The organism is Streptomyces sp. NPDC033229, from assembly GCF_055576875.1.
The window spans coordinates 24,260-138,413 of record NZ_JBVIQR010000013.1 but is presented as its reverse complement, the minus strand read 5'-3'; the positions used below and the strand labels follow the sequence as shown (position 1 = coordinate 138,413).

At 71.5% G+C, this 114,154-nt stretch carries 94 protein-coding genes, 1 tRNA gene and 5 pseudogenes (1 of these 100 only partly in view); 25 read left to right on the top strand and 75 right to left on the bottom strand.

The features are described 5' to 3' along the window. The 12 genes and pseudogenes from ACZ53N_RS14600 to ACZ53N_RS14545 all read right to left on the bottom strand — a co-directional run. On the bottom strand, positions 1-2,705 hold the 5' portion of the coding sequence (locus ACZ53N_RS14600; protein ID WP_469141193.1) for a DEAD/DEAH box helicase. 124 nt of this gene lie to the left of the window's left edge; only the first 2,705 of its 2,829 coding nucleotides appear in the window; it begins with the start codon at positions 2,703-2,705; its stop codon lies beyond the left edge, outside the window. Between the two features lie 223 nt (positions 2,706-2,928). Beyond that, entirely contained in the window at positions 2,929-3,825 is an 897-nt protein-coding gene (gene tatC / locus ACZ53N_RS14595) for a twin-arginine translocase subunit TatC (protein WP_469141229.1), read from the bottom strand. A 125-nt stretch (positions 3,826-3,950) separates the two neighbouring features. Further along, positions 3,951-4,232, bottom strand: a complete 282-nt coding sequence (gene tatA / locus ACZ53N_RS14590; protein WP_356458555.1) for a Sec-independent protein translocase subunit TatA — start codon at positions 4,230-4,232, stop codon at positions 3,951-3,953. A 227-nt stretch (positions 4,233-4,459) separates the two neighbouring features. Continuing rightward, positions 4,460-4,669, bottom strand: a complete 210-nt coding sequence (locus ACZ53N_RS14585; RefSeq protein ID WP_365215640.1) for a hypothetical protein — start codon at positions 4,667-4,669, stop codon at positions 4,460-4,462. 125 nt (positions 4,670-4,794) lie between these two features. Then, positions 4,795-5,034, bottom strand: coding sequence for a hypothetical protein (locus ACZ53N_RS14580; RefSeq protein ID WP_130876976.1), 240 nt, complete (start codon positions 5,032-5,034; stop codon positions 4,795-4,797). Between the two features lie 35 nt (positions 5,035-5,069). Next, the gene (locus tag ACZ53N_RS14575; RefSeq protein WP_469141192.1) at positions 5,070-6,032 is read right to left on the bottom strand and encodes a helix-turn-helix transcriptional regulator; all 963 of its coding nucleotides are present in this window, start codon (positions 6,030-6,032) and stop codon (positions 5,070-5,072) included. A gap of 71 nt (positions 6,033-6,103) precedes the next feature. Continuing rightward, a pseudogene (locus tag ACZ53N_RS14570) lies at positions 6,104-6,943 on the bottom strand (helix-turn-helix transcriptional regulator); the annotation flags it as partial. A gap of 120 nt (positions 6,944-7,063) precedes the next feature. Further along, a pseudogene (locus tag ACZ53N_RS14565) lies at positions 7,064-7,177 on the bottom strand (WYL domain-containing protein); the annotation flags it as partial. Between the two features lie 116 nt (positions 7,178-7,293). Further along, positions 7,294-7,668 (bottom strand): FKBP-type peptidyl-prolyl cis-trans isomerase, encoded by a 375-nt coding sequence (locus ACZ53N_RS14560; RefSeq protein WP_469141191.1) that lies wholly within the window; start codon positions 7,666-7,668, stop codon positions 7,294-7,296. A 68-nt stretch (positions 7,669-7,736) separates the two neighbouring features. Further along, positions 7,737-8,747, bottom strand: coding sequence for an FKBP-type peptidyl-prolyl cis-trans isomerase (locus ACZ53N_RS14555; protein ID WP_469141190.1), 1,011 nt, complete (start codon positions 8,745-8,747; stop codon positions 7,737-7,739). 162 nt (positions 8,748-8,909) lie between these two features. Beyond that, positions 8,910-10,271 (bottom strand): Pup--protein ligase, encoded by a 1,362-nt coding sequence (gene pafA / locus ACZ53N_RS14550; RefSeq protein WP_356458563.1) that lies wholly within the window; start codon positions 10,269-10,271, stop codon positions 8,910-8,912. Positions 10,272-10,280: 9 nt separating this feature from the next. After that, complete coding sequence (locus ACZ53N_RS14545; RefSeq protein WP_469141228.1) at positions 10,281-11,540, bottom strand: MFS transporter; 1,260 nt, start codon at positions 11,538-11,540, stop codon at positions 10,281-10,283. Between the two features lie 219 nt (positions 11,541-11,759). Here ACZ53N_RS14545 and ACZ53N_RS14540 point away from each other — a divergent pair, with 219 nt between their 5' ends. Next, complete coding sequence (locus ACZ53N_RS14540) at positions 11,760-12,791, top strand: LacI family DNA-binding transcriptional regulator (protein WP_469141227.1); 1,032 nt, start codon at positions 11,760-11,762, stop codon at positions 12,789-12,791. A gap of 145 nt (positions 12,792-12,936) precedes the next feature. Here ACZ53N_RS14540 and prcA read toward each other — a convergent pair whose 3' ends face one another. The 6 genes from prcA to arc all read right to left on the bottom strand — a co-directional run bounded on the left by prcA (position 12,937) and on the right by arc (position 19,134). Further along, positions 12,937-13,686: a proteasome subunit alpha gene (prcA, locus tag ACZ53N_RS14535; RefSeq protein ID WP_469141189.1), complete on the bottom strand. Its 750-nt coding sequence runs from the start codon at positions 13,684-13,686 to the stop codon at positions 12,937-12,939. 49 nt (positions 13,687-13,735) lie between these two features. Beyond that, complete coding sequence (gene prcB / locus ACZ53N_RS14530) at positions 13,736-14,581, bottom strand: proteasome subunit beta (RefSeq protein ID WP_469141188.1); 846 nt, start codon at positions 14,579-14,581, stop codon at positions 13,736-13,738. Next, positions 14,533-15,126, bottom strand: a complete 594-nt coding sequence (locus tag ACZ53N_RS14525; RefSeq protein WP_469141187.1) for an endonuclease VII domain-containing protein — start codon at positions 15,124-15,126, stop codon at positions 14,533-14,535. The genes prcB and ACZ53N_RS14525 overlap by 49 nt, the downstream gene beginning before the upstream one ends. Positions 15,127-15,132: 6 nt before the next feature. Further along, on the bottom strand, positions 15,133-15,351 hold the full coding sequence (locus ACZ53N_RS14520) for a ubiquitin-like protein Pup (RefSeq protein ID WP_469141186.1): 219 nt from the start codon (positions 15,349-15,351) through the stop codon (positions 15,133-15,135). Positions 15,352-15,496: 145 nt separating this feature from the next. Beyond that, positions 15,497-17,008 (bottom strand): depupylase/deamidase Dop, encoded by a 1,512-nt coding sequence (dop, locus tag ACZ53N_RS14515; protein ID WP_469141185.1) that lies wholly within the window; start codon positions 17,006-17,008, stop codon positions 15,497-15,499. Positions 17,009-17,367: 359 nt separating this feature from the next. Continuing rightward, positions 17,368-19,134, bottom strand: a complete 1,767-nt coding sequence (gene arc, locus ACZ53N_RS14510) for a proteasome ATPase (RefSeq protein ID WP_469141184.1) — start codon at positions 19,132-19,134, stop codon at positions 17,368-17,370. Positions 19,135-19,376: 242 nt separating this feature from the next. On the opposite strand from arc, the gene ACZ53N_RS14505 reads away from it, so the two are divergent. Then, the gene (locus ACZ53N_RS14505) at positions 19,377-19,673 is read left to right on the top strand and encodes a ferredoxin (protein ID WP_469141183.1); all 297 of its coding nucleotides are present in this window, start codon (positions 19,377-19,379) and stop codon (positions 19,671-19,673) included. A gap of 4 nt (positions 19,674-19,677) precedes the next feature. On the opposite strand, the gene ACZ53N_RS14500 is transcribed toward ACZ53N_RS14505, so the two are convergent. The 3 genes from ACZ53N_RS14500 to ACZ53N_RS14490 form a co-directional block, all read right to left on the bottom strand. Continuing rightward, positions 19,678-20,340: a hypothetical protein gene (locus ACZ53N_RS14500; RefSeq protein WP_469141182.1), complete on the bottom strand. Its 663-nt coding sequence runs from the start codon at positions 20,338-20,340 to the stop codon at positions 19,678-19,680. Between the two features lie 238 nt (positions 20,341-20,578). Further along, a complete protein-coding gene (locus ACZ53N_RS14495) occupies positions 20,579-21,484 on the bottom strand; it encodes a tRNA (adenine-N1)-methyltransferase (RefSeq protein WP_130876989.1) in 906 nt (301 codons plus the stop codon). A 101-nt stretch (positions 21,485-21,585) separates the two neighbouring features. Further along, positions 21,586-22,827 (bottom strand): site-2 protease family protein, encoded by a 1,242-nt coding sequence (locus tag ACZ53N_RS14490; RefSeq protein WP_469141181.1) that lies wholly within the window; start codon positions 22,825-22,827, stop codon positions 21,586-21,588. Between the two features lie 125 nt (positions 22,828-22,952). On the opposite strand from ACZ53N_RS14490, the gene ACZ53N_RS14485 reads away from it, so the two are divergent. Further along, a complete protein-coding gene (locus ACZ53N_RS14485; protein ID WP_469141180.1) occupies positions 22,953-23,969 on the top strand; it encodes a RecB family exonuclease in 1,017 nt (338 codons plus the stop codon). Between the two features lie 13 nt (positions 23,970-23,982). Beyond that, on the top strand, positions 23,983-24,654 hold the full coding sequence (locus ACZ53N_RS14480; protein WP_087928839.1) for a response regulator: 672 nt from the start codon (positions 23,983-23,985) through the stop codon (positions 24,652-24,654). 117 nt (positions 24,655-24,771) lie between these two features. Here ACZ53N_RS14480 and ACZ53N_RS14475 read toward each other — a convergent pair whose 3' ends face one another. The 4 genes from ACZ53N_RS14475 to metH form a co-directional block, all read right to left on the bottom strand. Beyond that, positions 24,772-26,370, bottom strand: a complete 1,599-nt coding sequence (locus tag ACZ53N_RS14475; protein WP_469141179.1) for an ABC transporter substrate-binding protein — start codon at positions 26,368-26,370, stop codon at positions 24,772-24,774. Positions 26,371-26,437: 67 nt separating this feature from the next. Further along, positions 26,438-28,036, bottom strand: a complete 1,599-nt coding sequence (locus tag ACZ53N_RS14470) for an ABC transporter substrate-binding protein (RefSeq protein ID WP_469141178.1) — start codon at positions 28,034-28,036, stop codon at positions 26,438-26,440. A gap of 424 nt (positions 28,037-28,460) precedes the next feature. Then, the gene (locus tag ACZ53N_RS14465) at positions 28,461-29,162 is read right to left on the bottom strand and encodes an HAD family hydrolase (protein WP_469141177.1); all 702 of its coding nucleotides are present in this window, start codon (positions 29,160-29,162) and stop codon (positions 28,461-28,463) included. A 284-nt stretch (positions 29,163-29,446) separates the two neighbouring features. Further along, positions 29,447-32,953, bottom strand: a complete 3,507-nt coding sequence (gene metH / locus ACZ53N_RS14460) for a methionine synthase (protein ID WP_469141176.1) — start codon at positions 32,951-32,953, stop codon at positions 29,447-29,449. Between the two features lie 293 nt (positions 32,954-33,246). Between metH and ACZ53N_RS14455 the strand changes: the two genes are divergently transcribed. The 5 genes from ACZ53N_RS14455 (at position 33,247) to ACZ53N_RS14435 (ending at position 39,789) form a co-directional block, all read left to right on the top strand. Continuing rightward, on the top strand, positions 33,247-34,011 hold the full coding sequence (locus tag ACZ53N_RS14455; RefSeq protein WP_469141175.1) for an IclR family transcriptional regulator: 765 nt from the start codon (positions 33,247-33,249) through the stop codon (positions 34,009-34,011). A gap of 450 nt (positions 34,012-34,461) precedes the next feature. Then, positions 34,462-35,244, top strand: coding sequence for an MIP/aquaporin family protein (locus ACZ53N_RS14450; protein WP_469141174.1), 783 nt, complete (start codon positions 34,462-34,464; stop codon positions 35,242-35,244). Positions 35,245-35,288: 44 nt separating this feature from the next. Next, entirely contained in the window at positions 35,289-36,833 is a 1,545-nt protein-coding gene (gene glpK, locus ACZ53N_RS14445; protein WP_469141173.1) for a glycerol kinase GlpK, read from the top strand. A gap of 2 nt (positions 36,834-36,835) precedes the next feature. Beyond that, on the top strand, positions 36,836-38,443 hold the full coding sequence (locus ACZ53N_RS14440) for a glycerol-3-phosphate dehydrogenase/oxidase (protein ID WP_130876999.1): 1,608 nt from the start codon (positions 36,836-36,838) through the stop codon (positions 38,441-38,443). 293 nt (positions 38,444-38,736) lie between these two features. After that, positions 38,737-39,789, top strand: a complete 1,053-nt coding sequence (locus ACZ53N_RS14435; protein ID WP_469141172.1) for a PAC2 family protein — start codon at positions 38,737-38,739, stop codon at positions 39,787-39,789. A 180-nt stretch (positions 39,790-39,969) separates the two neighbouring features. Here the strand turns inward: ACZ53N_RS14435 and mshC are convergent, their stop codons facing one another. From mshC to ACZ53N_RS14415, 4 genes are all read right to left on the bottom strand, one after another. Beyond that, complete coding sequence (gene mshC / locus ACZ53N_RS14430) at positions 39,970-41,199, bottom strand: cysteine--1-D-myo-inosityl 2-amino-2-deoxy-alpha-D-glucopyranoside ligase (RefSeq protein ID WP_469141171.1); 1,230 nt, start codon at positions 41,197-41,199, stop codon at positions 39,970-39,972. A 106-nt stretch (positions 41,200-41,305) separates the two neighbouring features. Then, positions 41,306-42,139: an SCO1664 family protein gene (locus tag ACZ53N_RS14425; RefSeq protein WP_469141170.1), complete on the bottom strand. Its 834-nt coding sequence runs from the start codon at positions 42,137-42,139 to the stop codon at positions 41,306-41,308. Continuing rightward, positions 42,103-42,693 (bottom strand): DUF3090 domain-containing protein, encoded by a 591-nt coding sequence (locus ACZ53N_RS14420; protein ID WP_130877003.1) that lies wholly within the window; start codon positions 42,691-42,693, stop codon positions 42,103-42,105. The genes ACZ53N_RS14425 and ACZ53N_RS14420 overlap by 37 nt, the downstream gene beginning before the upstream one ends. A gap of 155 nt (positions 42,694-42,848) precedes the next feature. After that, on the bottom strand, positions 42,849-43,544 hold the full coding sequence (locus tag ACZ53N_RS14415) for a histidine phosphatase family protein (RefSeq protein ID WP_469141169.1): 696 nt from the start codon (positions 43,542-43,544) through the stop codon (positions 42,849-42,851). A 73-nt stretch (positions 43,545-43,617) separates the two neighbouring features. Between ACZ53N_RS14415 and ACZ53N_RS14410 the strand changes: the two genes are divergently transcribed. Then, positions 43,618-44,610: a magnesium and cobalt transport protein CorA gene (locus tag ACZ53N_RS14410; protein ID WP_469141168.1), complete on the top strand. Its 993-nt coding sequence runs from the start codon at positions 43,618-43,620 to the stop codon at positions 44,608-44,610. A 36-nt stretch (positions 44,611-44,646) separates the two neighbouring features. On the opposite strand, the gene ACZ53N_RS14405 is transcribed toward ACZ53N_RS14410, so the two are convergent. Further along, a complete protein-coding gene (locus ACZ53N_RS14405) occupies positions 44,647-45,435 on the bottom strand; it encodes a ferritin-like domain-containing protein (protein ID WP_469141167.1) in 789 nt (262 codons plus the stop codon). A gap of 457 nt (positions 45,436-45,892) precedes the next feature. Beyond that, the gene (locus ACZ53N_RS14400) at positions 45,893-46,942 is read right to left on the bottom strand and encodes an LLM class F420-dependent oxidoreductase (protein WP_469141226.1); all 1,050 of its coding nucleotides are present in this window, start codon (positions 46,940-46,942) and stop codon (positions 45,893-45,895) included. A 165-nt stretch (positions 46,943-47,107) separates the two neighbouring features. On the opposite strand from ACZ53N_RS14400, the gene ACZ53N_RS14395 reads away from it, so the two are divergent. Both ACZ53N_RS14395 and ACZ53N_RS14390 read left to right on the top strand, forming a co-directional pair. Further along, positions 47,108-48,091, top strand: a complete 984-nt coding sequence (locus ACZ53N_RS14395) for an aldo/keto reductase (protein WP_469141166.1) — start codon at positions 47,108-47,110, stop codon at positions 48,089-48,091. Beyond that, entirely contained in the window at positions 48,088-50,421 is a 2,334-nt protein-coding gene (locus ACZ53N_RS14390; protein ID WP_469141165.1) for a helix-hairpin-helix domain-containing protein, read from the top strand. The genes ACZ53N_RS14395 and ACZ53N_RS14390 overlap by 4 nt, the downstream gene beginning before the upstream one ends. Positions 50,422-50,507: 86 nt before the next feature. Here ACZ53N_RS14390 and ACZ53N_RS14385 read toward each other — a convergent pair whose 3' ends face one another. Further along, positions 50,508-51,239, bottom strand: coding sequence for a hypothetical protein (locus ACZ53N_RS14385; protein ID WP_469141164.1), 732 nt, complete (start codon positions 51,237-51,239; stop codon positions 50,508-50,510). Positions 51,240-51,286: 47 nt separating this feature from the next. Here ACZ53N_RS14385 and ACZ53N_RS14380 point away from each other — a divergent pair, with 47 nt between their 5' ends. Continuing rightward, on the top strand, positions 51,287-51,475 hold the full coding sequence (locus ACZ53N_RS14380) for a DUF5703 family protein (RefSeq protein WP_106678739.1): 189 nt from the start codon (positions 51,287-51,289) through the stop codon (positions 51,473-51,475). A gap of 99 nt (positions 51,476-51,574) precedes the next feature. Here ACZ53N_RS14380 and ACZ53N_RS14375 read toward each other — a convergent pair whose 3' ends face one another. The 3 genes from ACZ53N_RS14375 to ACZ53N_RS14365 all read right to left on the bottom strand — a co-directional run bounded on the left by ACZ53N_RS14375 (position 51,575) and on the right by ACZ53N_RS14365 (position 54,266). Further along, on the bottom strand, positions 51,575-52,417 hold the full coding sequence (locus ACZ53N_RS14375) for a chaplin (protein WP_469141163.1): 843 nt from the start codon (positions 52,415-52,417) through the stop codon (positions 51,575-51,577). Between the two features lie 137 nt (positions 52,418-52,554). Continuing rightward, on the bottom strand, positions 52,555-52,788 hold the full coding sequence (locus ACZ53N_RS14370; protein WP_370418568.1) for a chaplin: 234 nt from the start codon (positions 52,786-52,788) through the stop codon (positions 52,555-52,557). Between the two features lie 143 nt (positions 52,789-52,931). Further along, positions 52,932-54,266 (bottom strand): M20/M25/M40 family metallo-hydrolase, encoded by a 1,335-nt coding sequence (locus tag ACZ53N_RS14365; RefSeq protein ID WP_209514409.1) that lies wholly within the window; start codon positions 54,264-54,266, stop codon positions 52,932-52,934. 223 nt (positions 54,267-54,489) lie between these two features. On the opposite strand from ACZ53N_RS14365, the gene ACZ53N_RS14360 reads away from it, so the two are divergent. Further along, positions 54,490-54,577 (top strand) — tRNA-Leu (locus ACZ53N_RS14360). A 75-nt stretch (positions 54,578-54,652) separates the two neighbouring features. Here ACZ53N_RS14360 and ACZ53N_RS14355 read toward each other — a convergent pair. The 11 genes and pseudogenes from ACZ53N_RS14355 to ACZ53N_RS14305 form a co-directional block, all read right to left on the bottom strand. Then, positions 54,653-55,303: a hypothetical protein gene (locus ACZ53N_RS14355; protein ID WP_469141162.1), complete on the bottom strand. Its 651-nt coding sequence runs from the start codon at positions 55,301-55,303 to the stop codon at positions 54,653-54,655. A 184-nt stretch (positions 55,304-55,487) separates the two neighbouring features. After that, positions 55,488-56,393 (bottom strand): aldo/keto reductase, encoded by a 906-nt coding sequence (locus ACZ53N_RS14350; protein ID WP_469141161.1) that lies wholly within the window; start codon positions 56,391-56,393, stop codon positions 55,488-55,490. Continuing rightward, complete coding sequence (locus ACZ53N_RS14345; protein WP_469141160.1) at positions 56,390-57,577, bottom strand: JmjC domain-containing protein; 1,188 nt, start codon at positions 57,575-57,577, stop codon at positions 56,390-56,392. The genes ACZ53N_RS14350 and ACZ53N_RS14345 overlap by 4 nt, the downstream gene beginning before the upstream one ends. Before the next feature lie 14 nt (positions 57,578-57,591). Further along, entirely contained in the window at positions 57,592-57,729 is a 138-nt protein-coding gene (locus ACZ53N_RS14340; RefSeq protein WP_169435287.1) for a hypothetical protein, read from the bottom strand. A 517-nt stretch (positions 57,730-58,246) separates the two neighbouring features. Continuing rightward, positions 58,247-59,079: pseudogene (locus ACZ53N_RS14335) on the bottom strand (helix-turn-helix domain-containing protein). After that, complete coding sequence (locus ACZ53N_RS14330) at positions 59,063-59,587, bottom strand: DUF6879 family protein (protein ID WP_469141159.1); 525 nt, start codon at positions 59,585-59,587, stop codon at positions 59,063-59,065. The pseudogene ACZ53N_RS14335 and the gene ACZ53N_RS14330 overlap by 17 nt, the downstream one beginning before the upstream one ends. Beyond that, complete coding sequence (locus ACZ53N_RS14325; RefSeq protein WP_469141158.1) at positions 59,571-59,780, bottom strand: hypothetical protein; 210 nt, start codon at positions 59,778-59,780, stop codon at positions 59,571-59,573. Before ACZ53N_RS14325 ends, ACZ53N_RS14330 begins: the two co-directional genes overlap by 17 nt. A gap of 458 nt (positions 59,781-60,238) precedes the next feature. Then, positions 60,239-60,568: pseudogene (locus tag ACZ53N_RS14320) on the bottom strand (lipase); the annotation flags it as partial. Between the two features lie 214 nt (positions 60,569-60,782). Continuing rightward, a pseudogene (locus ACZ53N_RS14315) lies at positions 60,783-61,289 on the bottom strand (Y-family DNA polymerase); the annotation flags it as partial. Beyond that, positions 61,286-64,750, bottom strand: coding sequence for a DNA polymerase III subunit alpha (locus tag ACZ53N_RS14310; protein ID WP_469141157.1), 3,465 nt, complete (start codon positions 64,748-64,750; stop codon positions 61,286-61,288). The pseudogene ACZ53N_RS14315 and the gene ACZ53N_RS14310, both read right to left, overlap by 4 nt. Positions 64,751-64,880: 130 nt before the next feature. Continuing rightward, positions 64,881-66,392, bottom strand: a complete 1,512-nt coding sequence (locus ACZ53N_RS14305) for a glycosyltransferase family 39 protein (RefSeq protein ID WP_469141156.1) — start codon at positions 66,390-66,392, stop codon at positions 64,881-64,883. A 350-nt stretch (positions 66,393-66,742) separates the two neighbouring features. Here ACZ53N_RS14305 and ACZ53N_RS14300 point away from each other — a divergent pair, with 350 nt between their 5' ends. Further along, complete coding sequence (locus tag ACZ53N_RS14300) at positions 66,743-67,786, top strand: DUF3533 domain-containing protein (protein ID WP_469141155.1); 1,044 nt, start codon at positions 66,743-66,745, stop codon at positions 67,784-67,786. A 147-nt stretch (positions 67,787-67,933) separates the two neighbouring features. Then, positions 67,934-69,397 (top strand): NAD(P)/FAD-dependent oxidoreductase, encoded by a 1,464-nt coding sequence (locus ACZ53N_RS14295; protein ID WP_469141154.1) that lies wholly within the window; start codon positions 67,934-67,936, stop codon positions 69,395-69,397. 85 nt (positions 69,398-69,482) lie between these two features. Here the strand turns inward: ACZ53N_RS14295 and ACZ53N_RS14290 are convergent, their stop codons facing one another. The 4 genes from ACZ53N_RS14290 to ACZ53N_RS14275 form a co-directional block, all read right to left on the bottom strand. Further along, positions 69,483-71,360, bottom strand: a complete 1,878-nt coding sequence (locus ACZ53N_RS14290; protein ID WP_469141153.1) for a dipeptide ABC transporter ATP-binding protein — start codon at positions 71,358-71,360, stop codon at positions 69,483-69,485. Further along, the gene (locus tag ACZ53N_RS14285) at positions 71,357-72,349 is read right to left on the bottom strand and encodes an ABC transporter permease (RefSeq protein ID WP_469141152.1); all 993 of its coding nucleotides are present in this window, start codon (positions 72,347-72,349) and stop codon (positions 71,357-71,359) included. Before ACZ53N_RS14285 ends, ACZ53N_RS14290 begins: the two co-directional genes overlap by 4 nt. A 17-nt stretch (positions 72,350-72,366) precedes the next feature. After that, positions 72,367-74,151, bottom strand: a complete 1,785-nt coding sequence (locus ACZ53N_RS14280) for an ABC transporter substrate-binding protein (RefSeq protein ID WP_469141151.1) — start codon at positions 74,149-74,151, stop codon at positions 72,367-72,369. A 122-nt stretch (positions 74,152-74,273) separates the two neighbouring features. Next, positions 74,274-75,245 (bottom strand): ABC transporter permease, encoded by a 972-nt coding sequence (locus tag ACZ53N_RS14275; RefSeq protein ID WP_469141150.1) that lies wholly within the window; start codon positions 75,243-75,245, stop codon positions 74,274-74,276. 411 nt (positions 75,246-75,656) lie between these two features. On the opposite strand from ACZ53N_RS14275, the gene ACZ53N_RS14270 reads away from it, so the two are divergent. After that, positions 75,657-76,094, top strand: a complete 438-nt coding sequence (locus tag ACZ53N_RS14270) for a subtilase-type protease inhibitor (RefSeq protein WP_469141149.1) — start codon at positions 75,657-75,659, stop codon at positions 76,092-76,094. Positions 76,095-76,300: 206 nt separating this feature from the next. On the opposite strand, the gene ACZ53N_RS14265 is transcribed toward ACZ53N_RS14270, so the two are convergent. From ACZ53N_RS14265 to ACZ53N_RS14230, 8 genes are all read right to left on the bottom strand, one after another. Then, positions 76,301-77,362, bottom strand: coding sequence for a S1 family peptidase (locus tag ACZ53N_RS14265; protein WP_469141225.1), 1,062 nt, complete (start codon positions 77,360-77,362; stop codon positions 76,301-76,303). A gap of 370 nt (positions 77,363-77,732) precedes the next feature. Then, entirely contained in the window at positions 77,733-78,716 is a 984-nt protein-coding gene (locus tag ACZ53N_RS14260; protein ID WP_469141224.1) for a slipin family protein, read from the bottom strand. Positions 78,717-78,921: 205 nt separating this feature from the next. Continuing rightward, the gene (locus ACZ53N_RS14255) at positions 78,922-79,845 is read right to left on the bottom strand and encodes a S1 family peptidase (protein ID WP_469141148.1); all 924 of its coding nucleotides are present in this window, start codon (positions 79,843-79,845) and stop codon (positions 78,922-78,924) included. 247 nt (positions 79,846-80,092) lie between these two features. Further along, positions 80,093-80,887, bottom strand: a complete 795-nt coding sequence (locus ACZ53N_RS14250; protein WP_469141147.1) for a DUF1684 domain-containing protein — start codon at positions 80,885-80,887, stop codon at positions 80,093-80,095. A 13-nt stretch (positions 80,888-80,900) separates the two neighbouring features. Beyond that, the gene (locus tag ACZ53N_RS14245; protein ID WP_469141146.1) at positions 80,901-82,013 is read right to left on the bottom strand and encodes an LLM class flavin-dependent oxidoreductase; all 1,113 of its coding nucleotides are present in this window, start codon (positions 82,011-82,013) and stop codon (positions 80,901-80,903) included. Continuing rightward, positions 82,010-83,038, bottom strand: coding sequence for an LLM class flavin-dependent oxidoreductase (locus tag ACZ53N_RS14240; protein ID WP_469141145.1), 1,029 nt, complete (start codon positions 83,036-83,038; stop codon positions 82,010-82,012). Before ACZ53N_RS14240 ends, ACZ53N_RS14245 begins: the two co-directional genes overlap by 4 nt. Positions 83,039-83,083: 45 nt before the next feature. Next, positions 83,084-83,563, bottom strand: coding sequence for a hypothetical protein (locus tag ACZ53N_RS14235; RefSeq protein WP_469141144.1), 480 nt, complete (start codon positions 83,561-83,563; stop codon positions 83,084-83,086). A 640-nt stretch (positions 83,564-84,203) separates the two neighbouring features. Then, complete coding sequence (locus ACZ53N_RS14230) at positions 84,204-85,412, bottom strand: DUF5685 family protein (protein ID WP_469141143.1); 1,209 nt, start codon at positions 85,410-85,412, stop codon at positions 84,204-84,206. A gap of 271 nt (positions 85,413-85,683) precedes the next feature. Here ACZ53N_RS14230 and ACZ53N_RS14225 point away from each other — a divergent pair, with 271 nt between their 5' ends. Then, positions 85,684-86,127, top strand: a complete 444-nt coding sequence (locus ACZ53N_RS14225; protein ID WP_469141142.1) for a cell division protein SepF — start codon at positions 85,684-85,686, stop codon at positions 86,125-86,127. Between the two features lie 119 nt (positions 86,128-86,246). On the opposite strand, the gene ACZ53N_RS14220 is transcribed toward ACZ53N_RS14225, so the two are convergent. Together ACZ53N_RS14220 and ACZ53N_RS14215 are read right to left on the bottom strand one after the other, a co-directional pair. Beyond that, positions 86,247-87,434: an acyl-CoA dehydrogenase family protein gene (locus ACZ53N_RS14220; protein ID WP_469141141.1), complete on the bottom strand. Its 1,188-nt coding sequence runs from the start codon at positions 87,432-87,434 to the stop codon at positions 86,247-86,249. Between the two features lie 123 nt (positions 87,435-87,557). Further along, positions 87,558-89,243 (bottom strand): MFS transporter, encoded by a 1,686-nt coding sequence (locus tag ACZ53N_RS14215; protein ID WP_469141140.1) that lies wholly within the window; start codon positions 89,241-89,243, stop codon positions 87,558-87,560. 183 nt (positions 89,244-89,426) lie between these two features. Here ACZ53N_RS14215 and ACZ53N_RS14210 point away from each other — a divergent pair, with 183 nt between their 5' ends. Continuing rightward, positions 89,427-90,617 (top strand): hypothetical protein, encoded by a 1,191-nt coding sequence (locus tag ACZ53N_RS14210; protein WP_469141139.1) that lies wholly within the window; start codon positions 89,427-89,429, stop codon positions 90,615-90,617. Positions 90,618-90,878: 261 nt separating this feature from the next. Then, complete coding sequence (locus ACZ53N_RS14205) at positions 90,879-91,886, top strand: phosphatase PAP2 family protein (protein WP_469141138.1); 1,008 nt, start codon at positions 90,879-90,881, stop codon at positions 91,884-91,886. A gap of 139 nt (positions 91,887-92,025) precedes the next feature. Here ACZ53N_RS14205 and ACZ53N_RS14200 read toward each other — a convergent pair whose 3' ends face one another. Further along, entirely contained in the window at positions 92,026-92,241 is a 216-nt protein-coding gene (locus tag ACZ53N_RS14200; protein WP_469141137.1) for an I78 family peptidase inhibitor, read from the bottom strand. Positions 92,242-92,797: 556 nt separating this feature from the next. On the opposite strand from ACZ53N_RS14200, the gene ctaD reads away from it, so the two are divergent. Then, positions 92,798-94,483 carry an aa3-type cytochrome oxidase subunit I gene (gene ctaD / locus ACZ53N_RS14195; RefSeq protein WP_469141136.1) on the top strand — a complete coding sequence of 562 codons (1,686 nt, stop codon included), beginning with the start codon at positions 92,798-92,800 and terminating at the stop codon, positions 94,481-94,483. On the opposite strand, the gene ACZ53N_RS14190 is transcribed toward ctaD, so the two are convergent. The 3 genes from ACZ53N_RS14190 to ACZ53N_RS14180 form a co-directional block, all read right to left on the bottom strand. After that, positions 94,431-95,411, bottom strand: coding sequence for a helix-turn-helix transcriptional regulator (locus tag ACZ53N_RS14190; RefSeq protein WP_469141135.1), 981 nt, complete (start codon positions 95,409-95,411; stop codon positions 94,431-94,433). The two genes, ctaD and ACZ53N_RS14190, sit on opposite strands and share 53 nt — an antisense overlap. Positions 95,412-95,495: 84 nt before the next feature. Continuing rightward, complete coding sequence (locus ACZ53N_RS14185; RefSeq protein WP_469141134.1) at positions 95,496-96,479, bottom strand: hypothetical protein; 984 nt, start codon at positions 96,477-96,479, stop codon at positions 95,496-95,498. Beyond that, positions 96,479-97,726, bottom strand: a complete 1,248-nt coding sequence (locus ACZ53N_RS14180; protein WP_469141133.1) for a glycosyltransferase family 4 protein — start codon at positions 97,724-97,726, stop codon at positions 96,479-96,481. Before ACZ53N_RS14180 ends, ACZ53N_RS14185 begins: the two co-directional genes overlap by 1 nt. Positions 97,727-98,002: 276 nt before the next feature. Between ACZ53N_RS14180 and ACZ53N_RS14175 the strand changes: the two genes are divergently transcribed. Next, positions 98,003-98,794, top strand: coding sequence for a hypothetical protein (locus ACZ53N_RS14175; protein WP_469141132.1), 792 nt, complete (start codon positions 98,003-98,005; stop codon positions 98,792-98,794). A gap of 140 nt (positions 98,795-98,934) precedes the next feature. Next, positions 98,935-99,261 (top strand): hypothetical protein, encoded by a 327-nt coding sequence (locus ACZ53N_RS14170; protein WP_469141131.1) that lies wholly within the window; start codon positions 98,935-98,937, stop codon positions 99,259-99,261. A gap of 168 nt (positions 99,262-99,429) precedes the next feature. Here ACZ53N_RS14170 and der read toward each other — a convergent pair whose 3' ends face one another. The 4 genes from der to ACZ53N_RS14150 form a co-directional block, all read right to left on the bottom strand. Next, positions 99,430-100,890 carry a ribosome biogenesis GTPase Der gene (gene der / locus ACZ53N_RS14165; RefSeq protein ID WP_469141130.1) on the bottom strand — a complete coding sequence of 487 codons (1,461 nt, stop codon included), beginning with the start codon at positions 100,888-100,890 and terminating at the stop codon, positions 99,430-99,432. A gap of 65 nt (positions 100,891-100,955) precedes the next feature. Further along, positions 100,956-101,663 (bottom strand): lysophospholipid acyltransferase family protein, encoded by a 708-nt coding sequence (locus tag ACZ53N_RS14160; protein WP_469141129.1) that lies wholly within the window; start codon positions 101,661-101,663, stop codon positions 100,956-100,958. Continuing rightward, the gene (gene cmk, locus ACZ53N_RS14155; protein ID WP_469141128.1) at positions 101,621-102,325 is read right to left on the bottom strand and encodes a (d)CMP kinase; all 705 of its coding nucleotides are present in this window, start codon (positions 102,323-102,325) and stop codon (positions 101,621-101,623) included. Before cmk ends, ACZ53N_RS14160 begins: the two co-directional genes overlap by 43 nt. A gap of 311 nt (positions 102,326-102,636) precedes the next feature. Beyond that, positions 102,637-103,722 carry a prephenate dehydrogenase gene (locus tag ACZ53N_RS14150; protein ID WP_469141127.1) on the bottom strand — a complete coding sequence of 362 codons (1,086 nt, stop codon included), beginning with the start codon at positions 103,720-103,722 and terminating at the stop codon, positions 102,637-102,639. 157 nt (positions 103,723-103,879) lie between these two features. On the opposite strand from ACZ53N_RS14150, the gene ACZ53N_RS14145 reads away from it, so the two are divergent. Both ACZ53N_RS14145 and ACZ53N_RS14140 read left to right on the top strand, forming a co-directional pair. Beyond that, positions 103,880-104,242 carry a DUF952 domain-containing protein gene (locus tag ACZ53N_RS14145; protein WP_469141126.1) on the top strand — a complete coding sequence of 121 codons (363 nt, stop codon included), beginning with the start codon at positions 103,880-103,882 and terminating at the stop codon, positions 104,240-104,242. A 52-nt stretch (positions 104,243-104,294) separates the two neighbouring features. Next, complete coding sequence (locus ACZ53N_RS14140; protein WP_469141125.1) at positions 104,295-105,038, top strand: nucleotidyltransferase domain-containing protein; 744 nt, start codon at positions 104,295-104,297, stop codon at positions 105,036-105,038. Positions 105,039-105,223: 185 nt separating this feature from the next. Here ACZ53N_RS14140 and ACZ53N_RS14135 read toward each other — a convergent pair whose 3' ends face one another. The 7 genes from ACZ53N_RS14135 to ACZ53N_RS14105 all read right to left on the bottom strand — a co-directional run bounded on the left by ACZ53N_RS14135 (position 105,224) and on the right by ACZ53N_RS14105 (position 113,910). Further along, a complete protein-coding gene (locus ACZ53N_RS14135; RefSeq protein WP_469141124.1) occupies positions 105,224-106,531 on the bottom strand; it encodes a pseudouridine synthase in 1,308 nt (435 codons plus the stop codon). Continuing rightward, a complete protein-coding gene (gene scpB / locus ACZ53N_RS14130) occupies positions 106,531-107,190 on the bottom strand; it encodes an SMC-Scp complex subunit ScpB (RefSeq protein WP_469141123.1) in 660 nt (219 codons plus the stop codon). Before scpB ends, ACZ53N_RS14135 begins: the two co-directional genes overlap by 1 nt. Further along, a complete protein-coding gene (locus ACZ53N_RS14125; RefSeq protein WP_469141122.1) occupies positions 107,187-108,125 on the bottom strand; it encodes a segregation and condensation protein A in 939 nt (312 codons plus the stop codon). Before ACZ53N_RS14125 ends, scpB begins: the two co-directional genes overlap by 4 nt. 143 nt (positions 108,126-108,268) lie before the next feature. Further along, positions 108,269-108,838: a hypothetical protein gene (locus tag ACZ53N_RS14120; protein ID WP_469141121.1), complete on the bottom strand. Its 570-nt coding sequence runs from the start codon at positions 108,836-108,838 to the stop codon at positions 108,269-108,271. Next, complete coding sequence (locus tag ACZ53N_RS14115; protein ID WP_130877043.1) at positions 108,823-109,953, bottom strand: ParA family protein; 1,131 nt, start codon at positions 109,951-109,953, stop codon at positions 108,823-108,825. The genes ACZ53N_RS14120 and ACZ53N_RS14115 overlap by 16 nt, the downstream gene beginning before the upstream one ends. A 342-nt stretch (positions 109,954-110,295) precedes the next feature. Then, entirely contained in the window at positions 110,296-111,411 is a 1,116-nt protein-coding gene (gene ald, locus ACZ53N_RS14110; RefSeq protein WP_356458895.1) for an alanine dehydrogenase, read from the bottom strand. Between the two features lie 150 nt (positions 111,412-111,561). Beyond that, on the bottom strand, positions 111,562-113,910 hold the full coding sequence (locus ACZ53N_RS14105; RefSeq protein ID WP_469141120.1) for a tetratricopeptide repeat protein: 2,349 nt from the start codon (positions 113,908-113,910) through the stop codon (positions 111,562-111,564). Positions 113,911-114,154: the final 244 nt, after the last annotated feature.

The following is a 114,154-nucleotide window of genomic DNA, read 5'->3' as shown; positions in this document are numbered from 1 at the left end:
TGCTTGGTCCAGCGCACGAAGTCGCCCGCGGGCATCTCGATCTCGCGGAGCACCTCGTCCAGCCCGTGGCCCGACGCCCAGCGGTACGCGGGCCACGCGAAGCCGAGATCGGGCTCGCGCTGGCCCACGCCCTCCGCCTGGTTGATCCGGTGCTCCTCCTCCAGGGCGTCCAGCCGGCCCCAGATCCGGACCATCTCGCCGAGGGCGTCCTTCGCCGCGCCCGTGGGCAGCTTCGGCGCCACCGCGTCGTCGGCCGCGCGGGCCTCGTAGACCAGGGCCGAGGCGCATGCCGCCAGCTCGGCCGGCCCCAGGCCGTCCCAGACACCGTCGCGCAGGCACTCGGAGGCCAGCAGGTCCAGCTCGCCGTAGAGCCGCGCCAGCCGACGGCCGTCGTCGGTCACCTCGTCGGCCCGCAGATAACCGAGGTCGGTCAGCAGCGCGCAGATGCGGTCGAAGGTGCGGGCGATGGTGTTCGTCCGGCCCTGGATACGGCGCTCCAGCTGGCGGGTGTCGCGCTGCAGTCGGTGGTAGCGCTCCGCCCAGCGGGCGTGGTCCTCCCGCTCGCTGCAACCGTGGCAGGGGTGGGCGCGCAGGGCCGTGCGCAGCCGGGTGATCTCGGTGTCGTCGGCGGCGGCGGAGCGCTGCTTGCGGTGCCGGTCGGGCTCGATGTGCCCGGCCTTCGTACGCAGCGCGGAGGCCAGGTCGCGGCGCGACTGCGGGCTGCGCGGGTTGAAGGACTTGGGCACCCGCATCCGCTCCAGCGCCTCGACCGGCACCGGGAAGTCGATCGCGGCGAGCCGCTTGACCTGCCGCTCGGCGGTGAGGACGAGCGGGCGCGGCCCGTCGTACGGGTCGTAGCCGCGGCGGGGGTCGGTGCGCCCGGCGGGCAGACCGGGATCCAGCACCAGGGCCAGCCCCGCGAACTTTCCAGTGGGGACGTGGATGATGTCGCCGGGCTTGAGCTTCTCCAGCGCGGCCGCGGCGGCGGCCCGGCGCTGGTTGGCGCCCTGCTTGGCCAGCTCGGTCTCCCGGTCCTTCAGCTCGCGGCGCAGCCGCGCGTACTCCTCGAAGTCGCCCAGGTGGCACTCGATGGCCTCGCGGTAGCCCGCCAGGCCCTCCTCGTTCTTCTGCACCTGCCGGGAGATCCCGACGACCGACTTGTCGGCCTGGAACTGGGCGAAGGAGGTCTCCAGCAGCTCCCGCGAGCGATGCCGACCGAACTGCGAGACCAGGTTGACCGCCATGTTGTACGACGGCTTGAAGCTGGAGCGCAGGGGGTACGTGCGCGTACCGGCGAGGCCCGCGAGCGCGTCGGGGTCCATGGCACGCTGCCAGAGCACCACCGCGTGGCCCTCGACATCGATGCCGCGCCGCCCGGCGCGGCCGGTCAGCTGGGTGTACTCGCCGGGGGTGATGTCGGCGTGCTGCTCGCCGTTCCACTTGACGAGCTTTTCCAGCACGACGGTGCGGGCGGGCATGTTGATGCCGAGGGCGAGGGTCTCGGTCGCGAAGACGGCCTTGACCAGGCCCTTGACGAAGAGCTCCTCGACGACCTCCTTGAAGGTCGGCAGCATGCCGGCGTGGTGCGCGGCGATGCCCCGCTCCAGGCCCTCCAGCCACTCGAAGTACCCGAGGACGTGCAGGTCCTCGTCGGGGATGGCGGCGGTGCGCTCCTCGACGATCTCCCGGACCCTGGCCCGTGCCGCGTCGTCGTTGAGCCGCAGGCCCGCGTACAGGCACTGCTGCACGGCCGCCTCGCAGCCCGCGCGGCTGAAGATGAAGGTGATGGCGGGCAGCAGGCCCTCGGAGTCGAGCCGCTCGATGACCTCGGGGCGGCCGGGTGTCCAGATCCGGCTGCGCTGACGGCGCTCCCGCTCGCGGTCGGCCTCGCGCACCATCTTGCCGCGGCGGCGCTCGCGCGGGTTGTAGGTGCGGCTGTTCTCCATGCGGGCCATGCGCAGCAGGTCGGGGTTGACCTCGCGCCGGGCGGCACCGCGGCCGCCGTGGTCGGTCTCCTCCTCGAAGAGGTCGTACATCCGCCGCCCGGCCAGCACGTGCTGCCAGAGGGGGACGGGCCGCTCCTCGGAGACGATCACCTCGGTGTCGCCGCGCACCGTGTCCAGCCAGTCGCCGAACTCCTCGGCGTTGGAGACGGTGGCCGACAGGGAGACCAGGGTCACCGAATCCGGGAGGTGGATGATGACCTCTTCCCAGACGGCGCCGCGGAAGCGGTCGGAGAGGTAGTGCACCTCGTCCATGACCACGTGGCCGAGGCCGGCGAGCGCCTGGGAGCCCGCGTAGAGCATGTTGCGCAGCACTTCGGTGGTCATGACGAGCACCGGGGCGTCGGCGTTGACGCTGTTGTCGCCGGTGAGCAGGCCGACCTTGTCGGCGCCGTAGCGCTTGACGAGGTCGCTGTACTTCTGGTTCGACAGCGCCTTGATGGGGGTGGTGTAGAAGCACTTGCGGCCCTGGGACAGGGCCAGGTGGACGGCGAATTCGCCCACGATGGTCTTGCCGGAGCCGGTCGGCGCCGCGACCAGCACTCCCTTCCCGGCTTCCAGGGCCCGGCAGGCCTCTATCTGGAAGGGGTCCAGCTCGAAGTCGTACATCTCGCGGAAGGGAGCGAGCGCGGTGGCCTGCTCCGCGGCGCGCACCCGGGACAGGGCGTAGCGCTCAGCAGGGGACATGGTGTCGTCGGTCATCTTGTGTACGAGCCTACCGGGGACCCCTGACAGCGCACCCGATCTTTATTGAGCTCCCGGCAGCCGCACGGCCCGCCGGGCACCGTCCCGGCGGTGCCCGGCAGCGGACCGAGCGGCTCGCCGCCGGCGTATCGCGGCCGCCGGGCGCGCGAACGCCGCGGGGCGGTCGCCGTCCTGGCGGCCGCCCCGCGGCGTCGGTGTCCGTCAGCCGTCCGCGCCCGGATCAGGTCGCGTCGTCGTAGCCGTTGCGACGGGCGGGCCGCTCGCCGCCCGCCTCACCGGCCTGGCCCGGCAGGGCCGGCATCGGCTCGGAGTCGCCGAGGGGCAGCGGGGTGAGGTCCAGCGGGGACGCCTCGTCGTCGTCGAGCAGGGCGTCGGGGTTGCTCCTGGCGCGCCGCTTGTCGTTGAGGAGGGAGAACCCGACGGCGATGAAGTACAGGACGATGATCGGGACGGCGAGGATGCACATGCCGAACGGGTCGGTGCTGGGGGTGGCGATCGCGCCGAAGACGAAGATGCCCATCACGACGCCGCGCCACCACGTGGCCATGGTCTTGCCGGAGACCATGCCCACCATGTTCATCATGACGAGTATCAGGGGCAGCTCGAAGGCCAGGCCGAAGACCAGGATCATCCGGACCGTGAAGTCGAGGATGTCGTTCAGGCTGAGGGTGTTGGCCGCGGTCTCCGGGGTGATGCTGAGCAGCACCCGCATGCTCATGGGCATGATCAGGTAGGCGAGGTAGGCGCCCGCGACGAAGAGGGGGGCGGCCGTCGCCACGAAGGCGACCGTGTACTTCTTCTCGTTCTTGTGCAGACCGGGGGCGAGGAACGCCCACAGCTGGTAGAGCCAGACCGGGGAGGAGATCGTGACGCCCGCGAGCAGGCACACCTTCACCACCGTCCCGAACGGCGCTCCCAAGGAGTTGAACGTCAGGACCGCGCAGTTGCCGCCGTGGCTCTGGGCCAGGTCGCGGTCGGGGCACTTGGGAACGGGGCTGGACAGGAAGTCCATGAGCTGCGTGTTGTAGAACGCGGCGAGGAGCGCCACCACGACAATGGCCAGCACCGCCTTCGCCAGGCGGTTCCGCAGTTCCCGCAGGTGCTCCGCGAGCGGCATCCGCCCCTCGGGGTCCTTCTCCTTCTTGCGGGCAGACTTGAGCAACCCACGTCCCTATCTCGTGCGGCAGGCGGACGCCAAGGACGGCCGGCCCGATCCCTCGGTCAATGCTGGGTCTGTACTGCTCAGTGCTGCGTGGTGCGGTCGCTCGGCTCGGTCACCGGGCGGGCACCGGCGACATCACCGGGAGCGGCCTTGATCGTACGAGGCGTGGTGGAGGCCGGCGGGTCGGCCGGGGCGGAGGCGTTGTCCTGGCCCTCGGACTTCATGGCCTTGGCCTCGCTCTTGAGGATCCGGGCGGACTTGCCGAGGGAGCGCGCCATGTCCGGAAGCTTCTTCGCACCGAACAGCAGGACGATGACGACGAGAATGAGAATGATCTCGGGGGCGCCGAGCCTTCCGAACATAAGCGATTACCTTCTCACCGAAGCGGCATGGGTGTGGGGCTGGCCGACTGATCGGACATATGTCCACCAGGCGTACGTCAGCGATCGTAACGCGCAGGGGTAAACGCTGGGCAATCCCTGTGCGTACTCCCGTACGTGACCCTGCGCCTCGCCTCAGGGCCATCCGGACCAGACTACCGCCCGGCCCGAACGCCCAGCAGGGGCCGTGCGAGCCGGGTGACCGTCGGTCATCCGTCCTGACGCAGGGTGTGCGCGGTCTGCGCGGCGAGCGGCGTCGCGGCCCGTTCGAGGTCCTCGGCGGCGCGGGTGATGCGCTGTGAGCTCGTCGCCACCTGCCGGGCCAGCCGGCGCACTTCGACGAACACCCGTGCGGCGAGGACACCCAGCACGGCGAGGCCGCAGAAGGCGAGGGCGATGGCGAGCATGGGCCAGAGCATGGGAGGAGCCTATCGGGCGGAAAAGGACCGGCGGGGAGGCGGGGGCCCGGCCGGAGAGGGGCGGGAAACGGGCGGGAAAGAGCCCGGACGTGGCCGGAAGGCGCGGTTCACACAGCCGGGGCGGGTCACACCGTCGAGTGCAACCGCAGGGTCCGCACGCCGCCGCCGGTCAGCAGCTCCACGATCCGCTCCCCGGCCGGCTTACGGACCGCCGAACCGCAGTCCGGGCAGGTGAAGGAGTAGAAGGTGGTCCGGTGGCTGGCCCCGATCGCCAGCCGCAGCGCCCCCGCGGCCAGCTCGAAACATCCCCGGCAGTCGGGGCAGGCCGCCTTGAAGACGGCGGCGGCCGTGGTCCTCACGTTCATCACGTCCCCTGTCGCTTTCACCTGGACCCGCCCTCCTACTCTCCGTACGCCGCGAGCGCCTCGCGGGCCGCGTCCCGCGCGCTGTCGGCCAGCGCGAGCGGGGAGACGATCCGCCCGTCCCGGCCGAGCCGCAGCGCCAGCCGGCGCAGCGAGGCCGGGTCGGGGGTGCGCAGCGTGATCCGCAGACCGCCGTCGGGCAGCTCCTCGGCACTGTCGTGGGGGTAGTACTCGGCGACCCAGCGCCCGCCGGGGCCGACCTCGACGACCACCTCGGGGTCCTCGGCCGCGGGCTGCACCAGGCTCTCGGACAGATCACGCAACTCGACCGGCGGCGGATCGGAGGACTCGTCGAGCAGTCTGATCTCGGCGACCCGGTCGAGCCGGAAGGTGCGGCGGGCCTCCGAGAGCCGGCACCACGCCTCCATGTAGGTGTGGCCCACGGCGAACAGCCGGATCGGGTCGACCTCGCGCTCGGTGAGCTCGTCCCGCGCGGGCGAGTAGTAGCGCAGCCACAGCCGGCGGCGCTCGGCGATGGCCCGGTCGACGTCCGCGAAGACGCCGCCCTCGGACTCGAAGGTGACCGACAGCCGGGAGCTGGCACCCGCGGCCTCCCCGGCCGCGGCCTCCAGCTTGGCGGTGGCGCGCAGCAGGGCCTGCCGGTCGCCCTCGCGCAGCCCGGGGAGGGTGGCGACGGCGCGCGCGGCCACCAGCAGCGCGGTGGCCTCGTCGGCCGCCAGCCGCAGCGGCTCGCCCGTGCTGGTGCCCGAGGCGTCGGGGTTGTGCCACCAGATGCGGTCGCCGTCGGTGTCGATGTCCAGCAGGTCGCCGCCGCGGAAGCTGGTCCCGCACATCGGCAGCACGTCGAGGTCACCGATCAGCTCGTCCTCGGTGATACCGAAGGCGCGGGCCACATCGGTGACACGGGCGCCGGGGCGCTCGCGCAGATAGGTCACCAGCGAAAGCATCCGCCGGGTCTGGTCAATGGCGTTGCCGGCCATAAGAAGTCGGTCCGTGCCCTTCCACTCTGGTCAACTCTGGTCCGAACTGGTCCCGCTCGGGTGCGCCGGTTTCAGCCCTTGGCCACGGCGCGCAGCCGGTCGAGCACGTCGGCCCGCAGCTCGGCCGGTTCGAGCACCTTCACATCGGGACCGAACTCCACCAGCCACGCGTCCAGCCCGTGCCCGTACGGAATCTCCAGCTCGTCCCACCCGTCGCCCAGATCCCGGGTGGCGGTGGCGCGGGCGCGCAGCGGATAGCCATGGCCGGCCCGCACGGTGATCCGGGCGGTACGGGTGGCCGTCTCGCCCGACCAGCTCTCGACCGTCTCGCGGACCGTGACGTGGTCCGGCACCGGAACCGTGAACGGCACGGCCCGCGAACGGACCTTGCCCGTGATCCGGGAGAGCCTGAAGACCCGCTCGGCACCCCGGTCGCGGTCCCAGCCGGCCAGATACCAATGGCCGCGCCAGCACTCCAGGGTCCACGGCTCGACGTGCCGCTGCTCGGGGCGGGCGGCATTGGCCTTGTGGTAGTCGAAGACGACGGTCCGGCGATCACGGGCGGCGAGCATCAGCGGCTCGAAGGCCGCCTCGTGCACGGGGATGCGCGGCTCCAGAGCGCTCTGGCTCCCGTACGCATCCTCCGCGAGCGGCATCCCGGCCGCGCGCAGCTTCTGCAGCGCGCCACTGGCGGCACCGGCGAGCCGGGCCTGCTGCCAGACCTTGGCGGCCAGGCCCAGGGCGGCGGCCTCCTCGACGTCGAGAGTGATCGGAGGCAGCCGGTTGCTGTCGCGTCGGGCGAGATAGCCGATCTCCCCGTCGATGCCCTCGACGGTCTCGATGATCAGACCCAGCTCGCGCAGATCGTCCTTGTCGCGCTCGAACATCCGGTTGAAGGCGTCCTCGGAGCTGCCCGCCCCGGACCGCTTGCCCGATGCGGAGCCGGCGACGGCGTCCGGCCCGGACTCCCCCGGCTGCCCGGCAGCCGCGGCACTCCCCGGCCCGAAAGCCGCAGCGTTCCCCGGCCCGAAGGCCTCGAGGTAAGCCTCGATCGAGCCCCGCAACTCCCGCTTGCTGAGCGGCCGACGGGTGCCCAACAGGCACAGCGCCAGGTTCATCAGCCGCTCGGCCTTGGCAATCGCCATCGACGCCCTCTCTACTTGTGCTCTCAACCGTTGACCGTACCGCTCGCGCGTCGTACGGCAAAAGCCGAGGGCCCATGCCAGGAGGCATGGGCCCTCGGCCTTCACTTACGACCGTCTCAGACCGCGATCAGGTCACAGACGAAGATCAGCGTCTCGCCCGGGGCGATCAGACCGGCGCCCGCGCCACGGTCGCCGTAGGCAAGGTGCGCGGGAATGGTCAGCCGACGGCGACCGCCGACCTTCATGCCCTGGACGCCCTGGTCCCAGCCCTCGATGACCTGGCCGGCACCCAGCTTGAACTCCAGCGGGTTGCCACGGTTCCAGCTCGCGTCGAACTCCTCACCGGTGGAGAACGCCACGCCCACGTAGTGGACCTTGACGAAGTCGCCGGCCTTGGCGACGGCGCCGTCACCCTCCCAGATGTCCTTGATCACAAGGTCGGCCGGCGGCTCACCCTCGGGGAAGTCGATCTCGGGCTTGTCGATGCTCACGAAGTGCTCCTACGAAAGAATCTTGCAGACAACCGTGCAATTCTGGCAGATCTCCGACCTGGGGACGGTCAGACCTTGCCCACGATGTCCACGACGAAGACCAGCGTGTTCTTGTCGAGACCGCTCTGCGGCTGGCCCTCGTAACCCAGCTTCGGCGGGATGACCAGCTCGACCCGGTCCCCCACGCGCTTGCCGACCAGTCCCTTGTCCCAGCCCTGGACGACCGAGCCGGTGCCGATCTGGAAGGCCGTGGCGCCGTTGTGGTCCCAGGAGGAGTCGAACTTCTCGCCGTTCTCCCACTTCACACCGGTGTACTGCGCGATCAGGCCGTCGCCCGCCTTGACCTCCGGGCCGCTGCCCTTGATCAGCACCTGCTCCTTGAGGTCGGTCGGCGCCTCCTCACCCTTGGGAATGGTGATGCTCGCGGCCTTCCGGGAGGTGTACTTCACCTCGGGCATGCCCGAGGCCGGGGCGGCCTGGTCGCCCTTGACCTCACTCTTGGGGTCGATCTTCTTCGTCGCCACGACGTCGATCACCCACACCAGGCCGTCCTCCGGCTTGACGCCCGCCTGCGGGTTGAGCTGATCACCGATCAGCGCCTTCGCCGTGCCCTCGACCTCGAAGCGGGTGCCCGCCTTCTTGCCGATCACCTCGTCCAGCACCTTCGCGGGCATCTCCTGGCTGGGCTGGCCGACCTGCGCCACCATCTGGCGCCGGGGGCCCTTGGCGCCCGGCTGGGTCGTCCAGGTGCCGCCGAGGGACTTGTTGTCCTTCATGGTCTGCCCGGCGAAGTCGAGCCGCACGAAGCCGCCCTTCTCCACCTTCTCGCCCGAACCCTCGGTGATCGTCTTGACGACGAGCTTGTCGGAGGGCTTCGCGTCCTTGGGGGTGGAGATCTCGGGCTTCTCGCCGAACTTCCCCTCCACCTTCACCTGCGCGCCGGAGGAGCCACCGTCCTCCGACCCGCACGCCGTGGCGGCGAAGAGCAGGGCGGGCACGGCCAACGCGACGGCGAAGCGACGCGGGTTCTTCGAGTACGGGCGGGAGAGCGGGGGTCGGCCCCCGAGGAATTGCAGCATCAGTCCAACTCGGGCTAGGGGGGTGGCTTGGCAGTGCCCGCCACTTTACGGCTTGTACTCCGTCGATCAACCCTGCCCGACACGGTCGAATGCCGGACCCCGGGGCCCGGCACCGACCGCGCTCGTACCACTCTCATACAACCTTCATGCGGCGCCCGGGGCTCACATCCCGGCGATGAGCTTCTCCACCCGGTCGTCCACCGACCGGAAGGGGTCCTTGCACAACACCGTGCGCTGCGCCTGGTCGTTGAGCTTGAGGTGCACCCAGTCGACGGTGAAGTCCCGGCGCTGCTCCTGCGCGCGGCGGATGAAGTCGCCGCGCAGCCGGGCCCGGGTGGTCTGCGGGGGCACGGACTTGCCCTCGAAGATCTTGAGGTCGTTGCAGACCCGGGCGGCCTGGCCGCGCCGCTCCAGGAGGTAGTACAACCCCCGGCGGCGGTGGATGTCGTGGTAGGCCAGATCTATCTGGGCGACCCGCGGATGCGACATGGTGATGTTGTTCTTCGCGCGGTACTTCTCGATCAGCTGGTACTTCATCACCCAGTCGATCTCGGTGGAGATCCGGTCCAGGTCCTCGTCCCGGATGGCCTCCAGCGTGCGGCCCCACAGCTCCAGGACGCGCTCGACCGTGCCGGTGCGGATGCCCCGGCGCTCGCAGAAGTCCACGGCCTTCTCGTAGTACTCCTGTTGGACCTCCAGGGCGGAGGCCTCCCGGCCGCTGGCCAGGCGCACCTTGCGGGTGCCGGTGGTGTCGTGGCTGACCTCGCGGATGGCCCTGATGGGATTCTCCAGGGTCAGGTCCCGCATCACGGTGCCCGCCTCGATCATGCGCAGGACGAGATCGGTGGCACCGACCTTCAGCAGCATGGTCGTCTCGGACATGTTCGAATCGCCGACGATGACGTGCAGCCGGCGGTAGCGCTCGGCGTCCGCGTGCGGCTCGTCCCGGGTGTTGATGATCGGGCGTGAGCGGGTGGTGGCGGAGCTGACGCCTTCCCAGATGTGCTCGGCACGCTGGCTGACGCAGTACACCGCGCCGCGCGGGGTCTGGAGCACCTTCCCCGCCCCGCACAGCAACTGCCGGGTGACGAGGAAGGGGATGAGGATGTCCGCCAGCCGGGAGAACTCCCCGTGCCGGGCCACGAGGTAGTTCTCATGGCATCCGTAGGAGTTTCCGGCGGAATCGGTGTTGTTCTTGAACAGATAGACGTCGCCCGCGATCCCCTCCTCGTGCAGGCGGCGCTCGGCGTCGACGAGCAGACCTTCGAGAATGCGCTCGCCCGCTTTGTCGTGCGTGACCAGCTCGATCACGTTGTCGCACTCGGGTGTTGCGTATTCCGGGTGCGATCCCACGTCCAGATAGAGGCGGGCGCCGTTCCGCAGGAAGACATTGCTGCTGCGGCCCCAGGAAACGACACGGCGGAAGAGGTAGCGCGCCACTTCGTCAGGTGACAGTCGGCGCTGTCCCCTGAACGTGCACGTGACGCCGTACTCGTTCTCCAGCCCGAAAATGCGGCGATCCATGTCTGAACATTACGCCTGATGCCCTGCGCTGAAACCGGGTTCGACAGCACCGATTCGATCATTTTCCGGCAACACGCCGGCTTCGGCCACGGCGGCCGGGGGTCCGAAGGAGCGCCGGGCCGCCAGGAGCACCAGCAGCGCGACCGCGCCGCCGCCGACGGCGACCGCGAAACCGGCCTTCGAGCCGCCGTGCTCCACGGCCGGGCCGACGACGGCGATGCCGATCGAGGCGCCCACGCCGAAGGCGGTCACCAGCCAGGAGAAGGCCTCGGTGACGGTGCCGCGCGGGGCGTGGCGGTCCACGACGACGAACGCGCAGGCGAGCGACGGCGCGAGGAAGATTCCGGCGACACCGGCGAACACGGTCATGGTGAAGACGCCGGGGACGAGCAGGAGCGGCAGATAGCAGACCGCGAGGCCCGCGACGAGCACCCGCAGCCGGCGCTCGGGCTCGCCCGCCCACTGCCGGCCGCCGTAGACGACACCGCCGATGAGCGCACCGACGCCGAGGGCGGACAGCAGATAGCTGGAGACCATCCCGCCGCCGTGCTCGTCGGCGTACGCCACCGACGCCACGGATATCGAGCCGAGGGCCGAGCCGACGAAGAAGAACGCCCCGAGCAGGACGAGCAGCCCGCGCGAGCGCAGCGCCCCGAGCCAGTGCGCCTCACGGGGCGCGCTGCGCCACTTACGGGAGGGCGGGGAGGTGACCACGGCCAGCGCGCCGAGCACGCCGATCGCGTTGATGACGAGCAGCGCGGCGGCCTCGGACCAGGCGGCGACGATCAGCGTGACGGCCAGCGGGCCGACCGCGTACATGACTTCCTGGGCGATCGCGTCGAGCGCGTACGCGGCGTGGATGCGGTCCTCGCGCTTGAGGACGTCCGGCCACAGGGCGCGCAGGCCGCCCTCCAGGGGCGGGGTGAAGAATCCGGCGACGGCCATGGCCGCGTAGGCCAGCGGCAGCGGTTCCAGGCCGACCAGGCAGAACAGCACCATGCCGAGCGCGGAGAGCACGGCGGAGGGCAGCATCACACGGGGCTGGCCGAAGAGGTCCACGGCCCGGCCCAGCAGCGGCTGGCCGATGGCGTTGCCCACGCCGTAGACGGCCGACAGCGCGCCCGCGAGGGCGTAGCTGCCGCCCTCCGCGCGGGCGAAGAGCACGATCGCCAGGGCGGCGGTGGCGCTCGGCAGCCGCCCCACCAGCGTGCCCGCGAGCAAGCGCGCCGCGTGCCGCGTCCTGAGCATTTCGCCGTAGCCGGCCGCCATCATCTGTCCACCTTCGCTGACCGAGACACCCTCGGGTTTTACGTATAACCTGCGGCGTTATACGTACCATGGCGCCAACCCGCGGGTCCACTCGCGGGCCGGCGGGAAACAGGCGGGGAACGGGAAAAGGGGCGCGGACCGGTGACGGAGACAGAGCAGGGGTCGTGGCGCGGACGGGCGGCGGCACGCGGTGACGAGCGGTGGCCGAACGTCCGGGAGCTGGGGCAGCCGCGTGCGCGGGTCACCAGCCGGGACGTGGCGCGCGCCGCGGGGGTGTCACAGGCCACCGTCTCGCTGGTCATGGGCGACAAGTGGCGCGGCCGGGTCTCCGAGCGGACCGCCGAGGCCGTGCGCACCGCCGCACGGGAGCTGGGCTACCGGCCGAATCTCGCGGCGCGCAATCTGCGGCTGGGCCGCACCCGCACGGCGCTGCTGGTGGTCCCCGCGCTCACCAACGAGTTCTTCGCCCGCGTCTACACCGGTGCCGCCCGGGCCGCGGCCGAGCACGGGGTCGGTGTGGTGCTCTACCCCTCGCCGGAGGGCACCGGGCCCGCCCGCGACCCCTTCGCCTCCGCCCGCGCGACCCTCGACGGCGTCATCGCCTCCTCCATGGCGGTGGACGCCCTGGCCGACATCCGCGACGGCGACCTGCCCCTCGTCATGCTCGACAGCGACCCCGGGCGGACGGAGGCGTCGGCGACCGTCAACCTCGACATCGCCGACGGCATGCGCCAGGTCACGGAGTATCTGCTGGGGCTCGGCCACCGCCGGTTCGCCCACCTCGCGGCCGACGTCGACTCCTGGACCTTCCACGTACGGGCCCGGGCGCTGGCCGACACGCTGAGCGGGGTCGCGGACGCGGTGCTGACGACGGAGCCCGCGGCCCTCGACGTGCGGGCGGGCCGGGCCGCCGCCGAGCGGGCCCTGACCGGCCCCGGACCCAGGCCGACCGCGCTGATCTGCGACGGCGACATCCTGGCGGCGGGTGCCTGCAAGGCGGCCCGGCGGTTGGGGCTGCGGGTGCCCGACGACGTCTCGGTGACCGGCTTCGACGATCTTCCGCTGGCGACGGCCGTCGAGCCGGAGCTCACGACGGTCCGGCTGCCCGCCGAGGCCGTGGGTGAGGCGGGCATGCGGGCGCTGATGGCCGTACTGGACGGGCAGCCCCCCGCCCCCACGACGCTGCCGGTGGAGCTCATCGCCCGCGGCTCCTCCTCGCACGATGCCGCTCGCACCGGCGGAGCCGGGTAACTACGGGCCGTCTTTGCCGCCTGCGGCGGCGGGCGCCCTGCGGGCGCGTCCTCAAACGCCGGACGGGCTGGTTTTGGCTGAGCTCAGCCGATTCCAGCCCGTCCGGCGTTTGAGGACACCGCCGCGCAGCGGAGGTGCGCACACCCTACGGCGCGCCCGGCGGCTCCTCGGATTCGTCGACACTCACATCCGCGGCGTGGCCTTCGAGCAGCCGGGAGAGCTGACGGCCCAGCAGCCGCTTGAACTTCCGCTGCTGCGGTCGCGTCCGGTCCAGGACCGCCACCTCGAGCTGCTCAGCGGTCAGCGTGCGCTCACCGCCGTTGTTGTCGCGGGTGAGCGACTCGACGGCGAGCTTGAGCGCCTCGGCGAGCGTCATGCCGTCCCGGTGCTGCTGGTCGAGGTAGCTGCTGATCTGGTCGGCATTGCCACCGACCGCGACCGAGCCGTGCTCGTCGACGATCGAGCCGTCGTGCGGCAGCCGGTAGATCTGGTCGTCCTCGGGGCCGGGCCCGACCTCGGCGACGATCAGCTCGACCTCGTAGGGCTTCTCCGCGGCGCTGGAGAAGATCGTGCCCAGCGTCTGGGCGTAGACGTTCGCCAGACCACGGGCCGTCACATCGTCGCGGTCGTAGGTGTAACCGCGCAGATCGGCGTAGCGCACACCCCCGATCCGCAGATTCTCGAACTCGTTGTACTTCCCCACCGCGGCGAAGGCGATCCGGTCGTAGATCTCGCTGACCTTGTGCAAGGCGCGGGACGGGTTCTCGGCGACGAAGAGAACGCCGTCGGTGTACTGGAGTACGACGACGCTACGACCGCGGGCGATGCCCTTGCGGGCGTACTCGGCTCGGTCGGCCATGGCCTGCTGGGGGGAGACATAGAACGGCGTCGACACCGGCTGTCCGTCCCTTTCTGTCAGTGGCGGGTAAAGGTTCCGTAGGGCGTCAGAGCAACGCGGCCCGCGGGCCGTCCGGCTCCTGCAGGCGCCGCTCGTGGATCGCGCGGACGACCTCGGCGCACTCCGCGTCCGTCAGCCTCCGGAACCCCTCGTCGGTGATGACGGTGACGATCGGGTAGATGCGGCGGGCGAGATCGGGCCCACCGGTCGCCGAGTCGTCATCGGCCGCGTCGTACAGCGCCTGGACGACGAGCGTGGTGGTCTGAGCCTCCGTCAGGTCCTCACGGAAGAGCTTCTTGAGCGCACCGCGCGCGAAGACCGAGCCGGAGCCGGTCGCCGCGAAGCCGTGCTCTTCCGAACGCCCGCCGGTCACGTCGTAGGAGAAGATGCGGCCCTTTTGGCGATTGACGTCCCAGCCGGCGAAGAGCGGCACCACGGCGAGGCCCTGCATGGCCATGCCGAGGTTGCTGCGGATCATCGTGGACAGCCGGTTCGCCTTGCCCTCCAGGGAGAGTTGGACGCCCTCGACCTTCTCGAAGTGCTCGAGTTCGAGCTGGAAGAGCCTGACCATCTCGACGGCCAGCCCGGCCGTGCCGGCGATGCCGACGGCCGAGTACTCGTCGGCCGGGAAGACCTTCTCGATGTCCCGCTGCGCGATGACGTTGCCCATCGTCGCCCGGCGGTCGCCCGCCAGCACGACACCGCCGGGGAACGACGCCGCGACGATGGTCGTGCCGTGCGGCGCCTCGACGGCTCCCTTCAGCGGGGGCAGCTGCCGATTGCCCGGCAGCAGGTCCGGCTGGTGCGTACCGAGGAAGTCCATGAAGGACGACGAGCCGGGCGTCAGGAAGGCAGCTGGTAGACGCCCGATGCTACGAGGGTTGGCTTCCACACGTTTCCTTCCAGGTATGCGGCGGCTCGCCTCATTACGTCCGCCCGATCCTTGAACTGCCCCAGTGCCGCATTGCAGCTGAAGCACAGCACACCACGGACCTTACCCGTCTCGTGATCGTGATCCACGTGCTCGGCCGGGGCAGCGAGACAGATCACGCACACACCGACCTGCTGCTTCACCAGGTCACGTAACTGGTCCTGACTCAAGCCGTACTTGCGGCGGAAGTAGCTGTCGCGGTTACGCCCCGCCCGACACTCGCGGCAGTAGCTCGACCAGCCGTCCGAAGACGTCTTATTGCGCTCCCACTCACTGTGCGGCTTCACCTTTTCGCACTGCGGACAACGCTTGTGCCCCCGCGGAACGGGCATCTTGACCCGCACCACTCGCCCCTTGGCTTCCTGACGCCGCTTGTAGTAGTCGGCGGAGCACACTCGGCAGTACGACTGAAGGCCGTCACTGATCGATTTGTTGGAGGCGAAAGCGTTGCGAGGCAATGTCCGCTTGCATCGGGAGCATTTCTTCCCTGGATGCAATTCGGACATTACCCGCTACTCTCCACCCTTCTGGACAAATGACCTCACGAAATCCTCTGCGTTCTCCTCGAGGACATCGTCGATCTCGTCCAGCACGGAGTCCACGTCGTCCGACAGCTTCTCCTGGCGCTCCTTGAGGTCCTCCGAAGCCTGCGCGTCCTGCACCTGCTCCTCGACCTCCTCCGTGGAACGCGTGGCCTTCTGCTGCCCGCCGCCGGTGTCCTTGGTCGCCATGTCCCTCACCCCGCTCGGTTCGACGTACAAGATCAGATGTACCTGTTCAGACCCTACAAGCAGGGTCCGCGATCGGCCCTGCACTTGCTACAACGTCCCGGGGCCACCGTGATGATTCCCAGAACGCCGTCTCCTCAGACCCCACTCAGCCCCCGGACAGGACGCGGACCAGTTCCTCGGCCGTGCGACAGCGGTCCAGGAGCTCCTTGACGTGATTGCGGGTCCCGCGCAGTGGCTCCAGCGTGGGCACCCGTTGCAGAGAGTCACGACCGGGCAGATCGAAGATCACCGAGTCCCAGGAGGCGGCGGCCACGTCGTCCGCGTACTGCTCCAGGCAACGGCCGCGGAAATAGGCCCGGGTGTCCTCCGGCGGGGCCGTGATGGCCCGCTGGACCTCGTCCTCCTCCAGCAGCCGCTTCATCCGGCCGCGGGCCGCCAGCCGGTTGTACAGGCCCTTGTCGGACCGTACGTCCGCGTACTGGAGGTCCACCAGGTGCAGCCGGGCCGCGTCCCAGTCCAGGGTGTCCCGGCGGCGGTAGCCCTCCAGCAACTCGCGCTTGGCCACCCAGTCCAGCTCACCGGCGAGGCTCATCGGATCGCCCTCCAGCCGGTTCAGCACGTCCTCCCAGCGACCGAGGACGTCCTTGGTCTGCTCGTCCGCGTCCGCGCCGAAGCGGTCCTCCACGTACTTGCGGGCCAGCTCGAAGTACTCCATCTGGAGCTGCACGGCCGTGAGTGTCCGGCCGCTACGGAGCGTGATGAGCCGACGGAGCGTGGGGTCGTGGCTGACCTGGTGGAGGGTGCGGACCGGCTGGTCCACGGCCAGATCGGCGGCGATGAAGCCGTCCTCGATCATCGACAGCACCAGGGCGGTGGTGCCGAGCTTGAGGTAGGTGGAGATCTCCGAGAGGTTGGCGTCACCGATGATGACGTGCAGCCTGCGGTACTTCTCGGCGTCGGCGTGCGGCTCGTCGCGGGTGTTGATGATGGGCCGCTTGAGGGTGGTCTCAAGTCCGACCTCGACCTCGAAGTAGTCCGCGCGCTGGCTGAGCTGGAAGCCGTGCTCACGGCCGTCCTGGCCGATGCCGACCCGGCCGGCGCCGGTGACGACCTGCCGGCAGACGAAGAACGGCGTCAGATGCCGCACGATGTCCGAGAAGGGGGTCTCCCGCTTCATCAGGTAGTTCTCGTGGGTGCCGTAGGAGGCGCCCTTGTTGTCGGTGTTGTTCTTGTAGAGGTGGATCGGCTGGGCGCCGGGCAGCTGTGCGGCGCGCTCGGCGGCCTCGGCCATGATGCGCTCGCCCGCCTTGTCCCACAGCACGGCGTCGCGCGGATTGGTGATCTCCGGCGAGCTGTACTCGGGGTGGGCGTGGTCCACGTAGAGCCGCGCGCCGTTGGTGAGGATGACATTGGCCAGGCCGATGTCCTCGTCGGTGAGCTGGCTGGAGTCTGCGGCCTCGCGGGCGAGGTCGAAGCCGCGGGCGTCCCGCAGCGGGTTCTCCTCCTCGAAGTCCCAGCGGGCTCGTCGCGCCCGGTGCATCGCAGCCGCGTAGGCATTGACGATCTGGGACGAGGTGAGCATGGCATTGGCGTTCGGGTGACCGGGGACGGAGATCCCGTACTCCGTCTCGATGCCCATTACTCGCCGTACGGTCATGCGGCCCTCCTAGCCCGGCGGCGCCCCGTGGTGGGGTCGCCGCTCAAGTACCGCTGCTCTTCCGGTCCGTGCGCTTCCCCCACGTGCTTCGTGGCCCGGTACCGAAGAGCCTAGAACGGCTTTGCGGCGGTGGGGAGATCATTACAGTCATTGCTCCGGTTCGTGCCGCGCCCGGCCCGGGCGGCCGCCCGGTGCCCGGCCTCGGCGGCCCTGCCGGCACGAGCGGCCTTCCGGGCGCTTTTCGGACGCGCCGGGGCCCGCCCGGCGCAAAAGCGTCCGGCCGCGGACGTCCCCGGAGCACCCGCCCCGGCACCGAGGCGCCAAGGGCGGGGCGGGACATCCGCAGCCGGACGACGGTGCTACAGATACTGGCCGGTATTGGCCACGGTGTCGATCGAGCGACCGGTGTCCGCGCCCTGCTTTCCGGTGACGAGGGTGCGGATGAAGACGATCCGCTCGCCCTTCTTGCCGGAGATGCGGGCCCAGTCGTCCGGGTTGGTGGTGTTGGGCAGGTCCTCGTTCTCCTTGAACTCGTCCACACAGGCGGCGAGCAGATGGGAGACGCGAATGCCCTTCTGGTTCTGGTCGAGGAATGCCTTGATGGCCATTTTCTTCGCCCGGTCCACAATGTTCTGGATCATCGCGCCCGAGTTGAAGTCCTTGAAATACAGGACTTCCTTGTCGCCGTTGGCGTACGTGACCTCGAGGAAGCGGTTTTCCTCGGATTCCGCGTACATCTGCTCGACGACCGACTGGATCATGCCGGCGACGGCGGCCCTGGCCGACCCGCCGTGCTCGGCCAGGTCGTCCCCGTGGACCGGCAGGGTCTCGGTGAGGTACTTGGAGAAGATGTCCTTGGCCGCCTCGGCGTCCGGACGCTCGATCTTGATCTTGACGTCGAGCCGGCCGGGCCGCAGGATCGCGGGGTCGATCATGTCCTCGCGGTTCGAGGCACCGATGACGATGACGTTCTCCAGGCCCTCCACGCCGTCGATCTCGGAGAGCAGCTGCGGGACGATGGTGTTCTCCACGTCCGAGCTGACTCCGGAGCCGCGGGTGCGGAAAAGGGAGTCCATCTCGTCGAAGAAGACGATGACCGGGGTGCCCTCGCTCGCCTTCTCCCTGGCGCGCTGGAAGATGAGCCGGATGTGCCGCTCGGTCTCACCGACGTACTTGTTTAGCAGTTCGGGGCCCTTGATATTGAGGAAGAAGCTCTTCCCCGCGGGCTTGCCGGTGACCTCGGCGACCTTCTTGGCAAGGGAGTTGGCCACCGCCTTGGCGATGAGCGTCTTGCCGCAGCCGGGCGGACCGTAGAGCAGCACGCCCTTGGGCGGCCGCAGTTCGTGCTCCTTGAAGAGGTCGGGGTAGAGGTACGGCAGCTCGACCGCGTCGCGGATCAGCTCGATCTGGTTTCCCAGCCCGCCGATCTTCGTGTAGTCGATGTCCGGGACCTCTTCGAGGACGAGCTCCTCGACCTCGCTCTTCGGGATGACCTCGTAGACGTAGCCGGACCGGGATTCGAGCAGCAGGGCGTCGCCGGGGCGGATGGTGACGTCCAGCAGCGGCTCGGCGAGCCGCACCACCCGCTCCTCGTCGGTGTGCCCGATGACCAGGGCCCGCTCGCCGTCCTCGAGGATCTCCTTGAGGGTGACGATGTCCCCGGCGCGCTCGAAGGCCATGGCCTCGACCACGTTGAGCGCCTCGTTGAGCATGACTTCCTGGCCACGCCTGAGGTCCTCGACCTCGACGCTCGGGCTGACATTGACCCGGAGTTTCCGCCCTCCGGTGAAGATGTCGGCCGTGCCGTCCTCATTGGTCTGCAGGAAGACGCCGAAGCCGGCCGGCGGCTGTGCGAGCCGGTCCACTTCCTCCTTGAGGGCCACGATCTGGTCGCGGGCCTCGCGGAGGGTGTTGGCGAGCCGCTCGTTCTGAGCGGACACCCCGGCCAGGTTGGTCTGGAGCTCGACGATCCGCTCTTCGAGAATCCTCGTGTGACGCGGAGAGTCGGCGAGCTTGCGCCGCAGGACGGCGATCTCCTGCTCGAGATAGGCAACCTGGCCCGCGGGGTCGTCAGACCCTCGCCCGGGCCGGATGCCGCGGTTCATGTCGTCGTCGTGGGCTGCCACGGTCCTCACCTCCTCCAAGGGGAGCTGGACGCTTCCAGACCCTACCTGGGCTGGTGCAGGTTGAAACCCCTAGATCACAAACCCGGTCGGAGTGTGTCCGATCTTCACCCTTGCGCACGTCCTCACGTCAGGGGAATACCCACCCATCAACATCGGAAAGCGGGCGGTTGTATCGTCGAGTCGGTCAACACCCGTCAGTGCTGGCTCCATTTGGTTCACGTAGGTAGGAAACGGCAGGCGAGATGACCGTGCGGAACGAAGGCCTCGACGAGCTGGAAGTCTGGATCGACCAGGACCTGTGCACGGGCGACGGCATTTGTGTGCAGTACGCCCCCGAGGTCTTCGAGCTGGATATCGACGGGCTGGCGTATGTGAAGGGCGCGGACGACGAGCTGCTGCAGGACAAGGGCGCCACCACGCCCGTGCCGCTGCCGTTGCTGAGCGATGTCAAGGACTCGGCGAAGGAGTGCCCGGGGGACTGCATCCACGTCCGCCGCGTCGCCGACAAGGTCGAGGTCTACGGCCCCGACGCCGAGTGATGTCTCACACACTCCCCGCGACGGGGAGTGCCGTGAGGGCGAACTTGCCGCCCTTCCACCGCCATTCGACGGCCCGGCGCAGGTCCGGGCAGCAACGCGGCACCTTCTTGTCGGAGTAGCCGAGCAGCGTGGCCGAAACCGTACCGGTGCCGTTCACCGCGAAGCCGGTGACGCTCATCTTCTGCCCGGGGTCGACCAGGGTCGCCATGACGCGCGGCGCGGCACCCTTCGCGGGCGGCGGCGCGAGGACGTAGATCCCGCTGGGCCGGGTGCCCGTCTCCGAGTGGCAGCGCACCACCGCGACCGTCTCCGGCCGTCCGTCGCCGTCGAGGTCGGCCGCGGCCCGTCGCACGACGTCCATCGGTGTTCCGCCGCAGTCGACCGGATAGCTCGCCGCCCGGGGATCGGGGGCCGCCGCCGGCGGAGTGCCGCCGCCGGGCACGGCACCGGGCGCCGAACCGGGCGCGGAAGCGGTGACGGTGGTGGTCGCCGTGGCGTCGCCGGGGCCGAGGAGCGCCGCGCCGAGGAGCACGGCGGCCAGTGCCGCGGCGGTCGCGATCCAGTGCACGGGACGGCTGCGGTTGCGCGCGGGTCTTTCCGGGGCCGGCGCGGGGAAGGCCGCGGGGGCGGGCGGCGGGAACGATTCGGGGCCGGCCGGAGGCTGCACGCGGGCTGAACTCCTGTGAGAGCTGTGGCTGCGGGGGGTGCCCAGCATCGTGCCACACGGTTCGGTGCCGGGGAACAGCGGGCAGGGGGTGCCGCCCGATGGTGTTTCCTCGGCCGGGCACCGTGGATATCCCGTCGTGCGTGTGCCTTCGGCGCGCCTCAACGCAGAAGTGCCGCCGCCGAGTTCCGCGCGCGGTCGGCGCGCGGAACCCGGTGGCGGCACCGGGGTCGATCGGGGGTCAGCGCTCGGCGGATCCGCTGGCGCTGCCGGGGCCGGTGTAGTCGTCGCCGTAGGCGCCCTTGGCGGGACGGCGGCGGCGCAGCGGCGGCTCCACGCCGTCCGCGAGGCGGCGGGCGGTGAGCAGGAAGCCGGTGTGGCCGATCATCCGGTGGTCGGGGCGTACGGCCAGGCCCTCGACGTGCCAGGTGCGGACCATGGACTCCCACGCCGACGGCTCGGCGAAGCAGCCGATCTCACGGATGGACTCGACGGTCCGGGCGAGCTGCGTGGTGGTCGCCACGTAGCAGCACAGGATGCCGCCGGGCACGAGTGCCTTGCGGACAACCTCCAGGCACTCCCAGGGGGCGAGCATGTCGAGGATGACCCGGTCGACGTCCGTGTCGGACAGATTGTCCTGGAGGTCGCCGACGGTGAGCTGCCACGCGGGGTGGGGGCCGCCGAAGTAGCGCTCCACGTTCTGCGTGGCGATCTCGGCGAAGTCGGCACGGCGCTCGTAGGAGTGCAGCATGCCCTGGTCGCCGATGGCGCGCAGCAGGAAGCTGCTGAGGGAGCCGGAGCCGACACCCGCTTCCACGACGCGGGCGCCGGGGAAGATATCGGCCATCGCCAGGATCTGCCCCGCGTCCTTGGGGTAGACCACGGCGGCTCCGCGCGGCATGGACAGGACATAGTCGGGGAGCAGGGGGCGCAGCGCGAGGTAGGCGACGTTTCCCGTGGTACGGACAACACTGCCCTCGGGAGCACCGATCAGCTCGTCGTGCGGGAAGGCACCCTTGTGGGTGTGGAACTGCTTCCCGGCTTCGAGCGTGAAGGTGTAGTGGCGTCCCTTGGGGTCGGTGAGCTGGACCTGGTCCCCGACCTGGAAGGGCCCGCGTCGGCGGGCGGCACCGGTCGGTTCGGACATGTGACCAGACTACCGGGCGTGCGCGGCGCCTGTTGACCACGGCGGGGTGGCCGGGGTCGAACGAGCAGCCGCCCGGTCGCCGGCGGGTGGCCGGGCAGGTGTCAGGAGGAGGGCCGCGCCATGGCGGAGACGAAGGCCCGCTCGACATCGGAGGTGGCGAGGACGCCGTAGACCTCGCCGGTCTCCTCGACCACGAGGTATTCGGTGGCGGGGGTGGCCCGGAGGGTGTCGAGGAGCTCTTCACCGGAGAGTTCCGCGGAGACCCGCATGCCGTCCTTGAGGTCGGTGGCCAGGCCGCTGACGGCGACCCACGGGCGGCGGTGCTCGGGGACGCCGACGATGGCGGCCTCGCGGACGAGGGCGGCGGGCCGGCCCTGTCCGTCGACGACGACCAGGGCCCTGGCCCCCGCCTCGTTGGCCCGCCGCAGGGCCTCGGAGAGCGGGGTGGCGGCCTCCACGGGCACGGCGCGCCGGGTGAGGGTGCGGGCGCTGAGGTGGGGCAGCCGCTCGCGCAGCCGGGCCATGCGCAGGGCGTTGCCCGCCCCGGTCCAGATGATCGCGGCGAGGATGGCGGCGAGCAGGGCGTCGGTGAGCGAGTCGAGGCCGCCGAGGCTCTCGGAGTCGCCGTCGCCGAGGCCGCCGCGGGCGTGGGTGAGGAGCGGGAGGCCGATGAGCACGGCGACGGCGAGCGCGCGGCCGACCCAGGCGGCGGCGACGGTGCCGGTCATGGGCTTGCCGCTGATCTTCCAGACGACGGCGCGGAGCATCCGGCCGCCGTCCAGCGGCAGGCCGGGCAGCAGGTTGAAGGCCGCGACGAGCAGGTTGGAGATCATCAGGCCGGCGAGCAGGACGCCGGGGACGGTGCCGGGCTCGACGCCCTGCATGCCGAGGTAGAAGACACCGGCGAGGACCAGGGAGAGCAACGGGCCGACGAAGGCGAGGACGAATTCGCGGCCGGGGGTCTCGGTCTCCTTCTCGATCTCGGAGACACCGCCGAAGAACTGGAGCTGGATGCGCCGCACCGGGAGCTTGAAGCGGAGGGCGGCGACCGTGTGCGCGAGCTCGTGGACGAGCACCGAGGCGTAGAAGGCCACGGCGAAGAAGAGGGCGACGAGATAGCGGGCGCGTCCGAGCTCGGGCAGCACGCGGTCGAGCTGGCCGCCGAAGACCCAGGTGATGAGGGCGGCGACGAGGAACCAGCTGGGGGCGACGTAGACGGGGACGCCGAAGGGTCGGCCCATGAGGATGCCACCGCCCGGCCGCGGCCGCCTGGGTGTGCCGCCGCCGGGCCCGGCCCCATGACCGGCGCCCCCGCCGGAGCGGCCTTTCCCGCTGTTCTCCACGGTGTCCCCTCGTCGGCTGCGGCCCCCGCACCGCCTGGTGCCGTTCACTGATCATGCAGTGCGAGGGGGTCTGCCGTCGATGGTATTCGCCCGACTGTCAGTGACGGGCCGTAGGGTTCTCTGTCATGGGTATCGCCACCGACAATTCCACCGGGCCGGGCTCCGAGCGCGCGGCCGACCGGTCCGCCGGGCCTGCCGCCAGGCCTGCCGGGGCGGCGCGGCCGGCCGCGCTGTCGCCGTCGCGCGCGGCCGATTTCATGCGGTGTCCGCTGCTCTACCGCTTCCGGGTGATCGACAAGCTGCCGGAGAAGCCGAGCGCGGCGGCGACCCGGGGCACGGTGGTGCACGCGGTGCTGGAGCGGCTCTTCGACGCCCCGGCGGCCGAGCGCACGGCCGGGCGGGCCAAGGGCCTGGTGCCGGGCGAGTGGGAGAAGCTGCTGGCGGCCCGGCCGGAGCTGGCGGAGCTGTTCCTGGGGGAGGACGGGGAGCGGGACGGCGAGCGGCTGGCCCGCTGGCTGGCGGACGCGGAGCGGCTGGTCGAGCGGTGGTTCACGCTGGAGGACCCGACGCGCCTGGAGCCCGCCGACCGCGAGCTGTACGTGGAGACGGTGCTCGAAGGCGGCGGGGCCGACGGGGCGGGGCTGACGTTGCGCGGCTTCATCGACCGGGTGGACGTGGCGCCGTCGGGCGAGGTGCGGATCGTCGATTACAAGACGGGCAAGGCCCCCGCTCCGCAGTACCGGTCGGACGCCCTGTTCCAGATGACGTTCTACGCCCTGGTGATGTGGCGGCTGCGCGGGCAGGTCCCGCGCCGGCTCCAGCTGGTCTATCTGGGCAGTGGCGATGTGCTGACCTACGACCCGACGGAGGCGGAGCTGCTGGCTGTCGAGCGCAGGCTGCGCGCGCTGTGGGAGGCCATTTCGCTGGCGACGGAGACCGGCGACTGGCGGCCGCGGCCCACCAAGCTGTGCGGCTGGTGCGACCACCAGGCCGTGTGTCCGGAGTTCGGGGGCACTCCCCCGCCGTACCCGCTGCCCCTGCCCGCACAGCGCGCCCCCGAGGCCGGTACCGAGGCCGCTGCCGACGCCGGCGGCCGGGTGGTGGCCGACGGGGAGGGTCAGGGCAGAATGGACCCGGTCTAGCGAAGGAGTTCCTGTGGCGATCCGCGTCCTACTGGTCGACGACCAGCCGCTGCTGCGCACCGGCTTCCGCATGATCCTCGAGGCCGAGCAGGACCTCGCGGTCGTCGGCGAGGCCGGGGACGGTCTCCAGGCACTGGACCAGGTCCGGGCGCTGCAGCCCGATGTGGTGCTGATGGACATCCGGATGCCGCGGATGGACGGCGTCGAGGCGACCCGTCAGATCACCGGCCCCGAGCGGAACGGCCCGGCCAAGGTCCTGGTGCTGACCACCTTCGACCTCGACGAGTACGTGGTGGAGGCGCTGCGGGCGGGGGCCAGTGGCTTTCTGCTCAAGGACGCGCCGGCCCATGAGCTGGTGCAGGCGATCCGGGTGGTGGCGGGCGGCGAGGCGATGCTGGCGCCGAGCATCACCCGGCGGCTGCTGGACAAGTACGCCGGCCATCTTCCGTCGGGCGAGGAGCCGCTGCCCGACACGCTGCACACCCTGACCGACCGCGAGGTCGAGGTCCTGAAGCTGGTGGCCCGTGGTTTGTCGAACGCGGAGATCGCGGCGGATCTGTTCGTCAGCGAGACGACGGTCAAGACGCACGTGGGGCACGTACTGACGAAGCTGGGGCTGCGGGACCGGGTCCAGGCCGCGGTCTACGCCTACGAGAGCGGCCTGGTGCGCCCGGGCGCGCAGTAGGCCGCCCGGCGGCCCGTCACGCACGGGAACGCTCGTACGGAACTCGTACGGAACGGGAAAACCGAGAGGGGCCGGTACGCCGTCGACGGCGTACCGGCCCCTCTCGGTCGTTCACGGTCAGTCCTTGGCGGCCTTGCTGATCTCCCAGAACCGGAAGACGGTCGAGGAGTCCAGGGTCCACTGCAGACCGGTGATCCGCTTGTTGGCCACGGCGTACTGCTTGCCCTGCCACAGCGGCAGGATCGGCAGATCCTGGGCGACGGTGGTCTGCAGACGGGCGAAGTCCGGGACGGTCGCCGGGCGGCTGCCCTGGGCGGCGGTCGTCGGCAGGATCTTGCCCGTGATCTCCTTCGACTCGTAGTTGTTGGAGAGCACGTTGTCCTTGCCGAAGAAGGGCGCCGTGAAGTTGTCCGGGTCCGGGTAGTCGGGGACCCAGCCCTTCACGTAGACGCCGTACTTGCCCTCGGTGATGCCCTTGTCGTACTCGTCGAACGGGACGCTCTGCACGTCCACGTCGAAGAGGCCGCTCGCGTTGAGCTGCTTGGCGATCTCCTTGAACGCGGGCACGGTGCCGGGGCCGTAACGGATGGGCGTGGCCCACAGGGTGAGCTTGACCTTGCCGGAGACGTTCGCGGACCGCAGGGCCGCGGCGGCCTTGTCGGGCTGCGGGCGGTCGCCGTAGGCCTCGAAGAACGGCGTCTTGTGGCCGGTGATGCCGCTCGGGACGATCGAGTACAGCGGCTCGGCGGTCCGCTTGTAGACATCGCGGACGAGGGTGCTGCGGTCGATCAGGTACGCGATGGCCTTGCGGACGCCGACCTTGCCGACCACCGGGTCCTTGGTGTTGAAGACCAGGTGCTGGACCTCGGCGCTGCTGCCTTCGACGACCTCGAGGTTCTTCTTGTCGCCGGCTTCGGCGGCCTCGAGGTCGGCGATGTCCTTCATGGCCAGACCACGGTAGGCGATGTCGACGTCGCCCTTCTGGACCGCGGACTTCAGCTCCTCCTGCTGGCCGTGGAAGAACTTCATCGTGACGCCGTTGTTCTGGACCTTGGCGGCGCCCTGGTAGGAGCCGCTGACCGAGAACTTGGCCTGCTTCTTGTCGAACGACTCGAGCTTGTAGACACCCGAGCCGACGGCCTTGCCGTCGGTGCGCAGCTTGTCCATCGGGTACTCGAGGTGGTCCACGATGGAGCCGGCGCCGGAGGCGATCTTCTGCGGGAACGTCGCGTCGGGCCGCTTGAGCCGGAAGACGACCGTCGACTTGTCCGGGGTCTTGATCTCCTTGATCGAGGAGAGCAGGGAGGACGCCGGACCCTTCTTGTCGTTGATCTTCAGCGTGCGGTTGAAGGAGTAGGCGACGTCCTCGGAGGTGAGGTCGTGGCCGTTGCTGAATTTCAGGCCGTCCCGGAGCTTGCACTGGTAGACCGTGCTGCCCCCGTCCTTGAAGCTGCACTCCTTGGCGGCTTCCGGCTGGGGCGTCGTGCTGCCCTTGGGGAAGCTCAGCAGCGACTGGAAGACGTTGTTGAACAGCAGCCAGGAGCCCGGGTCGTAGCCGGAGGCGGGGTCGGTGGACACGACCTCGTCGGACATCCCCATGACCACCGACTCACCGGTGCCGGCCGCCTCGCCGTCGTCCGAACCGCACCCGGTGAGCAGGGCGGCGGCAAGCCCCGCGCCGAGCGGGGCGGCAAGCCACTGGTCACGTTTCCTCACGTGCACGTTCCTCACAGTTTCTTGATCGTCTGAAGAGATCGGAAGGATGGGACTGAACAGCTGTGCCTCACTTGCCGCGGCCGAGCTCCCACGGCTGCATCTCCGAGGCGGAGTTGAGCGCCCACTCGGCACCGGTGACCCGGTCCCGGGCGGCCACGTACTGCTTGCCCTGCCACAGCGGCAGCACCGGGACTTCCTCGGCCACGATGTCCTGGGCCTGCTGGAAGTACTTGGCTGCCGCGTCCCGCTGGGTCACCTGACGGGACTGCGGGATCAGTTCGTTGCTGATCTTCGCGTTCCGGTACGGGGACTGCAGGAAGTTGTCCTTGCCGATGAACGGCGCGACGAAGTTGTCCGGGTCCGGGAAGTCGGGGAACCAGCCCATGCCGTAGACGGCGTACTTGCCGGCCGAGGCGTTGGGCCGGAACTCCGACCACTTCACGCCCTGGAGCTTCGCGTTGAAGAGCCCGCTGGAGTTCAGCTGCTTCTGCAGGTTCTTGAAGGCCTTGCCGGTGGCCTCGCCGTAGTGGTCCGTGGTGTACGAGAGGGTCAGCGGCACCGGGCCGTCGATGTGCGCAGCGCGCAGGATGGCGCGGGCCTTGTCGACGCTGGGCGCCTCGTACCGGTTGGAGAAGGAGTTCTGGTGACCGGTGATGCCGCTGGGCACGATCGAGTACAGCGGGTCGTTCGTGCGGTCGGAGTCCTCCTTGGCCAGGGACTGCCGGTCGACCAGCTGGGCGATGGCCTGGCGCACGGCCTTCGGCTTGACCGCGGTGTCCTCGGTGTTGAACGCGAGGATGCTGATCTCCTGGCCCGGGGCCTCGATGAAGCGGACGCCCTTGGTCGTGGTGGACCGCAGCCGGCTGATCTGCTGCGGGGACAGCGTCCGGTTGATGATGTCGATGTCGCCGGACTTGAGCGCCTTCTCCATCGTTTCCGAGTCGTCGTAGAAGCGCATTTCGACCTTGTCGTTCTGCAGCTTCAGCGGACCCTGGTAGTCCTTGTTCTTACTGAAGACGGCCTTGACGACCCGGCCGTCCTTCTGCTCGGTCTCCAGGGTGTACGGCCCGGAGCCGGTCACCTTGAAGCCGTTGTCGAGCTTGTTCTTGGAGTACGTCTCGCTGTCGACGATGGCCGCGGCCGGGGTGGCGATCTTCTGCGGGAACGTCGCGTCGGGCGACTTGAGGTGGAAGACGACCTCGAGTTCGCTCGGCGTCTCCACCGAGTCGATGTTGTTGAGCAGCGAGACCGGGCCGTTCTCGAAGTTGATGGCGCGGGCGCGGTCGATGGAGAACTTGACGTCCTCGGCGGTGAGCGCGTGGCCGTTGGAGAATTTCAGCCCGCTGCGCAGCGTGCAGCGGAACTGCTCGTTGCGGCGGTCCCCGAAGGAGCACCTGGAGGCGGCGTCGGCGATCGGGGCGGTGCCCGAGCGGGGCAGCCGCAGCAGTGTCTGGAAGGTGCTGTGCAGGACGTTCCAGGCGCCGATGTCGTACGCGACGGCGGGGTCGAAGGGCGCCGGGGCGTCCGTCGTCTCCTCGAACCGGTCGGTGGTGCCGATGACGATGGCGCTCTTGCCCGCTCCGGCTCCGTCGGTCCCGCCACAAGCGACGAGGACGGGGGCCAGCAGGCCTGCCACGGTCGGCAGCACCAACGTCTTGCGGTTCATTGTCTGGGGTTCTCCCTGCGATGCGATCGGTCCCGGGACCATACCGATGTCGGTTGTGCTGGTCACCCGGGCAGCCGTGAAGTTCTCGCGAAAAGATTAGTGCGCGAGGCCACTGCCCCCGGAACACGGCGAAGTTGAAGGAATATCACGCGGTGATAACAGCCGACGGATCACCGATATCCGGACGCCGGAACGATTCACGCAGGAGATCATCAATCGGGACACAAGGGTGCGCTCCGGCCCCCACGGGAGCACTTCCGGGGGGCTGGAGGCGCGCCGGACACCCCCGAATCCGGTGACGAACGTCACTCATGCCGCCTCATCGCCGGCTACGGGAATTCAGCCAGCGCATTCGTCACGGAAAACAATCACTCCGGCGCCGAGAGTTCCTTGGTCATTACGCGGGGCACGCTCAGTGCATGGTTCAGTGCATTCCCGTAATCAGGCCACGCAGGAAAGTGAGATCGACTTCCTCCAGCGAACCGACGACCGTGCGCCCCTCGGCGGGCGGAATCGGGGCCACCGACGGCACCGCCAGCACCCGGCAGCCGGCCGCCTCAGCGGCCGCGACACCGGTCATGGTGTCCTCGATCACGGCGCACCGCGCCGGGTCCACGCCGAGCCTGGCGGCCGCCTCCAGATACGGGTCCGGGTGCGGCTTCGTCCGGGCGATCTCGTCGCCCGCGACGGTCAGGGCGAAGTTCTCCGCCCCCAGGGTGAGCAGCACCCGGTCGATGATGTGCCGGTGCGAGGCGGAGACCAGGGCGGTCGGGACGCCGTGCGCGGCCAGCTCGCCGAGCAGCCGTCTGGCCCCCGGCATCAGCGGCACCCCCTGGCCGATCATCTCGGAGAAGCGCATGTTGAGCAGGACGGTCAGCTCGGTGAGGGCGATCTTCGCGCCGGTGGCCTGAATGAGGAAGGAGGCGCTGCGGGTCATGGGGCCGCCGACGACGACCTGGCGGTACTCCTCGAGGAGCTGGTGCCCGAGCTCGGCGAAGACCGCGACCTCCACGTCCCACCAGAAACCCTCCGTGTCGACGAGGGTGCCGTCCATGTCGAGCAGGACGGCCTGAAGGGCCGAGCCGGCTGCCGAGGGGGCATCGACAGCGGGAATGCTGCTGGTCATACGGGCACACCTCCAGGGGGGACGAGAAGGCCGGTCCGCCACGGGGGGCGAACCGGCCTTCACCGGACCGACAAGTGTACGGCGGCCATTACCGTGCGTCACTTCGATATTCAGGACTCGTCAGGCCCGACGGCTTGCGCGGCCGGACCCCAGCCGCTCCCCCGCGCTACCGCGCGTTGCCGTACCCACCCGGGGACAACCCCGGACCCCAGCCGCTCCCCCGCGCTACCGCGCGTTGCCGTACCCACCCGGGGATAACCCCGGACCCCAGCCGCTCCCCCGCGCTACCGCGCGTTGAAGTACGTCGCCTCCGGGTGGTGGATGACGATGGCGTCCGTGGACTGCTCCGGGTGGAGCTGGAACTCCTCCGAGAGCTGGACGCCGATCCGCTCGGGCTCCAGCAGGTCCGCGATCTTCGCGCGGTCCTCCAGGTTGGGGCAGGCACCGTAGCCGAGGGAGAAGCGGGCGCCGCGGTACTTGAGCGCGAACATGTCCTCCACGTCCGCCGGGTCCTCGCCCGCGAAGCCCAGCTCGGACCGGACCCGAGCGTGCCAGTACTCGGCGAGGGCCTCCGCCAGCTGCACCGACAGCCCGTGCAGTTCGAGGTAGTCGCGGTAGGCGTCGGCGGCGAACAGCTCGGCCGTGGCCCCGCCGATCCGCGAGCCGACCGTGACGACCTGCAGGCCCACGACGTCCGTCTCGCCGGACTCCTCCGGGCGGAAGTAGTCCGCGAGGCACAGCCGGCGCCCGCGGCGCTGTCGGGGGAAGGTGAAGCGGGTGCGCTCGGTGCCGTCCTCGTGCAGCAGGATCAGGTCGTCGCCCTTGGAGACGCACGGGAAGTAGCCGTAGACGACGGCCGCCTCCAGCAGGTTCTCCGTGTGGAGCTTGTCCAGCCAGCCGCGCAGCCGGGGCCGGCCCTCGGTCTCCACCAGCTCCTCGTATGTGGGCCCGCCGGCCCGGGCCTCCTTGAGCCCCCACTGGCCCTTGAAGAGCGCGCCCTCGTCCAGCCAGGACGCGTAGTCCTTCAGGGGGATTCCCTTGACGACCCGGGTGCCCCAGAACGGCGGCTCGGGGACGCGGTTGTCGACGGCGACGTCGGAGCGCACGGAGCCCTCCGGCTCCTCGGCCTCGACGACCGCGCTCTCGCGCTTGGGCACCCGGCGCTGCTTCAGCTCGGGGAGCGTCGCGCCGGGCACGCCGCGCTTGACGGCGATCAGGGCGTCCATCAGCCGCAGGCCCTCGAACGCGTCACGGGCGTAGCGGACCTCGCCCTCGTAGATCTCGTGCAGGTCCTGCTCGACGTAGGCGCGGGTCAGCGCGGCCCCGCCGAGGATCACCGGGTAGTCGGCCGCCAGCTTGCGCTGGTTCAGCTCCTCCAGGTTCTCCTTCATGATCACGGTGGACTTCACCAGCAGCCCGGACATGCCGATCACGTCCGCGCGGTGCTCCTCGGCGGCCTCCAGGATCGCGGAGACGGGCTGTTTGATGCCGAGGTTGACGACGTTGTAGCCGTTGTTGGAGAGGATGATGTCCACGAGGTTCTTGCCGATGTCGTGGACGTCGCCGCGGACCGTGGCCAGCACGATGGTGCCCTTGCCGTCCGCGTCGCTCTTCTCCATGTGCGGCTCGAGATAGGCGACCGCGGTCTTCATCACCTCGGCGGACTGGAGGACGAACGGCAGCTGCATCTGGCCGGAGCCGAACAGCTCGCCGACGACCTTCATGCCTTCCAGCAGGGTGTCGTTGACGATGTCCAGGGCGGGGCGGGTGGTGAGCGCCTCGTCGAGGTCGGTCTCCAGGCCGTTCTTCTCGCCGTCGATGATGCGGCGCTGGAGCCGCTCGTCCAGCGGCAGGGCGAGGAGCTCCTCGGCCCGGCCGGCCTTCATCGACTTGGTGTTGACGCCCTCGAACAGCTCCATGAGCCGCTGCAGCGGGTCGTAGCCCTCGGCGCGGCGGTCGTAGATCAGGTCCAGTGCGACCTTGACCTGCTCCTCCTCCAGCCGGGCGATCGGCAGGATCTTCGAGGCGTGCACGATCGCCGAGTCGAGCCCGGCCTTGACGCACTCGTCCAGGAAGACCGAGTTGAGCACGATCCGGGCGGCCGGGTTGAGGCCGAAGGAGATGTTGGACAGACCGAGGGTGGTCTGCACCTCGGGGTGGCGGCGCTTGAGCTCGCGGATCGCCTCGATGGTGGCGATGCCGTCGCCCCTGGACTCCTCCTGGCCGGTGCAGATGGTGAAGGTGAGGCAGTCGATGAGGATGTCCGACTCCAGCACCCCCCAGTTGGTGGTGAGGTCGTCGATGAGCCGCTCGGCGATGGCGACCTTGTGTTCGACGGTGCGGGCCTGGCCCTCCTCGTCGATGGTCAGCGCGATGAGCGCCGCGCCGTGCTCGACGGCGAGCTCGGTGACCTTGGCGAAGCGGGACTCGGGCCCGTCGCCGTCCTCGTAGTTCACCGAGTTGATGACGGCCCGGCCGCCCAGCTTCTCCAGGCCCGCCCGGATCACGTCCAGCTCGGTGGAGTCCAGCACGATCGGCAGCGTGGAGGCGGTGGCGAACCGGCCCGCGATCTCGGCCATGTCCGCGACGCCGTCCCGGCCGACGTAGTCGACGCAGAGGTCGAGCAGGTGGGCGCCCTCGCGGATCTGCTCGCGGGCCATCTCGACGCAGTCGTCCCAGCGGCCTTCCAGCATGGCCTCGCGGAACTTCTTCGAGCCGTTGGCGTTGGTCCGCTCGCCGATGGCCAGGTAGGAGGTGTCCTGGCGGAAGGGGACCGTCTGGTAGAGCGAGGCGGCGCCCGGCTCGGGCCGCGGCTGCCGCTCGGTGGGCCGCATGTCCCGGACCCGCTCGACGACCTGCCGCAGATGCTCGGGGGTCGTGCCGCAGCAGCCGCCGACGAGCGAGAGCCCGTACTCCCGGACGAACGTCTCGTGCGCGTCCGCCAGCTCCACGGGCGTCAGGGGGTAGTGCGCCCCGTTCTTCCCCAGGACCGGCAGGCCGGCGTTGGGCATCGCGGAGACCCGGGTACGGGCGTGGCGGGAGAGGTAGCGCAGGTGCTCGCTCATCTCCGCCGGGCCGGTCGCGCAGTTGAGCCCGATCATGTCGATGCCCAGCGGCTCCAGGGCGGTGAGCGCCGCGCCGATCTCGGAGCCGAGCAGCATGGTGCCGGTGGTCTCGACGGTCACCTGGACCAGCAGCGGCAGATCGGCGCCGGCCGCCTTCAGGGCGCGCCGGGCACCGACGACGGACGCCTTGGTCTGGAGCAGGTCCTGGGTGGTCTCCACCAGGATCGCGTCGGCGCCGCCGGCGATCAGGCCCTCGATGTTCTGCTGGTAGGCGTCGCGCAGCTTGACGTACGGGGCGTGGCCGAGGGTCGGCAGCTTGGTGCCCGGACCGACGGAGCCGAGCACCCAGCGGGTGCGGCCGTCGCGCGCGGCGAAGTCGTCCGCGACCTCGCGGGCGATCCGCGCGCCCGACTCCGACAGTTCGAAGATTCGCTCGGGGATGTCGTACTCGCCGAGGGCGGCGAGGTTGGCGCCGAAGGTGTTGGTCTCCACGCAGTCCACGCCGACGGCGAAGTACTCCTCGTGCACCGAGCGCACGATGTCGGGCCGCGTGACGTTCAGGATCTCGTTGCAGCCCTCCAGCTGCTGGAAGTCCTCGAGGCTGGGGTCCTGCGCCTGGAGCATCGTGCCCATCGCCCCGTCGGCCACCACGACGCGGGTGGCGAGCGCCTCACGCAGGGCGGAGGCTCGGGCGGAACTGGCGGTCGATGGCGTGTACGAGGCCATGGAAGTGCTCCCGGGGTTGCGACGGCTGTCGGCTTTACGCCTTCCGGCAGAAGGCGCACGTCGTCAGCGTAGCTGGCACCACCACGGATGGGAGTGGGCATCTCATCTGACGGGCGGACTGGTGTGGAGGGGATGCGGCCTGAAACAGTCGTCCGATACTGGCTGGTCGGAGCCCTGGTGCGAGCCGCCCCGGGCTCTCGGCGATCATGGAAGGGTCCGCGGTCAGCTACCCCTTGGTCGGCATCGGCCGATAGTGTTCAGCATTGCCGAACGGCATTTGAGGAGGTTGCTCGATGGCTCGGACCATCCAGTCGCTCGAACGGGCGGCGGCGATGCTGCGGCTGCTCGCAGGGGGTGAGCGACGGCTCGGTCTGTCCGATGTGGCCTCGGCGCTGGGGCTCGCGAAGGGCACGGCGCACGGCATCCTGCGGACGTTGCAGCAGGAGGGCTTCGTCGAGCAGGACCCCGCCTCCGGGCGCTACCAGCTCGGCGCGGAACTGCTGCGCCTGGGCAACAGCTATCTGGACGTGCACGAACTGCGGGCGCGGGCGCTCGTCTGGGCGGACGACCTGGCGCGGTCCAGCGGTGAGAGCGTCTATCTGGGCGTGCTCCACCAGCAGGGCGTGCTGATCATCCACCATGTCTTCCGGCCCGACGACAGCCGTCAGGTGCTGGAGGTCGGCGCGATGCAGCCGCTGCACAGCACCGCGCTGGGCAAGGTGCTGTGCGCCTACGACCCGGTGGCGCACAGCGAGGTGACGGAGGCCGACCGCGAGGCGTTCACGCCGCACACGGTGACGGGCCTCGGCGACTTCGAGGAGATCCTGGATCTGACCCGGGCCCGGGGCTGGGCCGCGGACGTCGAGGAGACCTGGGAGGGCGTGGCCTCGGTCGCCGCCCCCATCCACGACCGGCGGCGGATGCCGGTGGGCGCGGTGGGCATCACGGGCGCGGTGGAGCGGGTGCGCGAGGGCGGGGAGCTGAGCGCGCAGCTGGTGGCGGCGGTGCGGGACTGCGCGCGGGCCGTCTCCCGCGATCTGGGCGCGGGACGTTTCTGAGCGCCGGGCCCGGCATCGGGCCTCCGGCCTGGGCGCGCGCTGGCCGAGAACCGATCAGCCGCCGACCGGAAACAGTCTGAGCCAGGGGCGGGCGCGGGGCGAGAATCAACCGGCGGGCCACGGCGCGACCGCTCCGGGAAATCGGCTCAAGATCGACATCTCACCAAGATCGGCACCGTCGGATACCGGCCAGTAGCAGCGCGTACCAGTCAGTAGTCGAACGATGGTTTTCGGCCGCGTCAACCACGAGTTTTCAGTCACAGGACCCTTGACGCGCCCTTAACAGTGCAGAAAACTGCCGTTCATCGGTCGGCATTGTCGAACACCTAACGACAATATTCGCTATGGTGGACACTGCCGCGGGACCGATCACCGCCCTCTCGGAGGGCGCGGACCACCGGAGGGACCCGGGGTTCGCCTTCCCCTGGACGAAGGACAAAGGAGTCGCGGGTGTCCAGCTCCGACATCTTCACCGGTGAGCTCATCGGTACAGCAGTATTGATCCTGCTCGGCGGCGGCGTGTGCGCCGCCGTCACTCTGAAGCGCTCGAAGGCGCTCAACGCGGGCTGGCTCGCCATCACGTTCGGCTGGGGCTTCGCCGTACTGGCCGGTGCGTACATCGGCGCCAAGTCCGGTGCGCACCTCAACCCCGCCGTCACGCTCGGCCTCGCCCTCGACGGTGCGGTCAAGTGGAGCGATGTGCCGCTCTACATCGGCTCCCAGCTGCTCGGCGCGATGATAGGCGCCACGCTGGTCTGGCTCGCCTACTACGGTCAGTTCAGGGCTCACCTGACCGACCCGGAGCTGGTCGCGAGCCTGAACCCCAAGGAGGGCATGGTCGACCAGACCGCGACCCCCCAGGCCGGCCCGGTGCTGGGCATCTTCTCCACCGGCCCCGAGATCCGTCACGCGGTGCAGAACCTCGTCACGGAGATCATCGGAACCGCCGCGCTGGTGCTCTTCATCCTCACCATGGGCCTGACCAAGGGCCTGGCCACCAGCGGCACCGGCACCATGATGGTCGCCTTCGTCGTCGTCGGCATCGGCCTCTCGCTCGGTGGCCCGACCGGATACGCCATCAACCCCGCCCGCGACCTCGGCCCGCGCATCGTGCACGCGCTGCTGCCGCTGCCGAACAAGGGCGGTTCGGACTGGGGCTACGCCTGGGTACCGGTGGTCGGACCGCTCGTCGGTGCCGCGCTCGCCGCAGGCATCCACAAGATCGCGTTCTGAGCACCCGCCGCCGAGACCTTCAGACTTTCCCAGGAGCACACACCATGACCGACGCGAACACCACGACCGGCTCCCACGGCACGGGCCCGTTCATCGCCGCGATCGACCAGGGCACCACCTCGTCCCGCTGCATCGTCTTCGACCGGGACGGCCGCATCGTCTCCGTCGACCAGAAGGAACACGAGCAGATCTTCCCGAAGCCGGGCTGGGTCGAGCACGACGCCACCGAGATCTGGGCCAACGTCCAGCAGGTCGTCGCCGGCGCGATCGAGAAGGCGGGCATCACCTCCGCCGACGTCAAGGCGATCGGCATCACCAACCAGCGTGAGACCACGCTGCTGTGGGACAAGAACACCGGCGAGCCGGTCCACAACGCGATCGTCTGGCAGGACACCCGCACCGACGCGCTCTGCAAGGAGCTCGGCCGCAACGTCGGCCAGGACCGCTTCCGCCGCGAGACCGGCCTGCCGCTGGCGAGCTACTTCTCCGGCCCGAAGGTCCGCTGGCTGCTGGACAACGTCGAGGGCCTGCGCGAGCGCGCCGAGGCCGGCGACATCCTCTTCGGCACCATGGACTCCTGGGTCATCTGGAACCTCACCGGTGGCACCGACGGCGGCGTGCACGTCACCGACGTCACCAACGCCTCCCGCACGATGCTGATGAACCTGCGCAGCCTCTCCTGGGACGAGCGCATCGCGGAGTCGATGGGGATCCCCGTCGCCGTGCTGCCGGAGATCCGCTCCTCCGCCGAGGTCTACGGCACCGCCAAGGGCGGCGCGCTGGACGGCGTGCCCGTCGCCTCCGCGCTCGGCGACCAGCAGGCGGCCCTGTTCGGCCAGACCTGCTTCTCCGAGGGCGAGGCCAAGTCGACGTACGGCACCGGCACGTTCATGCTGATGAACACCGGCGACGAGCCCGTCAACTCCTACAACGGCCTGCTGACGACCGTCGGTTACCGCATCGGTGACGAGAAGCCGGTCTACGCCCTCGAGGGCTCCATCGCCGTCACCGGCTCCCTCGTGCAGTGGATGCGCGACCAGATGGGCCTGATCAAGAGCGCGGCCGAGATCGAGACGCTCGCCAGCTCCGTCGAGGACAACGGCGGCGCGTACTTCGTGCCGGCCTTCTCCGGCCTCTTCGCCCCCTACTGGCGCTCCGACGCCCGTGGTGTCATCGCGGGTCTTACCCGCTACGTCACCAAGGCGCACATCGCCCGCGCCGTGCTCGAGGCCACCGCCTGGCAGACCCGCGAGATCACCGACGCCATGACGAAGGACTCCGGCGTCGAGCTGACCGCGCTCAAGGTCGACGGCGGCATGACCTCCAACAACTTGCTGATGCAGACGCTCTCGGACTTCCTGGACGCCCCCGTGGTGCGCCCGATGGTCGCCGAGACCACCTGCCTCGGCGCTGCCTACGCCGCCGGCCTCGCCGTCGGCTTCTGGCCGGACACCGACGCCCTGCGCGCCAACTGGCGCCGGGCCGCCGAGTGGACACCCCGGATGGACGCGGACACGCGTGACCGCGAGTACAAGAGCTGGCTCAAGGCCGTCGAGCGGACCATGGGCTGGATCGAGGACGAGGAGTAATCATGAGCACCCTGCAGAGCGTCCCGACCCTCGGGACGCACCCGGCTGCCGGTTCGAACCCGAGCCGCGCCGAGACCCGGGACCGACTGTCCAACGCGACGTACGACCTCCTGGTGATCGGCGGCGGCATCCTGGGCACCTCGGTGGCCTGGCACGCCGCGCAGTCCGGACTGCGGGTCGCGATGGTGGACGCCGGCGACTTCGCCGGCGCCACCTCCTCCGCCTCCTCCAAGCTCGTCCACGGCGGTCTGCGCTACCTGCAGACCGGCGCGGTCAAGCTGGTGGCGGAGAACCACCACGAGCGTCGGGTGCTGGCCAAGGACGTGGCCCCGCACCTGGTCAACCCGCTCACCTTCTACCTGCCGGTCTACAAGGGCGGCCCGGTCGGCGCCGCCAAGCTGGGCGCCGGTGTCTTCGCCTACTCCGCGCTGTCCGCCTTCGGCGACGGCGTCGGCAAGGTCATCTCCCCGGCGAAGGCCCAGGCGGCCAACCCGGGTCTGCGCACGGACAACCTCAAGGCCGTCGCGGTCTACTACGACCACCAGATGAACGACTCGCGCGTGGCCGTCATGACGGTCCGCGCGGCCGTCGAGTCCGGCGCCGTGGTCCTCAACCACGCCGAGGTGACCGGTCTGCGCTTCACGCACGGCAAGGTGACCGGCGCGGAGCTCAAGGACCGCACCGACGGCACCGAGTTCGGCGTCAACGCCCGCGTCGTGCTCAACGCCACCGGCCCCTGGGTCGACCACCTGCGCACCATGGAGGACAAGGGCGCCGCCCCCTCCATCCGCCTCTCCAAGGGCGCGCACATCGTGATGAAGCGCAAGTCGCCGTGGAAGGCCGCCATGGCCACCCCGATCGACAAGTACCGCATCACCTTCGCCCTCCCGTGGGAGGACCAGCTGCTCCTCGGCACCACCGACACCGCGTACGAGGGCGACCCGGCCGACGTCCGCGCCACCGAGGAGGACATCCAGCAGATCCTCGACGAGGCGGCGTTCTCCATCCAGGACGCGGACCTCGACCGCGATCTGATGACGTACGCCTTCGCGGGTCTGCGCGTGCTGCCGGGCGGCCCCGGCGACGTGGCCCAGGCCAAGCGCGAGACGGTCGTCTCCGAGGGCAAGGGCGGCATGCTGTCCGTCGCCGGCGGCAAGTGGACGACCTACCGCCACATCGGCCGCACGGTCATGAGCAAGCTCGCCAAGCTCCCCGGCAGCCCGCTGACCGAGGACATGGAGCCCATCTCCAACCTGGTCCGCCGCACCCCGCTGCCCGGTATCTCCAACCCCAACGCGGTCGCCCACCGACTGCTGGTGGACCGCGAGCCCGGCAGCCGCATGGACCCGCTGACCGCCCGTCACCTCGCCTCGCACTACGGCTCGCTGTCCTTCGACATCGCGCGCCTGGCGAACGAGAACCCGGAGCTGGCCGAGCGCATCCACCCCGACGGCCCCGAGATCTGGGCCCAGGTCGTCTACGCCCGTGACCACGAGTGGGCCGAGACGGTCGACGACGTGCTGCGCCGCCGCACGACCCTGACGATCCGCGGTCTGGACTCCGAGGACGTCCGCGCCAAGGTCAAGGACATGCTGGGCGACAAGGGCTGACGCCCGGCCGCGCCGCGGCACCGCATCGCCCGTCGAGGGGAGGGACTCAGCGTCCCTCCCCTCGACGCGTGTCCCGCGGGCGCCCCGCCCGCCCGGGGACCGGCCGCGGCGGCCGGTCCCGTCGTACCGGGGTCGCGACCGCGGGACGCGGAAGCCGTAGGCTTGAGGTCGCACGCGGGAAGCGGGCCGACGACGGGCGACCGGCGGGCCCGCGACACGCGACAGAACTGCACGGAACTGCAACCGGCGGTGGCACGGATCCCCGTTCCGCCCCGGTCGGAAGGAGGCGCTGGGTGATCGAGCTTGAGGGGGTTCCCGAGCTGATCGACCCGGTCATGATCTGTGCCTTCGAGGGGTGGAACGACGCCGGGGACGCCGCCTCCAGCGCGGTCGCGCACCTCGACCGCGAGTGGAAGGGCGAGGTCTTCGGGGCGCTCGACGCCGAGGACTACTACGACTTCCAGGTCAACCGGCCCACGGTGTGGCTGGACGGCGGGGTCCGCAAGGTCACCTGGCCGACCACCCGGCTCTCCGTGGTGCGCACGGGCGGGGCGACACCGCGCGACCTGGTCCTGGTCCGGGGCATCGAGCCGAGCATGCGCTGGCGCTCGTTCTGCAACGAGATCCTCGGCTTCGCCCACGAGTTGGGGGTGGAGATGGTCGTGATCCTGGGCTCGCTGCTCGGTGACACCCCGCACACCCGGCCCGTGCCGGTCAGCGGCGTCACCTCCGACCCGGACCTGGCGCGCACCATGGATCTGGAGGAGTCCCGCTACGAGGGCCCGACCGGCATCGTCGGCATTCTCCAGGAGGCCTGCACGCACGCGGGCATCCCGACGGTGAGCCTGTGGGCGGCCGTGCCGCACTATGTCTCGCAGCCGCCGAACCCGAAGGCGACGCTGGCGCTCCTCAACCGCCTGGAGGACCTGGTCAATCTGCGGATTCCGCTCGGTGACCTGCCGGAGGACGCGCGGGCCTGGCAGCTGGGCGTGGACCAGCTGGCGGCGGAGGACAGCGAGGTCGCGGAGTACGTCCAGTCGCTGGAGGAGGCGCGGGACACCGCCGAGCTGCCGGAGGCCTCCGGCGAGGCCATCGCCCGGGAGTTCGAGCGCTATCTGCGGCGCCGCGACGGCCAGCCGGGTCCGGGCCAGCCCGGCCTCGGGACCGACCCCGGGGTGGCCGACGGCCGGGACTCCTCGTACCTCCGCGACACCTCCAGCGGCCGTACGCGGCCGCCGAAGCCACAGCCCAAGGACGGGTCGCAGTCACCGGCGTCCGAGGAGGACCCCGGCACCGGACCGGCCCCCGAGGGGCCGAACGACAAGGGGCCGGACGGCAAGGACTGACCGTCTCCTGGAGGCTCCTCCACGAGACGGGGACGCGACAGCGCCCGGGACGACCGCGACCGACGCGGGCGTCCCGGGCGCTGTCGTCTCAGGAGTCTTCGGTGGCGAGGACGAAGAAGGGTGCTCCCCGGCTGTCCGAGCCGGGGAGCACCCTCCTGGGGGACGTGCGGGGTCAGCCCGTCACAGGGCCACGCCGAGCAGTGCGTCGACGGCCCGGGAGACGAGGCCGGGCGCGCCCTCGTCCGTACCGCCGTCGGCGGCCTGGGCGGCGGCCCAGCGGTCGACCGCGGCGAGCGCGGCCGGGGCGTCGAGGTCGTCCGCGAGGGCGTCGCGGATCTCCTCGACCAGGGCGTCGGCGGACGGTCCGTCCGGGCGCGAGACGGCCGCGCGCCAGCGGCCGAGACGCTCGACGGCCTCGGTCAGGACGTCGTCGGTCCACTCCCAGTCGGCCCGGTAGTGGTGCGCGAGCAGAGCGAGCCGGATGGCGGCCGGGTCGACGCCGTCGCGGCGCAGCCGGGAGACGAAGACCAGGTTGCCCTTGGACTTCGACATCTTCTGGCCGTTCAGGGCGACCATGCCCGCGTGGACGTACGTCTTGGCGAACGGGTGCTCGCCGGTGAGCGCCTGGGCGTGCGAGGCGCCCATCTCGTGGTGCGGGAAGACGAGGTCGCTGCCGCCGCCCTGGACGTCGAAGCCCATGCCGAAGTGCTCGAGGGCGATCGCGACGCACTCGATGTGCCAGCCCGGGCGGCCGGGGCCGAGGGAGGCGCCGTCCCAGCTGGGCTCGCCCGGGCGGGCGGCCATCCACAGCATGGGGTCGAGGGGGTTCTTCTTGCCGGGGCGGTCCGGGTCGCCGCCACGCTCGGCGGACAGCAGACGCATCGCCTCCGCGTCGAGGCCGGAGATCTCGCCGAAGTGGCTGTCGGACTCGACGGAGAAGTAGGTGTCGCCTTCGAGCTCGTAGGCGGCTCCGGCGTCGCGCAGCCGCTCCACCAGGGGAACGATCTTCGGTATCGACTCCACGGCGCCCACGTAGTGGCGCGGCGGGAGCAGCCGCAGCGCGGTCATGTCCTCGCGGAAGAGGGCGGTCTCACTCTCGGCGAGCGCGGTCCAGTCGACGCCGTTGGCGATGGCCCGCTCGAGCAGCGGGTCGTCGACGTCGGTGACGTTCTGGACGTAGTGGACCTGCCGCTTGGTGTCGAGCCACACGCGCTGCACGAGGTCGAACGCGTTGTAGGTCGCCGCGTGCCCCATGTGGGTGGCGTCGTACGGCGTGATGCCGCAGACATAGATACGGGCGACGGGACCGGGGGCGAGGGTCACTCGCTCGCCGGTCGCGGTGTCGTGGATCCGGAGGTCGCGGCCACTGCCAGGCAGGGCGGGTACCTCAGAAGCGGGCCAGGCATGCATGTCCTGAAGCCTAACCGGACGCATGTTCCGGATACGAACCGGACTCGGATCTTGGCCGAAGTCAGGCTCTTGCGCGGTCTCGGCCATTCCGTTCCGGCGGGCCGTGTCAGACCGGCGGCCAGGGGATGGCGGGCCACTGACCACTGGGTTCGCGGTGCCGTCCGGTCCGCAGGAGATCCGCGACACGCTCCCGCAGCGCCTCGATCTCGGCAGGGGTGATCAGCTCGGCCAGTCGGGCGGTGAGCGGGCGCCCCTCGGCCAGATCGGCCGAAAGTCGCCGTAGGGCCTCCAGCGCCTCCTCGGGCAGCGGCTCGCCGGCCCAGCCCCACAGCAGGGTGCGCAGCTTGTCGTCGGCGTTGAAGGTCACGCCGTGGTCGATCGCGTACAGCCGCCCGTCGGCCGCGGGCAGCAGATGGCCGCCCTTGCGGTCACCGTTGTTGATCACCGCGTCGAGCACGGCCAGCCGCCGCAGCCGCACGTCGTCGGCGTGCACCAGCAGCGCGGTACGGTCCTCCCCCACGTCCGCGAAGCCGACGGCCTTCCAGCCCGGGCCGGGTTCCTCGCCCTCGACAAGCGCCAGCAGCTCCGGGCCGGCGGCCTCCTCCGCGTCCGGGCCCTCGATCCACAGCTGGCACATGCCCTCGCCGTACGGGCCGTCGCGCAGCACCGTCGGCGGGATCAGTCCCCAGCCCATGGCCTCGGAGAGTTCGTACGCCGCCACCTCGCGCTGCGCCAGCGTCCCGTCGGGGAAGTCCCACAGCGGGCGCTCACCGGCGACCGGCTTGTAGACACAGGAGGCGGTGACGCCCTCGTAGGCGACCGTGCAGTACAGGACGGCGTTGGACGCCTCGCGGACCCGGCCGCGGACCGTCAGCTCGCCCAGTGCCAGCAGCTCGTGCGGGGTCACGCTCCGCGGCGGTATCCGTTCTGGCGCGGACATACGTGTCCCTCCGGGTCGAGCGGCAGGCTGCACAGCGGGCACGGCGGGCGGCCGGCGTTGACGACTTCGAGGGCACGCTTGGCGAACGCGCGGGCCATGGTGCCGGTCAGCCGCACCCGCAGCATCGGCGGCCCGTTCGCCTCGTCCTTGAGCAACCGCTCCTCGGCCTCGGCGAGGTCTTCCTCGGTGTCCGCCGCCAGCTCGACAAGGGCCTGCGCCTCCACCACCATCCGCTCGTGCTCGCCGTCCCAGGCCAACGCCATGGTGCCGACCCGGAACTCCTCCTCCACGGGGGTGTCCAGGGGGGCGGTGTCGGCCAGTTCGGCGGGGGCCACGGCCGGCACGGGGGCATTGCCCCCGGTGCGCCTGACCACCTCGTCCAGCAATTCGTCGATGCGCTCGGCGAGCGCCTCCACCTGGGTCTTCTCCAGCATGACGCTGGTGGTCCGGCCGGCCGCCGAGGCCTGGAGGAAGAAAATGCGGCGGCCCGGCAGCCCGACCGTGCCGGCGACGAATCGGTCCGGCGGGTCATAGAGGAACACCTGACGGGACAACGTCCTGCTCCATTTGGTTCGGGTGGTCGGAGTGGCTGTGCGGCTCGGGAAGGGTCGGTGCGAGTCATGCGCGGTTCGGTGCGGCCCGCTCCGGCGAGGCGATCACCGGCAGCGAGGCGGGCACCCCCGCCTCACCACCCTACTGCGCACGACGATCACGGTGCTCCCGCACCACCCCCGACGGCCGCGTCCCCCTCGCGCTCCGTCGGCGGCTGCCCGCTCGGGGCGAGATCGGCCAGGTCACCGGTGTCGCCGAGACGCGCCAGATACGGCCGCAGCCGGGTGTAGCGGATGGCCGTGACCGAGCAGGGGTCGACGGCGATCCGCTGGAAGAGGTCGAGATGGAGACCGAGGGCGTCGGCGACGAGCGCCTTGATGATGTCACCGTGCGTGCACATGAGATAGACGGCGTCCGGGCCGTGCTCCCGCTCGATCCGCTCGTTCCAGTCGCGGACCGCGTCCAGCGCCCGCGCCTGCATGGCGCGTACGGACTCCCCGCCGGGGAAGGCGGCGGCGGACGGGTGCTGCTGCACGACCGCCATCAGCGGTTCCTCGTGCAGTTCGGCGAGCTTGCGGCCCGACCAGTCGCCGTAGTGGCATTCGCCGATCCGCTCGTCGGTGTGCGACGGCACCTCCGGCCGCGCGGCGAGCAGCGGTGCCAGGGTCTCCTGGCAGCGCTGGAGCGGGCTGGCGACGGCGGCGGCGAGCGGCACGGCGCGGAGCCGGGCGGGGAGGGCGGCCGCCTGGCCGGCGCCGCGCTCGTCGAGGGCGACCCCGGGGGTCCACCCGGCGAGCACTCCCCCGGTGTTGGCGGTGGACCGGCCGTGCCGGAGCAGGATCAGCGTGGGCATGACGACCAGCCTACGTCCGTAACCGGGCGCCCCACGCGTCCCTCCGGTGCGCTGCGGGCGGATTGGCGGAAGAATGCCTGTCGTGATCGTCGACGTCGGCATTTACCGGGACGGGCGCCGCACGGAGGGCCCCGCCGACCTCTCGGTCGCGCTGCGGGAGGCGCGGGCCAAGGGGCACTCCTTCGTGTGGGTCGGGCTGTACGAGCCCACGGAGGACGAGTTCGACCTGGTGACGAACGAGTTCGAGCTGCACCCGCTGGCCGTCGAGGACGCGCTCAACGCGCACCAGCGGCCGAAGCTGGAGGTGTACGACGACTCGCTGTTCATGGTGCTCAAGCCCACCACCTACGACGACGCGGCGGGCACGGTCACCACCGGTGAGCTGATGCTGTTCGTCGGCGACTGCTTCGTCGTCTCGGTCCGGCACGGCGAGGGCAGCCCGCTCGCGCGGGTGCGGCAGCGGCTGGAGCACGAGCCGGAGGTGCTCAAGCACGGCCCGACGTCGGTGATGTACGCGGTGAGCGACGCGGTCGTGGACCACTACATCGACGTGGCGGCGGCGCTCCAGGTGGACCTGGAGGAGCTGGAGGCGGAGGTGTTCGCGCCGGTCGGCGGGGACAACAGGAACACCGCCTCGCGGATCTACGCCTTCAAGCGGCAGGTCGTGGAGTTCCGGCGGGCGACGGTCCCGCTGGCCGAGCCGATGACCCGGCTCGCGGAGGCGCGGCTGCCGTTCGTGGTCAGCGGATCCCAGCCGTTCTTCCGGGATGTGAGTGATCATCTGACCCGGGCGAACGAGTCCGCGGAGGGACTGGACCGTCTGCTTTCGGACATCCTGTCGGCCCATCTCGCGCAGACCGGCGTCCAGCAGAACGACGACATGCGCAAGATCTCGGCGTGGGCGGCCATGGCGGCCCTGCCGACGATGATCGCCGGGGTGTACGGGATGAACTTCGACCACATGCCGGAGTTGCGCCAGCCCTGGGGGTATCCCGCGGTGCTGGTCCTGTTGGCCGTGCTGGAGTTCCTGCTGCACCGGCTCTTCAAGCGGCGCGGCTGGCTCTGAGGGCGCGGCGCCGGGCAGGCGGGGCGCGGCGGCGGGTCAGGCGAACTCGGGGGCGGGGTCGGTGGGGCCGCGCAGCGCGTCGAGGCGGTCGGGCATTCGCAGACCGACCATCCGCCGCCAGCCGCCGAGCCGCTCGTACCCGTGCATGGCGCGAATGCCCGCCGTGAGCGCCGCGGACTTGGCCTTCGGCCAGCGCAGGATGCGGCCCATGTGGCCCATCACCGCGAGGCTGACGTCCCGGTAGACCACGATCTCGGCGAGCGCGCTCTCCTGGAGGGTCGACAGGATCGTCCGGCCGTGTCCCTCGGCGGCGAGCCGCAGCAGCTCCTCGTGGCAGTAGGCGAGGTGATTGGCCTCGTCGTGACAGATCATCTTGATCGCCCTGCCGATCTCGGGATGCTCGCCGAAGTGCTTGGTGAGCATGCCCATCTGGTCGGAGGCGCGTTGCTCGGTGACCCGGCTGTGCGCGAGGTAGGCGACGATGTCCCGCTCGGTGAGCGGGGTGTCGGCGCGCAGCTTGGTGTGCGGAAGCCCGATGCCCCGGCGTTCGAGGATGGCCGTGTAATCGGTCTCCGGCGGGACCGGCACCGGCTCCAGTCCCCGTTTGTGGAGGAGGGCGAGGAAGATCCGGCCGTGCTTGTCCTCGTCGGCGCCGTGCCTGGCGATCTTGGGCGCGAGCGCCTGCTGCTCGGGTGGCACCAGCGCGGCGATCCGGCCGTTCTCCCAGCCGCCCTGCGACTCGCCGCCGGCGGCGATGGAGCAGAAGAGCCGGTACGACTCGTCGTTGTCGAGGATCTCCTGGAACACGCTTCTGGCCGAGAGCATGACTGCCACCTCCGTGGACGACGTCCCGAAGGCAAAGTCAACTGTCCCGGTGGGGGCGCGGCAAACGCTGGGGCCGCGCGCTCGGCCGAATGCCGGACGACGTGGGGAACGACGAAGGCACGACGTACGGCCCGCGGTGCGTAACCACGGGGCCGTACGGGGCGTTGTCCTCGGTGACGGCCGTGGCGGGGAAGGCACCCCGAGCCCCCACCACGGCCGAGGATTTCGCTGCGGGCCCGTCGTTGCCGCCTCTCGCCTGACCGGCGGACCTTCGACTGCCCGCTGTTCCGCCTGCGGCGGTGAGCGCCCTGCGGGCGCGTCCTCAATCGCCGGACGGGCTGAAGTCAGCTGAGGTCAGCCAAGACCAGCCCGTCGGCGGCACCTCCCAGCGGTAGCTGGGGGAGATTGAGGACACCGCCGCGCAGCGGAGGTGCGCCCGAGGATCCGCCGGACAGGCCTAGGCGAGGCCGGCCCGCTCCAGGGCGTCGACGCCGGCCCGCAGGCTCGCGATCCGCTCGTCCAGGGTGAACCCGGCGGGGGCCAGCGACAGCGTGGTGACCCCGGCCTCCGCGTAGGCCTGCATCCGGTCGGCGACGCGCTCCACCGGGCCGATCAGGGTGGTGGAGTCGATCAGCTCGCGCGGCACCGCGGCCGCGGCGCCCGCCTTGTCCCCGGCGAGGTACTTCTCCTGGATCTCGGCGGCCGCCTTCTCGTACCCCATGCGCTGGGCGAGCTTGTTGTAGAAGTTCTGCTTGGCGCTGCCCATGCCGCCGACGTAGAGGGCGGTGTACGGGCGGAAGAGGTCCGCGAGGGCGTTGACGTCGTCGCCGACGGCCATGGGCACGGTCGGCACGAGGTCGAAGCCGTCGAGGTCCTTGCCCGCCTTGGCGCGGCCGGCCCGCAGGGCGCCCAGGGTGGTCTCCTCGGCGTGCTCGGGGGCGAAGAAGACGGCGAGGGCGCCATCGGCGATCTCGCCGGTCTGCTCCAGGTTCTTCGGGCCGATGGCCGCGATGTAGAGCGGGATGTGCTCGCGCACCGGGTGGACGGTGAGCTTGATGGGCTTGCCCGGGCCGCCGGGCAGCGGCAGCGTCCAGTGCTCGCCGTCGTGGGCGACGCGCTCGCGGGACATGGCCTTGCGGATGATCTCGACGTACTCACGGGTGCGGGCGAGCGGCTTGTCGAACTTCACGCCGTACCAGCCCTCGGAGACCTGCGGGCCGGAGACGCCGAGGCCGAGGCGGAACCGGCCGCCGGAGAGCGAGTCGAGGGTCGCGGCCGTCATGGCCGTCATGGTGGGCGTACGCGCCGGGATCTGGAAGATCGCCGACCCGACGTCGATCCGTTCGGTCTGCGCCGCGACCCAGGAGAGCACGGTGGGCGCGTCGGAGCCGTACGCCTCGGCCGCCCAGCAGACCGCGTAACCCAGCCGGTCGGCCTCGCGGGCGACCGCGAGGTTGTCCGCGTCCATCCCGGCTCCCCAGTAGCCGAGGTTGATTCCGAGCCTCATCCGACCCATGCGGGCGCCCCTTACTGATCAGTAACGTCGTTGTTCCGGGGACTGTAGCGCGCCGACCTGGGGTACGTCATCGGCACGTTGTCCACAGGCGGCTGTCCGTGGCCGGCTGTCCACAGGCGGCCACGGCTCCGGCCGCGGCCAGTAACCTCAGCGCTCATGGAGTTAAGGCATCTCGGCCGCACGGGACTGCGGGTATCGAGGCTCGGGCTCGGCACCCTCACCTGGGCCCGGGACACCGGCGAACTCGACGCCGCCGAGCAGCTCAAGGTGTTCTGGGAAGCGGGCGGCACCCTCGTCGACACCGCCGACGTCTACGCGGACGGCGGCGCGGAGTACCTCCTCGGCCGGCTGATGGAGGACCTCGTGCCGCGCCGCGACCTGGTCGTCGCGACCAAGGCGGGCAGCGTCCCGGACCCCGAGCGGCGCTTCGACGGCTCGCGGGGCCATCTGCTCTCCGCGCTCGACGCCTCGCTGACGCGGCTCGGCACGGACTACGTCGACGTGTGGCAGATCCACGCCTTCGACCCGTTCACCCCGATCGAGGAGACCCTGCAGGCGCTCGACATAGCGGTCGGCAGCGGCCGGGCCCGCTATGCCGGGGTGTCCAACTTCTGCGGTTGGCAGCTCGCCAAGGCCGCCACCTGGCAGCTCGCCGGGCCGGGCACCCGGACCCGGCTGGCCAGCACACAGATGGAGTACTCGCTGCTGCAGCGCGGCATCGAGCGCGAAGTGCTGCCCGCGGCGCTCGACCTGGGCATCGGGGTGCTGCCGTCCTCGCCGCTCGGCCGGGGCGTGCTGACGGGCAAGTACCGCCACGGGACGCCCACCGACTCGCGGGGGGCCTCCGACCACCTCGCCCCCTTCGTCGAGCCCTATCTGGACGCCGACGCCACCCGCGTCGTCGACGCCGTCACCACGGCCGCCCACGGGCTCGCCGCGACCCCCTTGCAGGTGGCTCTCGCGTGGGTGCGCGACCGCCCCGGCGTGGTCGCCCCGATCGTCGGCGCGCGGAACGCGACGCAGCTCGCAGCCGCGTTGTCAGTGGAGAGCCTTACTCTTCCAGACGAGATCTGCCAGGCGCTCGACGATGTGTCGGCGCCCGTGCACCGCTATCCCGATCAGGACTGGAGCACGCTGTGAGTACCGACCGCGACCCCCTCGCCGTAGAGGACGCGTCCGCGCCCTCCCCCGAGGAGGCCGCCCCGGCCGAGCCGAGCGAGCCGGCCGACGCCGCCGACGACACCGGGTCCGGGGCGGACGGCGACGGTCCTGAGGCCGAGGACGGCGTGCGGGAGGAACGGACCCCGAAGGAGCGGCCGGCTCCGGCGGCCGGGACCGGGGCCCCCGCCTCGGGTGGCGGCGGCAGCCGGTCCGCCGCCGCTGAGGCGCTGGCGGCGGCGGTGCGGGCCGTGGAGAGCGGGGAGCGCCCGGCGGCGTCGTTCTTCACCGGACCGTCCGGCGGCAGGCGTCCCGCCGCCGCGCCGGCGCCCGGGAGCGGTGCTGCCCCCCGGCCGGAGCGGGCACCCGCGCCGACGGCGGCCGCGGCCCCCGCTCCCCCGCGCCCGGCCCCGCCCGTCAGCGCCGAAGGGCTCGACGGCGTACGGCAGGTGCTCACCGCGGGCGGCGCCCCCCAGACGCTGGCCGAGCAGGTGGTCGGCGTGCTCGGGGAGCAGGCCGCCGAGGCCCTGCGCGACGACCCCTGGCACTTGCTGGCCGTCCCGGGCGTGCGCCCGGAGCAGGCGGACGGCTTCGCCCGGGCCCTGCTGGGCCCCGAATGCGGTCCGGGTGACGAGCGCCGGGGCCAGGCCCTCGTCGGCTGGCTGCTGGAGCGCGCCGCGCTGGCCGGGCACACCGTGCTGGAGGCATCGGTGCTGCGCACCGCGCTCGGCAAGCAGTCGGTGCCGGAGCCGGACGAGGCGCTGCAGAGCGCGCTCGCGGAGGGCTCGGTGCTGGTGTTCCAGGAGGCCCTGGAGACCCCGGGTGCGGCCCGCCCCGAGCCGGACGGCTCGGAGGCGGAGGTCCCGGTCCGCCTGCTGCTGGGACTTGACCGCTACGCGATGGCGGAGGAGAGCCTGGCCGACGGACTCGCCCGGCTGATCAGCACCTTGGGCACGGAGACGGCGCACGCGGCCGCGGATGCCGAGGCGGTCGCGGAGGGCGGTGGGGACGGGCAGGAGGCCGGAGCCGACTCCGGCGCCGGCTCCCCCGCCGACAGCGGTACCGACGGCAGCCCGGCGGCGTCCGACACGGCATCCGAGAATGCCGAAGCGGGCTCCGGTGCGGTCGCTGATTCCCACGCGCCCGACTGGGAGGCCGCCGCTGCCGCCGCGCCCTCCCCCTCCGCCGCGGAGCTGATCCGTGCCGTCGCGGCCTCCGGGCTGGTGACGCACAGCGGTGGCGAGGCGGCCCGCGCGGAGCCCCTCGCCCTCGTCCTCGCGGCCCGTGCCCTGGGGCTGCGGGCCTGCGCCGCCGCGCACACCGAGGACGGCAAGCGGCGCCTCGTCGCGCTCGGCGACCCCGACGCGGTCACCGTCACCGGGCTGCTGTCCGGTCAGGAGGGCCCCGGTCGGGACGCGGAAGGCGCCCTCGCGCTCGATGTGCTGGCCGTGCTGGACGCACCGCAGCTGGACGTGGAGACGGCGGCGATGCTGGTGGAGTCGCTGACGGACGGCACCCGGCTGGTGTTGAGCGGTGACCCCGGCGTGCTGTGGTCGGCCGGCCCGGGCCGGGTCTTCGCGGACGTGGTGGCCGCGCGGGCCTGCCCCGCGGTCGTCTCGCGCACCCCGGACGCGGGCCCGATCGGCGAGCTGGTGTCGGGCATCGGGGTCGGTGAGCTCACCACGGTGGACGCCCCCGGCAAGGAGGTCGTGATCGTCCCGGTCCGGGACGCGGGCGAGGCCGTGCACCGCACGGTGCAGCTCGTCGCGGACTCGGTGCCGCGCGCCATCGGCGTGCCCGCCGAGCACACCCAGGTGATCACCCCGGGCCACGGCGGTGCCGTCGGCACCCGGGCGCTCAACACGGCGCTGAAGGAGCGGCTCAACCCCGGGCCGGGCCGGTTCGGCGGCTTCGACCCGGGCGACCGGGTCGCCTATGTGCCCGCGCCGGGCCGCATGGTCCCCGGCACGGTCGTCTCCGCGGACGCGGCGGGGCTCCGGCTGGACTGTGCGGGCTCGCCCGTCGTCGTGCCGCCCGAGCGGGTGGGCGAGATGGTGCGGCACGGCTGGGCCGTCACCGCGCACCAGGCGGCCGGTACGCGCTGGCCGGCGGCCGTGGTGGTGCTGCCCGGCGACGCCGCCCAGGAGCTGACGAGGTCGTGGATCTACACCGCGTTCAGCCGGGGCGAGCGGCATCTGTCGGTCGTGCACGGCGTGGACCAGGCGCTGCCCCGCGCGGTGGCCGAGTTCCCGGCGAAGGAGCGGACCACCCGGCTGCGGTCCCTGCTGCGGGCACCCCAGTCCGAGGTGTGAGCGCTGAGGGGTGACCCCGGGGCGGGCCGCCGCCCGCGCCCCGGCCCGAGGTCCCCGGGGTCACCGACCTCGAACGCGAACGGTCCTCAGTGCCCGGGGCCCGGGGGCCTGGCGTCCCCGCCCTGCTGCTCGGCACCGTCCGGGGCACCCTCGTCGCCGTCCTCGTCGTCACCGTCCTCGTCGAGGTCGAGTTCCTCGTCGAAGACCGCGCTGACGTCGAAGCGGCAGATGACCCGCTGCGGATCGGCCTGCTCGAAGGGGGCGGACAACCATTCGCCGGGCTCGGCCGGGTCGTCGGCCGCCGCCACCCACAGGGTGGAGTCGCCTTCCTCCAGGCCGAACTCCTTGTGCCGGGATGCGATCTCGTCCGGTTCGTACTCTCCGAAGAGCACCCCGAGGGCGGCATGGACGCTGCTGCCGACGAGGTCCGCCGCGTTCCCCGGCGCGCCCGGGGGCGCGTCGATGTCGGGATCGAGGTCGGCGACGCGCTGGGCCTGGGCGAGGAGCCGGTGTGGTTCGACCACCGCGTAGTCCCTGCGGATCAGCACACTGAGCGCGCTGGGCTCCTCGGGCCCGGCGTAGGCGGGCAGCGTGTCGTCACCGGGGATCTCGAAGGGCGTGACCTCGTCATAGGCGTCGTACAACAGCTCGTCGTACGCCTCGGCTGTCGCGGCCAGCTCGTTGAACGCGGCGTAGACAGCCGGATCGGTCGCCCCGGACCGGTGTTCGACGGCATCGAGGTGGCGGTCCAGCGCGGCTTTGACCGCCTCGGCGGCGGCGCGTACCTCGGCAGCGGTTGGCTGCGCAGCATCAGACATAGTGCAGACGCTATCCGCACCGAGCCCGTTCCCGCACAATAGATGCGATGCCGGAATACGAATTCTGTGATGTGTATGTGCCTCGAGGGGTCTCTCGAGGAGCAGCCACTCGCTTGCTGACCGACCATGCCGAGTACGGACACTGGGAGTTGGACCGACTGCGTCTTTATCCCGACGGCAGCCGCCGGGTGCGGCTGCGGCGTCGGATCATCCGCCAGGTGCGTGCCACGTGGTGAAAGCGTACGGAGCGGGGCCCGCGACTGCGGGGGCCGCTCCGTGCTGTCGGCCTGGCTGCCGGTCCCGGACTAGTGCCGTCCGGGATCAAGCGGTGTGATTCAGCCCTGCGCGGCACGCGCGCGGCGGTAGAGCACCGCGCCGCCGAGCAGGAGACCCACGGCCGGGACCGCGATGCCGAGCTGGCCCGCACCGGTGTGCGCGAGCTCGCTGGCCTTGGCCACCGGGAAGGAGGAGGCCTCCTCCCGGTGGGCGGCCTTCACCTCGGTGGGCGGCTTGGCGTGATCGGCCGGCTTGTGGCCGGGCTTCTCCTCCGACGGGGTGTGCTTCGCCGGGGGCTTGTGACCGGGCTTCTCGGCGGGCGGGTTGTGCTTCGCCGGGGGCTCGTGCGGGGCCGGGTGGCCGGGCCGCTCGTGCGGCGGCTTGTGGCCCGGGCCCTGCGGGCCGTGGCCACGGGAGGGGCCGTTGTTGACGCACTCGTTGCCGGTGGCGGGGTTGCCGATGCCGACGACGTCGACGCTGTTCCCGCACGCGTTGACCGGCACCTGCACCGGGACCTGGACGGTGTTGCCGGACCCGACGCCCGGCGAACCGACGCTCTTCCCGTCGGCCCCGTGACCGCCGTGGCCGTGGCCGTTCCCGTGGCCCTGGTTGCCGTGGCCGTTGCCGTGGTTGCCGTGGCCCTTGCCGTGGCCGCCGGACACGTTGGCGCACTTGTTGCCCGAGGCGGGGTTGAGCAGCCCGACCACGTTCACCGTGTTGCCACAGGCGTTGACCGGCACGTGCACCGGGACCTGGACGGTGTTGCCGGACGCGACGCCCGGGGAGTGCGCGGCGGTGCCCATGGCACCCGAGTCCGCGTGTGCGGCGTAGCCGCTGGTCACGGCGAGTACGCCGCTTGCCGCCGCTGCTGTGAGCAAGCCCTTCTTGGCGACCTGTCGCATAGCTATTCCTTCTGCTTCTACCAAGCGGAATGCGCACGGCCGAGTCGGCCGTGCGCCGAATGCCCAGCGACCCCGGAGCGCATGGCGCGCACTCCGGGGCCGCCTTGATTCACACCCTTACGGGCTGAGGAACAACGTCAGTAGTTGACGCAGGTGTTACCGAAGGTGGGGTTCAGCAGCCCGACAACATTGAGCGTGTTGCCACAGGCGTTGACCGGCACCGCGACCGGCACCTGGACGACATTGCCGGAAGCAATGCCGGGCGAGTTGACGGCAGCTCCCTGGGCGCCCGAGTTCGCAGCGGCCACACCCGCGCCGGCGAGCACGAGACCACTGGTGGCAGCCGCAGCAGCGACAACCTTCTTGAGCATGGGGTTCCTCCTTGTTGGCAATGCGGTCCCAGCCGCGGACCGCATAGATGTAACGACGAGGAGGTGGGCGAGCTACGTGATGCTTTGGCCATTCACTCTTTCCGGTTAAGTGCGCGACGGAAGCGCACAAGTTGACGAAATGCTCAGGCCTCGTCCAGGAACCGGTCGAGCACCCGCGCGCCGAACTTCAGTCCGTCGAGCGGCACTCGCTCGTCCACACCGTGGAACATCCCGGCGAAGTCCAGCTCCGGCGGCAGCTTGAGCGGCGCGAACCCGAAGCCGCGGATGCCCAGGTCGTCGAAGGACTTGGCGTCGGTGCCGCCCGAGAGCATGTACGGCACGGCGCGCGCGATCGGGTCCTCGGCCCTGAGCGCCGTCTGCATGGCGTCGACGAGGTCGCCGTCGAAGGAGGTCTCCAGCGCCTTGTCGGCATGAACGTCCTCGCGCTTGACCTTTGGCCCGAGGATCCGGTCGAGGTCGGCGAGGAACTCCTCCTCGTAGCCCGGCAGGAAGCGGCCGTCGACGTGAGCCGTCGCCTGCCCCGGGATCACATTGACCTTGTACCCCGCGCCGAGCATCGTCGGGGCGGCGGTGTTGCGCAGGGTCGCCCCGATGAGCTTCGCGATGCCGCCGAGCTTGGCGAGGGTGGCTTCCATGTCCTCGGGGTCGAGCGGGGTGCCGAGCGCGTCGGACAACTCGTCGAGGAAGGACCGTACGGTCTTGGTCACCCGGACCGGGAACCGGTGCCGGCCGAGCCGGCCGACCGCCTCGCACAGCTCCGTGATCGCGTTGTCGGTGTTGGTCATGGAACCGTGCCCGGCGGTGCCCTCCACCGTGAGCCGCATCCAGTGCATGCCCTTCTGGGCGGTCTCCACCAGATACAGCCGCAGATTCTCGTTGACGGTGAAGGAGAAGCCGCCGACCTCGCTGATCGCCTCGGTCACCCCGTCGAAGAGCCCGGGGTGCTTGTCCACCAGGAAGCGGGCGCCGTAGGTGCCACCGGCCTCCTCGTCGGCGAGGAAGGCGAGGACGACGTCGCGCGGCGGCTTGCGGCCGGAGCGCATCCGGTCGCGGACGACGGCGAGCGTCATCGCGTCCATGTCCTTCATGTCGACCGCGCCGCGTCCCCACAGGCAGCCGTCCGCGATCTCGCCCGCGAAGGGGTGGTGGGTCCAGTCGTCGGCGTCGGCGGGCACGACATCGGTGTGGCCGTGGATCAGCAGCGCGGGCCGGGAGGGGTCCTCGCCCTCGATCCGCGCCACCGTCGAGGCCCGCCCCTTGTGGGACTCGAAGATCTGGGGTTCGAGCCCGACCTCGGCGAGCTTCTCGGCGACGTACTCGGCGGCGGCGCGCTCGCCGGGGCCGGAGTGGTCGCCGTAATTGCTGGTGTCGATCCGGATCAGATCACGACAGAGGTCGACGACCTCGTCCTCGGCGCTCGGGCCCGTTCCGCTACGGCCCGGCTTCGACTCGCTCACGCTGCCTCCTCGTGGTTCGCCGCCGGGGCCGCCGCAGCCCGGCGGCCCCGGCGTGGGTCCACGGCCATCCTCTCTCTCCCACCCGCACAGCCCAAGGCCGCAATGCTGCCGACACACGCCCGTCACGAGTCCCCGGGGCGCCCGGCCGGGTGATCGAGCACCCCTGGATGTTTGCTATTGTTTTCCCTGTCGGAAGGGCAGCGGCCCCGAAGACAGACACCTTGTCCGGGTGGCGGAATGGCAGACGCGCTAGCTTGAGGTGCTAGTGCCCTTTATCGGGCGTGGGGGTTCAAGTCCCCCCTCGGACACCAGTAAAAAACCCCAGCTCAGCTGGGGTTTTTTGGTTTTTGCGGCCGGTCGATCGGCACGGGTGCGTAGGGGCGCGGTCAGGCGCTCACCTCGGAGTGCACAGGAACGGGCGGCCGCACTCCTGTGAGTGCCTCCGCTCGGGCAATCAGGCGGGGCGCGAGTTCGGGATACCAGCCACGGGCTACGGCTTGCAGCATCTCCGCCAAGGCCGCGAGCTCTCCGACTCGGCCGGCCGGGGAGTCCAGGACCGAAGCGAACTCCAGCCGGACACGGTCCGCCACATCGGGAACGAGCAGGCTGTTGGCATGGAGCAGACCCGCGTCGTACCCGTAGGGCACCAGCCCCCACCGTTCCCAGTCCAGCAGGGTCAGGGGCATGGTCGTGAGGTTGCCCCAGTGCAGGTCACCGTGACCGGTCACCCGCTCCACCTTGGCGGGAGCCGGGACGCCGAGGAACTGAGGGAAGGCCCGTTCGATCCAGCCATCCCGGACGGTGGCCTTCGCCCCCTCGGCTTCAGCAAGCAGGTCAAGGGCTTGGCGAAGGTCCGTCCACCACTCATCCGGCAGTCCCGGGTCGATGTCGATGTCGGCTCGATGCGGGGACACGACGGGTTGCGTCACGTAGTCCAGGACTTCCGCCTCGAAGGCCCACTCCCCGTCAGTCCAGTCGTACACCTCGTACAGGCGCGGGCGTGGGACGGCGTCAGGCACCAGCAGGGATGCCCCCACGACGCCCTCCCCCCGCTTCCTGCCCGCGTTCCTCTCGGCGGTCCGGCCCACCCGGAGCCACCGGTCCCCTGCCCGGCGTCCGAGGGTGACGCCGAGGAACCCCCATGCCAGCGGACCCGAGCACGTGAGACCCAGAGCCTTGGCCGCTCGGGCGTGAGCGGCCTCCATCAGGGTTTGTACGTCCTCACTCGGCGGCGAGTTCATCGGTCACCCTCCTCAGTTCCTGCGCTGTCAGCGGCGCAGCCAGAGCCTTTGCCGCATCGTTCCAGTGTTCGCGGGTGCTCGCGGAGGTCAGGACGACATCGAGGCCGGGGCACGATCCAGCAGTCAGCAGGGCAGCGGCTGCGGCCGACAGGCCGGGGCAGATGAAGTTCACCAGGTCGGGTGTCATGGCATCCAGCAGTTCTCCACCGTGCAGAGGTGCGGAGCCGAAGGTGATCAGCCCGGCGTCCTTCGCTTGCACCAGCGGCCCACCGCCGTTGAGTGCCTGCGTGATGGGGTCGTCCATGATCAGGCTCACGGGCATCTGCAATCCCGTGAAGTGATGCTCGGCGGAACCCGCCGCCTCTCGTGCCAGCGCGAGAAGTTCGGGCACGCTGAACGCTCCGGAGCGCAGTCCGGACCATGTGGCGACGCCGTACCCGCCGATCCGGCCCGCACGGGCGAACTCTTCCAGCACCGTGAAGGCGTCCCGCACACGCCAGTGCAGAGCCGCACGGTCAAGGCCGTGCCCGTCGTGTTCCGGGTTGTGGACGAACACCAAGTCCACGCGGCCGAGCACGGCCAACGAGCGCTCTGTCTGCCAGCGGACGAAGCCAGGGGCAAGGCTGTGCCCGCCGAGCGTCTCTTCCCGAGGGAGCACGCCATCGGCTTGGGCAGCACGGCCTTGTTCCCCAGTGAGGAACCCCGTCTTCGTCGCTACCCGAACAGTCGGGTACTCCCCAAGGACCGGACCCAATTCCTCATGTGCCCGGCCGTGCGCGTAGTTGGGCGCTGTGTCCACCCAGGGACTACCGGCGGCCATGGCAGTGCGCGCCGCCTGACTCACGGCACGCACCCGGTAGGTTCCCAGGGCCAGGGCCGCCGTCACAGGCCAGTCCCTACGACCGCAACGGCTTGACCCTCGATGAGGGCGGAGACCAGTTCGGCCACGTCCTTGACCTCCAGTCCTGCGGAGTCGGCGAGTTCGCCGAGCGTGGTCGGCTGATTGGTCAACAGGGTGCCGAGGGCGGGCGCGGCGGACTCTGCGAAGTCCCAGGCCGTACCGGCTGCCGAGAAGGTGACCGTGCCATGTGCGCGGTTCGCCGTCAGGCGGCCCCTCGGGGCGGTCAGCTTGACCGTGATCTCTCGCCGTGCGGGGAGTCCGTCCACGTACGGCAGCGAGGGAATCGCGTGCCCCAGGTCGGTCGTGTCGATCGACTCCGCCCACCGCTCCACCAAGCGAGGGTCCGCCATCATGTCCAGCACCTCACGACGCATGGCGTCGATGAAGTCCGACTGTTCCGGCAGGGAGGCGAAGCGCGGGATGTCCCTGCGTAGCGCGAGGGATGACCGAAGCTGATCCACGACCCAGAGCATGAGGTCAGCGCCCGTGTGCGGGACCATGCCGAACGTCAGGTGTAGGGACTCTGTCCCTTGATCGGCGGTGACCGCATGCCACCAGCCGCGCGGCAGGTAGAGCACATCACCGGGAGCAAGGACGATGTCCGCCACCGGGTCACCCTCGGGCTTCTCCGGCGACTCCACGTCCCGGAAGGTGGGTGCCTCTCGGGTCGTCCCGTACAAGCGCCACCGCTTCGAGCCATGCACCTGCACCACGACGACATCGTGATCGTCCCAGTGCAGGCCGAAGCCCTCACGGTCGGTCCACGACGCGTACACGTTGGCCTGGACGGAAGTTCCGAGGAAGCGTTCCAGCCCCTCAGCGGCCACGCCCACAGCGGGGTGGATCTTCTCGACCGCATCGAGGACCAGCGACGCCCCGTCTTTGAGCTGGGCGTGGAAGTCGGCCGGCTGGATGCGGGACCAGGTGACCGCGCGGCGGTTCGTGGTCGGGATCGCGTAGCGGTGAATGGGCACCATCTCGCCGTCAGCCGACAGGCGCAGCCGGGGCGGCTCCAGCCGTTGAGTGGCGATGATCCGGTTCAGGTCGCCCCAGGAGAACAGGCCCGCTGTGTCGGCGGTGCCGGGGAAGTGCGCGTATGAGCGGTGGTACGTCTGGGCGAGGAACGCGTCCCCGCCCAGACGCCCCGCCCACGAGGCTGCATCAAGCATCGTGGGCAACCCCGCTAGTCGTTGCCGTCGGAACGGCCACTGCTGACGTCCGACTCCTGCTCGGCACGGGTGCGCGCGGCCACGATCTTCCGCTTCGCAACGAGCAGGCCACCCCCCTCGGGGGCGACCGAACCGGTGTTCTCTTCCACCATCGGACTTACCTCTCTTCTCGGGAACTCCCGCCGGGAATCCGGCAGGAAGCAAAGGGGACAGCGGCGAGTGCGGCGGTTACCGGGTCGCCAGGGTTCCGGCGAGAACCAGAGCCACGCTGCCGAGGACCATCGCCAGGTAGAGCGGACCCGCGTACCGGCCGAAGTGCCGAAGGACCCACCGCCCTAAGCCGGACATCACGCCGACCCTGGCGACAGGCGACCCGCGCACCGAGGGCACCCGCACGGCGGGTACTTGGAAGGCGCAGCCAGGATCACCACCTTGCGCGGGTCCACCTGCACCTCACGCACCGGGCCGAACGTCCGGCCGCCGTCATGCGACACCCGCAGAGTCATGCGCCCGGTCATGAGCGCGCACCATCGTCAGGGCCGAACGTCCGCCGGTACTCCAGCCCCCGACCCACGCCGTTGCCTTCGTTTCGCTCGGTCGCTGTCATGGGGGAAATCATTGACCTGGAAAGCGGCGGCTGTGTAGTTCTTTCCCGTCATGGACTAAAGATCAAGAACGGCAGGCAGCGGACCATGACGCCAATAGGGCCCTGGCTTCCTCACCGAAAGCGCATAGCTCTCCAATGTGGAAAACAGATCCAGATGCATTTGGATATCTCTTGGATCTCTCAGGATCACGACACCCGTAGTGTTCTCCACCGTGGCCAGGGTGTCGTCGTAGACGGTAAACGTATCCATCGGAGCCATCGGCTTGTGCCCCGCTATCGGGATGACGCCGAGCTTCACATTCGTCAGGTGGGTCAGTGAAGCCAGTCGGTCAATCTGCAACGCCATCGCAGCCGGGGGCAGGAGTGGCCACCGCACGGCTTGTTCAGTGAGAACGAAAGTAAAACGCTTCGTCGTGTCGTAAAGAACCTCCTGACGCTCCAGCTTCCTCGCGATCGTCTTAGTGACATCGGCCGGAGAGTGGGCAAGGCTGGCTCGAATGTACTCAGGCGTGGACAGCAGTCCGGTAATCATGGACAACAGAAAGAAACGGAACTCCGTAGACGAGGATTCCAGGGCGGCAAGTTCCGTCTGCTTCTCCTCCAGGCCCCTCCGGCGCAGCGAGCGCAGGTCTTGCCATTCCGTATTGGCCAGCCTCGCGAGAGCGATGACCTCCTCGGTGACCTCGGGCGGAGCGACAACAGCCCGAAGGATTCTCTCCAGGTCGAGCAGGCTCGGCAGGACTTTCCCATTCTCGATCCGACTGATCTTCGATTGGGACATGTTGCAACGCCGAGCGAGCCGGTCCCCAGTGAGGCCGGCTCGCTTGCGTAGATCTTTCAGCAGGGCCGCCAGTTCCTGCTTTGGCTGCCCCAACTGTTCAGGATCGAACGTCACCGCTCACGTACTCCAGGAATGGAACCGACTCGGCAACGGCAATGCGCTTCCACTGCCGGTAAGGCTCCGGATCACCCTCATACAATTCCCGGTTTATCTGCGTCCCGTCCGTCCGGTAATTCAGCAGGACAACCTTGGACTCATCGAACATCCAAAAGTCCTGATCTGGTAGTCCAGGGTTTTCGCGGTCGGTGAGGTCGAGGATGCGGATATCCTCGCCCGCCTTCACGTGGTGCCGGTAGTAATACTCGAACTCGAACCGGAGGTAATCCGAGAGTGGGCGGGTCACGACATGGACCCTGCCGACGCTCTTTCCTTCCGAGGACCATTGCCGAACCTCGTCCATCCACGCCGAGGTGTAATCGTCAGGCGACTTCTCCCCGGCGAGAAAGCGCTTCAGCTTCTCCGCTTCCTGGGGCATGGTGTAGACGGGCAGCGTTTCCAGCCGCCACGCCTCGCGCTCCATGGAGTCGAAGCAGTCATTCCACGCGTCACCATCCAAGTGCACGGATTGCCTCCCTGAGAACCGCCTCCGGGATTTCCACGAGCCCTTCCCCGGCGGGCGGGGTGAAGGCTGCGGAAACGTCGCCCTGCACCACGAACGATCCGGTCGCCGTGCGGTACACGTTCGGGCAGTCCTTCTCTCCGCACTCGCCGTGGCCGTTGCCCGTGAGCCGGGTGAGTGCCGAACGTTCGGACATGCCAAACCCCCTTGCTCTGGCCCCGTTTGGGCCGCCTGCCCAACGACCGTAGAGGGGGTGGCGCCACACGTCTATGCGTGAACACGACTATGCGCGTTCTTGCATAAAGAGGGCCCCGGCCCACCCGGTACGTGGTGATGCTCGCGCTCGTACAGACCGGGCGTAGCCCATGGGCGCCGTCCGGGAAGCCCAAGGGTGGGCGCCTCGGAGGAGGGTTGGTCACGTGACCAACGCATGACCAACAGGGGCCCGAGAGGGCCTGAAACAGCAGGAAAGAACAGGAGAAACGCCCGCCGAAATCAAGCCTATCGACGGGCGTTTCCCCAGGTCAGAGCGGTTGGGGGCTGGTGCCCGAGAGGAGAGTTCAAGTCCCCCCTCGGACACCAGTGAAAAACCCCAGCTCAGCTGGGGTTTTTTGGTTTTTGCGGCCGGTCGGCGCCCGCGCGGTGCGGCGGAGGTCAGCCGGCGCAGGTGGTCGGGGTGGCGTGGGCGGGGTCGAGGGCGTTGGTGATCTCGTGGAAGGCCAGGCGGTCGAGGACGCCGATCGCCACGTGCCCGGAGAGGTCGAGCGCGCAGGAGTCCTGGATGAGGACGTTGGTGACGTCGGGGCCGGAGAGGTATCCGGACCGGTACGGCGTGACGATCTCGTCGTACTTCGTCGCGATCACCGTGTAGCGGACGCCGGGCACCGTGTCGCCGCCCTCGTTCAGACGCCGCAGGAAGTCGGAGTCCGTCGCCTGGTCGGTCAGTCCGGGGGTGAGGCCGTGGATCGCGTCGCGGGCGCCGGGGACGATGTCGCCGGCTCTCCCGCAACCGGGCCCCGAGGCCGTCGGCGAGCGTGAGCAGCGCGCGGCGCCGGTACTCCGCGTCCAGTTCGTCGTGGGTGAAGCGGTGCTCGGCACCCATCGAGCGGGCCCGTTCGTCGGGGGTGACGGGGGTCGGGTCGATGCCGCGCGCCCGTTCGTGGATCCGGCGCCCGGCGGTCGCGCCGAGGATGCGTTGCAGCGCGGACAGCGGCGCTTCGGCGATCCGGCCGATGCTGTCGAGGCCGTACGAGCACAGGGTGCGGGCAGTGGCGGGCCCCACCCCGTACAGCGCGGCGGCGGGTTTGCGCGCGAGGAACGCCGCCACCGTGTCCGGGTCGCCGGGCAGCCCGCGGACCGCTCCGGGCGCCCCGTCCTGGGCGACCATCCGCGCGAGCATCGGATTGCCCGCGATCCCGACCGTGCAGTCCACGCTGTAGTGGGCGAGCGACCGGATCCGCAGGATGCCGGCGAGTTCGGCCGGATCGTGCCCGAAGTAGCGCAGCGCGCCCCGGACGTCCATGAGCGCGGCGTCGGGGGGCAGCGCCTGGACGACGGGTGTCACCTCGGCGAGGAGGGCGAGCAGCCCGTCATAGGTCTCCTCCTCCAGGGCGGTCCCGGCGGAGTGGAAGTGCACGTACAGGACGGTGCCTCCGCCCCCGGTTTCGGGAAGGGGCGGGACCGGGGAAAGCCTTCGCGTGTTCATCCCGCACTCCCCTGGCTCGCGTGCCACAACTTGCGCCCCGTGGCCGCCCCTTCACCCGCCGGCCGCAGATCCGCCCACGGATGCATCGCGTAGCCGGTGGACATCCGGATGCGCCGGTCCGGGACCGCACCGGCGGAAACCGTGGGATGCGCCAGTACCGCCGCCACCGCGCCCAGCCCGCCCTCCGCGCGCAGCGCGGTGAGCTCCGCCAGGTCCCACGCCGCCGCGCCCACCACACTGAGGCTGCGCGGGCCGCGGCGCTGCACCACCCCGCGAACCAGCAGCAGCCAGGAGTGGAAGACCGTGTGCGCGCACGCGGCGTGGGAGTCGTCGAAGAAGGCGCAGTCGACCAGGCCCGTGCCGTCGTCGAGGGTGGCGAAGACGACCCGCTTCCCCGAGCGGATCGGCGGGGTCTGGACGGCTGCCTTGGCGCCCGCGACCAGGACGGTCTCGCCGTGCCGCGCGTCGCGCAGCCGCTTCGCCGACAGCGCGCCCAACTCCGCCAGGAACTCCCGGTGGTCGGACATCAGATGGCGGGAGGTGTCCATGCCGAGCACGCTCAGCTCCGCGCCGAGGCGCTCGGCGTCGTCGAGGTCGGGCAGCCCGGCCGGCTCGGCCCGCGCGCTGTCGACCAGCGGCAGCTGGGCCGTGGCGCCGCGCTGCCGCCGGTGGAGTTCGGCGATGTGCAGGAGCAGGTCCCGGCGGTTGGTGCCGAAGGCGTCCAGCGCCCCGACCCGCGCGAGCCGTTCGGCGACGGGCCGGGAGGGGTGGGCGCGCAACCACAGGTCCTGGAGCGAGGTGTACGGGCGGCCGGCCGTGATCCGGTCCGTCTCGGCCTCGGTGATGCCGTGCACTTCGGAGAGCGCGAGCCGGATGCCGTACCCCTCCTTCTCGGACACCAGTTCGATCCGATAGGCGGCCGCCGACCGGTTCACGTCCAACGGCAGGATCGGCACCCCGCGCCGCCGCGCGTCCGCCAGCAGCAGGCGTTTCGGGTACATCCCGGGGTCGTGCGTGAGCAGCCCGGCGTAGAAGGCCGCCGGGTGGTGCGCCTTCAGCCAGGCGGACTGGTAGGTGGGCACGGCGAAGGCGACGGCGTGCGCCTTGCAGAAGCCGTAGGAGCCGAAGGCCTCGACGATCTCCCAGGTGCGGCGGGCGACGTCGGGCGGATAGCCGCGCCCCGCCGCCTCGGCCGCGAACCAGGCCCGCACCCGGCCCAGCAGCTCGGGGTCGGACAGCGCGCGGCGCGTCTCGTCCGCGAGGTCCCGGTCGCAGCCGGTCATGATCCGCAGGATCTCGATGATCTGCTCGTGGAAGACGACCACGCCGTAGGTCTCGCCCAGCGCCTCCGCCAGGTCCGGGTGCGGGAGGCGGACGGGTGCCCGTCCGTGCCGGGCCTCGATGAAGGGCCGCACCATGTCGGCGGAGACCGGGCCGGGCCGGAAGAGCGAGATGTCGACCACGAGGTCGTGGAAGGTCGAGGGCTGGAGCCGTCCGATCAGGTCCCGCTGGCCGGGGGATTCGATCTGGAAGCAGCCGAGCGTCTCGGCGGACCGGATCAGCTCGTAGGTCGCCCGGTCGCCCGGCCGCACCTGGGCGGGGTCGTCCAGGTCCAGCCGGTGCCCGGTGGCCCGCTCGATCTCCCCCACCGCGTGCGCCATCGCGGACTGCATCCGTACCCCCAGGACATCGAGCTTGAGCAGTCCGAGGTCCTCCACGTCGTCCTTGTCGAACTGGGACATCGCAAACCCCTCGCCGCTGGTCGGCACGACAGGGGTGCGGCCGCGCAGTGTCGCGTCGGACAGCAGCACCCCGCACGGGTGCATGGCGATACCGCGCGGCAGCGCGTCCAGTGCCTCGACGAGGCCCCACAGCCGGGTGTCGGCGGGACCGTACCGTCCGGCGGCGACACCGCGCAGCTCGGGCAGTTCCGCCAGGGCGGCCCGGGCGTCGCGCGCCCGGATGTGCGGGAAGGCCTTGGCGAGCCGGTCCACCTCGGCGGGTTCCATGCCGAGAGCCGCGCCCACGTCCCGCACGGCGTGCCGCACCCGGTAGGTCTCGGGCATGGCGACGGTCGCGACCCGTTCCGCGCCGAACCGGTCGAAGATCGCACGGTAGACGTCCAGACGGCGCGCGGACTCGACGTCGATGTCGATGTCGGGCAGCGCGGTCCGGCGCCTCGACAGGAAGCGCTCCATCAGCAGGCCGTGTTCGACGGGGTCGGCGTGGGTGATGCCCAGCAGATGGTTGACGAGGGAGCCCGCGCCGGAGCCCCGGGCGGCGACCCGGATGCCGAGCGCGCGGGTGTCGTCGACGACCTGGGCGACGGTGAGGAAGTACGAGGCGAAGCCGCGCTGCTCGATGGTGCGCAGTTCGAGGTCCAGCCGGTCCCAGTAGCGGCGGTCGCGGTCGTGGCGGCGCAGCACCAGGCCCGCCGCGCAGCGGGAGCGCAGCACGCGGTCGGCGGTGCGCGGCCCGGCTCCGACCAGGTGGGGCTCGGGGAAGTGGACGGACCCCAGGCCCAGGTGGTCCTCGGGGTCGACGAGACACGCGGCGGCGGTCTCCTCGGTCATGGCGAGCAGCCGGTGCGCGGTGTCGCGCCGGAAGCCGGCGGCCTCCGCGATCCGGCCGGCGAGGGCGGCCATGTCGCCGGGCCCCTTGAGCCAGCGCTCACCGCTGTCGAGCCCTTCGGGCCTGCGGAGGTCGATCGGCACCAGCCGCCGGGCCGCGTCGAGGACGTCGGCGACGGGCCCCTGCCCCGGGTCGGCGTAGCGCGCGGCGTTGGTCAGGACGGCTCGTACGCCCTGTTCGACGGCGAAGCCGGTGGTGCGGGCGGCGAGCCGCAGCGAGCCGGGGCCGGTGCCGGTGCGGCCGTGGCAGACGACCTCCAGCCGCAGGGCGGCACCGAACAGTTCACGCCAGGGGGCGAGCAGCCGGGCGGCCCGGTCGGGGCGGCCGGCGGCGAGCGCGCGACCGACCTCGGAGTCCGCGCCGAGCAGCACGGTGACCGGGGAGTCCCCGGTCACCGTGCCGGAGAGGCCTGAGAGGCCCGAGAGGGAGGCCCGGGTCAGTTCGGGCCGTTCGGTGCCGCCCGCGTGGGCGGCGGAGACCAGCCCGCACAGCGCCGCCCAGCCGGCCGCGCCGTCCCGGGCGAGGAAGACCGCGCGGGGCGCGGATTCGTCGACGAACGCCCCGCCGCGCACCGGGGTGCGCCGCCGGACGGTCGGGCTCGCCTCGGGGTCGGGTTCCCGTACGGCCAGGTCAACGCCGAACAGCGGCCGTACCCCGGCCTTCGCGCTCGCCTTGGCGAACCGGACGGCCCCGGCGAGGCTGTCGCGGTCGGTGAGGGCGATGGCGTCCATGCCGCGCTCGGCGGCCCGCTCGGCCAGCCATTCCGGGTGCGAGGCCCCGTACCGCATCGAGAACCCCGACGCGGTGTGCAGGTGCGTGAACCCTGCCATCGCACCTCCTGCGCTTGTGCACCCCCTGACCGATCCGGACCGCCCCTCCTGTATCCACCATAAACCAACTCTCGAACATTCGTACGAATGGATTCGGACGCCGAGCCCGGCCCGCTGTCATGGCACCGGGTCAGTGGGCGGACTTGTCGGCGGACTGCCCGGTGGCAGGTCGTTGTACGAGCGTGATGTCCACGCCGCGGGCGCTGTGGTGATAGGCCGGGGAGAAGCCGGCGCGGGTGAGGATCTGCTCCTGGGAGGCGGCGGTGCGGGCGGCGGCCTGGCGGGCGCCGGAGGAGAGGTGGTTGCAGGTGATGTGCCAGACGCGGGGGGTGTGGGTCAGGCGCCGCTGCAGAAGGTCCGGGTCGGCGGGCAGATTGTCCAGGGCGCCGAGCCCGGCGGCGGTCCGGGCCGCGCCCAGGTCGGGGCGGCCCGTGAACGCCTCCTTGAAGGCGGTGGCGATCAGGCCGCACCGGGCGCCGCTGAAGAGGACGGCATCGCCGGGGGCGTCGTGGATGCGCAGGGTTCTGACCACGGCGCGGGTGTCCCATTGGCGGCTGTCCTCCTGGCGGATGGCGAGGTGGGACGCGGCGAGAGGGACGGCCGGCAGGAGCACGAGGAGCAGCTGCCGGCGCGGGGGAACGACGGTGGCGGCTGTCGCGAGCAGCAGGGCCAGGGCCGGCAGACAGAACAGCAGATAGCGGTAGGCGAAGAGGGGGTGGCCGAGGGACACGGCCATGAGGAGCAGCGGGGGGACAGCCAGCCAGGGCACGCCGACGGCGAGGGCCAGGGACGGGGCCTTGTGCCGGCGCACCACGAGGAGGGTCAGGGCGGTGAGGGCGGTGAGAGTGAGCAGGAGCTTGAGCGCGGTGGGGAGGGTGTTCTGGCCGGGAGTGAGAAGCCAGGTGAAGTAGTTGAACGGTGTTGCGACGGTGACCGGTGCGGCTTCGCCCACGGCGGAGCTCTGGGCGGAGGCGAGGATCAGCAGCGGGACGACGGCGGCGATGCCCGCGGCCTGGGCCAGCAGCAGGCGTACGACGACGCGGCGGCCGGGGCGCCGGAGGACCACGGTGACCGCGTGGGCGGCCACCAACAGCAGTCCCAGCACGTTGAACCAGCCCAGCAGGGCTATCAGCACGGCATAGCCGGCCGGCCACAGGACCCGGGCACGGCCGGACAGGACCTTCACCAGGGCACCCGTGGCCAGCACCGCCACCGCCATGACGAAGGCGAACGAGCGGGCCTCCTGCGCGTACCGCGACGCGGTCGGCAGAACGGCGAGCAGCAGCCCCGCGTACAGCCCGAGACGTGGACCGCCGAGCAGCCGTCCCAGCCAGGAGAGACCGGCTACCGCGACGGCCACCGCCACCGCGGAGGGCACCCGCGTCAGGAACTCGTTGAGCCCGCCGTTCGCCTGCCCGACCAGGTACATCAGCACGTAGTGCAGGCCGTGCACCGCGTCGACCCGCCCCAGCAGTTCCATCATCTGCGGCCAGGACCGCCGTGCCACGTCAATGGTGACGATCTCGTCGGTCCATGCGGAGGGTTCCGTGTTCCCCCATACCCCGAGGACGAGCCCGACGACCGGCGTCAGCCATCCGGCCACGCGCGTCCAGCGGGCACGGCCGGCGGACGCGCCGGGCATGACGGGCATCGGGGGGTGGGGCGAGGTGACTGTCACGGTGATGCTTTCGTCGCCGGTACTCCCGCACCGGGCGGTGCCGGGGACGGGCGGCGAACAGCATCGCGTGTGACACCGAGCCGAATGCGCCCCCCACGTTCGGCACATTACGTGCAATACAAACCTTTTACCCAAAAAAAGGGGGCGGGGCGGCCCTGACCTGTCGGTTTCGGCAGCGGCCGCCACGCCCGCCCCCGGCCCGCCCGAACGGCCCACGCCACCTGCGGCAATCCCTCGGGACCCGCACCATGAGGACAAAAGGATCACACCGGCGGACGAACCGGAGAACGAACCGGCGCGGCGAGGAGCGACGCATGGCCAGCTACATGACCGGCGGCACCCACCCCTCCTTCCTCCAGGAGGTGCGGAACGCGGTGACCGGCCGTGCCGCGCTGCTGGTGGTCGGGGTCCTGGTGCTCCAGCTCGCGTTCATCACCTCCTACATCGGCGCCTTCCACAGCCCCAAGCCCACCGACATCCCGCTCGGCGTCGTCGCCCCCCAGCAGATCAGCGGGCAGCTGACGGAGAAGCTCGGCAAGCTGCCGGGCGACCCCCTCGACCCGCGCGCGGTCGGCGACCGGGCGAAGGCCGAGCGGCAGATCCGCGACCGCGACACCGACGCGGCGCTGATCGTCGACCCGCGCGGCAACACCGACACCCTGCTCGTCGCCAGTGGCGCCGGCGCCTCGCTCTCCCAGGCCGTCGAGACGGTCGTCACCCGCGCCGAGCGGGCCGAGAAGCGCGAGGTGAAGGTCATCGACATCGCCCCCGCCGCCCGGGGCGACGCCCGGGGGCTGTCCTCGTTCTACCTGGTGATCGGCTGGTGCGTGGGCGGATACCTGTGCGCCGCGATCCTCGCCATCAGCGCCGGCGCGCGCCCCGCCAACCCCCGGCGGGCCTTCGTCCGGCTGGCCGCGCTCGCCCTCTACTCGATCGCCTCGGGCCTGGGCGGCGCCGTCATCGCGGGCCCGGTGCTCGACGCGCTGCCCGGCAGCATCCTCGGCCTGTGGGGGGTGGGCGCGCTGGTGGTCTTCGCGGTCGGCGCCACCACGCTGGCCCTCCAGGGGCTGGCGGGCGTCCTCGGCATCGGCCTCGCCATCGCCGTCGTCGTGGTGATGGGCAATCCGAGCGCGGGCGGCGCCTACCCCTACCCGCTGCTGCCGGGCTTCTGGCGGGCCGTCGGCCCCGCCCTCCCCCCGGGCGCCGGCACCTGGTCCGCCCGCTCCATCGCCTACTTCGGGGGCAACGCGCTGACCGGCCCGCTGCTGGTGCTGTCCGCGTGGGCGGTGGCGGGCACCGTGATTACTTTCGTCTGCGCCGCGTTCCGGCGGAAGACGCACGGCATGACGCCCTCTTGAGGCTCCGGGCCCGGCGCTTGGAAGCACGCGCGCGCCGACAGATGCTCTGGTGAGCGGTGGTGTCGCCCGGGCCGCGAGGCCACCCTGGTGGGGTGGGCTCGGACTGCGGAGGCGTGCCGACGCCTCCGGTGGAAGGGGGAGGCGGCTGTGGCGTTCGGAACGGGCGATGACCGGGGCGGAGCCCGGAGGCCGCGCCGCTGGGACCGCGCCGTGGTGATCGGCGGCGGCTACGCGGGACTGCTCGCCGCCCGGGTGCTCTCGGAGACCTTCGCCCGTGTCACCATCCTCGAGCGCGACCGGCTGCGCCCCGGCGGCGGCCCGCGCGACGGGGTGCCGCAGGCCCATCACCCGCACGGCATGCTCGCCCACGGCGGCCAGCTGCTGGAGGCCCTCTTTCCCGGGCTGCGCGGCGAGCTCGCCGCCCTCGAGGCCCCGGTCTTCGACTTCGGCACGTCCTACCGCACCCTGCTGCCCACCGGCTGGGCGCCGCGCACCCCGCTGGGCATACCGCTGCAGTCGTTCAGCCGGCCCACGCTGGAGGACCGGCTGCGCAGGCGCGTGAGCGCGCTGCCCGGGGTGCACACCCTCGACGGCTTCCACGCCGACGGCCTGGTCATCGACCGCGGCACCAACCAGGCACGCGCGGTCACCGGCCGCAGGCTCTCCCAGCGGCCCAGCGCCGACAGCCTCACCATCGAGGCCGATCTGATCGTGGACGCCACCGGGCACGCCTCCCGGCTGCCCCGCTGGCTGGAGAAGGCCGACTTCCCCCGTCCCGAGCAGCTCGTCGTCGACGCCCGGCTCACCTACACCTCGCGGCTGTACCGGATCCCCGAGACCGGGCAGCGGCAGGACTGGCTCGCCTCGGTCGAAGCCCCGTACGCCCCAGGCGTGCCGCGCGGCGGTGGCATCCTCACCGTCGAGGGCGGGCGCTGGATCGTCTGCCTCATCGCGGCGGCCGGCGACCTGCCCCCGACGGACGAGGCGGGGTTCAAGGAGTTCGCGGCGACGCTGCGCAATCCCGACGTCGCCGCGTGCGTGGCGGAGGGCACCCCGCTCTCCCGCGCCCACCGCTACACCCACCCCGGCAACCGCTGGACGCTCTTCCACAAGGTGACTCCCTGGCCGGACGGGCTGATCGCGCTCGGCGACTCGGTGTGCACCTTCAACCCCGTCTACGGGCAGGGGATGACCGTCGCCGCCGCCGAGGCCACGCTGCTGCGCAGCATGGTCCGGCAGTGCGCCACGGCCGGGGACCCGGCCGGGTTCGCCCAGCGGTTCCAGCGGCGCTGCGCCCGGATCGTCCGCGTGCCGTGGACGCTGGCCACCGGCGTCGACCCGGCGGGCCGTGCCTGCCGACCGTCGATGGTCCACCGGATCGCCCGCTGGTACGTGCTGAACCTCCTCGCCGTCCTCCCCGACGACCCCGCGGTCTACCGCCGGTTCGCCCGCGTCCAGCACATGCTCGGCAGTCCGGCGGGCCTGGTCCACCCCGCGGTGCTGCTGCGTCTGCTCCGTGCCGCCCCGCGCAGGGACGCGATGCGGCTGTTGCCCGGGCCGGCGCTCGGTCCCCTGCCGGGGTCGCTGCCCGGGCCGTTGCCCGGCGAATGAAGCCACGGGCGGCGGCGCGGAGCACCGTCCCGCGCCACCGCCCGTCCCCTCCACGAGCGGCGGCGCGGATTTCTCACCCCGGAGGTCACATCGTCGCGGCGAGCAGCTCCCGCGTATAGACGGCCTTCGGGTCGTCGAAGACCTCGTCACGCGAGCCGCTCTCCACGACGACCCCGGCCCGCATGACGGCGACGCGGTCGCAGAAGTGCCGTACGACGGCGAGGTCGTGCGACACGAAGAGCAGGGAGAGCCCGAGCTCGTCGCGGAGGTCCATGAGCAGATTGAGCACCTGGGCCTGCACGGACACGTCGAGGGCGGAGACCGGCTCGTCCGCGATGATCAGCCGGGGACGGGGGGCGAGCGCGCGGGCGATGCCGATGCGCTGGCGCTGGCCGCCGGAGAACTCGTGCGGGTAGCGGGTCAGATGGGCGGGGTCCAGCCCGACCTGTTCGAGGAGTTCGACGGCGCGGGCGCGGCGGGCGGCGGCGTCCAGGTCGGTGTGGATCCGTAGCCCGGTGGTGACGATCTCCTCGACGGTGCGGCGCGGGTTGAGCGAGGCGTAGGGATCCTGGAAGACCAGCTGCACGTCGCGGCTCAGCTCGCGGCGGAGCCGGGGGTCGACGGCGGCGCGCGCGATGTCCCGCCCGTCGAAGCGGACGTCTCCGGCGGTGGGCCGCTGCAACCCCGCGAGGACGCGGGCGGTGGTGGACTTCCCCGACCCCGACTCCCCGACGAGCCCGAGGGTCTCCCCCGGCTCGATCCGCAATCCGACCCCCCGCACGGCCCGCACGGGCTCCCCCCGCCGCCCCCACGGCCCCCGCCGCCGCCCACCGAACTCGACGTGCAGGTCGACGACTTCGGCGAGGGGCCTCTCGGCCGCAGCAGCCATGTCCGCCGCGACGTCGCCCGGCCCGGGTGACGCGGACCGGCGGTGCCCGGCGAGACCAGCCCCCTGTCCGGCACCGCCGGAAACCGCCGCCGGTCGACTCGCCGTCGCGACGGAAAGAGACACCCCGGCCCGTGCCGCGTCCAGCGGTTCCGACACCGCGGCCCCGGCGGCAGGCCCCGCCGCGACGGCGCCCGGCCCGGGCAGCGCCGACCGATTCGCCGTCGCGGCGGAAAAGGCCACCCCGCCGCCCGGCAAGGGCAAAGGCACGGTCGGCAAGCGCGTGCCCGGTGTCGACGTCAAGGTGGGGGCGGCGCCGATCAGGGCGCGGGTGTACGGGTGTTCGGCGGCCGTCAGGAGTCGGCCGGTCGGGCCCTCTTCAATCAGGTGGCCGTCACGCATGACCAGCATCCGGTCGCACGTCTCGGCGACGACGCCCACGTCGTGCGTGATGAGCAGCACCGCCGTGCCGCTCTCCTGGCGCAACTCCGCGAGGAGGGAGAGCACCTGCCGCTGCACCCGCGCGTCGAGCGCGGTCGTCGGCTCGTCCGCGATCAGTACGTCCGGCGCGTTGATCAGCGCCATGCCGATCATGACGCGCTGCCGCATCCCGCCGGAGAACTGGTGCGGATAATCCCGGGCCCGGGCGGCCGGGATCCCGACCCGGTCCAGCATGTCCGCCGCCCGGGCGCGGGCCGCGGCCCGGCCCGCGCCGGAGTGGACCCGGTACGCCTCGGCCAGTTGCTCCCCCACGGAGTGGAAGGGCGACAGCGAGGCCAGCGCGTCCTGGAAGACCATGGCGATCCGCGCACCGCGCAGACCGCGCAGGCGGGCGTCGGGGGCACCGACGACCTCGACGTCCCCGACGGTGATGCTGCCCCCGACGCTCGTCCGGGCCGCGTCGTGCAGCCCCATCGCCGCGAGCCCCACCGTCGACTTGCCCGAGCCGGACTCCCCCACCAGGCCGAGGACTTCACCGCGGGCCAGGTCGAAGGAGAGGCCGTCGACGGCCGTCACCGCACCGTCCGAGCCGGAGAAGGAGACGGTCAGGTCGCGTACGCGAAGAACCGGTGTCATGCCAGCCTCACCCTCGGGTCGAGCCACGCCACCACCAGGTCGGCGACGGCCACGAACACCACCACGAAGAAGGCGGCGAGCAGCACCGTGCCCACCACCGTCGGCAGGTCGTTCTGGACGACGGCGTCGACGGCGAGCTTGCCGACCCCGCCGAGTCCGAAGACGGTCTCGGTGATGAACGCCCCGCCGAACAGCGCCCCCGCCTCCAGGCCGAGTAGTTGCACCAGTGGGGCGGCGGCGCCGCGCGCCGTGTATTTCAGATGGGCCCGCAGGACGCCGAGGCCCTTGCCGCGCGCGGTGCGCACGTACCCCTCGTGCATCGTCTCCAGCATCTGCGCGCGGGCGAGGCGGGCGAAGACGGCGGCGTTGACGAAGCCGAGGACGAGCCACGGCAGCAGCAGGCCCGCCACCCACGCGCCCGGCCCGTCGCCGAGAGGGCTGTAGCCGGGGAGCGGGAAGACGTCGCTCGCGTAGACGAGCAGGTACTGCAGTACGTAGCCGAGGAAGTAGATCTGCACGCTCGCGCCGACGAGGGTGAAGCCCGACAGCAGCCGGTCGGTGGGGGTGCCGCGGCGCAGGGCGGCGAGGAAGCCCACGCCGATGCCGAGCACCCCGATCACCACGAGCGCGCCGGCGGCGAGTGACAGCGTCACGGGGAACCGGTCGCCGATGGCGTCGAGTACGGGCTGGTGGAGGGTGTAGGAGTAGCCGAGGCAGGGGGCGGCGCAGTCGATGGGGCTGCCGTCGACGTCGGCGATGGTGCGCCCGGCGACGAGTCCGCGCAGATAGTCGGTGTACTGGGTGACGAGGGGCTGGTCGAGTCCCATGCTGTGGCGGACGGCCTCGACCTGTGCGGTGTCGCACTTGGGGCCGCAGGCGATGAGCGCCGGGTCGGAGGGTGCGGCGTAGAAGAGCCCGAAGGCGGCGGCGGTGATCGCGAGGAGCACCGCCGCGGCCTGCAGGGCCCGCCGGAAGACGTAGCCGGTCATGCTTCTCAGGACTCTTCTCAGGACTTCTTGAGGTACAGCGAGGCGGCGGCGATGGAACCGTAGATGGGGTGGATGGCGGCGCCGCCGATGTTCGCGCCGCGGAACTGGGAGACGCTGGTGTAGAGGAAGGGCACGACCGGGACGTCCTTCATGACGGTGCGCTCCAGGGCGATCAGGGCGTCGGCCTTCTGCCGGGCGTCACCGATCCCCGCGATGCGCTCCAGCTCCTTGTCGACCTCGGGGTTGGCGTAGCGGATGGAGTTGGCGAGGGCGTCGAGCTTGCTGTGGAAGCTGTCGGGCAGCAGGGTGGCCGGGGTGGGCCAGTCGACGGAGTTGGTGGACAGCCACATGTCGTAGGGGGCGGGGCCGCGGAAGACCTCGTTGGTGAAGGTCGCCTTCTCCAACGGCTTGACGACCAGCTTGATGCCCGCCTTGGCGAAGGCGTCGACGAGGACCTGGGCGAGGCGGTCCTTCTCGGGGGCGTCGCTCTCGTAGGCGTAGGTCAAGGTGGTGACCTTGGTCTTGGCCCGGGCGAGGTGCTCCTTGGCCTTCTCGACGTCGCCGGTGGGCTTGACGGGGTAGAGGTCGTACTTCTTCCAGCCGACGACGGCGGGTGAGGAGAGGGTGGTGGCGAAGTCGCCCAGGCGCGGGCCGCCGAGGACCTGGCGGGCCTGCTCGCGCGGGAAGAGGTAGTGGATGGCCTTGCGGACCTCGGGGTCGGTGACGCGGCTGTTCTTGATGTAGAGGTCGCTGGTGAAGGCGCCCTGGCTGCCCGCGACGATCAGTTCCTTCTTCTTCGGGTCGCGCGCGGCCTCGGCGTACAGCTCCGGCGGCACCTCGCTCTTGGTGGTGACGGTGTCGGGTCCGGCGCCGCGGGCGTTGAAGACCTCCTGGGCGGTGTTGAGGGTCTTCTTGCCGAAGGTGAACTCGAAGCGTTCGGGGTACTGGTGGCGGATCGGGTCGGTCTCCGCCTTCCAGTGCGGATTGCGCTCCAGGGTCAGGCTCTGGTTCTGCTTGTGTTCGACGATCTTGTACGGTCCGGTGGCGAACGGCCGTACGTCGTAGCCGGTGCCGGTGTCCTTGTCCTCGCGCACGGGTGAGGAGGAGGACTGGGCCGCCATGTACGGCACGTCGGACTGCGGCTTCGGGAAGCGGAAGACGATGGTCTTGTCGTCGGGGGTCTCGATCGCCTTGAGGTCGCCGTCCTTCGGGCCGCCGTACTTCTTGACCGCGGCACTGCGGTCCTCGGAGTCGGTGAGCCACTCCGGCCAGTAGGTGGGGCCGAGTTCGAAGCCGGGCGCGAAGGTGCGCTCGATGCCGTACTTGATGTGCGCGGAGGTGATCGGCTTCCCGTCCTCCCAGGCGACGCCGTCCTTGAGCCGGTAGGTCCAGGTGCGGCCGCCGTCGGAGGACTTCCCCGTGTCGGTGGCCAGGTCGCCGACCAGCTTGGGCCTGCCGTCCACGACCTGGTACTGGGTCAGCTGACGGCCCCACAGCAGCGAGGTGCTGTAGCCCTCGCCCGCGTAGGTCTTCTGCGGGTCGAGGTGGGAGTAGTCGTCGAGGTTGGCGACCTTGACGGTGCCGCCGGAGCGTGCGCCGGAGACCGCGGGCGCCGGGCCCCGGCTGTCCGCGGCGGTGCCGAGCGTGACGGTCAGCCGCTGGCCGCTCTTGGCGGCCGTGGCGCCGCTGCCCTCGGCCCCCTCCGCGCCCTTGCCCGCACCGGCCGAGCAGGAGCACATCAGCAGGGCGGCGGCAGTGGCGAGCGCCGAGACGACTGTGCTGCGCGGACGGATGCGGGCCATGGTGAACTCCGTTGATCGGAAATGGGAAGGAGAAGGGGAAGCGGCGCGCCCCATGAGGGGCACGGGGAACTGCGCGGCAGGCCGAAGCCGACCCACAGTCGGCAACGCTTCCGGCGGAAGCCTCAGCGCGCGGTCCGGGGGTCGAGCGCGTCCCGGACCGCGTCGCCGAGGAGGTTGAAGGCGAGGACGAAGACGAGGATGGTCACGCCGGGGAAGACCATGTAGGTCGGGTCGTCGTAGAAGACCTCGGAGCCCCGGGAGATCATCCGGCCCCAGTCGGGGACGGGCTCGTCGATGCCGACGCCGAGGAAGGACAGCGCGGCCTCGGCGGTGACGATGCCGGGCACGGCGAGCGTGATGTGGACGAGCACCGGCGCCCAGACGTTGGGCAGCAGTTCACGGAAGACGATGTGCCGACGGCTCGCCCCGAGGGCCCGTGCCGCTTCGATGAACTCCCGCTCGCGCAGCGACCGTACGGCCGTGCGCAGGACCATCGCCAGCGGCACCCAGCCGAAGGCGGCGAACACCGAGATGAGCACGGTGAACTGCATCCAGACGGGTTCGTTCTCGCCGGGGTCGACGAAGCGCGTCTCGACGACGGGGCCGAGCGCGAGGAGCAGCAGCAGTGTCGGGAAAGCGAGCAGCACATTGCATACGAAGGTGAAGGCCCGGTCGGCGATGCCGCTGAGGTAGCCGACGGTGACGCCGAGGACGATGCCGACAACGGCGATGACGGCGACGGAGGCCAGGGCGACCAGCAGTGACGTCCGCATGCCGTAGAGGAGTTGGGCCAGCACGTCGCGGCCGAGGCCGGGTTCGATGCCGAACCAGTGGTCGGCCGAGATGCCGCCGCCGGGCAGGACGGGCAGGCCCTCGGGGCTGAGCAGGCCGGGGGTGTTCTGCCCGTAGTGCTCGGTGGCGTCCTTGCCGTAGAGCGCGACGATCAGCGGGGCGGCGAGCGCGAGGACGGCACACAGCAGGACGACGGCGAGCGCGGCCATGCCGGTCCGGTCACGCCGGAAGGCCCGAACGGCAGTGACGAAAGGGCCGCGTGAGACGGGGCCCGAGGGTCTGTCTGAGTGCTCTTCGGCCATTGCTGCGGCGCTCCTGAATCGCTCCGGCCGCCGCGCTGTCATCGGGCGAGCCTCTTTTCGGCCGGACTGCGAGGGTCTCTCAAGTCGGGCTGCGGATCATTAGATCCAATGGTCAATCGCGCCGCAAATCGTTCTTTTGAAGGCTCCTCTGTTGTTTAAGCAATGATTACAAGGAATCCTTGCTGGTCAACGCTCCTGAAACATTAATTCCCACCATTCCCACCCAATCCGGGCGCCCGTCGACGCCCGCCGTTTCCCTGAGGACACATACGAGACCTACCTCACACGAAATCGCGCCACTACACAGGGTTTTCAACCAGCGACCGAAAGTGTTCGATCGGTGTGCGTTCATGCTCGCGTTACGCAAGACTCCGTCCGTTATCTGAAGCAACCAACAAAGGAGTGTTCGTAATGCGGTACATCACTGGAGGGATCGCGCTGGGCGCCGCCATGGCGCTGGGCGGCCTGCTGAGCGCCGGAACGGCGGCGACCGCCGCGCCCTCGGCGCAGACGCAGAGTCTGTTCGCGCCCTCTGCACTGGTGCTGACCGTCGGTGAGGGCGAAAGCGCGGCGGACTCGGGCGTACAGCGAGCGGTGACGCTCAACTGCACGCCGAAGGCCTCGGGTACCCACCCGGCCGCACGCGCCGCCTGTGACCAGCTGCGTGCCGTGGACGGGGACTTCAAGGCCCTCGTCACCACGAAGTCCGACCGGGTCTGCACCAAGGAGTACCGCCCGATCGTCATCACCGCGGAAGGCGTCTGGGACGGCCACCGCGTCTCGTACGAGCACAAGTTCGCCAACCCGTGCATGGCGTCGGACGGCAAGGGCGTCGTCTTCGAGTTCTGAGGCCACCGCCCCCGAACGACAGCCGGTATGACCGCACGAGCTGCACGCCCGCACGAGCTGCACGAGCTGCACGAGTGAACGACCCGTGCGACTGAACGACCCGTACGACCCGCACAGGGAGCGGCCCCCGGACACCGTGGAGGTGTGTCCGGGGGCCGCTGTTCGTGGGTGCGGTGCGCGACCGTCACGGGTCCGCCGGGGGGCCGCTACGGGAGGGTCGCGCCGTAGGCCGCCAGGGCCTCTCCCACCGGTTGATAGTAAGTCGTACCGCCCACGGTGCAGTTTCCGGTGCCGCCCGAGGTGAGCCCCAGCGCCCGGTCACCGGCGAAGAGAGGGCCGCCGCTGTCGCCCGGCTCGGCGCAGACGTCGGTCTGGATCAGCCCGGTGACCGTGCCCTCCTGGTAGTTCACCGTGGCGTCGAGGCCGGTGACCTTGCCGCTGCGCAGCCCGGTCGTGGACCCGCTGCGCGAGACGCGCTCCCGCAGGACCGCGTCGCGGAAGCCGGTGATGGTCTGCGTCCGGCCGTCGCCGAGGCTGACGGAGCCCGGATGCGCGACCGTCGGGTCGGTGTACTCCGCGAGGGCGTGGTCGTTGCCCGGGAAGCCGGCCCCGACGGTGCGGGCGATCACCGCCCCGCCCCGGCTCGCGGACCAGGCGGTGACGGCCCTGCCGCAGTGACCGGCGGTCAGGAACGCGGGCCTGCCGCCCCTGTCGACGACATTGAAGCCGAGCGAGCAGCGCGCGGAAGGCCCGTGGATCGCGTCACCGGCCCGGACGAAGCGCATGAGCCTGGCGGACGACTTCCGCACCACCACCGTCTCACCGAGGGAGCCGACGACCTTGTTGAGGCGCGTCAGCTTCTCGCCCGTGACCGTGGGATCGGCGGTGACGACGACGCGGTTGACTCTCGGGTCCGCCACCCAGGCGGTACCGGGGATCGCGGCCCGGGAGGCCAGCACCGACTGCGCGGTGGTGAGCCGGGCCTGTGAGAAGCGGACGACCCTGGGCTCGGCACCGGCCTCGCGGACCTCGCCCGCGGCCCTCCGGTCGGTGATGTTGACGACGAGCTTCCTGGCCACCGCGTCGTAGTACGCACCGGCCCCCACGTCCTTCAGCCGGGCGGGAAGCGTTCTCGCGAGCTGCCCGGCCGAGGCCGCGGACATCGCGCGCGGTTCCGGGGCGATCGACGCGCCGGCGTGCTGCGGACCGAGGGTCACCGCCGCGAGCACGGCCACCGCCGCGCCGGCCAGGGTGGTGCGCGCACGCATCAGGCTGGGCTTCAACTCGGCACCTCCGGTGGGGTCGGGCCCGGCGGCAGGGGGGGCGGCCTGGGCCCGGAGGACAGGCGACACAGGCCCGCCTCCCTGTACGAAAGGCGCGTCCATGCCAAGTTGCCCGTCGAGTATCCCGACCGGCGGAGGGAGTGCACAAGTATGAATTCCGGTTGCGCGCATGGCTATGCGCGCGCCCAGGGCGCGCACATCACGCTTTCGGGCGCGCGTGTCAGCCGCTGTGCGGGACAGGCGTTACGGAAGGGCGCGAAGGCGCAACTCCGGGGCCGCGCAAGCCGGTTCAGCCAGCGCGTTCACACCGGCCCGTTCACCCAGCCCGTTCGTCCAGCCCGTTCGTCCAGCCCGTTCACACCGGCCCGGGCGGCGTCCTTCCGGTGCCGTGCTCCGGCGGTCCACCGCTGCCCGGCGTCTCGTCATCGGCCCGGACGGACTGCGGGAACCCGGGCGGCAGCTCGGCATCCGAGGCCGGCGACGGATCCAACGGCACCGACTCGACAGCGGGCGACACCGGCTCCGGAGGGGCCGGGGCCGACTGCGGAGCCGGGGGCGCGGCTGCCGCGGGCGGGCCCTGCTGGGCCGACCGCTCCAGGAAGCGCAGCAGCTCCACGGGGAAGGGCAGCACCAGCGTGGAGTTCTTCTCGGCGGCGACGGCCACGATGGTCTGCAGGAGCCGCAGCTGGAGGGCGGAGGGCTGCTCGGACATGGTCGCGGCCGCCTCGGCGAGCTTCTTCGACGCCAGCAGCTCGGCGTCCGCGTTGATCACGCGGGCCCGGCGCTCGCGCTCGGCCTCCGCCTGCCGGGACATCGAGCGCTTCATCGTCTCCGGCAGCGAGACGTCCTTGATCTCGACGCGGTCGATGTGCACGCCCCAGCCGATGGCGGGGCTGTCGAGCATCAGCTCCAGGCCCTGGTTGAGCTTCTCCCGGTTGGAGAGCAGATCGTCGAGGTCGCTCTTGCCGATGATCGAACGCAGCGAGGTCTGGGCCATCTGCGAGACCGCGAAGCGGTAGTCCTCGACCTGGATGACGGCCTCCGCCGGGTCCACGACCTTGAAATAGACGACCGCGTCGACCCGCACGGTCACGTTGTCCCGGGTGATGCCCTCCTGGGCGGGGACGGGCATGGTGACGATCTGCATGTTCACCTTGCGGAGCCGGTCGACGCCCGGCACGATCATGGTGAACCCCGGTGGACGGATCTCGTCCCGCAGTCGGCCGAGCCGCAGCACCACACCGCGCTCGTACTGCTTGACCACCCGGGCCGCCGACGCCACGTACAGCGCACAGGCAGAGCCCGCGGCCACCGCCGCCACCACCAGCTCTTCGAGCATCACGACCCCCAGCCATCCGCATCGGGTGTCGTCTTCCACGGTATGCCCCCGGCGGGCAGGGGTCGAGCCCCCGATCCGGGCACGGATCGGGGGCTCTGGCACCCGCCGGCCGCAGGCGAGGGGGAAGAAAGGTGCGTGCTCGCGGCCGGAAGGAGGTCGGGCGGGTTCAGATGTCGTGCACGGTGCGCTCAGGCGACGACGGGTGTCAGGGGATGGTCACCCCGTAGGCGTTCAGTGCCTCGACGACCGGTTGGAAGAAGGTCGTACCGCCGGAGCGGCAGTCGCCACTGCCGCCGGAGGTGAGGCCTAGGGCGGTGGAACCGGCGAACAGGGCACCGCCGCTGTCGCCGGGTTCGGCGCAGACGGTGGTGCGGATGAGACCGGAGACCACATCGCCGTTGCCGTAGTTGACCGTGGCGTTGAGGCCGGTGACCTTGCCGCTCTTGAGCCCGGTCGTGGAGCCGCTGCGCTGGACGCTCTGCCCCACGGTCGGGTTGGCGGCGGAGGTGATCTTCTGGGAGCTGCCGTTGTAGAGGTTGACCTCGCTCGGGTGGGCGAGCGAGGTGTTGGTGTACTTCACGATCCCGTAGTCGTTGCCGGGGAAGCTCGATCCGGTGGTCGGGCCGATGCTGGTCGTGTGACCGGAGTTGCTGTAGTAAGCGGGGTTGCCCTCGGTGCAGTGACCGGCGGTCAGAAAGTAGTACGTGCTGCCGCTGCGGACGTTGAACCCCAGCGAGCAGCGCCAGCTCGGGGCGTAGATAGCGTCGCCGCCGCGCAGGAACTTCGAGAAGGTACCGGAGACCCGCTCGACGCGTATCGCGTCGGCGTTGGCACCCGCCTCCCGTTTGATCTTCGCTATCTCCGCCGCGGAGACGGTGGAGTCGGCGGAGACCAGGAGCGTGCCGGTCTCCTTGTCGACCATCCAGGCGGTGCCCGGGACGTCGGCGGTCCGCACGGCCGCACTCGCGGCGGACAGCTGGGAGGCGGTAGCGGGGGTGGCGGCCGAACCGGCCTCGGCGTGGGCGTTGGTGACGACGAGTGCGGACGCGGCCGCGAGCGAGGACGCCACGGCGATCAGCCGGGCACGTCTCGCGGTACCGCTGCGGGGGGTGGTGCGCTTGATCCTCACGTTGTTCCTCCCGAGTGGGGTCGGGGGTCCGCCGAGCGCGCGGGCCCGTGAGGCGCAGCCAAGAGGCACACCGGGTTCCGCTTTCGCCGTGCCCCTGACAAGCGCTGTTCGGGAGTATTCGGGCCGTGGACCTTGCGGCGCAAGAGCACCTTTCGGACGCCCGTCCGGGCATGGCCGAGGGCCCCGACGGCCTGTGCCGCCGGGGCTCGAAGCGGGTCGACCCACCGGGTCGCACCGCTTCGACGGGTCATCGGGCGACGGGGTTCCGCTCCCCCGCCGGGATGTCGACCGGCAGCGTGTTGCCGGGCGGCGGGAAGGGGCAGACGAAGTGGTCGGCGAAGGCGCACGGCGGCAGCAGCGCGCGGTTGAAGTCGACGGTCACCTTGCCGTCGGCGTCGGGTGCCGGTGGCCGCAGGAAGCGGAAGCGGTAGCTGGACCCGCCGCTCGTGCCGTCGGCGAACACCGTCCACAGCGAGCCGTCGGCCTCGGTCGCGACCTGCAGCGTGTGCCTCTCGCCGTCGACGGTGAACTCCAGCTCACCGGCGAGGCCGAGCCCCCGCTCCCGCCCGTCGGCGTTCTCCACCGCGACCGTGCGGTGCTCCTCGTAGGGGCGGAACAGCCCGGGCAGCACCCAGCGTTCGTCGTGGTCGAAGACGTCGATGCCGGCGAACTCCCGGCGCCTCGCCGCGTCCGGGTCGAAGACCCGGACCGCCCACAGTCCCTCGCGGCGCAGCACCGGCAGCCGCCGGTCGCCGTGCGCGACACGGGCGGTCTCGGGCCCGCCGTCGACGGTGAGCCGGACCGTGCCCGTGAACGGCCGCCCGTCGAGGGTGAGACCGTCCGCCGCCGTGGCGGTGAGCAGCACGTCGTCACCCTCGTCCGTCCACTGCCCCGGGACGGCCGGAATTCGCCCCTCCAAGTTATGGGCGATATCGGCGAGCCAGTATGTGCCGATGAGCGCGAGCGGCCCGTACGGTGCCGAGACCGCCTCGGTGCGCTGCTCGCGCCACGCCTTCCACTGCTGTTGTGCGTCAGAGCTCATGACCGCCAACCTTTCACGCTATTTTCACCGCGGGCAGCGGCAGGCCGAGGTGCTCGCGGAGAGTCGAGCCCGTGTACTCCGTACGGAACGCGCCACGCTCCTGGAGCAGGGGCACCACCCGGTCGACGAAGTCGTCGAGCCCGCCCGGGATGAGGTGCGGGACGAGGACGAAGCCGTCGGCGGCGCCCTGCTCGACGCACCGCGTCAGCCCGTCGGCGACCTCCGAGGGGGTGCCGACGAAGGACGGCCGTCGTCCGGTCGCCCCGATCACGGTCTGCCCTCGCTCGCGGAGTTCCGAGGCCTTCTCCCGGGCCTCGGCGGCGGTGTCGCCGAGGACGAAGGTCACGCCCGGCATGATCTTCAGGTCCTCGGGCCGTCGGCCGTGCGCGGCGAGGCGCCGCTTGACGTCGGCGTAGAAGGCGCGGCCCGCTTCCAGGGTGCCGTGCCGGGTGAGGACGACGTCGGCGGTGGCGGCGGCGAAGTCGCGGCCCTCCTCAAAGTCGCCCGCCTGGATGACGACGGGGTGCCCCTGGGGTGGGCGCGCCACGTCGAACTCCCCGGCGATGTCGAAGTGCCGCCCGTGGTGGACGAAGGGGCGGGGCGTCGCGTCGGGCGCCCAGGAGTCCCACAGTTCGCGAGCGGTGGCGACGAACTCCGCGGTGCGGGTGTGTCCGTCGGCCCCCTCGAGGTGGCCGACGCGCCGGAAATTCTCCCCGGTGAAGGCGTCGGAGGTGGTGACCATGTGCCACGCCGCGCGGCCGCCGCTGAGGTGGTCGAGGGAGGCGAGCCGGCGGGCGAGTTCGTAGGGCTCGTTGCAGGTGGCGTCGACCGTCGCGGCCAGGCCGAGCCGCTCGGTGACGGCCGCGAGGGCGCTCAGTACGGTGAGCGGCTCGGGCCGGCCGGCCACGTCGAGGTCGTGCGCGTGCCCCTGGTGCTCACACGGCCGCGGCCCGTCGGTGAGGAAGAGGAAGTCGAACAGCCCGCGTTCGGCGGTGCGCGCGAGGTGTTCGAAGGAGGCGAAGTCGAGCCGGCCGCCGGGGCGGGAGGCCGCCCGGACGGTGGTGTTGTCGACGCCGGGGAAGTGCGCGGCGAGGTGAAGCCGCCGCTGCCCGGTGCGGGTGGTCATGCGGTCTCCCTGGGGCGCGCGTAGCGGTTGGCGGGGCGGGGCAGACACAGGTGCTCGCGGAGCGTCGCGCCCGGGTAGAAGGAGCGCGGCAGGCCGCGGTGCTGGAGCACGGACACGGTGCCGTCGACGAGCAGCGGAAGGTCGCGGTCGATGTCCGTCGGCCGGAAGTGGAAGCCGTCCACCACCCCGTCCGCGTACCAGGTGCCGACGAAGTCGGCGAGGGCAACGGCGTCGGCGCTGGTGTGGAGCGCGACGGGCAGGGAGGCGAGGACCACCGTCCGGGCGGGGTCGCGGCCCTCGGCGCGGACACGGCGCCGTAAGTCGTCGGCGGCGGCGCGGACCGCCCTGAGGCCGCAGGCGCTCCGGGCCCGGATGAACGCGACGTCGGCGTGGCGGGCGGCGGCCGCGCGGGGCAGCGGATCGGTGGCGTCGACGGCGACGACCGGGCGGCCCTGCGGGGGCCGGGGCACGAGGGCGGGGCCGCGGACGCTGAAGCGGGGGCTTTCGAAGTCGACGCGGTGCAGCTTGTCGCGGTCGGTGAGCCGCCCGGTCGCCGTGTCGCGGATCTCCGCGCCGTCCTCCCGGCTGTCCCAGAGCCGGGCGACGACATCGGCGACCGCCTCCGCCTCCCGCCACAGTTCCGCGGCGGGCAGGGCGGGCCGGGGACCGAAGTGCCGCGCCTCGGCCCCGTCCGCGGAGACCCCGACGGACCAGCCCGCCCGGCCGCGGCTCACCCAGTCCAGGGTGGCGACGGCGGAGGAGACGTTGAAGGGCTCGGTGTAGGTGGTGGTGACGGTGGGCACCAGCCCGATCCGCCGGGTGGCGGGCGCGACCCGGGACAGCGTGGCGAGGGCGTCGGGGCGGCCCCGACCCCGCCGGGGCGGGGTGAAGCCGTCGCCGAGGGTGACGAAGTCGAGCCGGCCGCGCTCGGCGAGAGTGGCCGCGCGGATGTACGGCTCGGCGTCGAAGACGCCGGGCCGGTCGATGGCGACGGCCAGATGCAGGGGCCGGGTGGGTACGGGCATGGGGGTTCCCTGGGTAGATGTGGGGCGATGACGGTCGCGCGGAGTTCAGGTGCGGGAGCGCGGCGCGCCGCGACAGGAGAGCCGACGCGGGAAGGCCAGGGTGGCGCGGGCGTCGTTGTGCCGGAAGACCGACGCGTTGGGCGCGGGCAGCCGGGCGAAGGCGCCGGAGGCGCAGGCGTCGGTGTGCGGGCCGGGGGCGAAGCGGCGCGGGTGCGGCCGGCCGCCGCGGCCCAGGGTTCGGGCGTCGCCCGGGTCCACGGCGAGCAGCCCGGCGGCCGTGACGGCGCTCTCGCCGTGCGGGCCGCGCGGCAGCGGATCCCGGGGGCGGACGAGGGTGGGCGCGGGGAAGACGGCGAGGCCGGGGCTGTGGGCGGGGTCGGCTTCGATGCGGGACCGCGGCCCGTCCCGCAAGAAGTCGGCACCCGGGAAGAGTTCGGGGGCGTCGGCGGCGTTCCGCTCGACGAGGGCGGGGGCCGCCGGGGAGTCGACGGGGGGAGGGGCCGGGTACAGGGGGCACGCGGGCATGCGCAGGCTCCGTGGATGCAGAGAGCGAACACGGGACGGTGGCGGGCCTTCACAGTTGGCCGCGCCCCTCAGCACGGGCCAAGGCTTGAGGCTATTGCGAGGCCACGGCCCACTGTCAAGCCTGTCCGAACTCTGAGCATCGCGTCTCACCGGACGACCGGTACGGGATTGACGCGGAAACAGATGGCTGTTCCACTTACCCCATGGACTCAGGGCAACGGCTGGTCACGCGGGACCACATCGACTTCGGTCGGGTGTGGTCGGCGTCCTGTTCGGGCTGACTCCGCCTGTCGGCGCCCGACGCCGGCCCGCCATGTCATGGCGCGGCCACCGGCGTTGACGGGGCAGCCGAGGCACTCCCGCCCGCATCACGCCATATCGGCGCGCCTTCACCACCCGCGGCCATCGGCCGCACCCTCCCCTCGCACCATCCCGCTTCCCCAGCTCGGTGGGGGGGGGGGGGGGGGGGGGGGGGGGGGGGGGGGGAAAAACCCCCCCCCGGGGTCAAAGGGAAAAACAAAAACACAAACAACAACCCCCCCCAACCCCCCCCCCCCCCCCCCCCCCCCCCCCCCCCCCACTTTTTCCCCCCCCCCCCCCCCCCCCCCCCCCCCCCCCCCCCACACCTGCCTACGTGGCGTCAGCAGTCACAGCCGCAGTCACAGTCACACCCCTCACAGCACTTACCGCAACAGTCACAGCAGTCACAGCAATTGCCACAGTCGCCGCAGTCACCGCAGTCGCACTTGTGGCACCAGCCCTCGCGCTTCTCGCCGTCCCAGGGGTCGTGGTACTCACCGCTGCAGCACACCTGGCAGGTGCAGAAGAGCGCGGACCACACCGCGCAGCCGGCCAGCAGTCCGCGCCGCCTCCCCTGCCTCGGCGGCTCCGGCGGGGCACCGGGCGGCATCACCGGAGGCGGCCCGAAGGCGCCTTGGTGCCCGTCGTGCGCTTGGTGCGCCTGATGTCCGCAGCCGGAGGTGCCGAACGCCCGGTCGACCGCGCGCTCCAGCTCGTGCACCAGCAGGAGGTGCGCGAGCTTGCCCTGCCCCTTGCTGCCGAACTCGACCTCGCGCAGTGCGAGGCGCACCCCGTGCGCGGCGTCGTCACACAGCCGCCGCACCTCGGCGAGGTCCGCGCCCGTCGCGGCGATCGGGTTCCACGCACCGGCCTCGGCGTCCTCGGCCAAGTCCTCGACGGCGTCCAGCAGATGCGCGAGCCGACCGAAGAGCCGGCCCGCCTCCTCCAACGGTGCCCGGTTCTCCGGCCGTCCGGCCAGCACCGCCGTGTATCCGAAGGCGGCGGCGGTGGCCGTCTCGGTCGGCTCGGTGACCTCCAGCAGCGGTGTGCCGATTCCGGCCAGCGCCTCGATCCCCGACTGCCGCTCGACCGCCTCGACCAGCACGGAGGTGTCGAACCCCAGGTCCGAGCCGGTGCGGGCGCCCGCCCGGTCCCATTTGGCGGCGACCTTGCGAGCCGCGGCCGCCACCGGCCGCCGCGCCAACATTCCGTCACCGTCGGCGACATGGTCGCGCATCTTCGCCGAGGCCAGCACGAGCGAGACGGAGGCCGCCAGCCGCGCGCCCTCACCCTTCGCCACGGACGCGGTGCGCATGCCGCGCAGCGGACACGGTCCGGCCGTACGCCGCCAGGAGTTCGCCCCCTCGGAACGGGACGACTGCGCCTCGACGAGGACGGATATGATCAGCCCGTCATAATTCGTGGCTATTCGCGCGAACTGACCGTGATCCCCCCTCAGGGTGAGACATAGCCCGCAGAGATGAGCCATCCACTCCGCCCGCATCCCTTCGGACAGCCGGTGCCTGCAAGGCCTGATAATCCCGAACAAATCCCGCCCCCGTGTGTGGTGCCGATCAACCCGGGCATCCTATTGACCGGAGGAACGCGCCGAGCAGGGGCCCACACCCCGATCGTCGTCGCATATGCCCAGGTCCAGCGCCTGTGGCGGACATCTCGGGGTTTCTGACGCATCGCCAACCGCTTTGCACCAGATGCGTCACGAAATCCACGTGTGGCGGCTATCCACTTGGCACATCATCCGCATCATGGACGACCATAGAGGAGCGGGCGGAACACACCGCGTGTGAGAGGAGGCGTCCATGGGATCGGTGCGCAAGGCGAGTGCCTGGCTTGGCCTCGTCGACGACAGCGATGACGAGCGCTACTACGACGACGACTACACCGACGCCGAGGGACCGGTGCCCGGCGACTCCTGGGTGACCAACCCGAAGGTGCTGGTGACCGACGAGGCCGCGCAGGAGCAGGGCACCCGCATCGCCACGGTCACCCCGGACGGCTTCCGGGACGCCCGCGGCATCGGCGAGCTGTTCCGGGAGGGTGTCCCGGTGATCGTGAACCTCACCAGCATGGAGCCCAACGACGCCAAGCGCGTCGTGGACTTCGCGGCCGGCCTGACCTTCGGCCTGCGCGGCACGATCGAGCGCGTGGCCAACCGCGTCTTCCTGCTCACCCCCGCCGACTACAAGGTGGTCAGCGGCGAGCACACCGGCCGCGCGAACGGCGGCTTCTTCAATCAGAACTAGCCTTCAATCAGAACTGGCGGGGGTGGGGGTCACCGAACCAGCGGGACGGGGGTTGCCGCCCGGGGGCCGGGGCTACCGGGGGCCGAGTGAGCGTGGGGGTCGAAAACGCAGGGGGGTGCTCACCGGAACGCGTCGAGGCCGGTGAGCGCCTTGCCCAGCACGAGCTGGTGCATCTCGACGGTGCCTTCGTAGGTGAGCACCGATTCCAGGTTCGTGGCGTGCCGCATCACGGGGTACTCGAGTGAGATCCCGTTCGCGCCGAGGATCGTCCGGGCCGTACGGCAGATCTCGATCGCCTCCCGCACGTTGTTGAGCTTGCCGAAGCTGACCTGCTCCGGCCGCAGTTTGCCCGCGTCCATCCGCCGCCCCAGATGGTGGGCGAGCAGGATGCCCTTGTGCAGCTCCACGGCCATGTCGGCGAGCTTGGCCTGGGTGAGCTGGAAGCCGCCGATCGGCTTGCCGAACTGCTCGCGGGTCCTCGCGTAGTCGAGCGCCGACTCGAAGCTCGCGCGCGCGGCGCCCATCGAGCCCCAGACGATGCCGTAGCGGGCGTGGCTGAGGCAGCTGAGCGGCCCGCGCAGCCCGGTGACCTCCGGGAGCACCGCGTCGGCGGGCAGCCGTACCTCGTCGAGGACGAGCTCGCTGGTGACCGAGGCGCGCAGGGACCACTTGTGCCGGATCTCGGGCGCCGAGAAGCCGGGGCGATCGGTGGGGACGACGAAACCGCGAATGCCGTCGTCGGTCTGTGCCCAGACGACCGCGACCCCGGCCACCGAACCGTTGGTGATCCACATCTTGCGGCCGGTCAGCACCCAGTCGTCGCCGTCGCGCTTGGCGTGGGTGCGCATGCCCCCGGGGTCCGAGCCGTGGTCGGGTTCGGTGAGCCCGAAGCAGCCGATGATCTCGCCGGCGGCCATGCCGGGCAGCCACTGCCGCTTCTGTTCCTCGGAACCGAAGCGGTGGATGGCGTACATCGCGAGGGAACCCTGGACGGAGAGCAGCGAGCGGATGCCGGAGTCCGCGGCCTCCAGCTCCAGGCAGGCGAGGCCGTACTGGACGGCGCTGGCGCCCGCGCAGCCGTAGCCGGTGAGCTGCATGCCGAGGGCGCCGACGGACCCCAGCTCGCGGGCGAGTTCACGGATGCCGGGCAGTTCGCCGCGCTCGTACCACTCGGCGATGTGGGGCAGCACCCGGTCGGTGGCCCACCGGCGGACGGTGTCGCGTACGGCCAGGTCCTCGTCGGTCAGCAGATCGTCGAGGCCCAGCGGGTCGCGCGGGTCGAACGACGGCAGCGTGCGTACGGACATCTCGGCCTCCGGCTCGGCACGGACGCACTCTCCGCCCGCGGTGTGATCATCCCAGGCGTCCCGACGCTACGACCGGGTAACCCTCGCCGTCCAGACCCTGCCCCTGCCGGGCCCGGTCCGGGGTCAGCCCGCGGTGACTCCGCGCACCGGGGCGCGGTCGCGGGGTGCCGCGCCGCCGTCGTCCGCGCCGCACGGCGAACCCTCGGTGGACGCCGCACCGCACTCCATGACGCGCGGCAGGCGCAGCGCCGCGAGCGCGCCGAGGAGCAGCAGCCCGGCGCTGACGCCGAGGGTGACGTGCAGACCGTGGACGAAGGAGTCGCGCGCGGCGGTGCGCAGGGCCTCGCCGGCCGGGCCGCCGAGGCGGTGCGCGACCTCGTACGCCTCGCCGAGCGAGTGGCTCGCGGCGGCACCGGCCGCGCTCGGCACACCGGGGGCGGAGGTGACGCCGGGGGCGTAGGCGGCGTTCATGACGGTGCCCAGGAGGGCGATGCCGATGCCCGCGCCGAGCTGGTAGGAGGTCTCGCCGATCGCGGCGGCACCGCCCGCGGACTCGGCGGCGGCCTCGCTGAGCATGGATTCGTAGGCCCCGAAGAGCGTGGTCTCCAGGCCGAAGCCGAGGAGGACGAAGCCCGCGACGAGGACACCGGGCCGGTCGTGCTGGCCCATCATCGTCAGGGAGAGGACCGCCGCGGCGGTCAGGACGAAGCCGAGGCTCACCATCGCGCGGGGGCCGAAGCGGTGCAGCATGCGGGAGCCCGCGAGGCCCGAGGCCATCGCGGCGAGGGTGAGCGGCAGCAGCCGCAGACCGGTTTCGAGCGGGGTGAGGCCGAGGACGAGCTGGAGGTACTGGGCGGCTATCAGCTCGAGGCCGACCAGCGCCAGCATGGCCAGCACGATGCAGCCCACCGAGGTGCCGAAGGCCGGCCGGGCGAACAGGGTGAGGTCGACGAGGGGGTGCTCGCGGCGCCGCTGCCGGCGGGCGAAGAGGATCAGCAGGGCGATGCCCAGGGCCGTCGGCACGACGGTGGCGAGGCTCAGCAGCTCACCGCCGCCCGCCCGCTTCACGCCGAGGACCACCCCGAAGAGTCCGAAGGCGGCCATCAGCGCGCCGAGGACGTCCCACGGCCCGTTCCGGTCGCCGGTCGACTCGGGCAGCAGCCATCGTCCAATCGGGAGGCTGACCACCATCAGCGGGATGTTGATGAGGAAGACCGATCCCCACCAGAAGTGTTCGAGGAGGAACCCGCCGAGCAGCGGGCCGGCGGCAGCGCCCACGGCGGCCACGGCGCTCCAGATGCCGATGGCCAGCGCCCGCTCCCGCCGGTCGGGGAAGACCTGCCGGAGGATCGAGAGCGTGGCAGGCATGATCATCGCGCCGCCGACGCCGAGCAGCGCCCTGGCCCCGATGAGCACCTCCGGCGTGGTGGCGACCGCGGCGAGCGCGGAGGCGACGCCGAAGAGCCCGTAGCCGAGGAGCAGCACCCGGCGGCGGCCCACCCGGTCGCCGAGGGTGCCGAAGAGGATGAGGAGCGAGGCGCAGACCAGGGGGTAGACGTCGACGATCCACAGCAGTTGGATCGCGCCGGGCCGCAGGTCCTCGGTGACGGCCGGTACGGCGACGTGCAGCACGGTCGCGTCGACGGCGACCAGCAGCAGGCTGACGCACAGGACGACGAGGACGGTCCAGCGGCTCGCCCCGGCTCCCGGTCCCTGCCCGCGGCGCGGCCGCTGCCGCTGTCCGTACCGGGACCGCTGCCGGGGAACGCCCGCCGCCCGTGAGGGGCCGGCCGTGGTCGTCCCGGACATACATACACCTCCGTGTCATGCGCGCTCGCCGCCGACCGCGGGCCTTGGGGGACTGTGGACCCGCAGGTGACCTGGGCGAGTGAGTCGACAGCGTACGCGAGTCCCGGACCGCCATACGTGGCCTCGCTCACGTCGAACGACGGACCGCCCGGGGCACGGGTGTGCATGCTGGACAATCGATCGGTGACCGATCTCCTCTCCTCCACCGGCGCGGGCGCCCCCGCGGCCGCCCGCACCGGCCGCCCGCCCGGCGCCCGCGCGGCGCTGCGGCACGCCGCCCCCGCGCTGCTGGTGTACGCGGGGATCCGGTGCTTGGGGATCGTGGTGCTCACGGTGTGGGGGTGGGCCGCGGGGAAGGATCCGCATCAGCTGCTCTCGGCCCGCTGGGATTCGCTCTGGTATTCCCGGATCGCCGAGGAGGGCTACGGGTACACGCTGCATCTCGCCGGCGGCAAGGTGCACTCCGATCTGGCGTTCTTCCCGCTGCTGCCGTGGCTGGAGCGGGCGCTGTCCGCCGTCCTCCCGCTCTCGGCGGCCGACGCGGGGCTCGTGATCAGCGCCGTCGCCTCGCTCTTCGCCGCCTGGGCGGTCTTCGCGGTCGGCGACCGGGTCGGCGGGCGGCGCACCGGTCTCGCGCTCGCCGCCCTGTGGGCGGCGCTGCCGGTCGGCATCGTGCAGTCGATGGCCTACTCCGAGTCGCTCTTCACGGCGCTGGCCGCGTGGAGTGTGTACTGCGTGCTGACCGGCCGGTGGGTGTGGGCGGGGTCGCTCGCGGCACTGGCCGGGCTGACCCGGCCGGTGGGGGCGGCGGTCGTCGCGGCGGTGTGGATCACGGCGGCGGTGACGCTGTTGCGGGCGCGCCGCACGGGCGGGCGGGAGCCGCTCGCCCGGATGGCGCTCGGGATCGTGCTCGCTCCACTTGGCTGGCTCGCGTACTTCGCCTGGGTCGGCGTGCGGACCGGGAGCGTGACCGGCTATCTGGACGTCCAGGGCGGCTGGGGCAACGGCTTCGACGGCGGGCTGGCCTTCGGTTCCTTCATCGCCGGGCGCCTGACGGGCTCCGCGTGGCCCGCCGGGGTCGGCCTGCTGATCGGCGTCGCCCTGGTGATCCGGCTGTATGCGGCGGGTGTGCGGCAGCGCCAGCCGCTGCCGCTCCTGGTCTACGCGGGGGTGGTCCTGCTGCTCGCCCTGACCGCCAAGGGGTACTTCGGCTCCAAGCCGCGGCTGATGCTGCCCGCCTTCCCGCTGCTGCTGCCCCTGGCGGCGGCGCTCGCGCGGCTGCGGACGGCGCGGGCGGTGGGGGCTCTCGGGGCGGTGGCCCTGGCGTCGGCGCTCTACGGAGCGTTCTGGCTGCACGGCTCCGGCCCGCCATGATCGTCAATTCGGGTGCCGGACCGGCCGGGCGGGAAACGGCGCGGAACGCCTCGGCCAAGCACTGATAAACGGTGTCGCACAAAAGAGAATTAACGCATCACCGGCCTTGTCCGGCACCCGGTACCGGATTCTTTAAGCGTTTCTTATTCCGCCTGCTCGAAGTGGTGACGGTCCGCCTTGAGACGCATTCCACATCACATCGTCATCACAAAGAGGCCTGATCGGCCGAAGCTTCCCGTCACGCAATGTAACGTCCATTGAGTGCGTACCAACGACGAGCTCGCCCACGTGGAGGAGCGCCTCACCGAACCCGTGCGACCACGGATGACCCGGACCCGTCTGGGGATCTTCGTGGCGACCCTCACGGTCTACGTGGCGATCGTGGTCGGCGTGCTCACCACGTCCTGGCCCGTGCGTTTCGACTGGCAGGTCATGCTCTTCCGGCCGTACAAGCAGTGGCCGGAGATCCACACCTTCCTCGACTACTTCGTGGTCCTGGGCCAGCGCGGCCCGACCGCGGTCGCGGTGGCCGCCTGGCTGGGCTGGTGCACCTACAAGCAGAAGACCCTGCGCCCGCTGCTGGTGCTGGGCACCTCGCTGCTGCTGCTCAACGCCACCGTGGGCGCCGCGAAGATCGGCATGGGCCGGCTCGGACCGCACTACGCCACCTCGATCGGCTCCAACGAGATGTTCGCCGGCGGCGACATATTCCCCTCCGGCCACACCGCGAACGCGGTGGTGACCTGGGGCGTTCTCGCCTATCTGGCCACCACGCCGCGGAGCCGCCGGGTCGCCTCCGTCACCGCCGCGCTCCTCGCGCTCGGCGTCGGCATGACGACCGTGTACCTCGGCACCCACTGGATCAGCGATGTGACGCTCGGCTGGAGCGCCGGACTGCTGGTGCTGCTCGCCCTGCCGTGGTTCGAGGCGCCGATGGCGGTCGCCGAGGCGTGGCTGCTGGGCGTCTGGCACCGGCTGCGCGAGCGCACCGCGCTCGTGCCGGCCCCGGCCGCACCGATCGCCCTGGGCGGCCCGCGCACCCCGGTCGACGACGAACTGCCCGCCCGCGAGCCGGTGGGCGCCGGCAGCCGCGCCGGTGGGCGCGTCCCCGACGGCAGACCCCATCTGTCGCCCCGGCCGCACACGGCGCGCTCCGAGCGGACGCCGGTCACCCCGACCGGCAGCCGCCGCCCGCCGCACTCCGACCGGGCGCCGCGCACCACGCCGGTGCTCCCGGCCACCGGTCGCGGCCGCACCGTCGGCGGCTGACGGACCACAGCGGCGCGGGGCGGTACGCACCACTCCCCCGCGGACACGAACAACGCGACGACGGACCGGCCCCGGAAGCTCTCACCGAGCTTCCGGGGCCGGTCCGCATGCGCTCACCCCGCGGGCGCGCCGGACCCGGTCAGCCCTTCCAGCAGCGTCGTACGGTGTCGTCCTCGACCTCGAAGTTGAGCCGGCCCACCTGGTACTCCATGGTGATGACGGCGCCGGGCGGCAGCGCCCGGACGGTCGCCCAGCCGGATGCCCGCGCCCGGTCGGCGGCCGTCCCGGCATCGAGTCCCACGTACGCCTCGGGGGCGTCCTCGGGGTCCGTCGGAAAGTTCGGTAGAGGTGCCATGCGGGCCACCGTAGGCGGCCCGGCGGGGGCGGTGGAAGGCGGGTCGTGCCATGACCTCATCCGCCCCATGTCCGCCACTGGTCACACTTATGTTACAGAAAACTCGCGCCGGTTTGGCGTAACGCAGGTCACTCGTACGGGCCTTCTCATCTCGCGCATCAAACCTTCCGGTGGCTCCCGAGGGGAATTCACCAGGCCTTTTCCGAACACCTCCCAAAAATCCCCCGGAGGTGGTGGAACTTTCACCGGAAAGGGGTGCCGACTCATTACTCCGAGGTAATTCCCGGCCTTCGCACGGGCGGCCCCGAGCTGATGGAAGGAATAATTCCGCCTGTCGGACGCACGAGTCCCGGGCAGGTGTTTGACGGAGCGTCCGGCTGATCGGACCAGGCCGTTCACAGCCCGGCCGCCACCCCCGCCGACACCCGGCGGAGACGGCCCGACGGGGGCCGACCGACACGCCGGACGCGTGAGGCACCCTCGCGCCCCGCCCCCGCGACGAGCATCATGACGGGTGCCCGAGAGCCCGTGTGAGCTGAAGCGAAGGGGTACGCGGATGGGGACCGACACCGCACAGGCGTCCGCCGGGCAGATCCGGGAGCGACACCGCGGGCGGATCGTGGTCGACTGGCTGACGACCACGGACCACAAGAAGATCGGGTCCCTCTATCTGATCACCTCGTTCGCCTTCTTCATCGCGGGCGGGCTGCTGGCCATGCTCATGCGCGCCGAGCTGGCCCGCCCCGGCATGCAACTGATCAACAACGAGCAGTTCAACGAGGCGTTCACGGCGCACGGCACGATCATGCTGCTGCTGTTCGCGACCCCGGCCTTCGCGGGCTTCGCCAACGCGATCATGCCGCTGCAGATCGGCTCCCCGGACGTGGCGTTCCCACGGCTCAACATGCTCGCGTACTGGCTGTATCTCTTCGGCGGCCTGATCGTGGTGGCCGCCCTGGTGATGCCGCAGGGCGGCGCGACCTTCGGCTGGACCGCCTACGCGCCACTGAACAGCATGGTCCGCTCGCCGGGCATCGGCACGGACATGTGGATCATGGGGCTGGCGCTCTCCGGCTTCGGCACGATCCTCGGCGCGGTGAACTTCATCACCACCATCATCGGGATGCGCGCCCCGGGGATGACGATGTTCCGGATGCCGGTCTTCACCTGGAACGTGCTGTTCACCTCGATCCTCATCATCATGGCCTTCCCGGTGCTCGCCGCGGCGCTGCTCTGTCTGGAGGCGGACCGGCGGTTCGGGTCGGTGATCTTCGACGCGCAGAACGGCGGGTCGCTGCTGTGGCAGCACCTGTTCTGGTTCTTCGGCCACCCGGAGGTCTACATCATCGCGCTGCCGTTCTTCGGCATCATCACGGAGATCATCCCGGTCTTCTCCCGCAAGCCGATCTTCGGCTATGTGATGCTGATCGGCGCGACCATGGCGATCACTGCCCTGTCGATGGTGGTCTGGGCCCACCACATGTTCGCGACGGGCGCGGTGCTGCTGCCCTTCTTCTCCTTCATGTCCTTCCTCATCGCCGTGCCGACCGGGGTGAAGTTCTTCAACTGGATCGGCACGATGTGGCAGGGGTCGCTGTCCTTCGAGGCGCCGATGCTGTGGGCGACCGGCTTCCTGGTGAGCTTCCTCTTCGGCGGGCTCACCGGGGTGATCCTGGCCTCGCCACCGCTGGACTTCCACGTCACGGACTCGTACTTCGTGGTCGCGCACTTCCACTACGTGGTGTTCGGGACGGTCGTCTTCGCGATGTTCGCCGGCTTCTACTTCTGGTGGCCGAAGTTCACGGGGAAGATGCTGGAGGAGCGGCTGGCGAAGATCCACTTCTGGACCCTGTTCGTCGGCTTCCACCTCACGTTCCTCGTCCAGCACTGGCTGGGCGCCGAGGGCATGCCCCGGCGGTACGCGGACTACCTCGCGGCCGACGGCTTCACCGCGCTCAACACGGTGTCCTCGATCGGCGCGTTCCTGCTGGGGCTGTCGACGCTGCCGTTCTTCTACAACATCTGGAAAACGGCCAAGTACGCCCCGAAGATCGAGATCGACGACCCCTGGGGCTTCGGGCGTTCGCTGGAGTGGGCGACGTCCTGCCCGCCGCCCCGGCACAACTTCCTCACACTGCCCCGGATCCGCTCCGAGTCACCGGCCTTCGATCTGCACCACCCTGACGTGGTCAAGCTCGAGGAGCCCTCACCTCCGGTAGAGCCCGACCGAGCCGGTCCCTGACCTCTCGTATGCGGTCGTTCAGCGCCGCCGGTTCGCGCACCTCGAAGTCGAAGCCCAGCAGCACGATGTGAACGACCATCACATCGAGGGTGTGCGCACCCGTGCGCAGCAGACAGCTGTGCTCGTCGACCGCCTCCAGCACCCCGGCCATGGGCGAGACGCGCTGCGCGGCCTCCTCGACGGGCACCCGCAGCAGCACGGTGGCCTGTTCGGTGTAGACCGCGGTGGAGACGCCCCGGGAGACGTACGCGGCCAGGTCCTCGGCGGGCGGCTGCCGGGGAGCGCAGCGCGGGCCGTGCGGCGGTGTGGGAGTGATGCGGTCGGCGCGGAACGTCCGCCAGTCCGCGCGGCCTGTGTCCCACGCGACGAGGTACCAGCGGCGCCGGGCCCACACCAGCCGGTGCGGCTCCACGTCCCGCCGGGTGGCGCCGCCCTCGTGATCGCGGTAGTCGAAGCGCAGTCGGCGGCTGTCCCGGCAGGCGTGGGCGAGTTCGGTGAGCACCTCCGCGCCGACGGTGGGCCGGCCGGGGCCGGCGGGCATCGGCACGGTGAAGGCGTTCAGGGCGCTCACCCGGCGCCGCAGCCGCTCGGGGAGGACCTGCTCGAGCTTGGCGAGCGCCCGTACGGACGTCTCCTCGATGCCCTGGACGCCGCCGCTCGCCGCCGTCCGCAGACCCACCGCGACGGCCACGGCCTCCTCGTCGTCCAGCAGCAGCGGCGGCAACTGGGCGCCGGGGCCCAGCCGGTAGCCGCCGATCGTGCCGGGCGAGGAGTGCACCGGATAGCCCAGCCCGCGCAGCCGGTCGACGTCCCGCCGCACCGTGCGGGGCGTCACCCCGAGCCGTTCGGCGAGGTCCGGGCCGGACCATTCGCGGTGGGCCTGCAAGAGGGACAGCAGGCGCAGCAGTCGTGCCGAGGTCTCCAACATGCGCCGAGTCTGCCAGCCGTCGAGGACAGTCACTGTCCTCGACGGCTCTCTTCACGGCCGACGGGGCCGGGGGTGCCCGTAGGGCTACCGGGCGGCCGGGGGCCGCTCGTCGATCCGGACCGAAAGGTCGTTGTCGGCGGTGTAATACGGGCCGGCCTGGGCAGCCGCATAGGGGGTGTCGATCGCGCGCGGCGGATAAGCGAAAATCTGCTGCTTGTCGACGACGTCGTCCAGAATGCGGGCGATCCGGACCGGGTCCGGGGCGTCCGGGTCGCCGGGGCGGCGCAGCGTCAGGTCCCAGACGTCCAGACCGCCCCGCCACTCGGCGGACAGTTCCGCGTAGGGCAGGGTGAACGTGAAGTCCGCGCCGTCGGCGGTGAGCGGGGCGGTGACGACCAGGTCGGCGTCACGCCGGCAGCGGGCCTCCGCGACCGCGTCGGCAAGCCATGCCTCGGGGTCCTCGACCCGGTGGAGGACGCCGTGGACGGTCAGGGCGTCGTCGTCGAGGACGATGTCCCCGGCCTCGGCGTGGGGGCCGCGCAGCCAGCTGCGCAGCGAGAGGTTGCCGTGCTTCGTCGCGTACGGGATGCGGACGGCGAGCGGCGAGGTGCTGGGGCCGGGTCTGCGGTCGACCAGCGAACGCAGATCGAGCAGACCGGGCACGAGCCGCACCGGTTCCTCGTCGCCCTGGGCGACATGGAGGTCCCAGCGGCCCTCGGGCAGCGCGACGGTGCTGGGCAGCACCGCGCGCAGCCGGCCGTCGCCGTTGGGGGTCAGCGGGAGGCGGACCTCTTCGGCCTCTTCGCCCCCGGTCCCCGCCCCGCCGGCCCGGCGGCGCAGGACGAGCGCGGCGGACCAGTGGTCCGAGGTGTCGGAGCGCTCGGGGGCGTCGAGGTCGAAGGTCAGTCCGCCCGCGGAGTCCGCGATGCAGTCGGCGGTGGGGTTGCCCATGCCGAAGGCCAGGGGAGGGGCAGACACGGTGGCGGGCTCCTCGGGAGTGTCGGTCGGGTGGGGCTGCCCGGAACCGGCCGCGTCGGACGCGCCGGCGGGCCGGTCGTGAGGCGTCATCAGGCACGCACCTTTCGCAGGGCGGACCTACTGGCGTCCTTGGCCTGGAACGCGCTGCTGAGCAGCGCGCCCCGGGTGCGGTGCAGCGAGCCGCGCAGGCCGCCGCGCCCGGTCAGGTCGGTGAAGAGCTCTTCGTAGCGCCCGGCGACGTGGGCCGGGTCGAAGCGGGCCGAGCTCGAGAGCGCCTCGCGGCCCATCCGCTGTCGCAGCTCGTCGTCGTTGATCAGCTTCAGCAGCCCGGCGGCGATCCTGTCGACCTTGCCGGTGGGCACCAGCAGACCGTCGACCCCGTCGTTGATGATCTCGCCGGGCCCGTGCGGGCAGTCGGTCGAGACGACGGGCAGGCCGCAGCGCATCGCCTCGACGATGGTCATGCCGAACGATTCGAGGCTGGAGGTCACCGCGCCGATGGACCCCTTGACCCACTCGGGGTCCAGGGGGTTGGCAGGGCCCATGAGGAAGACGTGGTTGTACAGGCCGCGCTTGTCGATCTGGGCGCGCAGCTTCGCGCGCTCCGCGCCGGCGCCGTAGATCCGCAGCCGCCAGTCGGGGCGCTCGGCGACGACCTTCTCGAAGGCGCGGATCAGCACGTCGTAACGCTTGGCGGGGGCGAGCCGGCCGGCGGCGACGACCCACTTGGCGCTGCCGTCCGCGGGGGCGAGGGCCGGGGCGGGGATGCTGTTGGGCACCGCCTCGACGCGCACGCCGGGCAGCCGCATCAGCTTGCGGTAGGTCGCGGCGTCGGCCTCGGTGACGGTGGTGACCGCGTCGAGCCGTGGGTAGTGCGTGCGCAGGGTCAGCTTGAGCTGCGGGGTGTGGGTGCTCAGCGTCAGATGCTCCTGGCCGACGCGGACCGGACCGCGCCGCGCCTGCTGCGCGATGTGCACGTTGAGGCCGGGGCGGGTGCCCACTATGACGTCGCAGTCGAGGCTCCCCAGGTGCTCCGCGATCCGCCGGTCGGTGAGCGCGCTGTACTGCTTGTAGCGGCCCTCGGTGGCGGGGAAGACGGAGGCGGGGCGCTCCTGCTCGGGGTCGTCGCCCTCGTAGCCCGGACTGCCCTTGCGCAGATCCACCAGGTGGCGCAGCCGCACCTTCGCGCCGGGAGCGAAGACGGGCTCCTCGCGATGGCGGAAGACGGAGACGATCTCCACGTCGTGCTGCTCGGCGAGCGTGCTCGCGAGGTTGTACGTGGTGCGGATCGTGCCACCGATTCCGTACGCGTTGTGAATCAGGAATGAGATGTGCATTCGTCCCCGTATGCAGCCGTTTGCCGCGGACGTTACCAAGCAGCCCGCCTACTGAGAGGTTAGACCGTGGTGAGGGCTTCGCGGTTGGCCCTGATCACCAACTCGTTCTCGAACCGATGAGGAATCGGTAGCGGATCCGGGGAACTTTTGGTGATCTTCCCCGAAAGCCGTCACGGGGCCCGGCCCGGGCGTGACCCCCGCCCGGGATCGCCCGTTGTCTCGTTACGAGCCGGGAACCGCCCGGCACGTGACGACCCACAGTTCGAGGAGCCCCCCGTGCCGCGCATGCTCGACGTCAGCGACGACGTACGTGCCGAGATCGGTGACGAAGAAGCCGCCCGACTGCTCGGCGGTGACAGTGCCCCGGGCAGCTACGACTGCACGTCCTGCCGCACCCCCGGCCACACCGAGCGGGAGCGCACCAGCACCGTGCTCTTCGTCGGCGAGGAGACGGCCGTGCTGGCCTTCGCGCACGCCGCCTGCATCCCCTCGCAGGTCGTTCCCGTCTCCGAGGAGCAGCTCCAGGGAGCGGTGCGGTCCATCACGGCCGCGAACGAGCCGAGCGCCCCGGCACCGATCTCCCCCGACAGCCCCCTCCAGGCCGAGCTGGGGGTGACCAGCGGACTGCTCCTGATCGGCGGCGAGCTGCAGCCGGCGCTCGTCGTCGAGCCGCTCGGCCCCATCGCCCGCCCCGGCACGGACGGGCCGGTCGACGTCTTCCTGCCGCTGCTCATCGAGCAGGGCTTCGCACCGGTCGCCGCCGTCGACCAGGTCCCGGCGCCCACGCCGGGCTGGTCGGTGCTGCTGGCCATGGGCCAGCTGCACGCGATCCTCCAGCCGGGCACCGGTGGCGGCACGCCCACCGCCTGGTGGCAGGCGCACCAGGCGATGCAGGTCGCCACCGAGTGGCGGTCCGCCGTCAACAAGACACGGCGGGTGCTGGTCTTCGCGGCCCCGGTCGGGACGATCGGCCAGCAGCCGCGCGAGGACCTGCTGCGCGAGGCGCTCGACCGGGCCGCGGCGCGCGGTCAGCTCGTCGCAGCCGCGATGCCCCTCGCGGGCACATGATCAGCGAAATGCACCACGCCCGTCACGGACCCGCGGGCCATTCGCGGTCAGGCCCGCATCCGACGGGCCACGGGGTCGTTGGCACTGATGTGTACACATACGATCCCGCATCCAGGACCTCGTACAACCACATCCCCGGTATGCGGCCACCCCGCGACGCCGCCCCGGACGCCCTCGCCGTCTCGGTCACGCCGATCTACGACGCGCTCTACTCCGAGTACCGCAGGTCGTTCCGGGCGCTCCCGGGCGACCGCTCGGGCGAGGAGGACCTGGGGTTCAAGGGCTTCGGTGCCCAGCACCGGGCGTACGGCGGGCAGAACTCCCCGGGCCAGTCCGGGCAGTCGTCGTACTCCGGGCAGTCCGGCTACACCGGTTCCTGGGACTCGTACTACGGGCGGCAGCGCGGCGAGCCGGTGCCCGCCGCGCTGCCGCCCGCTCCACGCGACAACCGGATGCGCGGCTTTTAGGTTCTGTCCGGCGGATCGTAGGGGCGCACCCGCCGCTGCGCGGCGGTGTCCTCAAGCGCCGGACGGGCTGCTATTGGCCGAGCTCAGCCACAACCAGCCCGCTGGGGGCACCTCCCAGCGGTAGCTGGGGGAGCTTGAGGACGCGCCCGCAGTGCCGCGCCTCGCGCGTTACTTGTTGCGCCCGCGCTTCTCCCGCACCCGCACCGAGATGTGGATCGGCGTGCCCTCGAAGCCGAACTCCTCGCGCAGACGGCGCTCGACGAAGCGGCGGTAGCCGGCCTCCAGGAAGCCGGAGGCGAAGAGCACGAACCGCGGCGGGCGGGTGCCCGCCTGGGTGCCGAACAGGATGCGGGGCTGCTTGCCACCACGGATCGGGTGCGGGTGCGAGGCGACGATCTCACCGAGGAAGGCGTTGAGCCGCCCGGTCGGGATGCGCGTCTCCCACCCTGCCAGGGCGGTCTCGATCGCCGGGACGAGCTTCTCCATGTGACGCCCGGTCGCCGCCGAGACGTTGACGCGCGGGGCCCACTGGATCTGCGCGAGCTCGGTCTCGATCTCGCGCTCGAGGTAGTAGCGGCGCTCCTCGTCCAGCGTGTCCCACTTGTTGAACGCCACGACCATCGCCCGGCCGGCGTCCACGGCCATCGTGATGATCCGCTGGTCCTGGACGCTGATGGACTCGCTCGCGTCGATCAGGATGACCGCGACCTCCGCCTTCTCCACGGCGGCCGCGGTACGCAGCGAGGCGTAGTAGTCCGCGCCCTCCTGGAGGTGGACGCGGCGGCGGATGCCGGCCGTGTCGATGAACTTCCAGGTCACGCCGCCCAGCTCGATCAGCTCGTCGACCGGGTCGCGGGTGGTGCCGGCCAGCTCGTTGACGACGACGCGCTCCTCGCCCGCCACCTTGTTCAGCAGCGAGGACTTGCCGACGTTCGGGCGGCCGATCAGGGCGATGCGGCGCGGGCCGCCGACCGTGGCGCCGAAGGTCTGGGCCGGGGCCTCGGGCAGCGCCTCGAGGACGGCGTCCAGCATGTCGCCGGTGCCGCGGCCGTGCAGGGCCGAGACCGGGTGCGGCTCGCCGAGGCCCAGCGACCACAGCGCCGCGGCGTCGGCCTCGGCGGACGGGCCGTCGACCTTGTTGGCGCAGAGCACGACGGGCTTGCCGGCCCGGCGCAGCAGCTTGACGACGGCCTCGTCGGTGTCGGTCGCGCCGACCGTGGCGTCCACGACGAAGACCACCGCGTCGGCGGCCTCGATGGCGAACTCGGCCTGGGCGGCGACGGAGGCGTCGAGGCCCAGGACGTCCTGCTCCCAGCCGCCGGTGTCGACGACCTTGAAGCGGCGGCCGGCCCATTCGGCCTCGTACGTCACACGGTCACGGGTGACGCCGGGCTTGTCCTGGACGACGGCCTCGCGGCGGCCGATGATGCGGTTCACCAGCGTCGACTTGCCGACGTTGGGGCGGCCGACCACGGCGAGGCGGGGCAGCGGCCCGTGCCCGGCGGCGGCGAGCTCGCCCTCGATGTCCTCCGGGTCGAAGCCTTCCTGCGCCGCGAGCTCCATGAACTCCGCGTACTCGGCGTCGCCAAGCTCACCGTGCTCGTCGCCGGAGTGGATCTGGTCGTTCATGAAGTCCGTTTCCTGTTTCTTTCGGAGTACTTCGTCATCGGCGGTCCCGTGTGCGGTCCCGCTACTCAAGTCTTGTCGTTGCCGCGGCCGGTCAGCCGCTTGGCGTCCGCCAGGTGTGCGGCGAGCCGCCCCTGGATGCGGGTCGTCGCCGCGTCCAGCGCCGCCCGGGTGCGCCTGCCGCTGCCGTCGCCCGCCTCGAAGGGGTCACCGAAGACCACGTCGACGCGGCTGCGCAGCGGCGGCAGGCCCGGTATCGCCCGGCCCCGCCGCTCGGCGCTGCCCAGCACCGCGACCGGCACGATCGGTGCGCCGGAGCGCACCGCGAAATAGGCGAGCCCGGCGCGCAGCGACGCGAAGTCGCCCTCGCCCCGGGTGCCCTCGGGGAAGATCCCCAGCACACCGCCCCGCTCCAGCACGCCCAGCGCGTCGATGACCGCGGCCCGGTCGGCCGTCGTCCGGTCCACCTTCAGCTGGCCGATGCCCCGCAGGAACGGGTCCAGCGGGCCGACGAACGCCTCCCGCTTGATCAGGAAGTGCACCGGCCGGGGCGCGGTGCCCATCACCATCGGACCGTCGATGTTGTGGGAGTGGTTGACGGCCAGCACGACGGGCCCCGTGGCGGGCACCCGCCAGGCGCCCAGCACACGCGGCTTCCACAGCCCGTACATGAGCCCGATGCCGATCCGTCGGCCGACGGCGGCACCAGGCTCCGAGCCCGTCACCGAACCTGTCACGCGACCGCCCGCTTCTCCTCGACAAGCGTGACGACGCACTCGATGACCTGCTCGAGCGTCAGCTCGGTGGTGTCCACCTCGACGGCGTCGGCCGCCTTCGCCAGCGGCGAGGTCTTGCGACCCGAGTCGGCGGCGTCGCGCTTGATCAGGGCGGCCTGGGTGGCGGCCAGGTCGGTGGCCTCCTTGCCCTTCAGCTCGCCGCTGCGGCGGGCGGCACGGGCCTCGGCCGAGGCAGTGAGGAAGATCTTGAGGTCGGCGTCCGGCAGCACGGTCGTGCCGACGTCACGGCCCTCGACCACGATGCCGTGCGGCGCCTCGGCGGCGATCGCGCGCTGCAGCTCGGTCAGCCGGGTGCGCACCTCGGGCACCGCGCTGACGGCGCTGACCGCGGCGGTGACCGCCTGGGTGCGGATGGGCGCGGCCGCGTCGGCCCCGTCGACCGTGATGGTCGGCGCCGAGGGGTCGGTACCCGAGATGATCTCGGGCTTGCCGGCGGCGTCGGCGACGGCCTCGGCGTCGTTCACGTCGATGCCGTTGTTCAGCATCCACCAGGTGATCGCCCGGTACTGGGCTCCGGTGTCCAGGTAGCGCAGCCCGAGCTTGGCGGCCACGGCCTTGGAGGTGCTGGACTTGCCCGTGCCGGAGGGGCCGTCGATGCCGACAATCACTGCTGCCGGTGCGGTCCGGGCGGCGGTTTCCACGGTGTCAGACACCTTCCTCAAGCACGGGGCGGGAAAACTTTTGCGGTACGGGCCCGAGAGAGCCTTCGCTCAAGGTTACTGGCTCCCCGGACCGCCCCGCGCAGCCGATGCTCTCCGGCCCTCGCGCAGGGCCTGTCCGGCGGATCATCTGTCCGGCGGGAGCCTGGGGGCGCACCACCGCTGCGCGGCGGTGTCCTCAATCCCCGGACGGGCTGCCATCAGCCCGTCCGGGGGCACCTCCCAGCGGTAGCTGGGGAAGATTGAGGACGCGCCCGCAGGGCGCTCGCCGCCGCAGGCGGCAACCACCCGCCCTACTGCCGGATCGACCAGCCCCGCTCCCGCAGCGCCGTCGTGAGGCCCGGAGCCATGCTCGGCTCGACCATCAGCTGGATCAGACCCGCCTGCTGGCCGGTGGCGTGCTCGATCCGGACGTCCTCGATGTTGACGCCCTCCCGGCCCGCGTCCGCGAAGATCCGGGCGAGCTCGCCCGGCTGGTCGCCGATGAGCACCGTCACCGTCTCGTACGCGGCCGGGGCCGCGCCGTGCTTGCCGGGGACCCGGGAGCGGCCGGCGTTGCCGCGCCGCAGGACGTCCTCGATGCCGGCCGCGCCCTCGTCGCGCTTGTCCTCCTCGGCGGACTGCAGGGCGCGCAGGGCCCGTACCGTCTCGTCGAGGTCACCGGCGACGGCCGCGAGGACGTCGGCGACCGGGCCGGGGTTGGCGGAGAGGATGTCGATCCACATCCGGGGGTCGGAGGCCGCGATCCGGGTCACGTCGCGGATGCCCTGCCCGCACAGCCGCACGGCCGTCTCGTCCGCGTCCCGCAGCCGGGCCGCGACCATGCTGGAGAGCAGTTGCGGGGTGTGCGAGACGAGCGCGACGGCCCGGTCGTGGGCGTCGGCGTCCATGACGACGGGGACCGCGCGGCACAGCGCGACGAGTTCGAGGGCGAGGTTGAGGACCTCGGTGTCGGTGTCCCGGGTGGGGGTGAGCACCCAGGGGCGGCCCTCGAAGAGGTCGGCGGTGGCCGCCAGGGGGCCGGAGCGCTCCCGGCCGGCCATCGGGTGCGTGCCGAGGTAGCCGGTGAGGTCGCAGCCGAGCGCCTCGAGTTCGCGGCGCGGGCCGCCCTTGACGCTGGCGACGTCGAGGTAGCCGCGGGCGAGGCCGCCCCGGATCGCCTCGGCGAGGGTGTTCGCGACGTATGCGGGCGGTACGGCCACGATGACGAGGTCGACGGCCCCCTCGGGCGCCTCGTCCGTGCCGGCGCCGAGGGCGGCGGCCGTCCGGGCCTGGGCGGGGTCGTGGTCCATGAGGTGCACCCGGACCCCGCGGCCCGCGAGAGCGAGCGCTGCGGAGGTGCCGATCAGTCCGGTGCCGATGACGAGGGCGGTTCTCACTGGGCGATGTCCTTGCGGAGGGCGGCCGCGGTGGTGTGCGTTCGCGTGGGTCGTACGTGGATCATGCGTGTCCGTCCACCCTAGCCAGCCGTTCGGCGGCCCGTTCCCGGCGACCGCCCTCCGGGACGGGCGCGCCCGCGTCGGGTAGAACGTGTCCATGATCTTCCACTTGGTTCCCCTGGACGACTGGCTGGCCGTGCCCGACCGCCCGTACTCCCCCGCGTCACTGGCGACCGACGGCTTCGTGCACTGCTCCCCGGACGAGGAGACCACGCTCGCCGTGGCGTCCGCCTTCTACCGCGAGACCCCCGGTCCGCTGATGGTGCTGCTGATCGACGAGCACAAGCTGGATGTCATGGTCCGCTGGGAGGCGGCGGACCCGGCGCCGCCGCCCGGGGTGCCGGCGCGGACGCTCTTCCCGCATGTGTACGGCCGGATCAGCCGCGACGCGGTCGAGGGGATGATGGAGGTCCGGCGCGACGAGGAGGGCAAGGCGCTGGGCCTCGAGGTGTGGTCGTAGACCGGCGAAATCACGGTGACAGGTCGGGCGGGGCCGGGGAACAATCGCGGCCATGCGCCACTCCCCCGAAGCCACGGCCACCGTCGAACCCTCCGTCGCGGAAGGGCACGGGCTCGTCGCCCGGCACACGATCTACGCCTGTGTGATGGGTTCGCGCGCCTTCGGGCTGGCGACGGCGGCCAGTGACACCGACCGGCGTGGGGTGTACGCCGCGCCGGCGCCGCTCTTCTGGCGCTTCGACAAGCCGCCGACGCACGTCGACGGGCCGGCCGAGGAGCAGTTCTCCTGGGAGCTGGAGCGGTTCTGCGAGCTGGCGCTGCGCGCCAATCCCAACGTTTTGGAGTGCCTGCACTCGCCGCTCGTCGAGCACGTCGACGACACCGGCCGCGAGCTGCTGTCGCTGCGGGCGGCCTTCCTCTCCCGCCGGGCCCACCAGTCGTTCACCGGCTACGCCACCGCCCAGCGCCGCAGGATCGAGGCCGATCTGCGCACCCATGGCGCCCCCCGCTGGAAGCACGCCATGCACCTGCTACGACTCCTGACGAGCGGGCGCGATGTGCTGCGTACGGGCGTGCTGACCCTCGACGTGGGCGAGGAGCGCGAGCGGCTGCTGGCCGTCAAGCGTGGGGAGGTGGGGTGGCCGGAGGTCGCCGCGTGGATGGACCGGCTGCGCGCCGAGACCGACGCGGCGGCGGAGCGGACCCCGCTGCCGCCGGAGCCGGACCGCGCCCGCGTCGAGGACTTCCTCGTCCGCGTGCGCAGCGCTTCGGCCGCATCAAGCCCGTCCGGCGTTTGAGGACGCGCCCGCAGGGCGCCCGCCGCCGCAGGCGGCAACCACGGGCCCGCAGCCGCGGGCGCACCACCGCTGCGCGGCGGTGTCCTCAATCTCCCCCAGCTACCGCTGGGAGGTGCCCCCAGCGGGCTGCTATCGGCTGATCCCAGCCGATAGCAGCCCGTCCGGCGATCGCAGAGCCGCCAGGCCTAGAGATCGACCTCGCGCATGAGCATGCCGACCTCGGTGTTGGTCAGACGGCGCAGCCAGCCCGACTTCTGGTCGCCGAGGGGGATCGGGCCGAAGCTGGTGCGGACCAGCTTCTCGACCGGGAAGCCCGCCTCGGCGAGCATGCGGCGCACGATGTGCTTGCGGCCCTCGTGGAGGGTGACCTCGACCAGGTAGTTCTTGCCGGTCTGCTGGATCACCCGGAAGTTGTCGGCGCGGGCCCAGCCGTCCTCCAGCTGGATGCCGCTCTTGAGCTGCTTGCCGATGTCACGCGGCAGCGGGCCGGTGATGGCGGCGAGGTAGGTCTTCTGGACGCCGTACTTCGGGTGCGTGAGGCGGTGGGCCAGCTCACCGTGGTTGGTGAGCAGGATGATGCCCTCGGTCTCCGTGTCGAGACGGCCGACGTGGAAGAGCCGGGTCTCGCGGTTGGTGACGTAGTCGCCGAGGCACTGGCGGCCGTCGGGGTCCTCCATGGTGGAGACGACACCGGCCGGCTTGTTGAGCGCGAAGAAGAGGTAGGACTGGGTGGCGACGGTCAGGCCGTCGACCTTGATCTCGTCCTTCTCCGGGTCCACGCGCAGGCCCTGCTCGATCACGATCTCGCCGTTGACCTCGACGCGGGACTGCTCGATGAGCTCCTCGCAGGCACGCCGGGAGCCCATGCCCGCACGGGCGAGCACCTTCTGCAGACGCTCACCCTCCTGCTCGGCACCGGGGAACGTCTTGGGGGTCTTGACCTGCGGCTTGTTGTGCCGCTCCCGGTTGCGCTCCTCGATCTTGGCGTCGAGCTCGCGGGGACGGGCCGGGACGGAGTGACCGCGGGCGGGCCCGCTGGTCCGGCCGCCGGCACCGGCGGTGGGGCTCCTGCGGGGGCCGCCCTTGGCGCCGCCGCGGGCCGACGCGCCGCGGCCGCTGCTGGTGGGACCGCTGGTGCGGCCGCTGGTGGCGCCGCCGCGGGTGCGCTCGGCGTCGGGGCCCACGTCGTAGCGGCGCTCCTCCGGGCGGGGACGGCGCGGACGCTCCTGCGGCCTGTCGTCGCGCTGGCCACCGGAGCGGCCGCCGTCGTAACGACCGCCCTCGGAGCGGCCACCCTCGGAACGCCCGCCGTCGGGGCGACCGCCGCCGTAGCCGCCGGAGCGACCACCCTCGGGGCGACCGCCGCCGGAACGACCGCCCTCGGGACGCCCGCCACCGGAGCGTCCGCCCCCGGACGCCGGCCGGGGGGACCCGCCTCGTGCGCCCCGGTCGTCCCGGTTGCCGCTTCCGCTGTTCCTGCCGCTGCTTCGCATCAAAGTTCCGTCTTGTCGTCTGCGTCGGTGTCCGGTGCGTCCGGATCGAACGACGGCACACCTTCCTGAGTGTCGCCCTCGATCGCTTCCGCCTCGGGGAGGAAGGGCGCTAGCTCCGGGAGCTCGTCCAGGCCACGCAGGCCCATTCGCTCCAGAAAGTAATTCGTCGTCCTGTACAGGATCGCACCTGTTTCGGGTTCCGTCCCCGTCTCCTCCACCAGACCCCGCTGGAGGAGGGTGCGCATCACGCCGTCGCAGTTCACTCCCCGTACGGCGGAGACCCTCGATCGGCTGACCGGTTGACGGTACGCGACCACGGCCAGGGTCTCCAGCGCGGCCTGGGTCAGCCGGGCCTGCTGGCCGTCGAGGACGAAGCACTCCACGGCGTCGGCGTACGCGGGGCGGGTGAAGAAACGCCAGCCGCCGGCCACCATCCGCAGGTCGAAGCCGCGCCCCTGCGCGGTGTACTCCTCGGACAGCTCGCGCAACGTCTGCGCGACCTCGCGGCGGGGCCGCTCCAGGATCCTGGCGAGGTGCTCCTCGGTGGCCGGCTCGTCGACGACCATCAGGACCGCCTCCAGGGCGGGCCCCAGGGGCAGGCCCGCGACCGTTCGCAGCCCCGCGGGCGCGTTCTCGTGTCCGTATGCCTCGTCGCTCATGCCGTCTCCTCCTGCGGGCCTTGTTCGGGGTCCTCGCCCGGCTCGCGGTCGAACTCGTCCGTCACCACCGGCCGGGCGTCCGCCGTGCCCGTCCAGCGGACCGTCAGCGCGCCCAGCGCCTGCTCCTGGTCCAGGACGACCACCCGCTCGCGGTAGAGCTCCAGGAGCGCCAGGAAGCGCGCCACGACCGTCAGGGTGTCCGGGGCGTCCGCGGTGAGCTCCCCGAAACTCGCCTCGCCCGCGTCCCGCAGCCGGGCCACGACGACCTCCGCCTGCTCACGGACGCTGACCAGCGGCGCGTGGATGTGGTCGACGTACACCTCGGGCCGCGGCCTGGGCCGCATCGCCTTTGCGGCGAGCTCGGCGAGGCCGCGGGCGCCGATACCGAGGACGACCTCGGGGAGCAGCTCGGCGTGGTGCGGTTCGAGGCCGACGGTGCGGGGGTGGCGGCGGGCCTCCGCGGCCAGCCGGCCGCTGAAGATCTCCGCGATGCGTTTGTACGCCCGGTACTGCAGCAGCCGGGCGAACAGCAGGTCCCGGGCCTCCAGCAGCGCGAGGTCCGCCTCGTCCTCGACCTGGGCGACGGGCAGCAGCCGCGCGGCCTTGAGGTCCAGGAGCGTCGCCGCGACGACGAGGAACTCGGTGGTCTGGTCCAGGTCCCAGTCCGGGCCCATGGCCCGCAGGTGTGCCATGAACTCGTCGGTGACCTTCGACAGGGCGACCTCGGTGACGTCCAGCTTGTGCTTGGCGATCAGCTGGAGCAGCAGGTCGAACGGGCCCTCGAAGTTGTCGAGCCGGACGGTGAACCGGGCGTCGGCGGGGGCGGTGCCGTCCTCGCCCGCGGTGTCGGCCGGTGATGGTGCCTGGCGTGGTTCGTGCGGCGGCCGGGCCGCGCCGTGGCCGAGGGCTCGGCGGGCGGACGGGTGTGTCGGCATCGATCGGGGTCCATGGTGCTGGGGAGGGGCGGCCCTGACGGACCGGGCACGGGAGCCCGGCGCGACGCGTGGGTACGAAGGACCCCCGGGGCCGGTACGGGCCGTCCCGTACGGGGCAGGCCAGGCTATCGGGGCGCACCCGCTCAGCGCCCGCGCAGCCGCCGTACGAGAATGCTCGCGTCGCCGCGCGACTCCAGGTCGGCGAGGACGACCGCAACGGCCTCCCGCACGATCCGGCCGCGGTCGACGGCGAGTCCGTGCTCGCCGCGCAGCACCAGCCGGGCGTGTTCGAGGTCCATCAGCTCCTCGGCGGAGACATAGACCGTGATCTTCTCGTCGTGCCGCTCACGGCCGCTGGGCCGGCGGCCCGCTCCCCGGCCCCGGCGGCGGCCCTGGGCGGAGGCGGCGGGGTCGCTCTGCGCGGGCGCCGGCCGGGCGCCCGTGGGGCGGTCCCGGTCCGCGGCGGCGGAGCGCCGCTCGGCGGGCTGCTCCCGGTCCGTACCGGCTCCACCGCGGCCGCCGCGCTCGTGTCCGTCCCCCTGGGCCCCGGCGCCCTGCTCGGGTGCGGAGTCGGATTCGGCGGCCTGGCCGGGGACCCGCGGGGGCGGCGCCTCGCCGCTCTCCTTCCGACGGGGGGAGGAGGACTGGAGTCCCATCCCTCCGGTGGTGCGGAACAGTTCGTCGGCGCCGGGCAGACTCACTCGGCGTGACACCGGGCGAGCACCTCCCTGGCGAGCTGACGGTAGGCGGCGGCACCGACGGAGTTCGACGCGTACGTGGTGATGGGCTCGCCCGCGACCGTGGTCTCGGGGAAGCGCACCGTACGGCCGATGACGGTGTGGTAGACGTGATCGTCGAACGCCTCGACGACGCGCGCGAGGACCTCGCGGCTGTGCACGGTCCGCGAGTCGTACATCGTGGCGAGGATGCCGTCCAGCTCCAGCTCGGGGTTGAGCCGCTCCTGCACCTTCTCGATCGTCTCGGTGAGCAGCGCCACACCGCGCAGCGCGAAGAATTCGCACTCCAGGGGCACGATCACCTTGTGAGCGGCCGTCAGGGCGTTGACGGTGAGCAGACCGAGCGAGGGCTGGCAGTCGATGACGATGTAGTCGTAGTCGGCCATCAGCGGCTTGAGCGCCCGCTGCAGGGTGGACTCGCGGGCCACCTCGCTGACGAGCTGGACCTCGGCCGCGGACAGGTCGATGTTGCTGGGCAGCAGGTCCATGTTGGGCACGGCCGTCTTCAGCAGCACCTCGTCGGCCTGCATGCCCCGCTCCATGAGCAGGTTGTAGACCGTCAGGTCCAGCTCCATCGGATTGACGCCGAGTCCGACGGAGAGGGCGCCCTGCGGGTCGAAGTCGACGAGCAGCACCCGGCGTCCGTACTCCGCGAGCGCGGCGCCCAGGTTGATGGTCGAGGTGGTCTTGCCGACCCCGCCCTTCTGGTTGCACATCGCGATGATCTTCGCGGGGCCGTGGTCGGTCAGCGGCCCCGGGATCGGGAAGTAGGGCAGCGGGCGTCCGGTGGGACCGATGCGCTCGCGACGTTGACGGGCGGCGTCGGGCGCGAGCGTGGCCGCGTATTCGGGATCGGGCTCGTACTCCGCGTCGGGGTCGTAAAAGTGCCCCTCGGGCACGTCCTCGTAGTCGGCGAGAGGGGCGGAGTCTCTGCCGCCGCGGTCGCCGGCCATGGCGTTCACGTGATGGCCGTCCATGCTCTGGTGGGCTGTCGTCGTCGTGCTCTGGATGTGGTGGCGGGCTGCGAAGGTGTGGACAGCGACGGAGCCGACAGCTTCGAGCCCCACGGGACTCTGGCCCTGCGCAGACATTCCTGGGTGACCACCCCCGGGAGCAAATGTCGACTCATTCACAAGTCGTCCTACCTCCTTGGTGACCAGGAAACATCTAGATAGGTCAGCGTGGCACCATGCCGACGGTCTGCGACTCTATGGCGTGTCGGCGGTTCGCAGCAACACAATCCGCCGGAGACAGCGCGATGTGTCGGCGATCGAACAGCCTTCTGTCAAGGGTGTACGGCCCATAACCCGGAACTTTCACGGGCGGGCGCGCCGATGCGAAAACAGCCCGGCCGGGCCTTGCTCAGCAAGGCCCGGCCGGGTGCGCGCTCTTGGTGTGTCGCGTTGACGACGCACCGGGATTCAGCGGAGAAGTCAGCCGAGGAGCGTGCTCAGTTCGACCTGCGGCAGGCCGTGCGCCTCGGCGACGGGGCCGTAAACGACCTGTCCCTCGTGGGTGTTGAGACCCTTGGCGAGAGCGGCGTCCCGGCGCAGCGCCTCCTGCCAGCCGCGGTTCGCCAGCTCCACGATGTAGGGCAGCGTGGCGTTGGTCAGCGCGTAGGTGGAGGTGTGCGGCACCGCGCCCGGCATGTTGGCGACGCAGTAGAAGACGGAGTTGTGGACCTCGAAGGTCGGCTCCGCGTGGGTGGTGGGACGGGAGTCCTCGAAGCAGCCGCCCTGGTCGATCGCAATGTCGACAAGGACACTTCCGGGCTTCATCTTGGCGACGAGCTCGTTGGTGACCAGCTTCGGGGCCTTGGCGCCCGGGATGAGGACGGCGCCGATGACGAGGTCGGCCTCGACGACGGCCTTCTCCAGCTCGAAGGCGTTGGAGACGATCGTCTGGATCTTCGTGCCGAAGATCTTGTCGGCCTCGCGGAGCTTGTTGATGTCACGGTCGAGCAGCGTGACGTGGAAGCCCATGCCGATGGCGATCTGGGCCGCGTTCCAGCCGGAGACGCCACCGCCGATGACGACGGCCTTGCCCGCCGAGGTGCCCGGGACACCGCCCGGCAGCACGCCGCGGCCGCCGGCCGAGCGCATCAGGTGGTAGGCGCCGACCTGCGGGGCCAGCCGGCCCGCGACCTCGGACATGGGGGCGAGCAGCGGCAGCGCGCGGGTCGCGGTCTCCACGGTCTCGTACGCGATGGCGGTGGTGCCGGACTCCAGCAGCGCGTCCGTGCACTCGCGGGAGGCGGCGAGGTGCAGGTAGGTGAAGAGCGTCTGCTCCTTGCGGAGGCGGTGGTACTCCTCGGCGATGGGCTCCTTGACCTTCAGCAGCAGGTCGGCGGTCTCCCACACCTCGTCGGCCGTCTCCAGGATGTTCGCCCCGGCGGCGACGTACTCGGCGTCGGTGATGGAGGAGCCGACACCGGCGTTCTTCTCCACGTAGACCTGGTGGCCGTTGCGCACCAGCTCATGCACGCCGGCGGGCGTGATGGCCACGCGGAACTCGTTGTTCTTGACCTCGCGGGGGATGCCGACCTTCACGTCGATCACGGTCCTTGAATCAGATAATGACAGGCTAATCCGGATATGCCGGGGCATACCAGAGCAGACCGCGTCGATCGCGGCCCGACCAGTCTAATGAAGGATCTCGCGCTGTCTAGCCTTGTAAAGGGTCAATCTTTTCGCGAACCACTACTGATTTCGTAGGCTGCCCTTCGGGGCCTGCTGGCCCTTGCCGTCCCTGGCCCGGTCCTGGGCCCGGATCCGGGTCCGGTCCTGGGTCCCGTTCCGGGTCCGGTTCCGGGCCGCCTTCGAAGCAGTGGTTCCGGCGAGGCCGGCGATCCCACCGCTCCCGGCTATCGGGCCCCCGGCGGCGCCGGGCAGCGGGTCACCGGCCGCTTCCGGCCCGGCGGGGCCGGAGCCGGCGGGAGCCGCCGCCAGCAGCCGCTCGGCCTCGACGCGGTGCAGATCGGCGGCCGCCCGGTCGCCGAGGCGCTCCAGGGTGTCCGCCAGCCGCAGCCGGACCGCCGCCTGCAGCCGTATGTCACCCGCCTGCCGCGCGCACTCCACCGCCTCCAGGCAGGTGCGCAACGCCTCCTGCGGCCGGCCCGCGTACTCCTGCACCCGGGCGGCCTCGCTCAGGGCCCGCGCATGGCCGGGCAGGTCCCGCAGCCTGCGGCACGCCGCCGCCGCCGCGCGCCAACTGCGCAGCGCGTCACCCCACTCGCCCGCGTAGGTGTACACCGCGCCGAGCCGCCCGTAGAGCCGTGCCTCGTCGGCGAGTTCACCCCGCGTCAGCCGCAGTTCGAGGCCGCGCCGGTACCAGTCGGCGGCGCGCTGCCAGTCGCCGAGCTCCTGGTGCGCGGCGGCGATGGACTCCAGCGACCGGCTGGTGGCGTACGGGTCGCCCGATTCGCGCGCCGCCCGCAGCGCCTCGCGGTAGCGGTCCAGCGCCTCCGTCGTACGGCCCGCCCGGGCGTCGAGGTCACCGAGGTTCAGCAGCGCCGCGCCCTTCTCCAGCGGCATCTCGCAGCGCTGTGCGACGTCGAGGACCAGTTGGTGCAGCCCGTACAGCTCCGGCGCCGCCCGCTCGGCCCCCAGATGGGCCGTCAGCGCCCGGGTCAGCGCGGAGACCAGCCGCCGGGCGAGCGTGTCGAGACGGCCGTCCTCCACCGCCAGCCGGGCCGCGGCCAGCAGCGTCGGCAATCGCGACAGCAGCCACTCCTCGGCGGCCTGCCGGGTGGGAAAGCGCAGCGGGCGCGGCAGTTCGGCGATCCTCTTCCGGGTGGCGAGGTCCCCCGTTTCGGTGATGGCCCGGCAGGAGTGCAGCTGGCGTACGGTCCGCTCCAGCATCCGCGCCCGCGCCAACTCCACCTCGGCGGGCCGCTCCCGCTCGTACAGCGCGGCACGCAGCATCGACATGAGGCAGCCCGGCACCCGGTACTGCGGTGCCGGGGGCTCGCAGGACCGGGTGCCGGCCCCGGCCGGCACCTCGGCGGGTGCGGCGGGCACCTCGGCGGGTTCGGCGTGCAGGAACCCCTGGGCGGTGAATTCCTCCAGCGCGGCCTGGGCGGCGGAGACCGAACAGCCCGCCAGCGCGGAGGCGGTGTGGGCGTCGACCAGTCCGGCGGGGGCCAGGGCGAGCAGCCGCAGGACCCGGGCCGGGGTCTGCGGCAGCGATTCGTAGGCGAGCCGGAAGGCCCGCCCCAGGGGGCGTCCGCCGACCCCTTCGTGGCCCTCGGCGGGTGCCAGTTCCCGCAGCCGCTTGGCCACGTCGACGACCGACATCTTGGGCCGGGCCGCGAGCCAGCCGCCGACGAGGACCAGGGCCGCGGGCTGTCCGCCGCACTCCTCCACGACGCAGGCCGCCGCCACCGGGTCGCAGGTGATCCGGGTGGGGCCCGCGTACCACTCCAGGAGATCGACTGCGGCGGCCACGTCGAGGCCGCCGAGGGTGCAGGGCCGCACATCGGGAACGCCCGTCAGCGGGCCCCGGGAGACGGCGACGACCAGGCACGCCGATTCGTCCGGCAGCAGCGGGTCCACCTGCTCGGCGCCCGCCGCGTCGTCGTAGAGCAGCACCACCCGGCGGCCGTCGAGCGCGCCGCGCAGCGCCTCGGTCAGCTCGTCCTCCCCGGCGCCGGCCGGTACGGGCGCGCCGAGCGCGGTGAGCAGGGCGCGGGCGGTCCGCTCAGTGGGGACGGGCTCCCCGTCGACCCCCGTGAGGCGGGCGCGCACCACCCCGTCCGGGTACTCCCCGGCCAGCCGTCTCACCAGCTCCTCGGCCAGCGCCGTGCGTCCTGAGCCGGGGCGCCCGGCGATGAGCAGCACCCGACTGCGCGGCGTCTTGCGGCCGGAGAGCGTGTCGAGCCCGGCGCGGACGATGTCGGCGCGCAGCGCCTTGAGCTCACGGCCCCGGCCGACGAACCGGCCCGCCGTGGCGCCGCCCTGACGGGCTCTCACCCCGGTACCCATGGCGGACAGCCGCCGCTCGGGCGGAGCCGCCGCCAGTCCTCCGGTCTCCACCGCCTGCTCCGCCACGGGGCCCACTCCCGTCCACCTGCACGCACGAGCCCGTCGCGGCCGCGGCGGGAACGCGTCGAGCCTAGTTCACCGCCCACCACACCTCGGGGGAAGCCCGATCCGCCTCACCGAAGATCACCTATTCGGTTGGCCGTATCGTCCGACGGAGTCGCGCCTGCGCACCACCGCTGCGGGGGGGGGGGGGGGGGGGGGGGGAAAGGAGGGGCGGGAGAATGGAGACTGCGAGCGAAGAAACAAAGGA

Excerpts from the sequence above, each read along its gene's own strand:
- tatC (WP_469141229.1), bottom strand. The coding sequence starts at position 3,825 with ATGCCGCTCGCGGAGCACCTGCGGGAACTGCGGAACCGCCTGGCGAAG.
- tatA (WP_356458555.1), bottom strand. The coding sequence starts at position 4,232 with ATGTTCGGAAGGCTCGGCGCCCCCGAGATCATTCTCATTCTCGTCGTC.
- ACZ53N_RS14585 (WP_365215640.1), bottom strand. The coding sequence starts at position 4,669 with ATGCTCTGGCCCATGCTCGCCATCGCCCTCGCCTTCTGCGGCCTCGCC.
- ACZ53N_RS14580 (WP_130876976.1), bottom strand. The coding sequence starts at position 5,034 with ATGAACGTGAGGACCACGGCCGCCGCCGTCTTCAAGGCGGCCTGCCCC.
- ACZ53N_RS14575 (WP_469141192.1), bottom strand. The coding sequence starts at position 6,032 with ATGGCCGGCAACGCCATTGACCAGACCCGGCGGATGCTTTCGCTGGTG.
- ACZ53N_RS14555 (WP_469141190.1), bottom strand. The coding sequence starts at position 8,747 with ATGCTGCAATTCCTCGGGGGCCGACCCCCGCTCTCCCGCCCGTACTCG.
- pafA (WP_356458563.1), bottom strand. The coding sequence starts at position 10,271 with ATGGATCGCCGCATTTTCGGGCTGGAGAACGAGTACGGCGTCACGTGC.
- ACZ53N_RS14545 (WP_469141228.1), bottom strand. The coding sequence starts at position 11,540 with ATGGCGGCCGGCTACGGCGAAATGCTCAGGACGCGGCACGCGGCGCGC.
- ACZ53N_RS14525 (WP_469141187.1), bottom strand. The coding sequence starts at position 15,126 with ATGTCCGAATTGCATCCAGGGAAGAAATGCTCCCGATGCAAGCGGACA.
- ACZ53N_RS14520 (WP_469141186.1), bottom strand. The coding sequence starts at position 15,351 with ATGGCGACCAAGGACACCGGCGGCGGGCAGCAGAAGGCCACGCGTTCC.
- dop (WP_469141185.1), bottom strand. The coding sequence starts at position 17,008 with ATGACCGTACGGCGAGTAATGGGCATCGAGACGGAGTACGGGATCTCC.
- ACZ53N_RS14505 (WP_469141183.1), top strand. The coding sequence starts at position 19,377 with ATGACCGTGCGGAACGAAGGCCTCGACGAGCTGGAAGTCTGGATCGAC.
- ACZ53N_RS14495 (WP_130876989.1), bottom strand. The coding sequence starts at position 21,484 with ATGTCCGAACCGACCGGTGCCGCCCGCCGACGCGGGCCCTTCCAGGTC.
- ACZ53N_RS14485 (WP_469141180.1), top strand. The coding sequence starts at position 22,953 with ATGGGTATCGCCACCGACAATTCCACCGGGCCGGGCTCCGAGCGCGCG.
- ACZ53N_RS14470 (WP_469141178.1), bottom strand. The coding sequence starts at position 28,036 with ATGAACCGCAAGACGTTGGTGCTGCCGACCGTGGCAGGCCTGCTGGCC.
- ACZ53N_RS14465 (WP_469141177.1), bottom strand. The coding sequence starts at position 29,162 with ATGACCAGCAGCATTCCCGCTGTCGATGCCCCCTCGGCAGCCGGCTCG.
- metH (WP_469141176.1), bottom strand. The coding sequence starts at position 32,953 with ATGGCCTCGTACACGCCATCGACCGCCAGTTCCGCCCGAGCCTCCGCC.
- ACZ53N_RS14455 (WP_469141175.1), top strand. The coding sequence starts at position 33,247 with ATGGCTCGGACCATCCAGTCGCTCGAACGGGCGGCGGCGATGCTGCGG.
- glpK (WP_469141173.1), top strand. The coding sequence starts at position 35,289 with ATGACCGACGCGAACACCACGACCGGCTCCCACGGCACGGGCCCGTTC.
- ACZ53N_RS14440 (WP_130876999.1), top strand. The coding sequence starts at position 36,836 with ATGAGCACCCTGCAGAGCGTCCCGACCCTCGGGACGCACCCGGCTGCC.
- mshC (WP_469141171.1), bottom strand. The coding sequence starts at position 41,199 with ATGCATGCCTGGCCCGCTTCTGAGGTACCCGCCCTGCCTGGCAGTGGC.
- ACZ53N_RS14425 (WP_469141170.1), bottom strand. The coding sequence starts at position 42,139 with ATGTCCGCGCCAGAACGGATACCGCCGCGGAGCGTGACCCCGCACGAG.
- ACZ53N_RS14415 (WP_469141169.1), bottom strand. The coding sequence starts at position 43,544 with ATGCCCACGCTGATCCTGCTCCGGCACGGCCGGTCCACCGCCAACACC.
- ACZ53N_RS14410 (WP_469141168.1), top strand. The coding sequence starts at position 43,618 with ATGCCTGTCGTGATCGTCGACGTCGGCATTTACCGGGACGGGCGCCGC.
- ACZ53N_RS14405 (WP_469141167.1), bottom strand. The coding sequence starts at position 45,435 with ATGCTCTCGGCCAGAAGCGTGTTCCAGGAGATCCTCGACAACGACGAG.
- ACZ53N_RS14400 (WP_469141226.1), bottom strand. The coding sequence starts at position 46,942 with ATGAGGCTCGGAATCAACCTCGGCTACTGGGGAGCCGGGATGGACGCG.
- ACZ53N_RS14395 (WP_469141166.1), top strand. The coding sequence starts at position 47,108 with ATGGAGTTAAGGCATCTCGGCCGCACGGGACTGCGGGTATCGAGGCTC.
- ACZ53N_RS14385 (WP_469141164.1), bottom strand. The coding sequence starts at position 51,239 with ATGTCTGATGCTGCGCAGCCAACCGCTGCCGAGGTACGCGCCGCCGCC.
- ACZ53N_RS14380 (WP_106678739.1), top strand. The coding sequence starts at position 51,287 with ATGCCGGAATACGAATTCTGTGATGTGTATGTGCCTCGAGGGGTCTCT.
- ACZ53N_RS14375 (WP_469141163.1), bottom strand. The coding sequence starts at position 52,417 with ATGCGACAGGTCGCCAAGAAGGGCTTGCTCACAGCAGCGGCGGCAAGC.
- ACZ53N_RS14370 (WP_370418568.1), bottom strand. The coding sequence starts at position 52,788 with ATGCTCAAGAAGGTTGTCGCTGCTGCGGCTGCCACCAGTGGTCTCGTG.
- ACZ53N_RS14345 (WP_469141160.1), bottom strand. The coding sequence starts at position 57,577 with ATGCTTGATGCAGCCTCGTGGGCGGGGCGTCTGGGCGGGGACGCGTTC.
- ACZ53N_RS14340 (WP_169435287.1), bottom strand. The coding sequence starts at position 57,729 with ATGGTGGAAGAGAACACCGGTTCGGTCGCCCCCGAGGGGGGTGGCCTG.
- ACZ53N_RS14325 (WP_469141158.1), bottom strand. The coding sequence starts at position 59,780 with ATGTCCGAACGTTCGGCACTCACCCGGCTCACGGGCAACGGCCACGGC.
- ACZ53N_RS14310 (WP_469141157.1), bottom strand. The coding sequence starts at position 64,750 with ATGGCAGGGTTCACGCACCTGCACACCGCGTCGGGGTTCTCGATGCGG.
- ACZ53N_RS14305 (WP_469141156.1), bottom strand. The coding sequence starts at position 66,392 with ATGCCCGGCGCGTCCGCCGGCCGTGCCCGCTGGACGCGCGTGGCCGGA.
- ACZ53N_RS14300 (WP_469141155.1), top strand. The coding sequence starts at position 66,743 with ATGGCCAGCTACATGACCGGCGGCACCCACCCCTCCTTCCTCCAGGAG.
- ACZ53N_RS14290 (WP_469141153.1), bottom strand. The coding sequence starts at position 71,360 with ATGACACCGGTTCTTCGCGTACGCGACCTGACCGTCTCCTTCTCCGGC.
- ACZ53N_RS14285 (WP_469141152.1), bottom strand. The coding sequence starts at position 72,349 with ATGACCGGCTACGTCTTCCGGCGGGCCCTGCAGGCCGCGGCGGTGCTC.
- ACZ53N_RS14280 (WP_469141151.1), bottom strand. The coding sequence starts at position 74,151 with ATGGCCCGCATCCGTCCGCGCAGCACAGTCGTCTCGGCGCTCGCCACT.
- ACZ53N_RS14275 (WP_469141150.1), bottom strand. The coding sequence starts at position 75,245 with ATGGCCGAAGAGCACTCAGACAGACCCTCGGGCCCCGTCTCACGCGGC.
- ACZ53N_RS14270 (WP_469141149.1), top strand. The coding sequence starts at position 75,657 with ATGCGGTACATCACTGGAGGGATCGCGCTGGGCGCCGCCATGGCGCTG.
- ACZ53N_RS14265 (WP_469141225.1), bottom strand. The coding sequence starts at position 77,362 with ATGCGTGCGCGCACCACCCTGGCCGGCGCGGCGGTGGCCGTGCTCGCG.
- ACZ53N_RS14260 (WP_469141224.1), bottom strand. The coding sequence starts at position 78,716 with ATGCTCGAAGAGCTGGTGGTGGCGGCGGTGGCCGCGGGCTCTGCCTGT.
- ACZ53N_RS14250 (WP_469141147.1), bottom strand. The coding sequence starts at position 80,887 with ATGAGCTCTGACGCACAACAGCAGTGGAAGGCGTGGCGCGAGCAGCGC.
- ACZ53N_RS14245 (WP_469141146.1), bottom strand. The coding sequence starts at position 82,013 with ATGACCACCCGCACCGGGCAGCGGCGGCTTCACCTCGCCGCGCACTTC.
- ACZ53N_RS14240 (WP_469141145.1), bottom strand. The coding sequence starts at position 83,038 with ATGCCCGTACCCACCCGGCCCCTGCATCTGGCCGTCGCCATCGACCGG.
- ACZ53N_RS14235 (WP_469141144.1), bottom strand. The coding sequence starts at position 83,563 with ATGCCCGCGTGCCCCCTGTACCCGGCCCCTCCCCCCGTCGACTCCCCG.
- ACZ53N_RS14225 (WP_469141142.1), top strand. The coding sequence starts at position 85,684 with ATGGGATCGGTGCGCAAGGCGAGTGCCTGGCTTGGCCTCGTCGACGAC.
- ACZ53N_RS14220 (WP_469141141.1), bottom strand. The coding sequence starts at position 87,434 with ATGTCCGTACGCACGCTGCCGTCGTTCGACCCGCGCGACCCGCTGGGC.
- ACZ53N_RS14215 (WP_469141140.1), bottom strand. The coding sequence starts at position 89,243 with ATGTCCGGGACGACCACGGCCGGCCCCTCACGGGCGGCGGGCGTTCCC.
- ACZ53N_RS14200 (WP_469141137.1), bottom strand. The coding sequence starts at position 92,241 with ATGGCACCTCTACCGAACTTTCCGACGGACCCCGAGGACGCCCCCGAG.
- ctaD (WP_469141136.1), top strand. The coding sequence starts at position 92,798 with ATGGGGACCGACACCGCACAGGCGTCCGCCGGGCAGATCCGGGAGCGA.
- ACZ53N_RS14190 (WP_469141135.1), bottom strand. The coding sequence starts at position 95,411 with ATGTTGGAGACCTCGGCACGACTGCTGCGCCTGCTGTCCCTCTTGCAG.
- ACZ53N_RS14185 (WP_469141134.1), bottom strand. The coding sequence starts at position 96,479 with ATGACGCCTCACGACCGGCCCGCCGGCGCGTCCGACGCGGCCGGTTCC.
- ACZ53N_RS14180 (WP_469141133.1), bottom strand. The coding sequence starts at position 97,726 with ATGCACATCTCATTCCTGATTCACAACGCGTACGGAATCGGTGGCACG.
- ACZ53N_RS14170 (WP_469141131.1), top strand. The coding sequence starts at position 98,935 with ATGCGGCCACCCCGCGACGCCGCCCCGGACGCCCTCGCCGTCTCGGTC.
- der (WP_469141130.1), bottom strand. The coding sequence starts at position 100,890 with ATGAACGACCAGATCCACTCCGGCGACGAGCACGGTGAGCTTGGCGAC.
- ACZ53N_RS14145 (WP_469141126.1), top strand. The coding sequence starts at position 103,880 with ATGATCTTCCACTTGGTTCCCCTGGACGACTGGCTGGCCGTGCCCGAC.
- ACZ53N_RS14140 (WP_469141125.1), top strand. The coding sequence starts at position 104,295 with ATGCGCCACTCCCCCGAAGCCACGGCCACCGTCGAACCCTCCGTCGCG.
- ACZ53N_RS14135 (WP_469141124.1), bottom strand. The coding sequence starts at position 106,531 with ATGCGAAGCAGCGGCAGGAACAGCGGAAGCGGCAACCGGGACGACCGG.
- scpB (WP_469141123.1), bottom strand. The coding sequence starts at position 107,190 with ATGAGCGACGAGGCATACGGACACGAGAACGCGCCCGCGGGGCTGCGA.
- ACZ53N_RS14125 (WP_469141122.1), bottom strand. The coding sequence starts at position 108,125 with ATGCCGACACACCCGTCCGCCCGCCGAGCCCTCGGCCACGGCGCGGCC.
- ACZ53N_RS14115 (WP_130877043.1), bottom strand. The coding sequence starts at position 109,953 with ATGTCTGCGCAGGGCCAGAGTCCCGTGGGGCTCGAAGCTGTCGGCTCC.